Annotated in this window: 107 protein-coding genes, 1 tRNA gene, 9 rRNA genes, 1 other RNA gene and 1 other annotated feature (2 of these 119 running past the window's edge); of the genes, 101 read left to right on the top strand and 17 right to left on the bottom strand. The window is 44.5% G+C overall.

What is annotated here, in order from left to right:
* From acsA to GZ22_RS11180, 3 genes are all read left to right on the top strand, one after another.
* Positions 1-25, top strand: partial view of an acetate--CoA ligase gene (gene acsA / locus GZ22_RS11190; protein WP_038562551.1) — the final stretch only. Its footprint begins 1,676 nt before the window's first position; the window shows 25 of its 1,701 coding nt (coding positions 1,677-1,701); its start codon lies off the left edge, out of view; it ends in the stop codon at positions 23-25.
* Positions 26-92: 67 nt separating this feature from the next.
* Entirely contained in the window at positions 93-605 is a 513-nt protein-coding gene (locus tag GZ22_RS11185) for a type 1 glutamine amidotransferase domain-containing protein (protein WP_038562546.1), read from the top strand.
* 54 nt (positions 606-659) lie between these two features.
* The gene (locus tag GZ22_RS11180) at positions 660-1,379 is read left to right on the top strand and encodes a DUF3891 family protein (protein ID WP_051748214.1); all 720 of its coding nucleotides are present in this window, start codon (positions 660-662) and stop codon (positions 1,377-1,379) included.
* A gap of 26 nt (positions 1,380-1,405) precedes the next feature.
* On the opposite strand, the gene GZ22_RS11175 is transcribed toward GZ22_RS11180, so the two are convergent.
* The gene (locus GZ22_RS11175) at positions 1,406-2,689 is read right to left on the bottom strand and encodes a glycoside hydrolase family 18 protein (RefSeq protein WP_038562543.1); all 1,284 of its coding nucleotides are present in this window, start codon (positions 2,687-2,689) and stop codon (positions 1,406-1,408) included.
* A gap of 60 nt (positions 2,690-2,749) precedes the next feature.
* Positions 2,750-3,274 (bottom strand): cysteine hydrolase family protein, encoded by a 525-nt coding sequence (locus GZ22_RS11170; protein ID WP_245609658.1) that lies wholly within the window; start codon positions 3,272-3,274, stop codon positions 2,750-2,752.
* A gap of 99 nt (positions 3,275-3,373) precedes the next feature.
* On the opposite strand from GZ22_RS11170, the gene tadA reads away from it, so the two are divergent.
* The 13 genes from tadA to rrf (GZ22_RS11110) all read left to right on the top strand — a co-directional run bounded on the left by tadA (position 3,374) and on the right by rrf (GZ22_RS11110) (position 17,819).
* Entirely contained in the window at positions 3,374-3,853 is a 480-nt protein-coding gene (gene tadA, locus GZ22_RS11165; protein WP_038562537.1) for a tRNA adenosine(34) deaminase TadA, read from the top strand.
* A 68-nt stretch (positions 3,854-3,921) separates the two neighbouring features.
* Positions 3,922-4,187: signal recognition particle sRNA large type (ffs, locus tag GZ22_RS18265), an RNA gene on the top strand.
* Between the two features lie 119 nt (positions 4,188-4,306).
* A complete protein-coding gene (gene dnaX, locus GZ22_RS11160) occupies positions 4,307-5,983 on the top strand; it encodes a DNA polymerase III subunit gamma/tau (RefSeq protein ID WP_038562534.1) in 1,677 nt (558 codons plus the stop codon).
* A 27-nt stretch (positions 5,984-6,010) separates the two neighbouring features.
* A complete protein-coding gene (locus tag GZ22_RS11155) occupies positions 6,011-6,328 on the top strand; it encodes a YbaB/EbfC family nucleoid-associated protein (protein ID WP_038562530.1) in 318 nt (105 codons plus the stop codon).
* Positions 6,329-6,343: 15 nt separating this feature from the next.
* The gene (recR, locus tag GZ22_RS11150) at positions 6,344-6,940 is read left to right on the top strand and encodes a recombination mediator RecR (RefSeq protein WP_038562527.1); all 597 of its coding nucleotides are present in this window, start codon (positions 6,344-6,346) and stop codon (positions 6,938-6,940) included.
* 14 nt (positions 6,941-6,954) lie between these two features.
* Positions 6,955-7,170: a YaaL family protein gene (locus GZ22_RS11145; RefSeq protein WP_038562524.1), complete on the top strand. Its 216-nt coding sequence runs from the start codon at positions 6,955-6,957 to the stop codon at positions 7,168-7,170.
* A gap of 73 nt (positions 7,171-7,243) precedes the next feature.
* Positions 7,244-7,504, top strand: coding sequence for a pro-sigmaK processing inhibitor BofA family protein (locus GZ22_RS11140; protein ID WP_038562521.1), 261 nt, complete (start codon positions 7,244-7,246; stop codon positions 7,502-7,504).
* Between the two features lie 235 nt (positions 7,505-7,739).
* Positions 7,740-9,302: ribosomal RNA gene (locus GZ22_RS11135) — 16S ribosomal RNA — on the top strand.
* 178 nt (positions 9,303-9,480) lie between these two features.
* Positions 9,481-12,406: ribosomal RNA gene (locus tag GZ22_RS11130) — 23S ribosomal RNA — on the top strand.
* A gap of 113 nt (positions 12,407-12,519) precedes the next feature.
* Positions 12,520-12,632: ribosomal RNA gene (rrf, locus tag GZ22_RS11125) — 5S ribosomal RNA — on the top strand.
* A 293-nt stretch (positions 12,633-12,925) separates the two neighbouring features.
* A 16S ribosomal RNA gene (locus GZ22_RS11120) occupies positions 12,926-14,488 on the top strand.
* 178 nt (positions 14,489-14,666) lie between these two features.
* Positions 14,667-17,593, top strand: a 23S ribosomal RNA gene (locus GZ22_RS11115).
* Positions 17,594-17,706: 113 nt separating this feature from the next.
* A 5S ribosomal RNA gene (gene rrf, locus GZ22_RS11110) occupies positions 17,707-17,819 on the top strand.
* Together the 16S, 23S and 5S rRNA genes form the textbook arrangement of a ribosomal RNA operon.
* Positions 17,820-17,857: 38 nt before the next feature.
* On the opposite strand, the gene GZ22_RS11105 is transcribed toward rrf (GZ22_RS11110), so the two are convergent.
* Genes GZ22_RS11105 through GZ22_RS11100 form a run of 3 tightly spaced genes read right to left on the bottom strand, consistent with a single transcriptional unit; the run spans position 17,858 to position 18,812 of the window.
* The gene (locus tag GZ22_RS11105; protein WP_038562518.1) at positions 17,858-18,097 is read right to left on the bottom strand and encodes a helix-turn-helix domain-containing protein; all 240 of its coding nucleotides are present in this window, start codon (positions 18,095-18,097) and stop codon (positions 17,858-17,860) included.
* Between the two features lie 2 nt (positions 18,098-18,099).
* Positions 18,100-18,252, bottom strand: coding sequence for a YvrJ family protein (locus GZ22_RS18260; RefSeq protein WP_084160723.1), 153 nt, complete (start codon positions 18,250-18,252; stop codon positions 18,100-18,102).
* The gene (locus GZ22_RS11100) at positions 18,249-18,812 is read right to left on the bottom strand and encodes a sigma-70 family RNA polymerase sigma factor (protein WP_038562515.1); all 564 of its coding nucleotides are present in this window, start codon (positions 18,810-18,812) and stop codon (positions 18,249-18,251) included. The genes GZ22_RS18260 and GZ22_RS11100 overlap by 4 nt, the downstream gene beginning before the upstream one ends.
* A gap of 309 nt (positions 18,813-19,121) precedes the next feature.
* On the opposite strand from GZ22_RS11100, the gene GZ22_RS11095 reads away from it, so the two are divergent.
* From GZ22_RS11095 to rsmI, 11 genes are all read left to right on the top strand, one after another.
* Positions 19,122-19,304 carry a sigma factor G inhibitor Gin gene (locus GZ22_RS11095; RefSeq protein ID WP_038562512.1) on the top strand — a complete coding sequence of 61 codons (183 nt, stop codon included), beginning with the start codon at positions 19,122-19,124 and terminating at the stop codon, positions 19,302-19,304.
* A gap of 71 nt (positions 19,305-19,375) precedes the next feature.
* A complete protein-coding gene (locus GZ22_RS11090) occupies positions 19,376-20,797 on the top strand; it encodes an aminotransferase class I/II-fold pyridoxal phosphate-dependent enzyme (protein ID WP_038562509.1) in 1,422 nt (473 codons plus the stop codon).
* Positions 20,794-21,438 carry a dTMP kinase gene (gene tmk / locus GZ22_RS11085; protein WP_038562507.1) on the top strand — a complete coding sequence of 215 codons (645 nt, stop codon included), beginning with the start codon at positions 20,794-20,796 and terminating at the stop codon, positions 21,436-21,438. The genes GZ22_RS11090 and tmk overlap by 4 nt, the downstream gene beginning before the upstream one ends.
* A 27-nt stretch (positions 21,439-21,465) precedes the next feature.
* Positions 21,466-21,795, top strand: a complete 330-nt coding sequence (locus GZ22_RS11080; protein WP_038562504.1) for a cyclic-di-AMP receptor — start codon at positions 21,466-21,468, stop codon at positions 21,793-21,795.
* An 18-nt stretch (positions 21,796-21,813) separates the two neighbouring features.
* The gene (locus GZ22_RS11075; RefSeq protein WP_038562501.1) at positions 21,814-22,251 is read left to right on the top strand and encodes a YaaR family protein; all 438 of its coding nucleotides are present in this window, start codon (positions 21,814-21,816) and stop codon (positions 22,249-22,251) included.
* Between the two features lie 24 nt (positions 22,252-22,275).
* Positions 22,276-23,262 (top strand): DNA polymerase III subunit delta', encoded by a 987-nt coding sequence (gene holB / locus GZ22_RS11070; protein ID WP_038562498.1) that lies wholly within the window; start codon positions 22,276-22,278, stop codon positions 23,260-23,262.
* Positions 23,263-23,270: 8 nt separating this feature from the next.
* Entirely contained in the window at positions 23,271-24,095 is an 825-nt protein-coding gene (locus tag GZ22_RS11065) for a PSP1 domain-containing protein (RefSeq protein ID WP_038562495.1), read from the top strand.
* A 15-nt stretch (positions 24,096-24,110) separates the two neighbouring features.
* The gene (gene yabA / locus GZ22_RS11060; RefSeq protein WP_038562492.1) at positions 24,111-24,461 is read left to right on the top strand and encodes a DNA replication initiation control protein YabA; all 351 of its coding nucleotides are present in this window, start codon (positions 24,111-24,113) and stop codon (positions 24,459-24,461) included.
* A gap of 71 nt (positions 24,462-24,532) precedes the next feature.
* Positions 24,533-25,279: a tRNA1(Val) (adenine(37)-N6)-methyltransferase gene (locus tag GZ22_RS11055; protein WP_038562489.1), complete on the top strand. Its 747-nt coding sequence runs from the start codon at positions 24,533-24,535 to the stop codon at positions 25,277-25,279.
* Positions 25,266-25,550 carry a GIY-YIG nuclease family protein gene (locus GZ22_RS11050; RefSeq protein ID WP_038562486.1) on the top strand — a complete coding sequence of 95 codons (285 nt, stop codon included), beginning with the start codon at positions 25,266-25,268 and terminating at the stop codon, positions 25,548-25,550. Before GZ22_RS11055 ends, GZ22_RS11050 begins: the two co-directional genes overlap by 14 nt.
* Positions 25,528-26,403, top strand: a complete 876-nt coding sequence (gene rsmI, locus GZ22_RS11045) for a 16S rRNA (cytidine(1402)-2'-O)-methyltransferase (protein WP_038562483.1) — start codon at positions 25,528-25,530, stop codon at positions 26,401-26,403. The genes GZ22_RS11050 and rsmI overlap by 23 nt, the downstream gene beginning before the upstream one ends.
* A gap of 35 nt (positions 26,404-26,438) precedes the next feature.
* Here rsmI and GZ22_RS11040 read toward each other — a convergent pair whose 3' ends face one another.
* Positions 26,439-26,717 carry a transition state genes transcriptional regulator AbrB gene (locus GZ22_RS11040; protein ID WP_038562480.1) on the bottom strand — a complete coding sequence of 93 codons (279 nt, stop codon included), beginning with the start codon at positions 26,715-26,717 and terminating at the stop codon, positions 26,439-26,441.
* Positions 26,718-27,178: 461 nt separating this feature from the next.
* Here GZ22_RS11040 and metG point away from each other — a divergent pair, with 461 nt between their 5' ends.
* The 24 genes from metG to GZ22_RS18030 all read left to right on the top strand — a co-directional run bounded on the left by metG (position 27,179) and on the right by GZ22_RS18030 (position 48,370).
* Positions 27,179-29,137 carry a methionine--tRNA ligase gene (gene metG / locus GZ22_RS11035; RefSeq protein WP_038562477.1) on the top strand — a complete coding sequence of 653 codons (1,959 nt, stop codon included), beginning with the start codon at positions 27,179-27,181 and terminating at the stop codon, positions 29,135-29,137.
* Between the two features lie 68 nt (positions 29,138-29,205).
* A complete protein-coding gene (locus GZ22_RS11030; protein ID WP_038562474.1) occupies positions 29,206-29,976 on the top strand; it encodes a TatD family hydrolase in 771 nt (256 codons plus the stop codon).
* Between the two features lie 10 nt (positions 29,977-29,986).
* Positions 29,987-30,550, top strand: coding sequence for a ribonuclease M5 (rnmV, locus tag GZ22_RS11025; RefSeq protein ID WP_038562471.1), 564 nt, complete (start codon positions 29,987-29,989; stop codon positions 30,548-30,550).
* Entirely contained in the window at positions 30,540-31,415 is an 876-nt protein-coding gene (gene rsmA, locus GZ22_RS11020) for a 16S rRNA (adenine(1518)-N(6)/adenine(1519)-N(6))-dimethyltransferase RsmA (protein ID WP_038562468.1), read from the top strand. Before rnmV ends, rsmA begins: the two co-directional genes overlap by 11 nt.
* A 60-nt stretch (positions 31,416-31,475) precedes the next feature.
* Positions 31,476-32,354 carry a sporulation peptidase YabG gene (gene yabG, locus GZ22_RS11015; protein ID WP_038565923.1) on the top strand — a complete coding sequence of 293 codons (879 nt, stop codon included), beginning with the start codon at positions 31,476-31,478 and terminating at the stop codon, positions 32,352-32,354.
* 184 nt (positions 32,355-32,538) lie between these two features.
* On the top strand, positions 32,539-32,799 hold the full coding sequence (gene veg / locus GZ22_RS11010) for a biofilm formation stimulator Veg (RefSeq protein WP_038562465.1): 261 nt from the start codon (positions 32,539-32,541) through the stop codon (positions 32,797-32,799).
* Between the two features lie 133 nt (positions 32,800-32,932).
* The gene (locus tag GZ22_RS11005) at positions 32,933-33,109 is read left to right on the top strand and encodes a small, acid-soluble spore protein, alpha/beta type (RefSeq protein WP_038562461.1); all 177 of its coding nucleotides are present in this window, start codon (positions 32,933-32,935) and stop codon (positions 33,107-33,109) included.
* A 115-nt stretch (positions 33,110-33,224) separates the two neighbouring features.
* Positions 33,225-34,094, top strand: a complete 870-nt coding sequence (gene ispE / locus GZ22_RS11000) for a 4-(cytidine 5'-diphospho)-2-C-methyl-D-erythritol kinase (RefSeq protein WP_038562458.1) — start codon at positions 33,225-33,227, stop codon at positions 34,092-34,094.
* A gap of 54 nt (positions 34,095-34,148) precedes the next feature.
* Positions 34,149-34,961, top strand: coding sequence for a pur operon repressor (purR, locus tag GZ22_RS10995; protein WP_038562454.1), 813 nt, complete (start codon positions 34,149-34,151; stop codon positions 34,959-34,961).
* Positions 34,962-35,082: 121 nt separating this feature from the next.
* On the top strand, positions 35,083-35,379 hold the full coding sequence (gene spoVG, locus GZ22_RS10990; protein ID WP_038562451.1) for a septation regulator SpoVG: 297 nt from the start codon (positions 35,083-35,085) through the stop codon (positions 35,377-35,379).
* A gap of 212 nt (positions 35,380-35,591) precedes the next feature.
* A complete protein-coding gene (gene glmU / locus GZ22_RS10985) occupies positions 35,592-36,953 on the top strand; it encodes a bifunctional UDP-N-acetylglucosamine diphosphorylase/glucosamine-1-phosphate N-acetyltransferase GlmU (protein ID WP_038562449.1) in 1,362 nt (453 codons plus the stop codon).
* Positions 36,954-36,972: 19 nt separating this feature from the next.
* On the top strand, positions 36,973-37,920 hold the full coding sequence (locus GZ22_RS10980) for a ribose-phosphate diphosphokinase (RefSeq protein ID WP_038562447.1): 948 nt from the start codon (positions 36,973-36,975) through the stop codon (positions 37,918-37,920).
* A gap of 73 nt (positions 37,921-37,993) precedes the next feature.
* Positions 37,994-38,629: a 50S ribosomal protein L25/general stress protein Ctc gene (locus GZ22_RS10975; RefSeq protein WP_038562445.1), complete on the top strand. Its 636-nt coding sequence runs from the start codon at positions 37,994-37,996 to the stop codon at positions 38,627-38,629.
* A gap of 103 nt (positions 38,630-38,732) precedes the next feature.
* Complete coding sequence (gene sigY, locus GZ22_RS10970; protein WP_038562442.1) at positions 38,733-39,272, top strand: RNA polymerase sigma factor SigY; 540 nt, start codon at positions 38,733-38,735, stop codon at positions 39,270-39,272.
* Entirely contained in the window at positions 39,259-39,561 is a 303-nt protein-coding gene (locus GZ22_RS10965; RefSeq protein WP_038562439.1) for a YxlC family protein, read from the top strand. The genes sigY and GZ22_RS10965 overlap by 14 nt, the downstream gene beginning before the upstream one ends.
* Positions 39,558-39,755, top strand: coding sequence for a transcriptional regulator (locus tag GZ22_RS10960; RefSeq protein ID WP_404815078.1), 198 nt, complete (start codon positions 39,558-39,560; stop codon positions 39,753-39,755). The genes GZ22_RS10965 and GZ22_RS10960 overlap by 4 nt, the downstream gene beginning before the upstream one ends.
* Before the next feature lie 3 nt (positions 39,756-39,758).
* On the top strand, positions 39,759-39,956 hold the full coding sequence (locus GZ22_RS10955) for a PLDc N-terminal domain-containing protein (RefSeq protein WP_038562436.1): 198 nt from the start codon (positions 39,759-39,761) through the stop codon (positions 39,954-39,956).
* Positions 39,953-40,840: an ABC transporter ATP-binding protein gene (locus tag GZ22_RS10950; protein WP_093881688.1), complete on the top strand. Its 888-nt coding sequence runs from the start codon at positions 39,953-39,955 to the stop codon at positions 40,838-40,840. The genes GZ22_RS10955 and GZ22_RS10950 overlap by 4 nt, the downstream gene beginning before the upstream one ends.
* Entirely contained in the window at positions 40,837-41,613 is a 777-nt protein-coding gene (locus tag GZ22_RS10945; RefSeq protein ID WP_038562433.1) for an ABC transporter permease, read from the top strand. Before GZ22_RS10950 ends, GZ22_RS10945 begins: the two co-directional genes overlap by 4 nt.
* Before the next feature lie 693 nt (positions 41,614-42,306).
* Complete coding sequence (pth, locus tag GZ22_RS10940) at positions 42,307-42,867, top strand: aminoacyl-tRNA hydrolase (protein ID WP_038562430.1); 561 nt, start codon at positions 42,307-42,309, stop codon at positions 42,865-42,867.
* An 87-nt stretch (positions 42,868-42,954) separates the two neighbouring features.
* Positions 42,955-43,182: an anti-sigma-F factor Fin gene (locus GZ22_RS10935; protein WP_038562428.1), complete on the top strand. Its 228-nt coding sequence runs from the start codon at positions 42,955-42,957 to the stop codon at positions 43,180-43,182.
* Between the two features lie 90 nt (positions 43,183-43,272).
* Positions 43,273-46,803, top strand: a complete 3,531-nt coding sequence (gene mfd, locus GZ22_RS10930) for a transcription-repair coupling factor (protein ID WP_038562425.1) — start codon at positions 43,273-43,275, stop codon at positions 46,801-46,803.
* 149 nt (positions 46,804-46,952) lie between these two features.
* Entirely contained in the window at positions 46,953-47,489 is a 537-nt protein-coding gene (spoVT, locus tag GZ22_RS10925) for a stage V sporulation protein T (protein WP_038562423.1), read from the top strand.
* Between the two features lie 77 nt (positions 47,490-47,566).
* On the top strand, positions 47,567-48,370 hold the full coding sequence (locus tag GZ22_RS18030) for an AraC family transcriptional regulator (protein WP_051748210.1): 804 nt from the start codon (positions 47,567-47,569) through the stop codon (positions 48,368-48,370).
* Here GZ22_RS18030 and GZ22_RS10915 read toward each other — a convergent pair.
* Positions 48,328-49,542 (bottom strand): MFS transporter, encoded by a 1,215-nt coding sequence (locus tag GZ22_RS10915; RefSeq protein ID WP_038562421.1) that lies wholly within the window; start codon positions 49,540-49,542, stop codon positions 48,328-48,330. The genes GZ22_RS18030 and GZ22_RS10915 overlap by 43 nt on opposite strands.
* 137 nt (positions 49,543-49,679) lie before the next feature.
* Between GZ22_RS10915 and GZ22_RS10910 the strand changes: the two genes are divergently transcribed.
* The 7 genes from GZ22_RS10910 (at position 49,680) to GZ22_RS10880 (ending at position 54,640) form a co-directional block, all read left to right on the top strand.
* On the top strand, positions 49,680-51,248 hold the full coding sequence (locus tag GZ22_RS10910; protein ID WP_164072073.1) for a putative polysaccharide biosynthesis protein: 1,569 nt from the start codon (positions 49,680-49,682) through the stop codon (positions 51,246-51,248).
* The gene (yabN, locus tag GZ22_RS10905; protein WP_084160720.1) at positions 51,245-52,561 is read left to right on the top strand and encodes a bifunctional methyltransferase/pyrophosphohydrolase YabN; all 1,317 of its coding nucleotides are present in this window, start codon (positions 51,245-51,247) and stop codon (positions 52,559-52,561) included. The genes GZ22_RS10910 and yabN overlap by 4 nt, the downstream gene beginning before the upstream one ends.
* Before the next feature lies 1 nt (position 52,562).
* Positions 52,563-52,820, top strand: a complete 258-nt coding sequence (locus GZ22_RS10900; protein ID WP_038562415.1) for an RNA-binding S4 domain-containing protein — start codon at positions 52,563-52,565, stop codon at positions 52,818-52,820.
* 57 nt (positions 52,821-52,877) lie between these two features.
* On the top strand, positions 52,878-53,165 hold the full coding sequence (gene yabP, locus GZ22_RS10895) for a sporulation protein YabP (RefSeq protein ID WP_093881680.1): 288 nt from the start codon (positions 52,878-52,880) through the stop codon (positions 53,163-53,165).
* Positions 53,162-53,761: a spore cortex biosynthesis protein YabQ gene (yabQ, locus tag GZ22_RS10890; RefSeq protein WP_038562409.1), complete on the top strand. Its 600-nt coding sequence runs from the start codon at positions 53,162-53,164 to the stop codon at positions 53,759-53,761. Before yabP ends, yabQ begins: the two co-directional genes overlap by 4 nt.
* Before the next feature lie 7 nt (positions 53,762-53,768).
* The gene (locus GZ22_RS10885) at positions 53,769-54,149 is read left to right on the top strand and encodes an FtsB family cell division protein (protein WP_038562406.1); all 381 of its coding nucleotides are present in this window, start codon (positions 53,769-53,771) and stop codon (positions 54,147-54,149) included.
* A 74-nt stretch (positions 54,150-54,223) separates the two neighbouring features.
* A complete protein-coding gene (locus GZ22_RS10880; protein WP_038562403.1) occupies positions 54,224-54,640 on the top strand; it encodes a S1 domain-containing RNA-binding protein in 417 nt (138 codons plus the stop codon).
* A 133-nt stretch (positions 54,641-54,773) separates the two neighbouring features.
* Here the strand turns inward: GZ22_RS10880 and GZ22_RS10875 are convergent.
* Positions 54,774-54,847, bottom strand: a tRNA-Met gene (locus tag GZ22_RS10875).
* Positions 54,848-54,976: 129 nt separating this feature from the next.
* Here GZ22_RS10875 and GZ22_RS10870 point away from each other — a divergent pair.
* A complete protein-coding gene (locus GZ22_RS10870) occupies positions 54,977-55,552 on the top strand; it encodes a histidine phosphatase family protein (protein WP_093881679.1) in 576 nt (191 codons plus the stop codon).
* A 38-nt stretch (positions 55,553-55,590) separates the two neighbouring features.
* Here GZ22_RS10870 and GZ22_RS10865 read toward each other — a convergent pair whose 3' ends face one another.
* Together GZ22_RS10865 and GZ22_RS10860 are read right to left on the bottom strand one after the other, a co-directional pair.
* Complete coding sequence (locus GZ22_RS10865; protein WP_051748208.1) at positions 55,591-57,093, bottom strand: DHA2 family efflux MFS transporter permease subunit; 1,503 nt, start codon at positions 57,091-57,093, stop codon at positions 55,591-55,593.
* Positions 57,090-57,536 carry a MarR family winged helix-turn-helix transcriptional regulator gene (locus tag GZ22_RS10860; RefSeq protein WP_051748206.1) on the bottom strand — a complete coding sequence of 149 codons (447 nt, stop codon included), beginning with the start codon at positions 57,534-57,536 and terminating at the stop codon, positions 57,090-57,092. The genes GZ22_RS10865 and GZ22_RS10860 overlap by 4 nt, the downstream gene beginning before the upstream one ends.
* A 391-nt stretch (positions 57,537-57,927) precedes the next feature.
* On the opposite strand from GZ22_RS10860, the gene spoIIE reads away from it, so the two are divergent.
* From spoIIE to GZ22_RS10775, 17 genes are all read left to right on the top strand, one after another.
* The gene (gene spoIIE, locus GZ22_RS10855; protein ID WP_038562394.1) at positions 57,928-60,387 is read left to right on the top strand and encodes a stage II sporulation protein E; all 2,460 of its coding nucleotides are present in this window, start codon (positions 57,928-57,930) and stop codon (positions 60,385-60,387) included.
* A 64-nt stretch (positions 60,388-60,451) separates the two neighbouring features.
* The gene (locus GZ22_RS10850; RefSeq protein ID WP_038562391.1) at positions 60,452-61,186 is read left to right on the top strand and encodes a vWA domain-containing protein; all 735 of its coding nucleotides are present in this window, start codon (positions 60,452-60,454) and stop codon (positions 61,184-61,186) included.
* The gene (locus GZ22_RS10845; RefSeq protein ID WP_038562389.1) at positions 61,167-62,078 is read left to right on the top strand and encodes a protein kinase domain-containing protein; all 912 of its coding nucleotides are present in this window, start codon (positions 61,167-61,169) and stop codon (positions 62,076-62,078) included. Before GZ22_RS10850 ends, GZ22_RS10845 begins: the two co-directional genes overlap by 20 nt.
* Before the next feature lie 62 nt (positions 62,079-62,140).
* Positions 62,141-63,559 (top strand): tRNA lysidine(34) synthetase TilS, encoded by a 1,419-nt coding sequence (gene tilS, locus GZ22_RS10840; protein ID WP_038562383.1) that lies wholly within the window; start codon positions 62,141-62,143, stop codon positions 63,557-63,559.
* Complete coding sequence (gene hpt, locus GZ22_RS10835; protein ID WP_038562381.1) at positions 63,552-64,103, top strand: hypoxanthine phosphoribosyltransferase; 552 nt, start codon at positions 63,552-63,554, stop codon at positions 64,101-64,103. Before tilS ends, hpt begins: the two co-directional genes overlap by 8 nt.
* 116 nt (positions 64,104-64,219) lie before the next feature.
* Positions 64,220-66,268 carry an ATP-dependent zinc metalloprotease FtsH gene (gene ftsH / locus GZ22_RS10830; protein ID WP_038562378.1) on the top strand — a complete coding sequence of 683 codons (2,049 nt, stop codon included), beginning with the start codon at positions 64,220-64,222 and terminating at the stop codon, positions 66,266-66,268.
* 157 nt (positions 66,269-66,425) lie between these two features.
* Positions 66,426-67,295: an Hsp33 family molecular chaperone HslO gene (gene hslO, locus GZ22_RS10825; protein ID WP_038562375.1), complete on the top strand. Its 870-nt coding sequence runs from the start codon at positions 66,426-66,428 to the stop codon at positions 67,293-67,295.
* Between the two features lie 88 nt (positions 67,296-67,383).
* Positions 67,384-68,307 (top strand): cysteine synthase A, encoded by a 924-nt coding sequence (gene cysK, locus GZ22_RS10820; protein WP_084160719.1) that lies wholly within the window; start codon positions 67,384-67,386, stop codon positions 68,305-68,307.
* 97 nt (positions 68,308-68,404) lie between these two features.
* Positions 68,405-69,220, top strand: coding sequence for a dihydropteroate synthase (gene folP / locus GZ22_RS10815; protein ID WP_038562369.1), 816 nt, complete (start codon positions 68,405-68,407; stop codon positions 69,218-69,220).
* A gap of 3 nt (positions 69,221-69,223) precedes the next feature.
* Positions 69,224-69,586, top strand: coding sequence for a dihydroneopterin aldolase (gene folB, locus GZ22_RS10810; RefSeq protein ID WP_038562366.1), 363 nt, complete (start codon positions 69,224-69,226; stop codon positions 69,584-69,586).
* On the top strand, positions 69,583-70,080 hold the full coding sequence (folK, locus tag GZ22_RS10805; RefSeq protein ID WP_038562363.1) for a 2-amino-4-hydroxy-6-hydroxymethyldihydropteridine diphosphokinase: 498 nt from the start codon (positions 69,583-69,585) through the stop codon (positions 70,078-70,080). Before folB ends, folK begins: the two co-directional genes overlap by 4 nt.
* Before the next feature lie 27 nt (positions 70,081-70,107).
* On the top strand, positions 70,108-71,097 hold the full coding sequence (dusB, locus tag GZ22_RS10800; RefSeq protein WP_038562359.1) for a tRNA dihydrouridine synthase DusB: 990 nt from the start codon (positions 70,108-70,110) through the stop codon (positions 71,095-71,097).
* A gap of 163 nt (positions 71,098-71,260) precedes the next feature.
* Positions 71,261-72,745 (top strand): lysine--tRNA ligase, encoded by a 1,485-nt coding sequence (gene lysS, locus GZ22_RS10795; RefSeq protein ID WP_099046363.1) that lies wholly within the window; start codon positions 71,261-71,263, stop codon positions 72,743-72,745.
* 372 nt (positions 72,746-73,117) lie between these two features.
* Positions 73,118-74,680, top strand: a 16S ribosomal RNA gene (locus GZ22_RS10790).
* 178 nt (positions 74,681-74,858) lie between these two features.
* Positions 74,859-77,784 (top strand): 23S ribosomal RNA (locus GZ22_RS10785).
* A 234-nt stretch (positions 77,785-78,018) separates the two neighbouring features.
* Positions 78,019-78,131, top strand: a 5S ribosomal RNA gene (gene rrf, locus GZ22_RS10780).
* A gap of 62 nt (positions 78,132-78,193) precedes the next feature.
* Positions 78,194-78,724 carry a GNAT family N-acetyltransferase gene (locus GZ22_RS10775; protein WP_038562353.1) on the top strand — a complete coding sequence of 177 codons (531 nt, stop codon included), beginning with the start codon at positions 78,194-78,196 and terminating at the stop codon, positions 78,722-78,724.
* A gap of 48 nt (positions 78,725-78,772) precedes the next feature.
* Here the strand turns inward: GZ22_RS10775 and GZ22_RS10770 are convergent, their stop codons facing one another.
* On the bottom strand, positions 78,773-80,041 hold the full coding sequence (locus GZ22_RS10770) for a BaiN/RdsA family NAD(P)/FAD-dependent oxidoreductase (RefSeq protein WP_038562350.1): 1,269 nt from the start codon (positions 80,039-80,041) through the stop codon (positions 78,773-78,775).
* A gap of 105 nt (positions 80,042-80,146) precedes the next feature.
* On the opposite strand from GZ22_RS10770, the gene GZ22_RS10765 reads away from it, so the two are divergent.
* Together GZ22_RS10765 and GZ22_RS10760 are read left to right on the top strand one after the other, a co-directional pair.
* Entirely contained in the window at positions 80,147-81,793 is a 1,647-nt protein-coding gene (locus GZ22_RS10765) for a putative polysaccharide biosynthesis protein (protein WP_245609657.1), read from the top strand.
* Between the two features lie 3 nt (positions 81,794-81,796).
* Positions 81,797-82,519: a pseudouridine synthase gene (locus GZ22_RS10760; protein ID WP_038565909.1), complete on the top strand. Its 723-nt coding sequence runs from the start codon at positions 81,797-81,799 to the stop codon at positions 82,517-82,519.
* A gap of 61 nt (positions 82,520-82,580) precedes the next feature.
* Here the strand turns inward: GZ22_RS10760 and GZ22_RS10755 are convergent, their stop codons facing one another.
* A complete protein-coding gene (locus tag GZ22_RS10755) occupies positions 82,581-82,799 on the bottom strand; it encodes a DeoR family transcriptional regulator (protein ID WP_093879353.1) in 219 nt (72 codons plus the stop codon).
* A gap of 167 nt (positions 82,800-82,966) precedes the next feature.
* Here GZ22_RS10755 and pepV point away from each other — a divergent pair, with 167 nt between their 5' ends.
* From pepV to GZ22_RS10730, 5 genes are all read left to right on the top strand, one after another.
* The gene (pepV, locus tag GZ22_RS10750; RefSeq protein ID WP_038562347.1) at positions 82,967-84,382 is read left to right on the top strand and encodes a dipeptidase PepV; all 1,416 of its coding nucleotides are present in this window, start codon (positions 82,967-82,969) and stop codon (positions 84,380-84,382) included.
* On the top strand, positions 84,382-85,566 hold the full coding sequence (locus GZ22_RS10745) for an MFS transporter (protein WP_051748204.1): 1,185 nt from the start codon (positions 84,382-84,384) through the stop codon (positions 85,564-85,566). Before pepV ends, GZ22_RS10745 begins: the two co-directional genes overlap by 1 nt.
* On the top strand, positions 85,563-86,114 hold the full coding sequence (gene thpR, locus GZ22_RS10740) for an RNA 2',3'-cyclic phosphodiesterase (RefSeq protein ID WP_051748202.1): 552 nt from the start codon (positions 85,563-85,565) through the stop codon (positions 86,112-86,114). The genes GZ22_RS10745 and thpR overlap by 4 nt, the downstream gene beginning before the upstream one ends.
* Before the next feature lie 6 nt (positions 86,115-86,120).
* On the top strand, positions 86,121-87,032 hold the full coding sequence (locus GZ22_RS10735; RefSeq protein ID WP_038562344.1) for an NERD domain-containing protein: 912 nt from the start codon (positions 86,121-86,123) through the stop codon (positions 87,030-87,032).
* 164 nt (positions 87,033-87,196) lie between these two features.
* Positions 87,197-87,982, top strand: a complete 786-nt coding sequence (locus tag GZ22_RS10730; protein ID WP_038562341.1) for a phosphotransferase family protein — start codon at positions 87,197-87,199, stop codon at positions 87,980-87,982.
* On the opposite strand, the gene GZ22_RS10725 is transcribed toward GZ22_RS10730, so the two are convergent.
* Positions 87,979-88,263, bottom strand: coding sequence for a YtzH-like family protein (locus tag GZ22_RS10725; protein WP_038562339.1), 285 nt, complete (start codon positions 88,261-88,263; stop codon positions 87,979-87,981). The genes GZ22_RS10730 and GZ22_RS10725 overlap by 4 nt on opposite strands.
* A gap of 86 nt (positions 88,264-88,349) precedes the next feature.
* On the opposite strand from GZ22_RS10725, the gene trmB reads away from it, so the two are divergent.
* Together trmB and melA are read left to right on the top strand one after the other, a co-directional pair.
* Positions 88,350-88,988 (top strand): tRNA (guanosine(46)-N7)-methyltransferase TrmB, encoded by a 639-nt coding sequence (gene trmB, locus GZ22_RS10720; protein ID WP_038562336.1) that lies wholly within the window; start codon positions 88,350-88,352, stop codon positions 88,986-88,988.
* 555 nt (positions 88,989-89,543) lie between these two features.
* Positions 89,544-91,046, top strand: a complete 1,503-nt coding sequence (gene melA / locus GZ22_RS10715; protein ID WP_038562333.1) for an alpha-glucosidase/alpha-galactosidase — start codon at positions 89,544-89,546, stop codon at positions 91,044-91,046.
* Positions 91,047-91,179: 133 nt separating this feature from the next.
* Here the strand turns inward: melA and GZ22_RS10710 are convergent, their stop codons facing one another.
* Positions 91,180-91,497, bottom strand: coding sequence for a PepSY domain-containing protein (locus tag GZ22_RS10710; protein WP_038562329.1), 318 nt, complete (start codon positions 91,495-91,497; stop codon positions 91,180-91,182).
* 143 nt (positions 91,498-91,640) lie between these two features.
* Between GZ22_RS10710 and GZ22_RS10705 the strand changes: the two genes are divergently transcribed.
* Together GZ22_RS10705 and GZ22_RS10700 are read left to right on the top strand one after the other, a co-directional pair.
* Entirely contained in the window at positions 91,641-92,708 is a 1,068-nt protein-coding gene (locus GZ22_RS10705) for a M42 family metallopeptidase (RefSeq protein WP_038562327.1), read from the top strand.
* Positions 92,709-92,733: 25 nt separating this feature from the next.
* Entirely contained in the window at positions 92,734-93,261 is a 528-nt protein-coding gene (locus GZ22_RS10700; protein WP_038562324.1) for a DUF84 family protein, read from the top strand.
* Positions 93,262-93,279: 18 nt separating this feature from the next.
* Here GZ22_RS10700 and GZ22_RS10695 read toward each other — a convergent pair whose 3' ends face one another.
* The gene (locus tag GZ22_RS10695) at positions 93,280-95,445 is read right to left on the bottom strand and encodes a methyl-accepting chemotaxis protein (RefSeq protein WP_038562321.1); all 2,166 of its coding nucleotides are present in this window, start codon (positions 95,443-95,445) and stop codon (positions 93,280-93,282) included.
* Between the two features lie 247 nt (positions 95,446-95,692).
* Here GZ22_RS10695 and GZ22_RS10690 point away from each other — a divergent pair, with 247 nt between their 5' ends.
* From GZ22_RS10690 to GZ22_RS10650, 9 genes are all read left to right on the top strand, one after another.
* Positions 95,693-96,010: a thioredoxin family protein gene (locus tag GZ22_RS10690; protein ID WP_038562318.1), complete on the top strand. Its 318-nt coding sequence runs from the start codon at positions 95,693-95,695 to the stop codon at positions 96,008-96,010.
* 18 nt (positions 96,011-96,028) lie between these two features.
* Positions 96,029-96,850: a DUF1444 domain-containing protein gene (locus GZ22_RS10685; RefSeq protein WP_038562315.1), complete on the top strand. Its 822-nt coding sequence runs from the start codon at positions 96,029-96,031 to the stop codon at positions 96,848-96,850.
* Position 96,851: 1 nt separating this feature from the next.
* A complete protein-coding gene (gene ytpR, locus GZ22_RS10680) occupies positions 96,852-97,451 on the top strand; it encodes a YtpR family tRNA-binding protein (RefSeq protein ID WP_038562311.1) in 600 nt (199 codons plus the stop codon).
* A 178-nt stretch (positions 97,452-97,629) separates the two neighbouring features.
* Positions 97,630-100,368 carry a DNA translocase FtsK gene (locus GZ22_RS10675; protein ID WP_038562307.1) on the top strand — a complete coding sequence of 913 codons (2,739 nt, stop codon included), beginning with the start codon at positions 97,630-97,632 and terminating at the stop codon, positions 100,366-100,368.
* 243 nt (positions 100,369-100,611) lie between these two features.
* On the top strand, positions 100,612-101,916 hold the full coding sequence (gene murC, locus GZ22_RS10670) for a UDP-N-acetylmuramate--L-alanine ligase (protein ID WP_038562304.1): 1,305 nt from the start codon (positions 100,612-100,614) through the stop codon (positions 101,914-101,916).
* 164 nt (positions 101,917-102,080) lie between these two features.
* Complete coding sequence (locus tag GZ22_RS10665; RefSeq protein ID WP_084160718.1) at positions 102,081-102,563, top strand: DUF948 domain-containing protein; 483 nt, start codon at positions 102,081-102,083, stop codon at positions 102,561-102,563.
* 30 nt (positions 102,564-102,593) lie between these two features.
* Positions 102,594-103,028, top strand: coding sequence for a YtxH domain-containing protein (locus GZ22_RS10660; RefSeq protein ID WP_038562301.1), 435 nt, complete (start codon positions 102,594-102,596; stop codon positions 103,026-103,028).
* Positions 103,029-103,091: 63 nt separating this feature from the next.
* Entirely contained in the window at positions 103,092-103,427 is a 336-nt protein-coding gene (gene ytxJ, locus GZ22_RS10655) for a bacillithiol system redox-active protein YtxJ (protein WP_038562298.1), read from the top strand.
* An 11-nt stretch (positions 103,428-103,438) separates the two neighbouring features.
* Positions 103,439-103,711, top strand: a complete 273-nt coding sequence (locus tag GZ22_RS10650; protein ID WP_038562295.1) for a YrhK family protein — start codon at positions 103,439-103,441, stop codon at positions 103,709-103,711.
* Positions 103,712-103,739: 28 nt separating this feature from the next.
* On the opposite strand, the gene pilM is transcribed toward GZ22_RS10650, so the two are convergent.
* Positions 103,740-105,863, bottom strand: coding sequence for a pilus assembly protein PilM (pilM, locus tag GZ22_RS10645; RefSeq protein ID WP_038562292.1), 2,124 nt, complete (start codon positions 105,861-105,863; stop codon positions 103,740-103,742).
* A 187-nt stretch (positions 105,864-106,050) separates the two neighbouring features.
* Between pilM and GZ22_RS10640 the strand changes: the two genes are divergently transcribed.
* Both GZ22_RS10640 and ccpA read left to right on the top strand, forming a co-directional pair.
* Entirely contained in the window at positions 106,051-107,145 is a 1,095-nt protein-coding gene (locus tag GZ22_RS10640) for a bifunctional 3-deoxy-7-phosphoheptulonate synthase/chorismate mutase (protein ID WP_038562289.1), read from the top strand.
* A gap of 171 nt (positions 107,146-107,316) precedes the next feature.
* Complete coding sequence (gene ccpA / locus GZ22_RS10635; RefSeq protein WP_038562286.1) at positions 107,317-108,312, top strand: catabolite control protein A; 996 nt, start codon at positions 107,317-107,319, stop codon at positions 108,310-108,312.
* Between the two features lie 34 nt (positions 108,313-108,346).
* Here the strand turns inward: ccpA and GZ22_RS10630 are convergent, their stop codons facing one another.
* Entirely contained in the window at positions 108,347-111,052 is a 2,706-nt protein-coding gene (locus tag GZ22_RS10630) for a transglycosylase domain-containing protein (protein WP_051748200.1), read from the bottom strand.
* A 117-nt stretch (positions 111,053-111,169) separates the two neighbouring features.
* Positions 111,170-111,375 (top strand) — a binding site (T-box leader).
* Between the two features lie 50 nt (positions 111,376-111,425).
* Between GZ22_RS10630 and tyrS the strand changes: the two genes are divergently transcribed.
* The 3 genes from tyrS to GZ22_RS10615 all read left to right on the top strand — a co-directional run.
* Positions 111,426-112,703, top strand: coding sequence for a tyrosine--tRNA ligase (tyrS, locus tag GZ22_RS10625; RefSeq protein ID WP_038562283.1), 1,278 nt, complete (start codon positions 111,426-111,428; stop codon positions 112,701-112,703).
* Positions 112,704-112,826: 123 nt separating this feature from the next.
* Positions 112,827-113,336 (top strand): general stress protein, encoded by a 510-nt coding sequence (locus GZ22_RS10620; protein WP_038562280.1) that lies wholly within the window; start codon positions 112,827-112,829, stop codon positions 113,334-113,336.
* Positions 113,337-113,508: 172 nt separating this feature from the next.
* On the top strand, positions 113,509-115,343 hold the 5' portion of the coding sequence (locus tag GZ22_RS10615) for a BglG family transcription antiterminator (RefSeq protein WP_038562277.1). 250 nt of this gene lie beyond the right edge of the window; only the first 1,835 of its 2,085 coding nucleotides appear in the window; its start codon is at positions 113,509-113,511; its stop codon lies beyond the right edge, outside the window.

Here is a 115,343-nt window from a genome sequence, read left to right as displayed (position 1 = left end):
TGATACATCTACTTTAGAGGAATAAGAGGTTTAATCGACAGCTCACGTGGAACTATACATTGTGTGATACTTTTATAAAGGAGTGTTAGACAATGGCTAAAATTGCAACAGTGATTACTAATGACTTTGAAGACGTGGAATACACAGATCCGGCAAAAGCATATAAAGAAGCTGGTCATGAAGTGACAACTATCGAATTTGAGGCAGGTAACAGTGTAAAAGGTAAGCAAGGGGAAGCAACAGTATCAATTGATAAAGGTATCGATGATGTGAAACCAGAAGACTTTGATGCCCTATTCATTCCTGGCGGTGTTTCACCTGATAATCTGCGTGCGGATGATCGGTTCGTGAATTTTGCGAAGCACTTTATGGATGAGAAAAAACCGGTCTTTGCAATCTGCCACGGTCCGCAGCTGTTAATCTCAGCTAAAACGCTTGAAGGCCGAAAAGCAACAGGCTATAAATCAATTCAGGTGGATATGGAATACGCTGGTGCAACTGTGGAAGATAAGGAAGTTGTCGTATGCCAGAACCAGCTGGTTACAAGCAGACAGCCGGATGATATTCCAGCATTCATCGACGAATCCTTGAAGCTATTGAAATAAGATGAAATTATGACTCCCGGCTATATGCCGGGAGTTTTTCATAGGAGGGATGTAATGATTGTTCGAGAAAATAACGATGGAAAAACGGTGCTAATCCCGCAGCATGCCCATGCAGCTATTTCCGGGGAAATAGCCAGACATTGGCGAAAGGACGATCCTAATTCGCCTGTCCAGCGCCCTGACACTATTATGGCAGTAGATCAGCATGACCGAGCATGGATTCCATTGGATGAAGTGCCAAAGCGTAAGCCTGATGGAAAAGGATTTTATAGCTTTATTGATTATCCGTTAACCGATAAGCTTCGTGCCTATCAGCAGGGCATCATGGAAGTACGAGAACAATCCCGCTATGCGGCTATATTATGCAGCAGGCATTATTGCTCCTTCTTTTCCAATGATACAGAAGATGAGCAGATAAAAGCATTTTTAGAACGGGAACATGGGTTACAGCAAGCCGACATGCAAACACTGACATCAGCTGAAAAAGCAACATTGGATACAGATCAGAAAATGCTCTCCTACTGTGATGATGTTTCTTTGTACTTGTGTATGAATCAGCCGGGAGTATCAAAGCAGAATGAGGTGAGCTGGTTCCGTGATGGTTTTACGGAACAGTTTTCTTTTGCAGAAAAGATTATCGGAGAGTGGGTATCTTCTGAGGAAGTCAGGCTGACTCCTTCTCCGCTTGAGAGTCCTGTCCGTGTAGCTATTCCACAAGTGATTGTGGATGGAGATGAGTTTCGCGAAGAGAAGCTATGGATAACAGTGACATGAAAAAAAGAGCAGTAGGTATACTGCTCTCATAGCTTTCTGATTGTGAAATTGTCAGTGAGTAATAGCCAGTTTTGCGGAAAGGAAAGACCAAGCTTCCAATAACTGATTCCGCGCAAGTTCAACTCCTTGATCAGATCGAATTTTGCCTGGATGGAACGGGCATCTTCAAACCACACCTCATGTTGTGCACCAGCTGCTGTATACCTAAAGAAAGGTGCTTGCGCAGTAGTGTCGTATTGAATCGAGGCATTATTTTCACGGGCAATCGCAATGGCTCGCTGCGGACTGACAGCTTTGGCATAGTCTCCGCCAGGCTCATAAGGAAGCGTCCAATCATAGCCGTACAAGTTCTGACCAAGCATGATTTTGTTGGCAGGCATTTCTGTTAATGCGTATTCCACAACATCTCGTACATTCGGTAATGGAGAGACAGCTAATGGCGGACCGCCGCTATAGCCCCATTCATAAGTCATCAAAACGACAAAATCAACAATCTCCCCGTGTGCGGCATAATCATGTGCTTCATACCATTGTCCTTGCTGGGTCGCGCTCGTTTTTGGTGCAACTGCTGTCGATACACGCAGGCCCTCAGGTCGAAGTCTGGCGACGGCGCGTCTGAGGAAATTGTTATAGTCCTCCCGATTTTCTGCCGGCAGAAATTCAATATCGAAGTGTACCTCGCCAAATCCTACTTCATTGGCTGTATTGATAATATTCGTAAATAAGCGATCTTGGACAGAAGTCGTGGTTACAATTCTAGTTCCCAATTCGGCACTGAATTGTCCGCCCTCAAGTGTGGAGACAGCAAGACTTAATGTCGTATTATTGGCCTGTGCAATATTTGCAAAATCATTTAAAGGTGGGGCTGTTAAGTTTCCTTGCCGATCTACTCTGTAACTGAAAGGCATCAGATAGGTGAGGTATGGGGCACGCTGTCTTGCTGCAGTCTCCAAAGTCTGGGATACAGTATCTCCGGAAGGCTCTATATAGGCGTTTGATTCAATTTGCCTTTTTGGTTTCGGTGGCAGATAGAGACGCTGTCCAGGTTGCAGGACTGCTGATGCTGAAATGTTATTGATTCGAGAAAGCTCTGCAACTGACAGGTTATTTCTTCTGGCTATGGTGTAAAGACTATCGCCAGCTTGGACATAATAGAATGAGCCAATGATTGGAATCACCAGCGCCTGTCCGACGACAAGGTCATTTGGTGTTGCCAGTTCGTTTGCAGTAATCAATTCCTGGCTTGTCGTACCATAACGGCTTGCGATGCTATTCAGTGAATCACCAGACTGAACTACATATATTTGCAAAACGACTCCTCCTTTATAAAGCCTCTGTAGAAAAGCTATGCTCGGAGGAGCCGTCTTATGTCAGATTGGATCTGTATTGGCACTGAGAGTCGTTTCAATAACACGCAATGCGTCCTCATTTTGTTCTTTAGTATTAGAAGCTACGCAGTTCTTCGGCACATCCAGCTTGAACTCCCGCATATGGGCATCATTGGCTGAAAATACAACACATATATTACCGGCAACTCCAGCAAAAATAACATGATTGCAATCGAGCTCTTTCAATAGTGATGGAAGAGATGTCTGGAAAAACGCAGAATGCTTCGGCTTTAAAAGGAAATAATCATCTTCGTGCGGCATCATGCTATCGATGATTTCTTGATTCTCCTCATTCCGGCAATAATCAGCTATTTTTTTGAAGTTATCCTGCCAGATACCGTAGTGATCATTTACAAAGATGACCGGCCAATCATTCTCTTTTGCCTTTTTACGCAGCTTCTCCCAATTAGGAAGGATTTCCTTTGTGTTCGCCAGCAGCTTTTCACCGCCGGGAAAATCGAATGTGTTGAAAACATCTATAAACAAGACAGCTTTTTTGTCACTCAAGATAATTCTCCTTTACTTCATAGTAGGAAGCTTCTTATACTTATACATTATCAACTTTACGTAATTTGAAACCTTTAGATAGAAATGTGGGAGATATATATGACGACCGATGCTTACTGGATGGAGCAAGCGATAAAAGAAGCAAAGCGGGCGGAGCTTCTTGGCGAAGTTCCAATTGGAGCTATTATTGTAAAGGATGGCGAAATCGTTGCTTCTGGGTTCAATCTTAGAGAAACGACGCAGCAGGCACACTCCCATGCGGAAATGCATGCAATCCAGGCAGCTAATGAGAAAATAGGCAGTTGGCGACTGGAAGATTGTGATTTGTATGTAACACTTGAGCCATGTCCGATGTGTGCAGGTGCCATTATCCAATCACGCGTGCGGCGTGTTGTATTTGGTGCGTATGATCCGAAAGCTGGCTGTGCAGGCACTTTATATAATTTACTGCAAGATGATCGGTTCAATCACCAAACAGAAGTGACAGGTGGTGTGCTCCAGGAGGAATGCGGCGGACTGCTGACCTCATTTTTCCGGGAACTTCGGAAGAAAAAAGCAGAGAAAAACAGCCGGATTTGATTTTTCACTATAAACAAGCTATACTATGAAGTGCGCTATCAATGCGCCTAACTTTATTCACAACTTAGCCGTGCTAAGCGGGGAGGTAGCGGTGCCCTGTACTCGCAATCCGCTATAGCGAGGCCGAATTCCCATCCGAGGTAATACGGCTTTAAGGCCTGCCATAAGGAATTGGTGTTGACACCCGGGTCCTGCGCAACAGGAAACTGTGAACCCTGTCAGGTCCGGAAGGAAGCAGCAGTAAGCAGTCTCTCCTGTGTGCCGCGGGGAAGCCTGGGTCGAGCCATGAACTTATGTAACGCTTAGATCTGTATTATCGACGGTGGGTGCACGGCGCTTAACCAATAAACAATAAGAGTCCTTGCCATTTGGTAAGGGCTCTTTTTATACATGTAGTATCAGTAACCTAATTCCGTTATAATGAAGGAAGAATGAAAAAAGGAGCTCGGCGTGATGAGTTATCAAGCGTTATACCGTGTCTGGAGGCCAAGGACATTTGCTGATGTTGTAGGTCAGGAGCCGATTATCCGTACATTGAAGAATGCCATCATGCAGGATAAGTTCTCGCATGCCTACTTGTTTTCCGGTCCGCGTGGTACAGGGAAGACAAGTGCGGCGAAGATCTTTGCAAAGACCATCAACTGTGAACATGCACCGGTAGAGGAAGCGTGTAACGAGTGTGCGGCTTGCAAAGGAATACAAGATGGATCAATTGCGGATGTAATCGAAATTGATGCAGCGTCTAATAACGGTGTCGAACAAATACGAGACATCCGGGACAAAGTGAAATATGCTCCTAGCGCGGTCAAATATAAAGTGTATATTATCGATGAAGTTCATATGCTCTCGATTGGAGCATTTAATGCACTTCTCAAGACATTGGAAGAGCCACCGAAACATGTGGTCTTCATCTTAGCGACAACAGAACCGCATAAGATTCCGTTGACAATCATTTCCCGATGTCAGCGTTTCGATTTTAAACGTATCAACCAGCAGGCGATGGTAAGCAGGATGCAGGAGATTCTCGAGAAAGAGCAAATCACAGTATCTGATGATGCAGTCGAGTCAGTTGCACTAGCGGCAGAAGGCGGAATGCGGGATGCGCTCAGTTTGCTCGACCAGGCAATTTCCTACAGTGAAGATGTTGTGGAGCTTGCGGATGTGCTTGCTGTTACCGGTGCCGTTTCTCAGGATAGACTAACAGAGGTTATCAGGGCTTGTGCCAGACAAGATGTACAAGCAGCACTTGAACAAGTTGATCTGCTGATACAGGATGGAAAGGATCCGGGGCGTTTCGTTTTTGATCTTATCTATTACTTACGGGATTTACTGATGTTCCAAAGTGCACCTGGTATGGAAAACATATTGGAACGCGTGCTGGTAGATGATAGTTTCAAACAGCTGGCGGAGGAAGTGGATGCTTCTTGGATCCAGGCAGCAATTGTAGAACTGAATCGTTGTCAGCAGGAGATCAAATGGGCAAACAGTCCGAAGGTTTTTGTTGAGATTGCGATTTTGCACATTGCAGATCAAAGTGCTCCGACAGCGAGTGTGGAAGCCGAAGCTGTGCAGCAGCTGACACGTAAGATTTCTCAGCTGGAGCAGGAATTGAAACAATTGAAATTGCAGCCGCAATCAGCAGCAGCTCCTGCCGAACAGCCTAAACGTCCAGTACGAACAGGCAGCAAGAATAGCTATCGTGTTCCGTTCGAACGCATACGCCAAGTATTATCAGAAGCAACAAAGGATGAATTGAAGCTGGTTGCCGAGCATTGGGCAAGCTTTATGGATGCCCTTAAGCGGCAGAGTGCTCCTGCACATGCTACGATTTTAAACAGTAAGCCAAGAGCAGCATCGCAGAATGCACTTATTATAGGTTTCAAATATGAGATCCACTGTTCACTTGCCTTGGAGCACAAAGACACGATAGAATCATTACTAGCAGAACGGATCGGACACCAAATTATGGTCATACCGGTTCCGGAGGCAAATTGGACAGAACTTCGGGAGGACTTCCTGAAAAATCAGAAGCAGCAGGATTCTTCTGAGGATGGAAAGCAAGAGGAAGACCCGATTATCGCTGAGGCCAGGAAACTGGTCGGAGATGACTTACTCGAAATAAAAGACTAATAACCAAATTCAAGGAGGGATTTTTCCATGCGTGGTGGTGGGAATATGAACAATATGATGAAACAGATGCAGAAAATGCAGAAGAAAATGATGCAGGCTCAAGAAGAGCTTCATGAAATGACTTTCGAAGCAACTGCAGGCGGCGGTGCTGTAAAGGTAGTCGCTAATGGTAAAAAGGAGATTACTGATGTAGTCATCCAGGAAGAAGTAGTAGATCCGGATGATGTGGAAATGCTCCAAGATCTTATTATTTCTGCAACAAATGAAGTATTGAAGCAAGTTGATGAAAAATCCAACCAAACAATGGGACAGTTCACGAAAGGGTTACCTGGAGGAATGTTCTAGGAGGCAACTAAATAAATGTATTATCCCGAACCGATTTCGAAGCTGATAGACAGTTTTACTAAATTGCCTGGAATCGGACCAAAGACTGCCGTGCGTCTTGCTTTTCATGTACTTAGTATGAAAGAAGATGACGTCATGGATTTTGCGAAGGCATTAATCAATGCCAAACGTGAATTGACCCACTGCAGTATCTGCGGTCATATCACCGATCAGGATCCTTGTAGTATTTGTCAGGATGAAGCAAGAGACAGCTCTCTTATTTGTGTTGTACAGGATCCGAAAGATGTCATCGCTATGGAGAAGATGCGTGAATTCAATGGGAAATATCATGTATTGCACGGAGCTATTTCTCCGATGGATGGTATCGGACCTGAAGATATCAATGTCCCGTCCCTATTGAACCGCCTGAAGGATGAAGAAGTGAAGGAATTGATCCTAGCTACCAATCCGAACATAGAAGGCGAAGCAACAGCTATGTATATATCTAAACTAGTCAAACCATCTGGTATACGAACAACAAGGATTGCACACGGCCTGCCAATGGGTGGAGATCTGGAGTATGCAGATGAAGTCACCCTGTCCAAAGCGATGGAAGGCAGAAGAGAACTGTAAAGCAGGTGAGATAAATGGCTGGCAGAAGATTGAAGAGATCTGATGTGGACAAAGAGTTGTTAGCTGATATATTCAAGATGAAAAACGATTGGGTGAGCATCCAATCTATAATAGAGAGAAGTGTCGATGCAAGTGAAATGGGGCAGTATGATTTACAGGTGGCGCAAGCCAAGTATCTTTTCATGCTTCGTGAAGCAAGACACCGAAACTTAAGCGCATTGCGTACCTAACGCAATGCGTGTTCTTTTTTCTTGTCCGTACTCATAGTGTAGAAAACAGGACAAGTTAAAGGAGAGATGAGATGTGTCGTATGCAATAATCGGTGTACTGTTGGCTGTAGTAGTAGTCTTACTTATTTCAGGAACCTCAGGCAAGCTGTTTAGTTTAATGCTCAAAGGTTCAGTTAGGCTTATTCTTGGTGTCTTTCTACTATTTCTATTTAATGTAGTAGGAGCACTTGCCGGACTACACATCCCGATAAATGCCGCAACAACAGTATTGGTAGGCGTATTAGGCATTCCGGGAATAGCTTCTCTGGCAGCAATTCAATATTTTTTGTTATAAAGTATTGCAGTGTTCCCTAATTCATGATATATTATTCAAGTCGCTTCGGAACGGAGCTGACAGCAACAAAAAAACATGTTGACAACGAAAGTTAAAACATGATATGATGTTCTAGTCGCCAAATGAGCGGCAGAACGAAATTGATCTTTGAAAACTGAACAAAACAACCAATTACGAATTAAACGACAAGATCGTAAGATCAACGTCAGCTCTAACGAGCAAAAGCATCAAAACTTTCATGGAGAGTTTGATCTTGGCTCAGGACGAACGCTGGCGGCGTGCCTAATACATGCAAGTCGAGCGCAGGAAACCAGATGACCCCTTCGGGGTGATTCTGGCGGAATGAGCGGCGGACGGGTGAGTAACACGTGGGCAACCTGCCTGTAAGACTGGGATAACTTCGGGAAACCGGAGCTAATACCGGATAGTATTTCCTTTCTCCTGATTGGAAATGGAAAGACGGTTTCGGCTGTCACTTACAGATGGGCCCGCGGTGCATTAGCTAGTTGGTGGGGTAATGGCCCACCAAGGCGACGATGCATAGCCGACCTGAGAGGGTGATCGGCCACACTGGGACTGAGACACGGCCCAGACTCCTACGGGAGGCAGCAGTAGGGAATCTTCCGCAATGGACGAAAGTCTGACGGAGCAACGCCGCGTGAGCGATGAAGGCCTTCGGGTCGTAAAGCTCTGTTGTTAGGGAAGAACAAGTACGAGAGTAACTGCTCGTACCTTGACGGTACCTAACCAGAAAGCCCCGGCTAACTACGTGCCAGCAGCCGCGGTAATACGTAGGGGGCAAGCGTTGTCCGGAATTATTGGGCGTAAAGGGCTCGTAGGCGGTTTCTTAAGTCTGATGTGAAAGCCCACAGCTCAACTGTGGAGGGTCATTGGAAACTGGGGAACTTGAGTGCAGAAGAGGAGAGTGGAATTCCACGTGTAGCGGTGAAATGCGTAGATATGTGGAGGAACACCAGTGGCGAAGGCGACTCTCTGGTCTGTAACTGACGCTGAGGAGCGAAAGCGTGGGGAGCAAACAGGATTAGATACCCTGGTAGTCCACGCCGTAAACGATGAGTGCTAGGTGTTAGGGGGTTTCCGCCCCTTAGTGCTGAAGTTAACGCATTAAGCACTCCGCCTGGGGAGTACGGCCGCAAGGCTGAAACTCAAAAGAATTGACGGGGGCCCGCACAAGCGGTGGAGCATGTGGTTTAATTCGAAGCAACGCGAAGAACCTTACCAGGTCTTGACATCCGCTGACAATCTTGGAGACAAGACGTTCCCTTCGGGGACAGCGTGACAGGTGGTGCATGGTTGTCGTCAGCTCGTGTCGTGAGATGTTGGGTTAAGTCCCGCAACGAGCGCAACCCTTGATTCTAGTTGCCAGCATTAAGTTGGGCACTCTAGAGTGACTGCCGGTGACAAACCGGAGGAAGGTGGGGATGACGTCAAATCATCATGCCCCTTATGACCTGGGCTACACACGTGCTACAATGGATGGTACAAAGGGCAGCAAAGTCGCGAGGCTAAGCAAATCCCATAAAACCATTCTCAGTTCGGATTGCAGGCTGCAACTCGCCTGCATGAAGCCGGAATCGCTAGTAATCGCGGATCAGCATGCCGCGGTGAATACGTTCCCGGGCCTTGTACACACCGCCCGTCACACCACGAGAGTTGGTAACACCCGAAGTCGGTGAGGTAACCTTTTAGGAGCCAGCCGCCGAAGGTGGGATCAATGATTGGGGTGAAGTCGTAACAAGGTAGCCGTATCGGAAGGTGCGGCTGGATCACCTCCTTTCTAAGGATAATTGGAACTACTACTTCGTAGTAGACATCGTGATTGGTTGTTTGTTCAGTTTTGAGAGATCAATCTCTCTTGTGAACCTTGAAAACTAGATAAGAAACAACAATGCCAAAACATCAAACTTTAAAGCCGACAATTATTGTCGCGATTTATAGATTTATCATGCGTTATTAGTTAAGTGAAGAAGGGCGCACGGTGGATGCCTTGGCACTAGGAGCCGATGAAGGACGGGACTAACACCGATATGCTTCGGGGAGCTGTAAGTAAGCTTTGATCCGAAGATTTCCGAATGGGGGAACCCGCTATCCGTTATTGGATAGTACGTATTACTGAATACATAGGTAATACGAGGCAGACCCGGGGAACTGAAACATCTCATTACCCGGAGGAAGAGAAAGCAAATGCGATTTCCTGAGTAGCGGCGAGCGAAACGGAATTAGCCCAAACCAGAAGGCTTGCCTTCTGGGGTTGTAGGACACTCCTTTGGAGTTACAAAGAAACCATATAGACGAAGCGGCTTGGAATGGCCCGCCATAGAAGGTAAGAGCCCTGTACTTGAAATGTGGTTTCCTCCGGAGTGTATCCTGAGTACGGCGGAACACGTGAAATTCCGTCGGAATCCGGGAGGACCATCTCCCAAGGCTAAATACTCCCTAGTGACCGATAGTGAACCAGTACCGTGAGGGAAAGGTGAAAAGCACCCCGGAAGGGGAGTGAAATAGATCCTGAAACCGTGTGCCTACAAGTAGTCGAAGCCCGTTAATGGGTGACGGCGTACCTTTTGTAGAATGGACCGGCGAGTTACGATCCCCTGCAAGGTTAAGTTGTATAGACGGAGCCGCAGCGAAAGCGAGTCTGAATAGGGCGATATAGTAGGTGGTCGTAGACCCGAAACCGTGTGATCTACCCATGTCCAGGGTGAAGGTCAGGTAACACTGACTGGAGGCCCGAACCCACGCACGTTGAAAAGTGCGGGGATGAGGTGTGGGTAGGGGTGAAATGCCAATCGAACACGGAGATAGCTGGTTCTCTCCGAAATAGCTTTAGGGCTAGCCTCAAAGGATGATGGTTGGAGGTAGAGCACTGATTGGACTAGGGGCCCTCATCGGGTTACCGAATTCAGTCAAACTCCGAATGCCAATCAATCTACTTTGGGAGTCAGACCATGGGTGATAAGGTTCATGGTCGAAAGGGAAACAGCCCAGACCGCCAGCTAAGGTCCCAAAGTGTGTGTTAAGTGGAAAAGGATGTGGCGTTGCTTAGACAACCAGGATGTTGGCTTAGAAGCAGCCATCATTGAAAGAGTGCGTAATAGCTCACTGGTCGAGTGACGCTGCGCCGAAAATATACCGGGGCTAAACACACCACCGAAGCTGCGGATTGACATCTACGATGTCAGTGGTAGGAGAGCGTTCTAAGGGCAGTGAAGGTCGATCGTGAGGACGGCTGGAGCGCTTAGAAGTGAGAATGCCGGTATGAGTAGCGAAAAAAGAGTGAGAATCTCTTTCATCGAAAGCCCAAGGTTTCCTGAGGAAGGCTCGTCCGCTCAGGGTTAGTCGGGGCCTAAGCCGAGGCCGAAAGGCGTAGGCGATGGACAACAGGTTGATATTCCTGTACCACCTAAATCCGCTTGAACGATGGGGGGACGCAGGAGGATAAGGAAAGCGCGCTGCTGGTTATGCGCGTCCAAGCCGTGAGGAAGTTGAGCAGGCAAATCCACTCAACACTAATTCCAGGCGGTTATGGGGAGGGAAATTTAGTACCGAAGTTCCTGATTTCACACTGCCAAGAAAAGCCTCTAGTGAGGAAATAGGTGCCCGTACCGCAAACCGACACAGGTAGGCACGGTGAGTAACCGAAGATGATCGGGAGAACTCTCGTTAAGGAACTCGGCAAAATGACCCCGTAACTTCGGGAGAAGGGGTGCTTCTTTTAAGGAGAAGCCGCAGTGAAAAGGCCCAAGCGACTGTTTAGCAAAAACACAGGTCTCTGCAAAGCCGTAAGGCGAAGTATAGGGGCTGACACCTGCCCGGTGCTGGAAGGTTAAGGGGAATGGTTAGGGACTTCGTCCCGAAGCTGTGAACCGAAGCCCCAGTAAACGGCGGCCGTAACTATAACGGTCCTAAGGTAGCGAAATTCCTTGTCGGGTAAGTTCCGACCCGCACGAAAGGTGCAACGACTTGGGCACTGTCTCAACGAGAGACCCGGTGAAATTATACTATGCGTGAAGATGCGCATTACCCGCGACAGGACGGAAAGACCCCGTGGAGCTTTACTGTAGCCTGATATGGAATGTTGGTACAGCTTGTACAGGATAGGTGGGAGCCTTAGAAGCCGGAGCGCTAGCTTCGGTGGAGGCATCCGTGGGATACCACCCTGGCTGTATTGACATTCTAACCCAGAACCGTTATCCGGTTCGGAGACAGTGTCAGGTGGGCAGTTTGACTGGGGCGGTCGCCTCCCAAAGAGTAACGGAGGCGCCCAAAGGTTCCCTCAGAATGGTTGGAAATCATTCGTAGCGTGCAAAGGCAGAAGGGAGCTTGACTGCGAGACCTACAAGTCGAGCAGGGACGAAAGTCGGGCTTAGTGATCCGGCGGTGCCGTATGGAAGGGCCGTCGCTCAACGGATAAAAGCTACCCCGGGGATAACAGGCTTATCTCCCCCAAGAGTCCACATCGACGGGGAGGTTTGGCACCTCGATGTCGGCTCATCGCATCCTGGGGCTGTAGTCGGTCCCAAGGGTTGGGCTGTTCGCCCATTAAAGCGGTACGCGAGCTGGGTTCAGAACGTCGTGAGACAGTTCGGTCCCTATCCGTCGTGGGCGTTAGAAGTTTGAGAGGAGCTGTCCTTAGTACGAGAGGACCGGGATGGACGCACCGCTGGTGCACCAGTTGTTCCGCCAGGAGCATAGCTGGGTAGCTACGTGCGGAAGGGATAAGTGCTGAAAGCATCTAAGCATGAAGCCCCCCTCAAGATGAGACTTCTCATCATTTTAAATGAGTAAGATCCCTCAGAGACGATGAGGTAGATAGGTTCGAGGTGGAAGCGTGGTGACACGTGCAGCTGACGAATACTAATCGATCGAGGACTTAACTAAACTTAAGTCAACGCCAAAGTCCAAGCACTCCGGTGCTTGGCCGCATGAGATGTCTGGCAAGACATGTTTCTTATCTAGTTTTGAGGGTTCATTCAAATTGAATTCTTGAATTGTCTGGTGGTAATAGCGAAGAGGTCACACCTGTTCCCATGCCGAACACAGTAGTTAAGCTCTTCAGCGCCGATGGTAGTTGGGTTCGCCCTGCGAGAGTAGGACGTTGCCAGGCAAGATGAAATCCCTGATCCTTATTAGATCAGGGATTTTTATTTCTTTTTTTATAATAAAGTGTTGCATTGTACTCTAATACGTGGTATATTATTGGAGTCGCTTCGGAACGGAGCAGACAGCAATAAAAAAACATGTTGACAACGAAAGTTAAAACATGATATGATGTTCTAGTCGCCAAATGAGCGGCAGAACGAAATTGATCTTTGAAAACTGAACAAAACAACCAATTACGAATTAAACGACAAGATCGTAAGATCAACGTCAGCTCTAACGAGCAAAAGCATCAAAACTTTCATGGAGAGTTTGATCTTGGCTCAGGACGAACGCTGGCGGCGTGCCTAATACATGCAAGTCGAGCGCAGGAAACCAGATGACCCCTTCGGGGTGATTTTGGCGGAATGAGCGGCGGACGGGTGAGTAACACGTGGGCAACCTGCCTGTAAGACTGGGATAACTTCGGGAAACCGGAGCTAATACCGGATAGTATTTCCTTTCTCCTGATTGGAAATGGAAAGACGGTTTCGGCTGTCACTTACAGATGGGCCCGCGGTGCATTAGCTAGTTGGTGGGGTAATGGCCCACCAAGGCGACGATGCATAGCCGACCTGAGAGGGTGATCGGCCACACTGGGACTGAGACACGGCCCAGACTCCTACGGGAGGCAGCAGTAGGGAATCTTCCGCAATGGACGAAAGTCTGACGGAGCAACGCCGCGTGAGCGATGAAGGCCTTCGGGTCGTAAAGCTCTGTTGTTAGGGAAGAACAAGTACGAGAGTAACTGCTCGTACCTTGACGGTACCTAACCAGAAAGCCCCGGCTAACTACGTGCCAGCAGCCGCGGTAATACGTAGGGGGCAAGCGTTGTCCGGAATTATTGGGCGTAAAGGGCTCGTAGGCGGTTTCTTAAGTCTGATGTGAAAGCCCACAGCTCAACTGTGGAGGGTCATTGGAAACTGGGGAACTTGAGTGCAGAAGAGGAGAGTGGAATTCCACGTGTAGCGGTGAAATGCGTAGATATGTGGAGGAACACCAGTGGCGAAGGCGACTCTCTGGTCTGTAACTGACGCTGAGGAGCGAAAGCGTGGGGAGCAAACAGGATTAGATACCCTGGTAGTCCACGCCGTAAACGATGAGTGCTAGGTGTTAGGGGGTTTCCGCCCCTTAGTGCTGAAGTTAACGCATTAAGCACTCCGCCTGGGGAGTACGGCCGCAAGGCTGAAACTCAAAAGAATTGACGGGGGCCCGCACAAGCGGTGGAGCATGTGGTTTAATTCGAAGCAACGCGAAGAACCTTACCAGGTCTTGACATCCGCTGACAATCTTGGAGACAAGACGTTCCCTTCGGGGACAGCGTGACAGGTGGTGCATGGTTGTCGTCAGCTCGTGTCGTGAGATGTTGGGTTAAGTCCCGCAACGAGCGCAACCCTTGATTCTAGTTGCCAGCATTAAGTTGGGCACTCTAGAGTGACTGCCGGTGACAAACCGGAGGAAGGTGGGGATGACGTCAAATCATCATGCCCCTTATGACCTGGGCTACACACGTGCTACAATGGATGGTACAAAGGGCAGCAAAGTCGCGAGGCTAAGCAAATCCCATAAAACCATTCTCAGTTCGGATTGCAGGCTGCAACTCGCCTGCATGAAGCCGGAATCGCTAGTAATCGCGGATCAGCATGCCGCGGTGAATACGTTCCCGGGCCTTGTACACACCGCCCGTCACACCACGAGAGTTGGTAACACCCGAAGTCGGTGAGGTAACCTTTTAGGAGCCAGCCGCCGAAGGTGGGATCAATGATTGGGGTGAAGTCGTAACAAGGTAGCCGTATCGGAAGGTGCGGCTGGATCACCTCCTTTCTAAGGATAATTGGAACTACTACTTCGTAGTAGACATCGTGATTGGTTGTTTGTTCAGTTTTGAGAGATCAATCTCTCTTGTGAACCTTGAAAACTAGATAAGAAACAACAATGCCAAAACATCAAACTTTAAAGCCGACAATTATTGTCGCGATTTATAGATTTATCATGCGTTATTAGTTAAGTGAAGAAGGGCGCACGGTGGATGCCTTGGCACTAGGAGCCGATGAAGGACGGGACTAACACCGATATGCTTCGGGGAGCTGTAAGTAAGCTTTGATCCGAAGATTTCCGAATGGGGGAACCCGCTATCCGTTATTGGATAGTACGTATTACTGAATACATAGGTAATACGAGGCAGACCCGGGGAACTGAAACATCTCATTACCCGGAGGAAGAGAAAGCAAATGCGATTTCCTGAGTAGCGGCGAGCGAAACGGAATTAGCCCAAACCAGAAGGCTTGCCTTCTGGGGTTGTAGGACACTCCTTTGGAGTTACAAAGAAACCATATAGACGAAGCGGCTTGGAATGGCCCGCCATAGAAGGTAAGAGCCCTGTACTTGAAATGTGGTTTCCTCCGGAGTGTATCCTGAGTACGGCGGAACACGTGAAATTCCGTCGGAATCCGGGAGGACCATCTCCCAAGGCTAAATACTCCCTAGTGACCGATAGTGAACCAGTACCGTGAGGGAAAGGTGAAAAGCACCCCGGAAGGGGAGTGAAATAGATCCTGAAACCGTGTGCCTACAAGTAGTCGAAGCCCGTTAATGGGTGACGGCGTACCTTTTGTAGAATGGACCGGCGAGTTACGATCCCCTGCAAGGTTAAGTTGTATAGACGGAGCCGCAGCGAAAGCGAGTCTGAATAGGGCGATATAGTAGGTGGTCGTAGACCCGAAACCGTGTGATCTACCCATGTCCAGGGTGAAGGTCAGGTAACACTGACTGGAGGCCCGAACCCACGCACGTTGAAAAGTGCGGGGATGAGGTGTGGGTAGGGGTGAAATGCCAATCGAACACGGAGATAGCTGGTTCTCTCCGAAATAGCTTTAGGGCTAGCCTCAAAGGATGATGGTTGGAGGTAGAGCACTGATTGGACTAGGGGCCCTCATCGGGTTACCGAATTCAGTCAAACTCCGAATGCCAATCAATCTACTTTGGGAGTCAGACCATGGGTGATAAGGTTCATGGTCGAAAGGGAAACAGCCCAGACCGCCAGCTAAGGTCCCAAAGTGTGTGTTAAGTGGAAAAGGATGTGGCGTTGCTTAGACAACCAGGATGTTGGCTTAGAAGCAGCCATCATTGAAAGAGTGCGTAATAGCTCACTGGTCGAGTGACGCTGCGCCGAAAATATACCGGGGCTAAACACACCACCGAAGCTGCGGATTGACATCTACGATGTCAGTGGTAGGAGAGCGTTCTAAGGGCAGTGAAGGTCGATCGTGAGGACGGCTGGAGCGCTTAGAAGTGAGAATGCCGGTATGAGTAGCGAAAAAAGAGTGAGAATCTCTTTCATCGAAAGCCCAAGGTTTCCTGAGGAAGGCTCGTCCGCTCAGGGTTAGTCGGGGCCTAAGCCGAGGCCGAAAGGCGTAGGCGATGGACAACAGGTTGATATTCCTGTACCACCTAAATCCGCTTGAACGATGGGGGGACGCAGGAGGATAAGGAAAGCGCGCTGCTGGTTATGCGCGTCCAAGCCGTGAGGAAGTTGAGCAGGCAAATCCACTCAACACTAATTCCAGGCGGTTATGGGGAGGGAAATTTAGTACCGAAGTTCCTGATTTCACACTGCCAAGAAAAGCCTCTAGTGAGGAAATAGGTGCCCGTACCGCAAACCGACACAGGTAGGCACGGTGAGTAACCGAAGATGATCGGGAGAACTCTCGTTAAGGAACTCGGCAAAATGACCCCGTAACTTCGGGAGAAGGGGTGCTTCTTTTAAGGAGAAGCCGCAGTGAAAAGGCCCAAGCGACTGTTTAGCAAAAACACAGGTCTCTGCAAAGCCGTAAGGCGAAGTATAGGGGCTGACACCTGCCCGGTGCTGGAAGGTTAAGGGGAATGGTTAGGGACTTCGTCCCGAAGCTGTGAACCGAAGCCCCAGTAAACGGCGGCCGTAACTATAACGGTCCTAAGGTAGCGAAATTCCTTGTCGGGTAAGTTCCGACCCGCACGAAAGGTGCAACGACTTGGGCACTGTCTCAACGAGAGACCCGGTGAAATTATACTATGCGTGAAGATGCGCATTACCCGCGACAGGACGGAAAGACCCCGTGGAGCTTTACTGTAGCCTGATATGGAATGTTGGTACAGCTTGTACAGGATAGGTGGGAGCCTTAGAAGCCGGAGCGCTAGCTTCGGTGGAGGCATCCGTGGGATACCACCCTGGCTGTATTGACATTCTAACCCAGAACCGTTATCCGGTTCGGAGACAGTGTCAGGTGGGCAGTTTGACTGGGGCGGTCGCCTCCCAAAGAGTAACGGAGGCGCCCAAAGGTTCCCTCAGAATGGTTGGAAATCATTCGTAGCGTGCAAAGGCAGAAGGGAGCTTGACTGCGAGACCCTACAAGTCGAGCAGGGACGAAAGTCGGGCTTAGTGATCCGGCGGTGCCGTATGGAAGGGCCGTCGCTCAACGGATAAAAGCTACCCCGGGGATAACAGGCTTATCTCCCCCAAGAGTCCACATCGACGGGGAGGTTTGGCACCTCGATGTCGGCTCATCGCATCCTGGGGCTGTAGTCGGTCCCAAGGGTTGGGCTGTTCGCCCATTAAAGCGGTACGCGAGCTGGGTTCAGAACGTCGTGAGACAGTTCGGTCCCTATCCGTCGTGGGCGTTAGAAGTTTGAGAGGAGCTGTCCTTAGTACGAGAGGACCGGGATGGACGCACCGCTGGTGCACCAGTTGTTCCGCCAGGAGCATAGCTGGGTAGCTACGTGCGGAAGGGATAAGTGCTGAAAGCATCTAAGCATGAAGCCCCCCTCAAGATGAGACTTCTCATCATTTTAAATGAGTAAGATCCCTCAGAGACGATGAGGTAGATAGGTTCGAGGTGGAAGCGTGGTGACACGTGCAGCTGACGAATACTAATCGATCGAGGACTTAACTAAACTTAAGTCAACGCCAAAGTCCAAGCACTCCGGTGCTTGGCCGCATGAGATGTCTGGCAAGACATGTTTCTTATCTAGTTTTGAGGGTTCATTCAAATTGAATTCTTGAATTGTCTGGTGGTAATAGCGAAGAGGTCACACCTGTTCCCATGCCGAACACAGTAGTTAAGCTCTTCAGCGCCGATGGTAGTTGGGTTCGCCCTGCGAGAGTAGGACGTTGCCAGGCAAGATGAAATCCCTGATCCTTATTGGATCAGGGATTTTTTATATTGCGGAATGAAGTTGATGAGAGAATTTCCACTGAGGCTCCACCTCTTGAATTTCAAATCGATGAATGGCTTTGATTAGCTGAATATAAAGCTCCTGCTCCATGTCTTCTTTCCATGCATATGGTGCAGAACTGCTCAGTTTCCGAATCTTTGGCTGAAATCGGATAAGCATAGTTTCCAGTGCAGCTTTATCTTCAGCTTTTGCTTTAATTGTAAGTTCAAGTAATGTGTTCATTATTAATTTCCTCCTTTTTGAATTTGTTCTATTAGCGCCTGCAGTGTTTGCTCCAGGCGCTTAATGTTCTGCTCAAGACGTATGAGCAAATAAAATGAGACTACTATAGGAAAGCCAAGGTTACCAATCATAGAAATAATGGTTTCTGTTGTCATGGCGCGTCTCCTTTCGGAAAGACTGAACGGAGTTTCCTAAGTGCAGATTGAATTGACTTTGAAACAGCTTGCTGGGAGATGTCCAGTTTTTCAGCAATTTCAGTATGAGTTAGCTGATGGATGAAATGAAGCTCTAAATATTGTTTCTGTTTATTAGGCAAGTCTTGAATAGCAGTTAGAAGAAGAGGGTCATGAATGGCCTGTTCCCAGTTGTACACTGTCTGATCTTCCTTGGCTACAAGCATCTCTTTTTTGCTGGTTTCTTGTTCTTCGCTTGCTGGCTGATCAAGGACAGCTAATTCTCTCCCTTGAAGTATCGTTGCTTGTTTGCTGTAATTTCTCGCATAATAACTCAGTGTCATCGTAAGATAATTGGTTAATTGTATTTCTGTATAAAATTGCTGAAAAGCAGAATTAAGCTTTTTTAGGTTTTCCTTCGAAGGATAACGTTCTGCTTGTTCGTAAACGATGCGGTGCTGTTCTTCTTTCAGGAATCCTTGCATTAAGGCTGCATTTGGATGAAATTTTCCTTGTTCGGGTTTTTCCTTGCTGCACATCATTATGTTCCCCCTTTCAACCAAAAACGAACATATGTTCTATATTAGTGTAAAAAAAATGAGCCTTTTTGAAAAGACTTTTTCGCATAGTCCCAACCTGCTTGTCCATTTGCTCTGCCTGTTGCAGTTTTCATAAGCAAGTTTCCTATTCCCCTATAGTTTATAAAAGGGAATCAGTACCTCGTATGACAACGTCAATACGTACAAAGCGTACAAACAACATCTCTGCCTGTTGAACATAAACTTAGATTACAAGATTAGCAGGTATGAAGTTCGTTAGTTTAGGAGAAACTAACCTAACGGAGGTGGAGAATGTTGAGCAAAAAATGCTTATGTGGTATTTGTGACCAGGAGAAACAAGAAGGCATACATCTTTATCGTTTATTTATCTGCAGAGAATGTGAACAGAAAATTGTCCAAACAGAACCGAAGGAAGTACAATATCACTATTTTGTGAAGAAACTTCGTAACTTAAATCAAATGACATTTCACTAAAGCCTAAGCCAGGCTTTTTTCTTTTTGTATGTGTGCGTATAATAAGTAAAAAAGCTCAAAGGAAGAATATAATGAATCAGTTAGATACGCCACTATATGACAGGTTGGTACAGTTCGCTAAACAAGATCCAATATCGTTCCATGTGCCAGGACATAAACATGGCATGCTATTTGAAAAGGATTCACTCTTTCGAACCGCTGCATTACTCGATCAGACGGAGCTAACGGGGCTGGATGATCTGCATGCTCCTGAAGGGGTTATAGCAGAAGCGCAGGAATTAGCAGCCTCTTTTTTTGGTGCAAAGCATTCACGGTTCTTAGTCAGTGGAAGTACAGTCGGAAATGTAGCGATGATTCTCGGAACCATCAAAAGAAATGAAATAGTTCTCGTACAGCGTAACTGTCATAAATCGATACTGAACGGATTGGAGCTCGCTGGAGCAAAGCCTGTCTTTTTGGCCCCTGTCTATGATGAAGAGAAAGAGAGATATACACACCCTGCTCAGGAAACAATAGAGGTAGCAATTAGAAGGTATCCGGAGGCAAAAGCACTCATATTGACGTATCCGGACTATTTCGGCACAGTATTCGATTTGAAAGAAATCGTTAAGAAGGCTCATGCGAGCAGAATACCTGTTTTAGTAGATGAGGCCCATGGAGTGCATTTAAAGACTAGCAAGACCCTTCCTCTAAGCGCATTAGAGGCTGGAGCAGATGTTGTCGTTCAGTCCGCTCATAAAATGGCGCCTGCATTCACGATGAGTTCCTATCTTCATCTGAATAGTGAATTTATCTCCATCTCTTCCGTTGATCGTTACTTGCGAATGCTACAGTCCAGCAGTCCTTCTTATTTGCTGCTTGCTTCACTGGATACAGCCAGGAAGTATCTGGCTACTCGTACAGCGAAGGAAATGGATACGCTTCATACCGCTGTTAATGCTTTTCGAAAACTGCTTTCTGCGTCGAATCTATGGGAAGTGGAGAGCCAGGATGGTGATTGGCTGAAAATTGTATTGCGTGTAAAGCCGGATTATCAGCCAAGACAGCTTGCCAATATGCTGGAGTCATCCGGTATCTATCCGGAATTAATAACAGACCGGCATATCTTGCTTGTTCATGGATTAGAAGCACTATCAGATGACGATTTGGATCGTGTCAGAACAGCTATGAAAGATATGAAAGCACCAGCTTCTATCAGCCCTGTCCAAGCAGTACATCTCTTCTCTGAGCCGATACAGGAGCTTGCAGTAAGCTATGCTGAGATGGAAGAGCAGCAGTCTGTCTTTATAAATTGGGACGGAGCTGTCGGCTGTATCGCAGCAGAATCAATTATTCCTTATCCGCCAGGAATACCAGTACTGGCAAAAGGAGAAATCGTTACAAAACAGCATGTGGAAATGATACAATTGTGGAAGAATAGCAGCATCTCTTTTCAAAATGAACATATTGAAGAAGGGATGCTTACGTATAGAGGCATAAACGAAGGAGAATGATTTTGACAGGATTGTTTATTACGCTGGAGGGCGGAGAAGGTGCGGGCAAGACGTCCGCAGTACCGCTATTGACAGCTCGTTTAGAAGAACAAGGCTATCAAGTGCTTGCCACACGTGAGCCGGGCGGGATCGAGATAGCGGAGGCAATCCGTTCAGTTATTCTGGACCCAGCTAATACGAGCATGGATGGCCGTACAGAAGCACTGCTTTATGCAGCTGCCAGAAGACAGCATCTGGTGGAAAAGGTGTGGCCAGCGCTGAAAAAGGGAATGATCGTACTATGCGATCGTTTTGTGGACAGCAGTTTGGCTTATCAGGGTCATACACGTGGTCTTGGGATGGAGGAAGTGATGGAGATCAATCGATTTGCTGTTGAAACTACCATGCCGGATTTGACATTATTTTTTGATATATCCCCAGAAGCAGGATTAGCACGAATTTCGGAGAATAAAGGTAGAGAACAGAATCGGTTGGACTTGGAGGCACTATCCTTCCATGAAAGTGTCTATGAAGGGTACCAGATCCTTCGGGAACAATACAAGGACCGCTATGTGACACTTGATGCTTCCAAACCGCTTGCTGAAGTAGCTGAAAATGCTGCGCAAGCGATCATGGCTTTTTTGCAAGATAAAGAAAAGTGATGGTAAAGATATGGAGGAGGAAATAAGATGAAACTAGTATTAGCAATTATTCAGGATAAAGACAGCAACAGATTGACAGATGCACTCGGAGATCAGAATTTCAAGACGACTAAGCTATCCACTACTGGTGGTTTCCTGAAAGCAGGGAATACGACGCTTATGGTTGGTTGTGAGGATGATCAAGTCGATGATGTGCTTGATATTATCAAGGACAACTGCAGTCAGCGCAATCAGATGGTGGCGCCGATATCTCCAATGGGTGGCAATGCGGATTCCTATATCCCGAACCCTGTTAAAGTAGAGGTTGGCGGAGCTACTGTTTTCGTACTTCCTGTCGATTCCTTTATAAAGTTCTAAACAAAGGAGACAATACCGTTGAAAATCGGTCCGGATTTACGTGCACAGCTCGATGCTGCACGTAAGAATACGACACAGGCACCAGCTGAGCCGAAAAGGTTTCAGGATCTGGTGCAGTCCCAAAGCAGGAAACTGCAGGGACAGGAACTGCAGCAGCTGATCACGGATATTACCAAGCAAGGGGAACGGCTGGCGCGTACGCGTTCATTCCGGGAACTTGCTTTGTATAAACGTAAGATTAAGAAGTTCATGGAAGATGTAAAGGACAACGGGATGGAGCTGCATCATGAGCATTCCTGGAACCAGCATGGATCCAGGAAGCTCACGACGGTGCGCTTGATCGATGAGAAGCTGATGGAGCTGACGGAAATCCTGATGGATCAGGAGAAGCAGCAAATCGGTGTCCTCGGTCTCATCGGTGAGATCAAAGGGCTCCTTTTCAATCTTTATACGTGAAGTAACTGATAAAGGAAGAACGTTATGTTAAATTGGGCTGAAATGTCTATAAAACAGCCTGTTGTCAGTAAGATGCTCGTCAACAGCCTGAAACGCGACCGTATTTCTCATGCCTACATATTCCAAGGATCGCGTGGAACTGGCAAATCAGCGTTAAGCCGCTTATTTGCCAAGAGTATCTTTTGTAAAAACCTCAAGGACGCAGAGCCTTGTAATGCATGTAAGGATTGCCGCCGCATCGATTCTGGCAACCATCCGGATCTCCATTGGATCATACCAGATGGTGCCTCTATAAAAAACGATCAGATTCTCCAGCTTCAAAAGGAATTTTCCTATACCGGTATGGAATCCGATCGCAAAGTATACGTAATGGAAGACGCAGATAAAATGACAGCCAATGCATCCAATCGCCTGCTCAAGTTTCTCGAGGAACCTGGTGCTCATACAACAGCGATTCTTTTGACGGAAAATAGTCAGGCATTGCTTCAGACAATTCAATCCAGATGTCAGATACTCGCACTGCAGCCTTTGCATGAAGGACAGTTCGAGGAATTGCTGATTTCGGAAGGTTTGCCGCAATCTTCTGCCCGACTTTTGTCCCAGCTGACGCAGAATTATGAGGAAGCAATGGAGATTTCCGGTCAAGAGTGGTTTGCTAAAGCGCGAAAACTAGTGGTACAATTAGTAGAAGTGCTGGAAACCAGGCCTAACGAAGCGCTTTTGTTTATCCATAGTCAATGGATGCCTGTGATGAAGGATCGCGAGCTGCAGCAGCTGGCGTTACATCTGCTATTATTGTGGTTTAAAGACATTATCTATCTTTATGCTGACAGGCCGGATTCCATTATCTATATACAGGAGAAAGACAGGCTTGAAAACAGCCTTCGCCATTGGACGAGGCAGCGGGCTACTGATAGCTTGCAGTCCGTTATGGAAGCGAAACGCCAATTAGACCAGAATGTCCATCCTGCACTTGTTATGGAAAAATTAACACTTCAGATGCAGAGGTGAATGGGTAGATGCAAGTCATTGGTGTCCGTTTTAAAAAGGCGGGTAAAATCTATTACTTCGATCATGGCAATCTTTCGGTTGCTTTGGACGATTATGTTATTGTAGAGACTGTTCGCGGCGTAGAATTCGGACGAGTTGTGCTTGCAGATAAGCAAGTGGATGAAGAGGATGTCGTCCTTCCTCTGAAAAAGGTAATTCGTATCGCAACAGACAAAGATAAATTTACCGTAGCGGAAAATACAGAGAACGCTGCGCAGGCACATAAGGTTTGTGAGAAGAAGATTCGAGAGCATAAGCTTGACATGAATCTGGTCGAAGTCGAATATACCTTCGACCGTAATAAAGTCATCTTTTACTTCACAGCAGACGGCCGGGTCGATTTCCGGAACCTGGTGAAGGATCTGGCTGCAGTCTTCAAGACTAGAATTGAACTTAGACAAATTGGAGTGCGAGATGAAGCGAAGCTGCTAGGCGGTATTGGTCCTTGCGGCAGAATGCTTTGCTGCTCCACTTTCCTGGGTGATTTTGAGCCGGTATCAATCAAGATGGCAAAGGATCAGAATCTATCGTTGAATCCAGCGAAGATTTCCGGTCTGTGCGGACGGCTGATGTGCTGTCTGAAGTATGAAAATGATGAGTATGAAGAGGCGAAACGTGAGCTTCCGGATTTAGGTGAAGCGATTCGGACTTCTTACGGATCGGGTAAGGTAGTCGGCTTGAACATTTTGGAACGGTTGATTCAGATTGAAGTGCCGGAAAAGGAACGGGTTATTGAGTATACCTTAGATGAACTGATCGAAGAAGGAGTTATCTCAACGCAAGCCATGGAATAATGGGGTGGAGAGACGGTGAACAAGAAGGAAATACTGGAGCATGTCACACAGATGGAAGAGCAAATCGGACAGCTGTACAAGCAGTTGGGCGATGTTAAGGGTCATGTAGCGGAGCTATTGGAAGAGAATAACCGTCTGACGGTAGAAAACCATCACCTGCGCAATCGTCTAGATGGCCAAGCTGAACAGGAACAGAAAGCTGGCAGCAAAGGCTCACCGTCCAAGGATGCACAGATTGGCGAAGGATATGATAACCTGGCGCGTTTATATGAAGAAGGTTTCCATATCTGTAATGTGCATTTCGGCAGTCCGAGACGTAACGAAGATTGCTTGTTCTGTTTGACGTTCTTGAATAAGAATAAATGATGTGGCGGCCTTTCTTACGATTTAGTAGGGAAGGTCCTTTTTTGTAAAAAAATAAGAAGGGAATTAAGTGTATGGTGGAATTAAAAGGGGATGAGCGGCTGGATTACCTGCTTGCTGATGAAAACATGCGGATTATCCAGAGTCCAACTGTATTTGCCTTTTCATTGGATGCAGTGCTCCTGGCTCATTTTGCATCGATCCCAATTTCGAAAGGAAGAATATTGGATTTATGCTCTGGTAATGCTGTGATCCCTTTATTGCTCAGCAAAAGGACAAAAGCACAGATAACAGGTGTCGAGATTCAGGAGCGCCTCTATGATATGGCAGTAAGAAATGTTGCGTTAAATGAGCTGGAAGATCAACTGGAGATGATACATGGTGATCTGAAAGAGATGCCAGCTGTTTTAGGGAACGGGCCTTTTGATGCTATTACATGTAATCCTCCTTATTTCAAGACCCCAAGCAAAAACGAGCAGAATCTGAATGAGCACTTGACCATTGCTCGTCATGAAATTATGTGTACGTTGGACGATGTTATACTAGCATGCCGAAAACTCGTAAAACCAGGCGGTAAGGTCAGCCTGGTTCATCGCCCGGATCGCTTACTCGATATTGTCACCAGTATGCGGGAACAAAAAATTGAACCAAAACGGATGCGGCTTGTCTATCCGAAGCCTGGGAAAGAAGCGAATATCCTTCTTATAGAAGGTGTCCGTAATGGGAATCCTGGATTGAAGATTCTGCCGCCGCTTTATTCTCATAAGCAAGGTGGAGGATATACAGAAGAATTAGAGGAAATCGTGTATGGCAGTAAATGAGCATATAGTTTATATGCTGAAATGTAAGGATGGAAGTCTGTATACTGGATATACAAATGCGCTCGCAAAACGCTTGAAGCAGCATGCTTCTGGCAAAGGAGCAAAATATACAAAGGGCAGGGGTCCGTTCATCCTTGTTTATATTCGAGGTTTCGATACTAGACAAGCTGCTCTCCGAGAGGAATACAGGATCAAGCAGCTTCCGAAACAACGAAAATGGGATCTTGTCCAGGAAGGAGGCAAACCGTATGCAATCACAGAAAAGCTTTGAAGAACATCAGACAGGCACATTGTTCATCATTCCGACGCCAATTGGAAATCTGCAGGATATTACGATAAGAGCATTAGAGATTTTGAAACAAGTACATACTGTCGCAGCAGAGGATACACGGAATACGAAGAAACTGTTCAATCATTTTGAGATTCTTACACCGCTGATCAGCTACCATGAGCACAATCGGAAAGCACGAGAGCAGATGCTTCTCGATTTGCTGGAAGAGGGGAAAGATGTTGGTCTGGTTAGCGATGCTGGTATGCCGGCAATTAGTGATCCTGGCCAGGAATTAGTTCAAGCAGCGGCAGCAGCTGGTTATCCAGTCGTCGTACTGCCTGGTGCAAATGCAGCGCTTGTCGCATTAGTTGGGTCAGGTCTTTCCACAGATTCATATCAATTTTATGGATTCCTGCCGCGGAAAAAGAAGGAATTAACAGGAGAGTTAGAGAAGCTGCGAAAAGTGGCGGCAACTCTGCTCTTTTATGAAAGTCCGCACCGCTTGAAGGAAACTCTCGCAGCCTTACAGGAGGTTTTTGGAAACAGAAGAATAGCGCTAGGCAGAGAACTGACAAAGCGATATGAAGAGTTTCTGAGAGGAACTATACAAGAAGCAATGGAATGGGCTTCCTCTGAAACAGTAAGAGGCGAGTTCTGCCTTGTTGTAGAAGGAGCTTCAGAAGCGGAGCAGTTTGAAGAAGTTCAGGCTTTTTGGCAGGATATGAGTGTGCAGGAGCATGTCGATTGGTATATAGAAAATGAAGATTTACCCTCAAAGCAAGCGATTAAGCAAGTAGCTGTAGATCGTCAGCTTCCTAAACGAGACGTGTATCAAGCTTATCATGTTGAATAAAAAGAAAAACCGCTCCAGACCGGAGCGGTTTTTTATTATTTGTTCAAACGTGTTTGGATTTCGTTGATTAGCTCTTCTGCACCTTCGCGGCTAAGAACTAGTTTACCGTTAGCCAAAGACAAGTTGTCATCGGAGATCTCACCAGTAATATGGCAAGTCATGTTTGGTTTGTATTTTTTAAGAATGATGCGGTCATCATCTACGTAGATTTCCAAAGCATCTTTCTCGTTGATTCCTAGTGTGCGGCGCAATTCAATTGGAATAACAACTCTTCCCAATTCGTCGACTTTACGTACAATACCTGTTGATTTCATATAATGTTTCTCCTCTCGGGTGTTTATATATGTTTATTCGTCATTATTCGACAATTTAACTATTGCTTATCGTACCAGTGATTGACATAAGTGTCAATTCAAAAATCTTGCATTTTAGCATGTTGCTGCCAGCAAAAACAACTTAAAGGAAATAGTTTAGGTAATTAATACTATTATAATGGTTGTATATGTAAAAAGAGTTAATTAAATAGGGATATCTAAATAGAAAGATGTTACGAGAGTTCTGTCGAATACTCGACAGAATTCGACACATTTGCTTTGTGTGTCGGATTAATACCATAGAAATACGTATATTTGCTTATTTTTATGTCGCATCAGGAAAGAAAAAAATTTCTGCTGGATTGGAATTTATGCCGGAAAGTCGCTACAATAGAGATAAGTGTAATAGCGATACGAGTAGCTCACTCTGGTGGGCTTTTTTCTTAATGGAGGGTAAGCAGATGCAGAAAGAGAATAAAACGTTTTATATTACAACGCCAATCTATTATCCGAGTGGCAAGCTGCACATCGGACATGCCTATACGACAGTAGCTGGTGATGCGATGGCTCGCTATAAGCGTCTGCGCGGATATGATGTCGCGTATTTGACGGGTACGGATGAGCATGGTCAGAAAATCCAGCGCAAAGCAGAAGAGCAAGGTATAACACCACAGCAATATGTGGATGACATCGTAAAAGATATCAAAGCTTTATGGAAGACACTTGAGATTACGAATACAGATTTCATCCGCACAACTGAACCGCGTCATAAGGAAACAGTACAGAAAATCTTCTCCAGACTCTTGGAACAAGATGATATTTACCTGGACCAATACGAAGGCTGGTACTGTACTTCCTGTGAATCCTTCTTCACGGAAACACAGCTTGATGACGGCAAATGTCCGGACTGTGGCGGTCCAGTCGATCGCGTGAAAGAAGAATCTTATTTCTTGCGGACTAGCAAATATGCAGACCGCCTGCTGAAGTACTATGAAGACAATCCTGAATTCATCCAGCCGGTGAGCCGGAAGAATGAAATGATCAACAACTTCATCAAGCCTGGTTTGGAAGACTTGGCAGTATCCCGTACATCATTTGAATGGGGACCGAAAGTACTTGAGAATCCGAAGCACGTTATTTATGTATGGATAGATGCGCTATCCAATTATATTACGGCGCTTGGATATGGTTCTGATGATGATAGTCTTTATCAGAAATACTGGCCGGCGGATGTTCATTTAATGAGTAAAGAAATTGTCCGTTTCCATACGATCTACTGGCCGATCATGCTGATGGCATTGGATCTGCCGCTGCCGAAGAAAGTATTCGCACACGGATGGATTCTAATGAAAGACGGCAAAATGAGTAAATCAAAAGGGAATGTCGTGAGCCCGGTTGATTTGAAGGACCGCTATGGTCTTGATCCGCTTCGTTACTACTTGCTTCGTGAAGTACCATTCGGTGCAGACGGTGTGTTCACGCCGGAAGGTTTCGTTGATCGTACGAACTTTGACTTGGCAAATGATCTTGGTAATTTGCTGAACCGTACAGTAGCTATGATCAGCCAATACAAAGAAGGTATTGTACCGGCGTATGTTGCTGGAGAGACAGAATTCGAGCAGGCGCTTGAAGAAATGGCGAAACAAACTGTCAAGGAAGTAGAAGACGGAATGGAGAACATGGAGTTTTCCGTTGTTCTTGCGAAAATTTGGCAGTTAGTTAGCCGAGCAAATAAATATATCGATGAAACGAAGCCTTGGGTGCTGGCAAAAGACGAAGCCCAAGCGGATCGTCTTGGAAACGTACTTGCTCACCTTGCAGAAGTGCTTCGCCAAGTAGCTATTTTGCTTCGTCCATTCCTTGTTGAAACGCCAGCTAAGATCTTTGCGCAGCTTGGTGTAGAAGAAGCAAGCCAAGACTGGGATACACTTCTTACAACAGAAGTGAAAACAGGTCGTCAAGTGAAGAAAGAAGGCCCGATCTTCCCTCGTCTGGATGCGAAGGTAGAAGTGGAAGCCATCAAGAACATGATGAAAGTTCCTGAACCAGAGAAAAAAGCACAGCCGAAAAAGGAGCAGGAAGCAGCTTCCCTTCCGGAAGTGCAGTATGAGGACTTTGCGAAGCTTGAGTTCCGTGTGGCGGAAGTTATTGCTGCTGACAAAGTGAAGAAAGCGGATAAGCTATTGAAAATCCAGCTTGATTTGGGAACAGAGAAGCGTCAGGTTATTTCCGGTATTGCAGAGCATTACACACCAGAGGATCTTGTCGGCAAGAAAGTGATTTGTGTAGTGAATCTGAAGCCGGTTAAACTTCGCGGGGAGATGTCCGAAGGGATGATTCTGTCCGGTGAAAGTGCTGACGGCAAGCTTGCGCTGGCAACAGTGGAGTCGGATTTGCCGAATGGATCAATCGTAAAATAATAAACGAGGGGGAGACGCTTGCACGCAAGCGTTTTTCCTTTTTTAACAGATAGAAAGGACATCATGCTATGTTATTTGATACACATGCTCATATTAATGATAAGCAGTTTGCTGAAGACCGCGAAGAGATGCTGCAGCGAGCAAAGGATGCGGGCGTATCGCGTCTTGTAGTTATTGGCTGTGATGCGGAAGGAATCACCTCGGCAATCGAGCTTGCTGAGAAATACGATTTCGTCTATGCAGCAATTGGCTGGCATCCAGTAGATGCAATAGACATGACAGATGTTGATCTGGATCGAATCGAGGAGCTTTCGTCACATCCAAAAGTTGTTGCGATTGGCGAGATGGGTTTGGATTATCACTGGGACAAGTCACCAAAAGGTATTCAAAAGGATGTTCTGCGGAAGCAGATTCAACTGGCTAAACGCGTCAAACTGCCGATTATTATTCATAATCGGGAAGCGACACAGGATATCATTCCGATTTTAAAAGAAGAAAATGCAGCTGAAGTCGGAGGCATCATGCACTGTTATAGTGATGAAGCGGACCTTGTGCAGGAGTTTCTAGACATGAACTTCTATATTTCCCTTGGCGGCCCTGTCACTTTCAAAAATGCTAAGGCACCGAAGGAAGTAGCGAAAATGGTACCGGCAGATCGGCTGCTGATTGAAACAGATTGTCCGTATCTGGCACCTCATCCTAACCGCGGCAAACGTAATGAACCTGCTTACGTGAAGCTTGTAGCAGAACAGATTGCTGAGCTGCGCGGCATGGGGTATGAGGAACTGGCAGAATTGACAATGCGAAATGCAGAAAGACTATATCAAATCAAATCATAGAGGGTATAACGTGCAAATTAAAGAAGTGATTGTTGTTGAAGGTAAAGACGATACAGCTAAGATAAACCAGGCGATCCAGGCGGATACGATTGAGACGAACGGATCTGCTATACATGCTGGTATCATTGAACAAATAAGACATGCACAAGCGAAGCGAGGCGTAATCATATTTACTGATCCCGATTATCCCGGTGAGCGTATTCGTCATATTGTCTCCCAGGCGGTGCCTGGATGTAAGCATGCGTTCCTGTCAAAGGACAAAGCACGTGCGCGTAATAACAAAGGAATAGGTATTGAGCACGCTTCAGCTGAATCAATTCGGGCAGCCTTGGAGCAAGTATATGAGATGAGCGAGATATACGAACCGGAAATCTCCAGGGAAGCTGTCATAGCATACGGTCTCCTTGGCGGACCAAGAGCAAAACAGCGACGAGAAAAGCTTGGAGAAAGACTGTCAATCGGCCATACGAATGGCAAGCAGCTTATCAAACGACTTGCTATGTTCCGGATACCGGAGCAGTTGTTTGTCGAAACGATGCAGCAAATTATACAGGAGGAAGACAATGACGAATGAACGGCATATTGCCACACCGACAAGGACGAAGGAACTGCTTAAGAAATATAATTTTTCCTTCAAGAAAAGCCTCGGGCAAAATTTCCTGATTGATACAAATATCCTGCGGAATATCATCCATCATGCAGGAGTAAAAGAAGATGTTGGTGCGATTGAAATCGGACCAGGGATGGGCGCATTGACAGAGCAGCTGGCTATCGCAGCAAATAAAGTATTGGCTTTTGAGATAGATCAGCGTCTATTACCTATTCTGGAGGACACATTGTCTCCATATGATAATGTTAAGGTCGTGAATGAGGATATCCTGAAAGCAGACGTGCAGCATGAGCTGCAGCACTATTTCGGAGAGCAGGAAGTAAAAATTGTTGCAAACCTGCCTTATTATATTACAACGCCGATATTGATGAACCTGCTTACGCGTAATCTGCCAATCTCAAGCATTACGGTCATGATCCAAAAAGAAGTAGCAGACCGCATGGCTGCTTCGCCGAATACAAAAGCTTACGGCTCCTTATCGCTTGCAGTGCAATATTATACGCAGGCAGCAGTTGTCATGACTGTTCCGAAAACGGCATTCATGCCGCAGCCGAACGTTGATTCTGCTGTGCTTCATCTTGATGTGCGCAAGGAACCGCCAGTACGTGTAGAAGATGAAAAATTCTTCTTCGACCTGATTCAAGCTTCCTTTGGTCAACGCAGGAAAACGCTTCGTAACAATCTGAACAGACATTTTGCTTCCCGATTCTCAAAGGAGGAGCTGGAGGACATCATGAACGAAGCTGGAATCGATGGCACAAGAAGAGGAGAATCGCTTTCGATGGAGGAATTTGCTGCTCTGGCAAATACCTTTACAGCTAAAGGCTGAACATTTTTGCCCATCCATCATACGCTGTAGGAGAAAGCTTTGGTGGGTGAGGTGAACGGAATGGATTTGGCGATTGGTGATATCGTCACTAGAAAATCATATAAACACGATTTAATGTTCCGTGTATCCAGCTTTACAGCCAATAAGGTCATTCTGCATGGGGAAGATATGCGTCTCATCGCAGACGCCCCCAAGGATGACCTTGTAAAGACTGGAACACGTGAAATAACGAAACGCAAAAAGACATGGCAGGATAAAGAAGATTACTCCTACCGCCTCTTTCGCCAGGATTACCTGCTGATGAAGGATAAGCGGGATTATGAATCAACCTCAGGTTATCAGCATAACCCAAATTACTTTCAAATTCCTGCAAAGGTGCTCCACATCGATGGAGACAAGACATATTTAAAGAAATGTATCGATTTTTACCAGCGTTTCGGTATTCAAGTACATGGTGTCCATCTGCATGAAAAAGAAATGCCACTTCAAATTGCTTCCCTCTTGGAAAAGATCCAGCCAGATATTATTGTCATCACAGGACATGATGCTTTTCAGAAAAATAAAGGAGATAAGCAGGATATTCGAGCTTATCGGAACTCCCAGTATTTCGTCGAAACGGTAAGAGAAGCGCGCCGCTTGTACCCGCATCTAGATCAATTAATCATTTTTGCTGGCGCATGCCAATCTCATTTTGAATCCTTGATACGAGCAGGGGCGAATTTTGCAAGCTCGCCAAGCAGGATTAATATACATGCCTTGGATCCAGTTTATATTGTAGCTAAGATCGCATTCACGCCGTTTATGGAAAAAGTGGGGGTGTGGGATGCACTCCGGAATACTCTGACAGGAGAGCGTGGCCTGGGTGGTATTGAAACACGCGGTCTGCTTCGGACGGGATTGCCTTTTGTAGATCCAGACGAGGAGAAAGAAGACGCCTAGACAGCCTTACTTATCGTAAATTTACCACTGATGCATAATTTTGTATGGATTTGAAAGAATAAAGTGAAATAAGAAACATTTAATCTTTTCATTGACATCAAAATTGGTATGCTGTTATAATAAAAAGTTTTATTTGACTCTATACCTAAAATATGCTATGATTAGATCAGTGAGGTGGAGTGCAGTGGCTAAAACATTAGTGGAAATTAAGCAGGGTCTCGAAGGACAAATTGGTAAACGTTTAAAATTGAAAGCTAATGGTGGGAGAAAGAAAACCATCGAACGTTGCGGAGTACTTGCGGAAACGTATCCAGCTGTATTCATCGTTGAACTTGATCAAGATGAAAATGCGTTTGAGCGTGTCTCCTATAGCTATGCAGATGTCTTAACCGAAACAGTCGAATTAGATTTTGATACGGATGATTTAAACGAAATTGCGAAATAACGCATGAACGAAAGCAGGGGCTTAGTCCCCTGCTTTTTATTTTGTCTTATTTGCAAACATCTGACAGGCATAGCGTACGGTCTTGGACAGAAAATAAGGATGTCGTGATAATCTCTGAAGGGAGCTGTTTTCTTTGGGCAGAAGAAGAGGGATCATGTCTGATGCACTAAAAGAGGAAATTGCAAAGGAGCTTGGATTTTACGACACCGTGCAAAAGGAAGGCTGGGGCGGCATTCGTTCCCGCGATGCTGGGAACATGGTCAAGTATGCCATTGCCATGGCCGAACAGTCGATGCGCGATAAGCAATAAAGTGATGCCCTTCTCTTTTTTATGAAGAGGAGGGCTTCTTCTTTTGGCAGAATAGCCTGTACTTCCTTTTTATGATACAATTTTGGAGAAATTCAACTAAAGTAGGTGACATGACATGTATTTGCTCGAAAAGGCGCCAGCTAAGATCAATCTTTCGTTGGACGTACTGTATAAACGCCCGGATGGCTATCATGAGGTAGAGATGGTTATGACAACGATCGACCTGGCAGACCGGATAGAGTTAATCGTGTTACAGGAGAACAAGATCGAAATCGAATCGGACAATCGTTTTGTACCGAACGATGAGCGTAATCTTGCCTACCGTGCGGCGCAATTGATCAAAGATACATATAATATCAATAAAGGTGTCAAGATATACATAGACAAACAGATACCGGTCGCAGCTGGTCTTGCTGGAGGAAGCAGTGACGCGGCGGCAGTACTGCGCGGTCTGAATACACTATGGAATCTGCAGCTATCCTTGGATACGCTGGCTGAGCTCGGTGCGAAAATTGGTTCGGATGTATCCTTCTGTGTATACGGTTCTACAGCATTATCAACTGGACGTGGAGAAAAGATTAAAGAACTACCAGCTCCGCCGGCTTGTTGGGTTGTACTTGCTAACCCGGGAATTGGTGTATCCACCCAGACTATTTATCAGCAGTTAAAAATCGATCATATTGAGCATCTCGATACAGAGGGAATGGTCGAAGCTATTGAGCAAGGCGATTTTCAATCAATCTGTGACAAGGTTGGTAATGTACTCGAGCCCGTTACACTTAAACTTTGTCCGGAAGTAAAACAAATCAAGCAGCAAATGATCGAAGCAGGTGCTGATGCGGTACTAATGAGCGGAAGCGGACCAACTGTCTTCTCTCTTGTATCCCAGGAGAGCCGTGCTTATCGGATCTACAACAGCTTAAGAGGATTCTGTGAACAAGTGTATGTTGTACGGATGCTCGGTGGGCGAACGGAGCTTGATTAAATCCGTACGAGAATGTTATTATCTAACAATAACATTCGGTTTTGAGGTGTAGAGATGAAAAGAAGTGAACGTTTAGTTGCGATGACGAATTATTTAATGGATCATCCGCAGCAATTGGTGTCTTTGCCATATTTCTCGACGACGTACGCTGCTGCCAAATCCTCCGTCAGCGAGGATTTGTCGATTATAAATGATATGTTCCAACATGAAGGTATTGGATACTTACAATCTGTATCCGGCGCTGCTGGAGGTGTTCGCTACATCCCGGTATACTCCAAGGAGAACAGCGCAGCTTTCATTGATGAGCTATGCAGTAAGCTAGCGGATTCAGACAGGCTTCTTCCTGGGGGATATCTATTCATGAGCGATATACTCGGAGAACCAGCAACAGTTAATAAGATCGGACGTCTTTTTGCAACAGCATTCCATGACCGTGAAATTGATGTAGTGGTAACTGTCGCTACAAAAGGTATTCCGATTGCTTATGCAGCTGCTGCTTATCTGAATGTCCCCGTTGTCATTGTTAGACGAGATCCTAAGGTGACAGAGGGATCGACAGTGAGCGTGAATTACGTTTCTGGTTCATCCAGGAAGATTCAGACGATGGTACTGTCCAAGCGAAGTATTCCGGATCAAGCAAATGTCTGTATTGTGGATGATTTCATGAAAGCAGGCGGAACTATCAACGGAATGAAGAGTCTTTTGCAGGAATTCAACGCAAATGTTACTGCTATAGGCGTATTGGCTGAAGCAGAAGACGAAGAAGAAGAACGTGTAGTGGAAGATTACACGTCATTGATTAAGATTCAGAACGTTGATGTACGTAATCAGCGGGTCGAAGTACAAAAAGGTAATTACTTTAACTAATCCGATTTTCCCACCTTACCAACTTATTTTTTTAAAAAAGTTCTATAGGGAGCAGGAGTTTCCAGCTTTATGTAGAATTACTGGTAATAAGTTCTAAATAAGGTAAGGGTGGTGAAGCATAATGGAAGTTACTGACGTAAGATTACGCCGCGTTAATACCGAGGGAAGAATGCGTGCTATCGCTTCTATTACAATGGATCAAGAGTTTGTTGTACACGATATTCGTGTCATCGAAGGGAATAACGGACTGTTTGTCGCTATGCCTTCCAAACGCACACCAGACGGTGAATTCCGCGATGTAGCGCATCCAATCAACTCTGGTACCCGGAGTAAGATTCAAGATGCTGTGCTGCAGGAATATCATCGTGCAGGAGAAGAAATAGAAGTGGAGTATGAGGAAGCCGCTGGCGCTTCTTGATATGAGCTCAATAGATGACAAATAGGTCATCTTCTATAAAGGTAAAATTAACAGCTGTTCTAACATATGGGATAGCTGTTATTTTTATGCTTTTAATCCAGTAGATTGGAGAAAAAAACGTCTCGAATTACGTGAATTCGAGCGCTGCGCCTGTTGAAATGACAATTATTTTAAGATATATTTACAGAGGATAAAAAGAATGGAGGGTTCGCATGTCAAACCGATATGCAGTCATCCTTGCTGCCGGGAAAGGCACCAGGATGAAATCGAAGCTGTACAAAGTGCTGCATCCTGTCATGGGTAAACCGATGGTACAGCATGTTACTGACCAGTTGAATTCTTTACAATTAGATAAATTAATTACCATTGTCGGGCACGGAGCAGAAGACGTAAAAGCCCAACTTGGAGATGTGAGTGAATATGCCCTGCAGGAGGAACAGCTCGGTACAGGACATGCGGTCCTGCAAGCGGAAGAGTTCCTGAAAGACAATGAGGGTGTTACGGTCGTATTAAGCGGAGATACGCCTCTTATTACAGGTCAAACCATTCAAGCATTGCTTAATCATCACGAACAGCAAGGAGCGAGTGCAACAGTATTGACTGCAAAAGCGCCGGACCCTGCAGGATATGGCCGAGTCATCCGCAGCGGGGCAGGAGAGGTTTTGCGTATTGTGGAGCATAAAGACGCGAATGCAGAAGAGCTTCTTGTTGATGAAATCAATACAGGTACATATTGCTTTGATAACAAGCTATTGTTCCAAACATTGCATAATGTATCGAATGATAATGCCCAAGGTGAGTATTATCTCCCAGATGTACTAGAACTGCTGAAAAAAGATAACAAGCTTGTGACCGCTTATCAGACACCAGATTTTGATGAAACGATGGGTGTAAACGATCGGGTAGCTCTATCTCAAGCAGAACAGATTATGAAACGTCGTGTCAATGAACAGCATATGCGTAATGGCGTGACAATCATTGACCCAGATTCAACTTATATCAGTACAGATGCGGTTATCGAGCAGGATGTGACCATTTTGCCAAACACGATGATCCTTGGAAAGACAATTATCAAAGAAGATGCCATCATTGGTCCGAACTCAGAAGTGAAGGATGTCACAATCGGCAGCCGCACAGTTGTGAAGCAAAGTGTAGCACATGACAGTGAGATTGGAAATGATGTCAATATCGGTCCTTTTGCTCATATTCGTCCGCAAGCACAGCTTGGAGATAATGTGAAGATTGGGAACTTCGTCGAAGTGAAGAAAGCATCTATCGGTGAAGGAAGCAAGGTTTCCCATCTAAGCTATATTGGAGATGCTGAAGTTGGTAAAGATGTAAATGTCGGTTGTGGTACAATAACAGTGAACTATGACGGAAAGAATAAACATCTGACGAAGATTGAGGACAACGCCTTTATCGGTTGTAATGCAAATCTGATTGCACCAGTAACGGTTGGCAAAGGTGCCTTAGTGGCAGCAGGCTCGACCATAACAAAAGATGTACCAGCAGATGCTTTATCGATTGCCAGAGCAAGACAAGAAAACAAAAATTCTTATCTTAAGAATAAATAATTTTGGAGGGTTACTCGACATGCCTTATAATGATCCATCGTTGAAAGTTTTTTCTTTGAATTCTAATCCGGAGTTAGCTAAGTCAATTGCAGACCACATTGGCGTAGAACTGGGTAAAATCACTGTTTCCCACTTTAGCGATGGCGAAATCCAGATCAATATCGAAGAAAGTATCCGCGGCTGTGACGTTTATGTTGTCCAGTCCACTTGTGCACCTGTCAATCAGCATATGATGGAGCTACTCATCATGATTGATGCATTGAAACGTGCATCAGCTAAAACAATCAACATCATCATGCCTTACTACGGTTACGCACGTCAGGATCGCAAAGCCCGTGCCCGTGAACCTATTACTAGCAAATTGATCGCTGATATTTTGCAAACTGCCGGAGCTACACGCGTTTTGGCATTGGACTTGCATGCGCCGCAGATCCAAGGTTTCTTCGATATTCCGATCGATCACTTGGTAGGTGTTCCAATCCTATCCGACTATTTCGAGAAAAAGAACTTGGAAGATATCGTCGTAGTATCTCCTGACCATGGCGGTGTAGTTCGTGCACGTCGTATGGCAGATCGTTTGAAAGCACCGATTGCAATCATCGACAAACGCCGTCCGCGTCCAAACGTGGCAGAGGTAATGAACATTATTGGCGAAATCAAAGGCAAAACTGCGATCATCATCGATGATATCATTGATACAGCTGGAACATTGACGCTAGCTGCTAATGCGTTAAGAGAAAAAGGTGCGGTTGAAGTATATGCAGCTTGTTCTCACCCAGTTTTATCTGGACCGGCAATCGAGAGAATCCAAAATTCACAAATTAAAGAGCTTGTTGTGACAAACTCAATTCCTCTTCCAAAAGAGAAGCAAATCGAAAATATTACGCAGCTTTCTGTTGCGCCGTTGTTCGGTGAAGCAATCATCCGTATTCACGAACAGCAATCTGTTAGTATTCTGTTTGATTGATTTTATGTTTATTACTGATATCGTAAGGGAATCATACTCTGTAGACGCGTAAAAACTATGGAGGGTGATTACGATGGCAGTAAAACTTAAAGCAGACAAACGAGAAAACAATACAAAATCTTATATCCGAGGACTTCGTGAAGAGGGAGCCATCCCTGCAATCGTATATGGTAATGGTAAAGAGCCTATCAGCGTTGCAGTCGATAGTGTTGATCTACTAAAAACCGTTCGAGATGAAGGGAAAAATGCGGTTATTTCATTGGATATCAAAGGCGAATCAGTAGATGTTATGCTACATGATTACCAAACCGATCCATTGAAAGCTAGTCTTGTACACGCAGATTTCTATGTGGTTAACATGTCGGAAGCACGTAACGTGGAAGTGCCGATCCAACTTGAAGGTGAAGCACCAGGTTCTAATGAAGGCGGCGTTCTTCAGCAGCCACTATATGATCTGGAGATCAGTGCAAAACCGAATGACATCCCAGATCAGATTACAGTCGATGTCTCCAAACTTGAAGTCGGTGACAGCATCAGCGTTGGTGACCTGCCAACAGACGGTGCTTTCGAAATCCTAACGGATGCTGATACAACAATCGCAACAGTCACTGCACCTACTGCAGAGATTGAATCAGATGATACAACTACTGGTGACGCGGATGATGTAGAAGCAATCGAAGAAGGATCTAAGAACGATAAAGAAGATTAAGATTAGAAAAAGCTGTGCCTTAAGGGGCACAGCTTTTTTTATTTTGATTGAACTATTTGAATTCCTCAAACGTCATATAGTCAGAGAAGAAAGGGGGAGTGAAATGGAGGAATCAGCGGAATCCATATCGATTGAAAATGCTAAACATGATAAATCGGCTTTCAGTCAGCTTTTCCAGCAATATTATACGTTCTTATATCGTTATCTTTTTAAACTCACGATGAATAAAGAAATGACAGAAGACCTGCTGCAGGAAACGATGATTCGGGCATATATTAATTTGCCGAAATATCGTTATCAATCTAAATTTTCTACATGGCTTATATCTATCGCGACTCGTTTATATTTGGATGAACAACGGAAGAAAACGCGGGATAGGAAAAGGCAACAGCAGCTGACGGAAAATGAAAAACGAAAAATAAAATGGGAATTAGAACAAGGCAATTTGGATTGGTCATTGCATCTGGATTTGTTTGCATCTCTATCTATTGAAACTAGAACGTTAATATTACTTCGTCATTATTATGGTTACTCATTAGAGGAAATTAGTGCAATGACAAAACTAAGAAAAGGGACAGTAAAGTCTCGTATCCATTATGCGTTAAAGAAATTAAGAGAGGAGTGGTCTGATGAAAAAAGATGACTGGATCAAGAAGATGGACGAAACGTGGGAAAACATGGATACAAAATTACATATTGACGTTCCTGAAACTGATGAAATGCTGCAGCAGATAAGTTCTGGTGAGAAGCGATATCGAGAAAGAATGCACAGAGAACTATGTGGGTTTATCATTTTGGCATGTGTGTTGGTCTCCTTCTACATTCTTATAGCTGTGCATATCACGTGGGCTTTCTACGTCTTGCAGATCATCTCAATTATTGCTGTTGTCGTCCTATTACTAGTTGAAAGAAGCAAAGGAAGGGTTACATGATATCAACGAATGAACTGATAATTATAATCTTGGCAATTCCTATATTGCTGGCACAAGGAATTTGGTTGTACATTGATGCAAAAAGAAGAGGTACTCATGCTTGGGCATGGGGGATTGTCGGACTGATTCAGTTCCCTACACCGCTTCTTTTATATTATGTATTTATCATTCGCAGAGACAAAAGGAGGCACTGATAGATGGAGAACACTGTGACATTGCTGCTGCCTATTATCGTCATCCAGTTTCTTTTGCTCATTATTGCGTTGATTAGTTGTATACGCGCAGAAGAAACACTGGGACCCAAATGGGTTTGGATAGTAATCATTTTCTGTATAAGTATCATCGGACCTATTCTTTATTTCGTGATTGGGCAAAGAAAGGATGCGTATAAATGACCATGTTAGAAGCGCGAGGGTTGACGAAACGGTACGGAAAACATGTCGCGGTAAAAGATTTAAATCTTCAGTTGAAGAAGAATGAGTGTATTGCGCTTTTAGGACCAAACGGAGCTGGTAAGACAACAACGTTGCATATGCTGGCTGGATTAATTACACCTACTGACGGAATGATAATGAGTGATAAAAAAGTACTTATTAAAGATAAAATTGGATTTTTACCTCAATATCCTACTTTCTTCGATTGGATGTATCCAAAAGAATATCTTATGTTAGCAGGAACATTATCTGGAATGACTAAAAAAACTTTAAAAGAACGAAGCTTGCATGTATTGGAAATGACAGGACTGTTAGAAGCTCAGAAACGGAAGATAGGGGCTTTCTCTGGAGGTATGAAACAGCGACTCGGCTTAGCGCAAGCAATCATGCATCAACCGAAAATCCTATTGCTGGATGAACCAGTATCCGCTCTTGATCCAGCTGGAAGAATTGATGTCATGAACATATTGGAGAATTTAAAAAAGGATATGGCCATCCTATTTTCTACACACGTATTGCATGATGCGGAACAAATATGTGATAAGGCTTTAATCATGAAATCGGGACAAAGCATCTCTTATGAAAACATGAAGGAATGGAAAGGAAATCGGCAAAGAAAACGCTATCGCTTGGAAACATCGGATCCTTTACAGATTGAAGGACTGCAGAAGTTATATAAAGAGATTGATATAAAGGAATCACAAAAAATCATTGGTACTTTGCGACATAATGTAACGCCCAATATGTTACTGCAATATTGTATCCAGCAAGACATAGGAATCCAGTACTTTGGAGCAGAAGAAAAGAACCTAGAAGAACATTATATAGAGGTGATGGAAGGTTGAAGAGGTTCAACGCGCTATTTCATAAAGAATGGATAGAGGCTTGGAGAGAGAAGAAGTTAGTTTGGCTGCCTGCTGTCATCCTATTAGTGACACTTCTTCAGCCTATTAGTTTGTATTTTATGCCAACCATTTTGGAGAATTCGAATAGTCTGCCACCAGGAGCAGTAATTGAATTGCCAATCCCTAGCGGGGCTGAAGTTCTTGCGGGAACTTTGTCTCAACTGCATACAATAGGCACAGCAATTATTGTGCTAGCTTGTATGAATGTAATTGTACAGGAGAGAAATAACGGATCTCTTATGCAGCTATTCTCCAGACCAGTAAATACTACAACTTACATATTTAGCAAGTGGACGATGCTCGTACTCCTTCATCTTGGAGCTTTTACAATTTCCTATGGAGCAGCATGGTATTATACAAACGCTCTATTTTCTGATGTATCCTTTACTTCTGTATGGAAAAGCTTTGTGATTTATTGTTTATGGATTGTGCTAGTTATAACAGTCACATTGTTTGTTAGTACATTTCTTCGTCGCAGTGGAGGAGTGGCGGGGATATCTATTTTAATAGTGGCGAGTATTGCTATCTTGTCGACTGTTATGCCTGATATAGCCATTTATTTGCCCTCAAATATCCTCAACCTGGCAACAGAGGTACTGAATACGGAAAAGGGTACTGTGCATATGGGAGCTGTACTAGCTACAACTATTGCCTTTATTGCTATATTACTTTTAACAATGGTAAAAAAATTTGAAAAGAGTGTAAAGTTTTAATGAAGTAGGATTATTCCTAACACGCAAAGGATATGATAAAAGTATAGGTAAAGCATGTCAAGGATGGGAAAGGAAGCATCCTTGATGTGCTTTTTGTGCAGGAAAGAAGGAATTATCCTTTCAGTCGGAGAAGGAGAATAGCAGTGGGTGTTAACGATGATATAGTTATCCCTGCATGGGGAAGGTCATCCACTCCGTGCTCCCTTGCTTACCACTTCGTTTCTAAGCGGTCTTTTCCGCTTTTCGGTTTTGTCTAGCTCCAAAGACCAGAAACTGCAGTATAAGTGATGAATCCCTGCGTGGGGTAAGGCGCCCACTCCGTGCTCCCTCCCTTATCCTTACGTTTCTAACCGGCTTTCTCCGCTTTTCGTGTTGTCTAGCTGCAGAAACCAGAAACTGCGGCATAGGTGATAAATCCCTGCGTAAGGTAAATGCGCCTCACTCCGGGCTTTCTCACCTATTCCTTCGTTTCTAAACGGTTTCTTCCGCTTTTCGGTTTTTGTCTAGCTCCAAAGACCAGAAACTGCGCTGTAAGCAATGAATCCCTGCGTGGAAAGGTCATCCACTCCGTGCTCCCTTGCTTACCACTTCGTTTCTAAGCGGTCTTTTCCGCTTTTCGGTTTTCTTGTATTTTATTTTCTGTTAAGGTATAGTTTTTTTGGAATGGACTATGAGTAAAGGGCGTTTATAAATATGAAAATGATTGTTGGACTTGGGAATCCGGGTCAGAAATATGATCAGACACGGCATAATATTGGGTTCATTGCGATTGATGAATTAGTGCACCGGCACAATTTGCCGTTATCAAATAAAAAATTCAATAGTGTATATGCGACTGGCTTGATAAATGGGGATAAGGTTATATTGGTAAAGCCTATAACTTTCATGAACCTATCAGGTGAAGCGGTTCGCCCGCTTATGGATTATTATAATGTAGATCTTGAAGATCTCGTTGTCATTTATGATGATTTGGATTTACCAGCAGGGAAAGTACGACTGCGGGAAAAAGGCGGTCATGGGGGCCATAATGGAATCCGTTCTTTGATTGCACATTTAGGTACAAAAGAATTCAAACGTATTCGTCTCGGAATTGGCCGTCCGGTCAGTCAGCAGCCTGTTGTGGACTATGTTCTTCAGCGCTTCCACAAGGAAGAAGTGCCAGACATCGTCGATAGTGTTAAAAAGGCTGCAGATGCCACAGAAACATGGCTAAAGGAACCTTTCCTGAACGTGATGAATGATTTTAATCGCTGATTCATACACTGCAACAAGATAAGTATGAATCCATGCGCTTTCGGGCAGACTTTGACAGAGTCAAATCTAAGTCCCGGAGGCGTAACTATGGCTATTGTTTATCGTTGTCGTCATTGCAAAACACAGCTAGCAGAGCTGGATGAATATAAGGTGGATATCAAAGCGCTCGGATGGGATCGATTATCCGCAGCAGACTATCAGGAAATGGTGCAGATAGATTCGGGTAATATCGTTTGTCAGGTAGCATGTGAGGATTGTGAAAATGCGCTGCAGCGAAACCCGCATTATCATGAGCTGGATCATTTCATGCAATAACGTAAAGCTAAATAATGCTGTCATACAAAGCTTTGGTGCGTGAACCAAGGCATTTTTTGCTTATGACATGTACTAGCAGAAGGAGGCATTATGCAAGAGATCAAGCAATTTATCTCAACTCAGGATGACATACAATCAGTCATCAATGGGATAAAGTCTGGGATGGATGAACAGCTTTTGACAGGATTGTCTGGTTCAGCAAGGGGAGTACTGGCAACTGTTCTGCAGGATTCCATAAGACGAAAGGTAATCCTAGTTACCCATCAGCTGACTCAGGCTCAGACACTATATGAAGATTTATTGGAGCTGAGTACGCATTCAAATGTGTACCTGTATCCTGTGAATGAATTATTAGCATCAGAAATTGCCATCTCCAGTCCGGAGCTTCGCTCACAACGTTTGGATGCTTTGCGGAATTGGAAGCAAAGCGAGAATGGCATCCTAGTAGCTCCGGCTGCTGCATTAAAAAGAATACTGCCACAACCAGCTAAATGGGAAAGCTATCAGCTGGCTTTTCGTGTTGGAGAAGAAATTGATTTAGAGCACTACTTACGCGCATTGGTCGATATGGGATACGAACGTACAGATATGGTTGCTTCACCAGGAGAGTACAGTCTGCGCGGAGGGATATTAGATATTTATCCATTAACGGAATCCAATCCGATCAGAATTGAATTATTCGATACCGAAGTCGATTCCATCCGTTACTTTGATTCGGACACGCAGCGCTCTTTGGAGAAAAAAGATTCGGTCGAAGTAGGTCCTGCTACGGAATTACTCATCGATAGTGAAGACATTGCCAGAGCAGCAGATCGATTGGAGAAAGCATTAGGGGAAACAATAGGCAAGCTGCAGGCAGATGAGCATAAGCAGCAAGTTCTAGAGGCTGTCAGTCAAGATCTTGAAAGGCTACGTCAGCAAGAGCGATTTCAAGGCATGGCCAAGTATGCAGGCTATTTCTATGAGCAGCCAGCTAGTCTATTAGATTATCTTGGTGAAGGTGGCTATATTATCCTTGATGAAATGAGCCGGATCCAAGAAACAGCTAATCGGCTCGATGAAGAGGAAGCAGAATGGCATCAGAGTCTGCTGGAAGCGCATCAAACCGTAAGACAGCTAAAATTATCGTTTGACTGGCATGAAGTACTGCAGAAAATGAAGCAGCCGCGTTTGTATTTGAGTGTGTTCCTGCGTCATATATCGAATACGCAGCCTCAAAATATTGTGAATGTCACATGCAGGGCTATGCAGCAATTCCATGGACAAATGCATTTGCTGAAAAATGAACTGGAGCGGTGGGAAAAGAGCAATTATTCTACTATCTTAATGGCACCTACCCAGCAGCGTGCAGAGAAAATTCAGGCTGTTCTAGCTGATTACGATATGGAAGCAGTCATTGCAGAGCGTGTTTCCTTGCCGGTGAACACACCGACTATTTTGATCGGTAATATCAGCAGCGGTTTTGAGCTGCCTTTTCACAAACTGGCAGTACTGACAGAGAACGAACTATTTAAAAAGCGTTCAGCAAGACCGAAACGGAAGCAGAAAATATCCAATGCAGAGCGGATTAAGAGCTACCAGGAGCTGGCTGTAGGCGACTACGTTGTCCATGCAAACCATGGTATTGGTCGCTATGTTGGTATTGAGACATTGCAGGTGCAGGATTTGCGCAAGGATTTCATGCTGATCCGCTATTCCGGAGACGATAAGTTATTTGTGCCAATTGATCAAATTGATCTTGTGCAAAAGTATGTTGGATCAGAAGGAAAAGAACCGAAGCTTTATAAGCTTGGCGGAACAGAATGGAAGAAGGTTAAAAGCAGAGTTCAATCGTCTGTGGAAGATATTGCGGATGAGCTGATCAAGCTTTATGCCGAGAGGGAAGCTTCCAAAGGATATGCGTTTTCAGAAGACACAGAGATGCAGCGGGAATTCGAAGCGGCATTTCCTTACCAAGAAACTGAGGATCAGCTGCGTACCATTGATGAAATCAAACAAGATATGGAACGTGAACGGCCAATGGACAGGCTGCTTTGCGGTGATGTCGGATACGGAAAAACAGAAGTAGCTATTCGTGCAGCGTTCAAGGCGATTGCTGATGGTAAGCAGGTGGCAATCCTAGTACCGACAACCATTTTAGCGCAGCAGCATTATGAGACGATTCTGGAACGATTCCAGGACCACGCAATCAACGTAGGACTGATGAGCCGTTTCCGCACGCGTAAGCAGCAAAACGAGGTAATCAAAGATTTGAAGAGCGGCGTAGTTGATGTAGTCGTAGGTACTCACCGACTATTATCCAAGGACATCGTCTATAAAGATCTGGGGCTATTAGTCGTTGATGAAGAGCAGCGCTTTGGTGTAAAACACAAAGAAAAACTAAAACAGCTGAAGACGAATGTGGATGTGCTGACTTTGACTGCTACACCAATTCCGCGTACATTGCATATGTCCATGCTAGGTGTTCGCGATCTATCTGTTATCGAAACACCACCTGAAAATAGGTTCCCGATTCAAACGTATGTTATGGAGTATAATCCAGTCTTTATCCGCGAGGCTATTGAACGTGAAATGGCTCGGGATGGTCAGGTATTCTTCCTTTATAACAAGGTGGAAAATATCGAGCGTAAAGCACAGGAAATCGCAGCTTTGGTTGATGATGCCAGAGTCGCATTTGCGCATGGTCAAATGAATGAATCGGAGCTGGAAAGTGTTATGCTCGCCTTCCTTGAAGGAGAATATGATGTTCTTGTCAGCACGACTATCATTGAAACAGGTGTGGATATTCCGAATGTGAACACATTGATTGTTGATAATGCAGACAGAATGGGACTTAGTCAGCTGTACCAATTACGTGGTCGAGTAGGACGTTCCAATCGCGTGGCATATGCTTACTTCACCTACCAGCAGGATAAAGTGTTAACAGAGGTAGCGGAAAAGCGTCTGCAGGCAATCAAAGAATTTACTGAACTTGGTTCAGGGTTCAAAATTGCGATGCGAGATTTGTCCATTCGCGGAGCAGGTAACTTGCTCGGTTCTCAGCAGCACGGCTTTATCGATTCCGTAGGTTTTGATATGTACTCCCAGATGCTTACGGAAGCAGTGGAAGCAAGGAAGGCAGGTAAACCTGCAGAAGAAATCAAACCATTCGAGGTCGAGCTTGATCTGGATATCAATGCGTATATTCCGGAATCTTATATTAACGATGAGAAACAGAAAATCGATATGTATAAACGTTTCCAGAGCTGTACATCTCAAGAGGAAATTCATGACTTACGGGAAGAACTGATCGATCGATTCGGTGACTATCCTGAAGAAGTGGGCAACCTCTTCCACGTTACTTCTTTGAAGATGTATGCTAAACGCGAAAAAATCGAAAGCATCAGCGAGAAGAAGAAAAAGCAGCGTATGGAGATTTTGGTCGATTCCGATATGAGCCAGCATGTTGACGGCAGCAAGTTGTTCGAATTCGCTAATCAATACGGCCGGATGGTCCAGCTTGGTACAGAGGATAAGAAATTGAAGATCGTCTTTAATTGGGATCGAAACTCGTATGGACGCCGATATGAGATTGCGGAAGAGTTCATCCAAGCTATACGCGATCTAAAGAGAGCTAGTTAAACTTCCGATACTAGAAATTTTAAAAGGAAATGTATAGTAATGCCGATGTGTATCATACTAACAGCACAACTGGTGAATTCTTCTTTTCTTCATAATAAGTAGAAAATACCCCAGAGCAGCTTAGGATACAGAAAGAGAGGCATTGGAAGATGAAGGCTACAGGAATCGTACGTAGAATCGATGACTTGGGACGAGTTGTTATCCCGAAGGAAATACGCCGGACACTGCGCATTAGAGAAGGAGATCCGCTGGAGATCTTTGTGGACCGTGATGGTGAGGTTATTTTAAAGAAATACTCTCCGATTAGTGAGTTGGGTGACTTCGCAAAAGAATACGCGGAAGCATTATTTACTTCGATTGATCATGGAGTCCTGATTTGTGACCGCGATGAATATATTGCAGTTGCAGGAGAATCGAAGAAAGAATACATGAATAAAGGCATTGGTTCGGTTGTCGAAAAGGCGATGATGGAAAGGACAACTACAACTAATAATCAAGCAGGCAGTGTAGACCTTGTAGAAGACAGGGAAGAAGAAATTGCAGCTTATGTGGTCAGTCCGATTATTGCCAGCGGCGACCCAATTGGATGTGTTATTATTGTGAGCCGTAATGATGGCGAACTTAGCAAAGTCGAAGAAAAAGCAGCAGAAACAGCTGCTAATTTCCTTGCAAGACAGATGGAATAGTAAAGATGGAATCCCGCAACTAATTATGTTGCGGGATTCTTTTTATGCTAAGCTAATCCAAAAGAGGAGGAGAGCTTATGATAGAGGAGCATACAAATGGTCTCTTATTGAACCGGACGACAATGCTCGGTGAAAGAAACTGGCGAGATGATGATACGTATAAATTGATTTTCAGCCCTAGTGGTCATGCCGCCTACCGATTTCAAAAACATAACATGGAACTGTCTGATGGTGAGGCCATGTTCCTTAATCCGCATGAGATACATAAGCAGCTCCGCCATACGTCAGAAAAGTGGATTGTTGAATTGAAGCCAGCTTTTGTAACAGAGGTAGCACAGGAGCTGAGCGGAAATACAATTGATCCTATGTTCGCTTTAGTGGCATGTAAACACCCACTCCTTCAACAATGGTTTTCCACGACTCATCTATATTGGAGAATGGCAGCTGAAGAAAAGGAAAAAGCTCTTTGGCTGGAGAACAGCTGGATCCAGCTTACGATGGTTCTGCTCCGCCTTGTACCAGGATCTCATAGTAATAAGTGGGACATCAAAGGGTATGAACCAACCGTACATGTCGTTCTGGATGCTTTGAAACAAAGTTATCAGCAAGACTGGACATTGGATGAGATGGTGCAGTTGACACAGCTAGGGAAATATCAATTCAGTCACTTTTTTAAAAAGGAAACAGGTCTGTCTCCTTATAGCTGGTTGCAAATATATCGTGTTATCCAAAGCCAGGTGCTGCTCCGTCAAACTGACGACTCCATCCTTTCCATCGCCATGCAAGTAGGCTTTAAAAATGTAGCTTCTTACCACGCAGTATTTAGGCGTATCTACGGTCAGACTCCTGGTTTTTTTCGGAAAAACATACCTAACATATAAAAACACACAATTACTAAAATACCCGCTCCGCTCACCAGGATGAGGCTACGAATGGATAGGAAAGATAATAAAACAGCATATAGTGCCAGGGATAGTGTATTTGCTGCATACAGGAGTACAGCATTTGAGCTGAATGCCCTTCCCAGCATCACTTTTGGCACATGAGTCTGTATAAGATACACCCTGGTTAGGCTGCTTATTGGAAGGCCTATACCTATGAGGATAGCGCCGACAAAGAAGAATGGTACCATGTAAGCAGAACCGATTATACTGATTCCAAGACCCCATATAACGCATCCGAGAATATATTTTTTCATGTCCAATCTTTTTATCAGTAGCGGAATTAGAATGCTGATTATTGTTGCTCCGATACCAAAAGCGATCTGAAGGGCGTTATACCATTGTTCTCCATTTTGTGTTATTTCCTTGAAAGCAAGTAAAATGCCAACCTGCCATACCCAAGTATTGAAAAAGACCACAAAAAAGGTAGTGATGTATAGATGCAGTAGGACGGGCTTCTTACTTATCCATTTAAAGAAATCGAATACAGATCTATAAAGGGATGCAATAGACAGCCGGCCTTCCATACTGGTTGGAGGCATAGTGGGCAAACGAGATAGGCAAAGAGCGCTGATTGCGTAGGAAGCTGCATCTATTACAAAAAAGTAGATGATATCAGCACTCGCCAGCAGCCAAGCTGCGAGTATCGGACCGATTAAGGAAGCAGTACGTTGAATTGTGTCCCAAGCACTATTAGCAGCTGATAGTTTTTCTTCTGGGATTATCGCAGGGAGTACTGCTCGGTGAGCCGGATTAAAAAAACATCCACAGCACTGAAGCAGGAAACCTCCAACGAGAAGGTGAGGGTAGGTTAACCAATCCTGTATGTAGAAAAAGATGATTATAGTAAGAACGATCAGTCTGATTAGGTCAATGATTACCATTACATTTCTTCTGTTGATGTGGTCTGCCAAAGCTCCGCCGAATAATCCGAAAAGAAGGTATGGGGTTGTTTCTGCAATGGCAACAATTGTTGTATGTATACTTGAGCCAGTCATACGATAAGCGAGAAACAGGAAGGCTAATCCAGATAAGATATCACCGATTTGGGATACTGCTCCTCCTGAAAAGTAGTAGACTGCTTTTTTATTTTTGATAATGTCCTTGTACATGCTGTTCACCTCATACCCAGCATATTTCTTTAACGGAAACAAGTCGTATAGGATCTTGCTCAAAGTTAAAGCAGAATATGCTATATGGTATAATCCCAATAGGAAAAGTTTGGAGGAATCATCGGATGGGGTTAGGGATGAAGCGGCTGTTTCATGGTGCTTTTGTGCTGGCTGTCGCTGGTTTGATCAGTAAGATTTTAAGTGCGGGCTATCGAGTACCGTTTCAAAATATAGTAGGAGATAAGGGATTCTATATCTATCAGCAGGTATATCCATTCCTCGGGATAGCAGCAAGTCTAGCTCTATACGGTATTCCGGCAGCGGTGTCCAGGCTAGTTGCCGATCGGTACCGCAGTACATCGCCATCTCTTCGTTCGTTTTATTTACCGATAGGGATTTTCTTGCTCGGTCTGGCTGTGATTACATTTGCTTTGCTGTATATGGCAGCACCGCAAATAGCCGGGCTGATGGGTGATCCAGCTTTGGAGAAACCACTCCAAGCAGCAGCTTTCATTTTCTTGGCAGTTCCATTTACTTCGATTTTACGAGGTGTTTATCAAGGAAAGCAGAATATGACGCCAACAGCTGTTTCACAAGTAGTGGAGCAGCTTGTCCGTGTAGGCTTGATTCTTGCCGTCACTTTCCTGCTTGTTCGTTCAGGGAGTGATTTGTACGATATAGGAGCTAAAGCTGCACTGGCATCCCTAGTAGGGGCGTGCTTTGGTATCGTAATACTTTGCCTTTATATGAGGAAAGAGCCGATTATTTCATCGGTGGAGCAGCGCCTTTCGTGGAGATATATCATAAAGACAATCCTCGTATACGGCCTTTTTATTTGTCTAAACTATATGCTATTGCTGTTATTGCAGTTTGCCGATGCTTTCACGCTTGTTTCTGGATTGCTGGATCATGGTTTGCGTTTGGATGAAGCACGTGAATGGAAAGGGATATATGATCGAGGACAGCCGCTAGTCCAATTAGGTATCGTCGTCGGTTCCTCTCTGGCATTAGCATTCGTGCCGTCTATAACGAAGGATCAGTTGATAAGCGAGAAGACTGCTGTTATGCATTTGCTGCATAGTGGGTGGAAGCTCAGCTTCCTATTATCAATCGCAGCAACAGCGGGATTGATCGCTCTGTTTCCGCTAGTCAACGAACTGCTGTTTAAGGATGATGTCGGTACATATTCTTTGCAGGTATTCACGCTGACGATCTTTGTTTGTTCGCTCACATTGACGACAGCCTCGATGTTAGAGACTTTGGGAAAGTGGAAACAAACAGCTGCTATAATCGCAGCCGGTTTTCTCTTAAAGTGGTTTTTGAATATATGGCTCGTTCCGATCTATGGAATAATGGGCGCATCATTGGCGACTGTCATTACTGTGGCATGCATTTTAGCTTGCAATATGTATCTACTGAAACGCTATCTGCCGGAGATTAAATTATTCCAGCTTCCATGGAGAAGTTTATTTGTCGGATTATTGTCCATGCTTGTCGCTGTCGGACTTTTATATGTAGCTGCCGTCGAATTGTTTCACGTGAAAACACGAATTTTGTTATTGGGGTATGTATTGTTTGCGGTCATCGTTGGTGCTTTATTGTATGGAATAGCCTTGATAAAGACAGGGGCATTCAATCGATCAGAGTTAGAATCGTTGCCATTTAGCAAACACTTACTGCGCTTAGAAGGGAGAAAAGTAAAATGAAGCACACTATTGAAGTTGTCGGTCTTGGTGGTGGTGATATAAATCAGTTGTCACTAGGAATATATAAGAAATTAAAAGAGCATGGAGAACCTATCTTTGTAAGAACGAAGGATCATCCTGTTGTCAGAACATTGGAGGAAGAAGGGGTGGAGTTCCATTCCTATGACGAAATTTACGAAAATCATCCAGATTTTCAATCGGTCTATGAAGAAATAGCAAATAGTTTATTCCGACAAGCAGAGGAAGGTTCGTTGATTTATGCGGTTCCGGGTCATCCGATGCTAGCTGAAATGACAGTTCAGCTGCTATTGGCTCAACAAGAAGTAGACGTGAAGATTATCGGAGGCCAGAGCTTTTTGGATGATTTGTTCTCTGCGCTGCGAATTGATCCGATTGATGGCTTCCAGTTCGTCGATGCCACGTCATTCAAACGCGATGAGCTGGAATACAGACAACATCTCATCTTCTGTCAGGTGTATGATCAAATGGTTGCTTCGGAAGTAAAACTGGAGCTATTAGAAGATTTACCGCCGGAATATCCGATTACGATTGTAGACGCAGTAGGCAGCTCGGATGAGAGCATCAAAACTGTAATGCTGGAGGACTTGGACAGGAGTGTAGAATTCAGCAATTTGATGAGTGTGTATGTACCGCCAGCAGTTTCCTTGGAGATGAATCACAAGTTCTACAGATTACGTGAGGTTATCCAGACACTGAGAGGTCCAGGAGGCTGTCCGTGGGATCAAAAACAAACTCATGAATCTTTACGCCGATATTTAATAGAAGAGGCGTACGAATTGATTGATGCTATCAACAAGGATGACGATGAGAATCTTATCGAGGAGCTCGGGGATGTACTGCTCCAGGTTATGCTGCACAGTCAAATCGGTGAAGATGATGGTTACTTCTCTATTGAAGATGTTATTCGAAGTGTGACTGAAAAGATGATTCGCCGTCATCCTCATGTTTTCGGAGAGGCAGTTTTGGAAACTGAAGAAGAACTGAGCAAGAGCTGGGAAGCTATTAAGCAGGAAGAAAAGGCAGAGTATGAACTAGAGCAAGATGAAGAATCTCTGCAGCCGGAGCTGATGAAAGCAGCAGACATTGGCAAGCAGAAACCTTCTCCATCTAATTTGGCGCAGCTGTTGGCTGAGTTTAGCAGAAGGGCATCAGAGGCAGAGATAGATGAAAATGTCGTTGGAGAGCTTCTGTTTGCTATTGCTTCATATGCGGGCTATTATAAAATAAATCCAGAAATTGCTTTACATCAAGTAATAGAGGGAAAGAAAAGTACGGATAAAGGAAGTGAATGATATGCGTTTAGATAAATTTCTAAAAGTCTCACGATTGATCAAACGCCGGACATTGGCAAAAGAAGTGGCCGATCAAGGCCGTATAACGATCAACGGCGTCCAGGCGAAGGCTTCAACAAATGTAGCAGTTGGAGATGAGATGGCGATCCGTTTCGGTCAGAAGCTGCTTACGATTGAGGTACAGCAGCTGAAGGAAGCAGTTAAGAAGGAAGATGCTGCGACACTGTACACAGTGAAAAAGGAAGAGCCTGTGCAATAAACCCGTTCTAACCTTGTCCCTTTCTTCATAGATTGTTAGGGATAAAGGGAGGCGGTAATGATGGATCAAACCCGGAAAACCCAAGCGGATCATGATATAAAGATGTTCAATCGGAAATCGCTCGAGATCAGCGGTGTGAAGGAAGTGGACAGCTTTGATAGCGAAGAATTCTTGCTCCAGACTGAGATGGGCTATATGATCATTCGCGGGAGCAACCTGCATATGAAGAACCTTGATTTGCAGGAGGGGAAGGTATCAATCAAAGGCAAAATCCAAGAGCTATCCTATTTGGATGAGCATAATGGGGAAAAGGCTAAAGGAATCTTTAGCAAGCTCTTCAAATGACGCTCACTGTCCAATTCCTCACCATAGTGTCGATGATTGCCGGCGGGGTTTATCTTGGTGCAGCCATGGATACGTTCCGCCGCTTTGAACGACATTGGAAGAAGCAGGTCTTCATGCGTTACATCATGGAATGCGGCTTCTGGCTGCTGCAGACTTTGCTGTTGTTTTTCCTGCTGTTTCAAGTGAACCAGGGGGAAATGCGCTTTTATATTCTTTTAGCATTGTTATGTGGTTTTGCGGGATATAGAGCTTTATTCCAGACAAGCTATCGACGGGTGCTCGAATGGCTTATCCGTGTCATCCGGCGGACTATACTGATTGTCAGAAGGATTTTACAGGTACTTATCCTGACACCAATCCGTTTGCTGCTCCAAGGACTCCTGCTGCTGATAGGAGGAGTGGTGACGCTCGTATGGAAATTGATACGGTTGGTTCTGCTTATACTCCTCTACCCGATACGTTTAATTGGGCGGCTGGTGTGGAGAATGACGCCAAAAAAGTACCGAAAAATTTACTCCAAATTAGCAGGTATCTATAGTAAAATGAAGAATATAGCAAAGAAAGCACTTGCTTCACTGCGCAGAGCAAGGAGGTAAAAATGGCGTGGCAAGAAAAAAACGAAATGTAACGAAGATGGAGTCCAGCTACACGAGACAATACGACGCATATACAGAACGGCAGCGGAAAAAACAGAAAAGACTCTTTCGGCGTTTGATCTTGTTCGCCGCTTTTGCAGTTGTTCTGCTTGGATTAATGGTAGGTTATCATATTCATCAGCGAGGTGTTTATGCTTCTAAGCAGACAGAATATAAAGAGAAGCAGGAAGAGTTAGCCAGCTTGCAAAAGAAGGAAGAGGATCTTAAAGAGGAAATCGAACTTTTGAACGATAAGAGTTATGTACTGGAAATCGCCAGAACGAACTATTTCTACTCAAAAGACGGTGAAACCATTTTTAAAATCACCGAAGAGGAACCCTCTTATTGACACCCTTTTCCAAGCTTTTATATAATATATAAGAAGTATATTTCTTTCAAACTTTAAGGAGGAGCATTTTTTTTATGTCAATTGAAGTAGGCAGCAAGTATCAGGGTAAGGTAACGGGAATCACTAATTTCGGAGCATTCGTAGAATTGCCAGGAGGTTCTACTGGTCTAGTTCATATTAGTGAAGTTGCCGATAATTACGTGAAAGACATTAATGAACATTTGTCTGTTGGCGATATGATCACAGTCAAGGTTATTAATGAAAAGGACGGAAAGATTGGACTTTCAATTAAGAAAGCGAAAGATAATCCGCCACCAGCACGTCGTAATAACAACAATAGAGGTTCCGGACATGGCGGCGGTCACCGTGAGCGCCCCGAGAATTTTGAAGCAAAAATGAATCGCTTCTTGAAGGATTCAGAGGACCGTCTTGCGTCCCTTAAGAAACACACAGAATCAAAACGTGGTGGCAGAGGCGCTAAAAAAGGTTAAACTTGCTGTCTATATATTGGGATTTGATAAAATGCAAATCTTAAGATATAAAATGATTGATGGATGCTGAAAAGCATCCTTTTTTTTTGTACACAAAAAAAAAGGAATGCAATTTGCATTCCTTTTTTAGGGATAGCGGCGGAGGGGATCGAACCCCCGACCTCACGGGTATGAACCGTACGCTCTAGCCAGCTGAGCTACACCGCCATATAAATGAATTGTTTAGAAGCACAAGGAATATAATACAACAGCCTGGACTATATGTCAACAATAAATTTATCGGTACCGTCTGGCAGGAAAAATACGGTATAGTAGAACTATAGATTAGGGGAGGGGATCAGGATGATTTGTCTTGTCAGACATGGAGAAACAGATTGGAATAAGCTAGGGAAAGTACAAGGAAGTACAGATATACCGCTGAATGAAAGAGGAATCAGACAGGCGCAGGCAACCCGTGATTTTCTTGCAGGAAGTGATTTTGATCTGATTGTAGCAAGTCCGATGAAACGGGCCAGAAAAACAGCAGATATTCTTAATGAAGCATTACAACTGCCGCTTGTAGAGATGGAAGGTTTCGTCGAAAGAGGCTTTGGTGAAGCAGAGGGACTGACACGGGCAGAGCGAGAGGCGAAATATCCTAGCTGGGACTTCCCTGGTATGGAATCATGGGAGGACTTAGTGGAGCGGGTTATGCTGGCTTTGCAGGAAGTGAATGCGAAGTATGGCGATAAGAAGGTACTGCTCGTATGTCATGGAGCCGTCATCTCAGCAATCCTATCTACTATTTCTAATGGAGAAATTGATACAGAGAACACACATCTAGTTAACGCTTGCTTGAGCAATATCCAGTTTATCGAAGAAAAGTGGAAAGTACATGATTATAACCTTTCCGAACATCTGGCTAATATATAAAAAAAACCTGCATCCATTCATGGATGCAGGTTTTTCTATTAATGCGTTTCGGAAGGTTTTCCGACAGGTGTTGTAGTAGCTGTTGATTGTTCCTGTTCAATCTCATCTGCAGGGCGAACCTTTTTCAGGAAGAAGGAAAGGATGAAACCAACTGCTGCGATAAGCGTTGCAATCCAGAAAGCATCATTGATACCTTCGATGGAACCAAGCAATGTTGCTTGCTGCTGTGGTGTACCAGACGTAATCATGTCTGTAACGTGTTCTTTAGATTGAGTCGAGAACACAGTAACTAGCAATGCAGTACCGATTGCACCGGCCATCTGACGAAGTGTATTCGCCATTGCTGTACCGTGAGCATAATACCGTTTAGGAAGCTGATTCAAACCAGCTGTCATGATTGGCATCATAACCATAGATACACCGATCATACGGAAAGTATAGACAGTCATCATATACGTGTAAGTTGTATCAATAGTCAACGTACTCAAGAAGTAAGTTGTTATCGTTGTGATTAGAAGTCCGATCAATGCAAGCGGACGAGCACCGATTTTATCGAACAATTTACCAGTAATCGGCGACATGATCGCAGAAACCAGTGCACCAGGCAATAGCAAGAGACCTGATTTAAGTGGTGAATAACCAAGCATATTCTGTGTGAAAATCGGAATCAATAGCATAGCTGCAAACATAGCCATCGTAATGACAACGTTGATTGAAGTTGATAGAGAGAACATCCAATATTTGAATACACGGAACTCAAGCATTGGTTTTTTGATTGTCAATTGGCGGATGATAAAGATGATTAAGGATATTCCACCCACTACAAGTGTTGAGATTACTGGTGCAGAATCCCATCCTTTATCTCCAGCAACACTGAAGCCATACAGCAAGCCGCCGAATCCGATTGTTGAAAGGATGACGGATAGTACATCAACTGTTGATTTCTGTGTTTTCGTTACATTTCGCAGAATGAATACTGCAAGAATGATATCAATGATAGCGATAGGCAAGATAATGAAGAATAACCATCTCCATGATACGTGCTCAACTACAAACCCAGAAAGTGTAGGTCCGATTGCAGGTGCGAACATCATCGCTAGACCGATGACACCCATTGCGCTGCCTCGTTTTTCAATTGGGTACAAGCTCAATACAGTATTAAATAGTAAAGGCATCATGATACCAGCGCCGGCTGCTTGTACAATACGGCCGATCAAGATTGTTGTAAAGTCAGGTCCAACTCCACAAATAAGTGTTCCGATTGCGAACAGGCTCATTGCAGTGATAAATAGCTTACGAGTTGTGAATCTTTCCATAAAGAAGGCGGTAATCGGAATTAAAATACCGTTTACGAGCATAAATGCTGTTGTCAGCCATTGAGCTGAGTTTTCTTGTATATCCAAATCTTCCATCATGACAGGTAATGCGATGTTCATTAGTGTCTGGTTAAGGATTGCAACGAATGCACCTAGAACCAAGATGGCGACGATCGGACCTCTGGTTAACGTTTCCGGACTAACATAGGCGGAACGATCTTTCATGTTGTTTCATCTCCTTGAGTTGTTATCTTTTGTAGCAAACGGCTGTGAAGAGACAATAATGTCTCAACTTCTTCCGTGCTGAAGTCTGAAATGTTCCCCAATCTTTGCAAATAGGTTCGGTAGGCTGTCTTTTTCTGCTCCAGTCCCTTTGGAGTTAGTGACAGAACGATTGCGCGGCGGTCGTGTGTCGAGCGCTCCCGTTTCACCAATTCAGCTTGTACAAGCCTTTCAACCGTTTCGCTTACTGTACTCTTGCTTGCATTCACCTTATGGGCAAGATCATTCAAGCCAGTTCCCGGCTCGTCCGCTAATACTTTAAGGATGTGCAGCTGAACGACAGTCACACCCAATTGATCAGCATTATGCCAAAATTGCTTGTGGAAAGCTTGATTCAGACATCGAAACGATTGGATCACTTGGCTGATTTTTTCCTCATCAGTCAAAGTTGTCATCCCCTCAACAAAAAAATAGTTCGCATGCGAACTGTTTCAGTAGGAACTATTCTACTCCTCTTTTAAAAAAAAGCAATATCGAAGTTTTATGGAAAACGCTTCCTATAAAAAATAAAAGTTTTCTGACAAGACTTACTGAACCCGAGCTTATTACGACACGGAAAATTGCCGCAAAAAAGCACATGCTGTCCAAGCTATGTTGAAGCCGGTTAGAAGGTATGGGATTAAGTCGAAATGTTTTTGGGTCTCACTCGGTTCTTTTGACAAATTGTGAATGAGGGATGTGGTTAAATGACTATATTCAAATAAGAGTTTGTCCCGGGGATTACCATAGTATGTACACAGAGCCTCGGTAAATATGAGGATAGGAGTGTTCAATGAAATGGAGACAGTATCAAGAAAGAAATGGGGCATCTATGGAGTGGAGCAGAAGCGGTTGGAGAATTGGAAGAAGAAAGGGTTCGATCTTGCGAAACTTCTATTAATAGAGAAAGCGTGGCTTTTGGCTTTAGTAGGCTTCTTACTTGGACGGGCTGTAGTACTGACCACTGTTTCCCCATTCGCGGTAGCATTCCTGGCATCCATCTGGCTGACAAGAAGGAAAAAGATGGTGCAGATCACATTGGCAACAGTTGCTGGAGCAAGCACCTATCATTGGACACATGGCCTTTATATAGCAGGTGCCGCATTTGTCCTTTATTTCCTGGCTCTGCTTTGTAAAAGGATACCGCATCAAATTCGGGTTATGGCTGTACTCGTCTTTCTGGCAAGTTCTCTCCCGAGGATGCTGGCACTCTCTTATGAAAGTACCTTGTCCAGCTTTGACTGGATGATGATCGGTGTTGAAGGAATTCTTGGTTCTGTACTCTTTATCATCTTTATGCAAAGCATTCCGTTATTATCCATTAAAAGATATTATCCGGCATTAAAGAATGAAGAGATAGTCTGCTTGATCATTTTGCTCGCCTCAGTATTGACCGGCACGATCGGCTGGCAAATACAAGGAGCCGGTATTGAACAGATATTCTCCCGCTACTTTGTTTTGCTGCTGGCTTTGATAGGCGGCGCGGCAATGGGGTCGACTGTTGGGGTCGTTGCGGGCTTGATCCTCAGTCTTGCCAATGTCGCCAGTCTCTATGAAATGAGCCTCTTAGCCTTTGCTGGTTTACTTGGCGGCTTATTAAAAGATGGAAAGAAATTCGGGGTGAGCATCGGTCTTGTTATAGGTACATTACTTATCGGGGTGTATGGGCAGGAACAGGGCATGCAGGAGGTGTATCCGTCTTTGCTTGCTTCAGCTATTAGTATTCTGCTGCTCGTTTTGACACCGGACAGCTGGATCCGGCGTATGTCCCGCTTTGTTCCTGGAACTGCTGAGCACAGCCAAGAGCAGGAGCAATATCTGCAAAAGGTACGGGATGTTACAGCGAATCGCGTACAGCAGTTTTCTAATGTGTTTGATGCGTTGGCGAAGAGCTTCGCTACGCCTGATAGGGCTGCAGAAGATGTGCGGAATCGAGAGACTGATTTTCTGCTTGGCAATGTAACCGAGCAGACGTGTCAGTTGTGCTTTAAAAAAGATCGTTGCTGGGGGGCGCAGCAGTTTGATCGAACCTATCAATTAATGGAGAGTCTTAAGGAGGATATGGAAGACGGTGGACCGCCGAATAAGCTGCTGGAGCGGAACCTGGAATCCCACTGTGTCAAATCGAAGAAAGTGATCGAAACGATGAAGCATGAGCTGAGTTTCCATCAAGCTAATCAGATGCTGCGGCGGCAAGTACAGGAAAGCCGCCGCTTTGTTGCCGATCAGCTTAACGGCGTATCTGAGGTAATGGGCGACTTTGCAAAAGAAATCGTCAAGGAAAAGGAGAACCATGAACATCAAGAGGTAGAGATGATGGCTGCTTTGCGGGCGGCTGGCTTAGTCGTGGACAAGCTGGATGTATTCTCCCTGACGAAAGGGAGCATCGATATTGAGATGCATGTATCTATACAGGGATACCATGGCGAGGGGCAAAAGCTGATTGGCCCTATTTTATCCGACATTCTTGGGGAGACTGTCGTCGTAACGAAGGAAGAAATAGCGCCGTTTCCAGACAAGTCCTGTTTCCTGGCGTTCTCTTCTATTAAGAAATTCGTCGTGGATACAGGTGTTGCACATGCGGCAAAAGGTGGGGGGTTCGTGTCGGGAGACAGTTTTTCCACGATCGAACTAGGGGCGGGCAAGTACGCGATTGCAATTAGTGATGGTATGGGAAATGGGGACAGAGCACATGAGGAAAGCACCGAGACATTGCGGCTGCTTCAGCAGATTCTGCAGTCAGGAATCAGAGAAGAAGTAGCAATCAAATCAATTAATTCGATCCTCTCGCTTCGCTCCAACGAAGAGATATTCGCAACATTGGATCTGGCAGTCATCGATTTACATGATGCAGCAGTCCAATTCCTTAAAATCGGATCGACACCAAGCTTTATTAAGCGCGGTGATCAGGTCCTTAAAATAGAGTCTGGTAACTTACCAATCGGCATCGTTCAGGATCTGGAGGTAGACGTCGTCCAGGAGCAGCTGCAGCCAGGGGACTTGCTCGTTATGATGAGTGACGGAATTTTCGAAGCTCCGCGGCATGTGGAGAATACAGATGTCTGGCTGAAACGGAAGATCAAGGAGATGAATACAACCGTTCCCCAGGAGATGGCTGATTTGCTCCTGGAAGAGGTAGTTCGCCACCGAGCGGGAGAGATTGAGGACGATATGACTGTCATGGTGGCAGCAATTGATCGTAACATGCCGGAATGGGCATCCATTCCTACTTATAAAAACAAAGTGAAGGAGGCATAGCCAACGTATATTATCTCTCTTTCCCGTCGATGATGGAGATAACGAATGGAGAAGAGGGATAACGATGAAACCGAGTACGCTGAAACAGATTCTGCTGATCACAGATGGATGCTCCAACCGCGGTGAAGATCCAGCAGCGGTCGCTGCCTTGGCTAATGCCCAACATATTACGGTAAATGTAATCGGTATTCTGGAGGAGGGGCATACGGAACATTCACTTAGCCTCGAAGAAGTGGAGAATATTGCAAAAGCAGGAGGCGGTGTCAGTCAGTTAATCTATAAGCAAGCTTTGACAGAGACAGTCCAAATGGTAACGAAACAGGCAATGACCCAGACGATCGAGGGGGTCGTGAATCGGGAACTAAAGCAAATCTTGGGCCCAGGAAATACATTGGACGATTTGCCGCCAGAAAAAAGAGGGGATGTACTGGAGGTCGTGGAGGAGATAAGTGAAACGGCTAATCTGGAAGTTCTTATACTTGTAGATACGAGCGCCAGCATGCACCATAAGCTTCCTGTCGTGAAGGAAGCCTTAATCGATCTTTCGATTAGTATGAATGCACGTCTTGGCAACAACAAGTTTTCCATACTCGGTTTCCCGGGAAAAAGGGATCCCGCTGTCAAAGTAATGGAGTGGACAGAGCGCCTGGAAAACGTGTCTTCTGTATTCCCGAAGCTTGCAACAGGCGGAGTCACGCCGACAGGGCCTGCGCTGCGGGAAGCAATCCATGAATTCAGCCGCCAATCACTGCCAAAACGTACTGACGTGATTACCGAATATGAAGAATTCGGCAGCTGATATACATCCAGGAATCCGTTTGACGGGCAAATGGCATAATGGAAACTATCCGCTGATACGAAAACTTGGTAGCGGAGCAATCGGCACTGTTTATCTGACAAAAAGAAACGGCGTCGATGCCGCCTTGAAAATCAGTGATAAGCGTACCTCGATGACGATGGAAATGAACGTACTGCAATCGCTGAAAAAGGTCCAGGGACATTTCCTAGGACCTTGTTTGTTTGATACTGATGACTATGTCAGTCCAAGCGGCCAGTTGTATACCTTTTATGTGATGGAGTATATCCAGGGAAGCAGACTTGATACATACATAAAAGCTAAAGGAGTGGAGTGGCTTCCGGTATTACTGCTGAGTCTGCTGGAAGATTTGGATCACCTGCATCAGGCAGGATGGGTTTTTGGTGATTTGAAGCTGGATAATCTGGTAGTCAGTGAAAACCCGGTCCGGCTCAGATGGGTAGATGTAGGAGGAACAACCCAATTAGGACGTGCAATTAAAGAATATACCGAGTTTTATGACCGGGGCCATTGGGGTATGGGAAGCAGGAAAGCAGAACCCACATATGATTTATTTGCACTTGCTATGACAGCCTTGGAAATATTGAATGGCGGAAGATTTCTAAAAGGAGAAACGCCGAAGTCTACTATACGGAAGGCGCTCTCCCGTACTGAAAAACTCCGGCCCATATTGGAGAAGGCATTGTTAGGCAAGTATTCTACTGGCACTGCAATGAAGCAGGATCTGGTGAAACATCTTATGAGAAACAAAACTCCTGCTGCTGCAACACCTTCCCGAGTAGCGAAGAGCAATCGACGCAAGGCGGGTTTGGGAGAGTGCGTATTGTTAAGTTTCTATGGTATCGCTTGCTATGTACTTTATCTGCTGCAATAAACTTTTTGTCTTGCTGTATAAGTGGTACGATAAAAGCAGCAACTACATAAGGATGACGGTAAATGGAACAGACTGTGACAGCATTTATGGACAGACATGGTTTATGGAAGGAAGGTACAACTATCCTGGTAGGTGTATCTGGCGGACCGGATTCGATGGCGCTGCTCCATTTCCTAAAGGAACAAAGCCAGCGGCAAAATTGGCATATTATCGCCTTAAGTGTCGATCATGGTTTGCGAGGCGAGGAATCTAGGTTAGATACGGTATTTGTGAAAGAAACTTGTGAAAATTGGGGAATTGTATCTGAAACTGTAACTTTAGATGTTCCAGGATGGAAGAAAGAGCATCAGCAAAGCACCCAGGTTGCAGCGAGGGAAATGCGCTACCGCTATTTTGAGGAATGCATGGATCGTTATGAGGCAGAAGCTTTGTTTCTTGCTCATCATGGGGACGATCAGGCAGAAACCATTTTGATGAGGCTGGCACGCGGATCTAATCCTGCTGCAGTCAGCGGAATGGATATTACACGGTCATTCGCTAGCGGAGAACTCATCCGGCCGATGTTATCGTGCAGCAAAGTGCAAATTCAACAATATTGTGAACAGCACGACATACCGTATCGTATCGATCCTTCTAACGCTACAGAAGATTACACGCGTAATTTCTTCAGACATCGTGTCCTTGCGCCTATAAAAACAGAATTCCCGACATTCCATCAGCATGCGCAGCGCTTTAGCGAAGCGCTTAAAGCAGATGAAGCTTATCTGGAAGGACAGGCAGCGGAGATGTTTGCAGAAGTAGTGGATTATGATGCCGGGAAACAGGCGGCAGCCTTTGAAATAGACCGATTTCTTACATACCCGATTGCTTTACAAAGAAGAGTGTATCATCTAATATTGATGTATCTGTATCAAGCGCTTCCGGTGGACTTGCACCATCGGCACGAAGCGCAGTTCTTTGAACTGATAGCTAGCTCTAAAGCAAACAGCTCTTTAGATTTTCCGGCAGGATTACAACTGACAAAGTCCTATAGCCGAATGACGGTTTCTTTCTGTAATGAGGCGAAGGACTTATTCCACTATACATTTCACGCTCCCGGAAGCGTCACGTTACCTGATGGATCTCTATTAACGGCTTCTTTTACCCCACACTCAACCGAAAACGGTTCCCACGTCTTCGTATTGCCCCTGGCGGATGTTACCTTGCCTTTGCAGGTCCGTACAAGGAAAAATGGCGACAAAATGAAGCTGCGCGGAATGAGAGGGACCAAAAAAGTAAAAGATATTTTCATTGATGAAAAAATTCCGGCTGTTAAAAGGCGGGACTGGCCGATTGTGGAGGATGCGACTGGCACCATTTTATGGCTTATCGGTTTAAGAAAAGGGGAAACAGGCAGAACAACAGGAGAATCAGGCAGCTATTTGCGTCTGTGCTACCAAGCGAAAAAAGGGGAACAAACAGGAGGACCGAGCAATGCATGATGAGATTGAGAAAGTACTGATAACGAAGGAAGAGATTGAAGCGAAATGCGCTGAGATTGGCAAGCAGCTTACAGAGGAATACAAGGATTCATTCCCGCTTGCTATCGGCGTATTGAAGGGTGCCCTTCCATTCATGTCCGATGTACTCCGTCATATGGATACACATCTGGAGATGGATTTCATGGATGTGTCCAGCTACGGCGGCGGTATGACATCTTCTGGTGAAGTAAAGATCGTCAAGGACTTGGATACAAAAGTGGAAGGCAGAGATCTTTTGATCATCGAGGATATCATCGACAGTGGTCTTACTTTGAGCTATCTGGTGGATTTGTTCAAATACCGGAAAGCGAAGTCGATTAAAATCGTCACGCTTCTTGATAAGCCTTCAGGACGTACGGCGAAGATCCAGGCGGACTTGGTCGGTTTCCGTGTGCCAAATGAATTCGTTGTCGGCTACGGTTTGGATTATCAGGAGAAGTATCGTAATTTGCCGTATATCGGTGTTTTAAAACCGGAAGTATATGGCGGCGCCCGTGCCGAATAATCGGTACCGGTATGGATCATCTTCCTTTTACATAAGGTAAAGGGTATTTAGTTGTATAGCAGGTTTTGCATATGGTAGTATTTACTATAGTTTTCTCGTTTGGGAGGAGGTAGGCAATGAGCAAAGTGTTCCGTAATACCTTAATGGTTATAATTATATTTGTAGTCATTATCGGTGTGATCAACTTATTCAAGAATCAGACGAACGAAATCGAACAGTACGACATTAACAAGTTTAGAACCACGCTTGAGAGTGGTGATATACAAAGCATGACCGTCCAGCCTACTAATAATATCATTACAGTACGAGGCGAGACGGAGAATAATACGCAGTTCCAGGCTGAGGTACCTCAGAATGAACAGCTGATGAATGATATTCTCGCTGCTGCAGATGATCAAGGTGTCGAAGTGAATACGGAAGAAGAGCCGCAGCCAAGCTTCTGGCAGACTCTTTTGACAACCCTTCTCCCTATCTTGCTGCTTGTGCTAATCTTCTTGTTCTTCATGAGTCAGTCACAAGGTGGAGGAAGCCGAGTGATGAACTTCGGTAAGAGCAAGGCGAAGATGTACAACGAAGAGAAGAAGAAAGTGAAGTTCCGTGATGTAGCCGGAGCTGATGAAGAGAAGCAGGAGCTTGTCGAAGTTGTTGACTTCCTGAAAGACCCGCGCAAATTCTCCGCTGTAGGAGCACGAATCCCGAAAGGTGTCCTTCTTGTGGGACCTCCGGGTACAGGTAAAACATTGCTTGCTCGTGCGGTAGCAGGAGAAGCTGGCGTGCCGTTCTTCTCTATAAGTGGTTCGGACTTTGTAGAGATGTTTGTAGGGGTCGGTGCATCCCGTGTACGTGATTTGTTTGAAAACGCGAAGAAAAATGCACCATGTATCATCTTTATTGATGAGATTGATGCAGTTGGACGTCAGCGTGGAGCCGGTTTAGGCGGCGGACACGATGAGCGTGAGCAGACATTGAACCAATTGCTTGTTGAAATGGATGGTTTCGGTGCTAATGAAGGTATCATCATCATCGCTGCAACAAACCGTGCAGACATTCTTGACCCAGCCCTTCTTCGTCCAGGCCGTTTTGACCGTCAGATTACAGTTGACCGTCCTGACCTAGGCGGACGTGAAGCAGTCTTGAAGGTACATGCCCGCAATAAACCACTTGATGAGTCGGTTAATCTGCGTACAATCGCGATGCGTACTCCAGGATTCTCCGGTGCAGATTTGGAGAACCTATTGAACGAAGCTGCACTCGTAGCAGCTCGAAGTGATCGTAAGCAAATCATCATGGACGACGTTGATGAAGCGATCGACCGTGTTATTGCAGGTCCAGCGAAGAAAAGCCGAGTTATATCTAAGAAAGAACGTAATATCGTTGCTTATCATGAGAGCGGACATACCGTTATCGGTATGGTGCTTGATGATGCAGATATGGTGCATAAAGTTACTATCGTTCCTCGAGGCCAAGCCGGCGGTTATGCTGTCATGCTTCCAAGAGAAGACCGCTATTTCATGACCAAGCCAGAATTGCTTGATAAGATTACCGGTTTACTCGGCGGACGTGTAGCAGAAGAGGTCATCTTCGGTGAAGTAAGTACCGGAGCTCATAATGACTTCCAACGCGCAACAGGTATTGCTCGTAAAATGGTTACCGAATATGGTATGAGTGATAAGATCGGACCGTTGCAGTTCACTAGCAGTGGCGGTAATGTATTCCTCGGCCGTGATATTCAAAATGAACAAACATATAGTGATGCAATCGCCTATGAAATCGATCAAGAAGTACAGAACTTCATCAATCAGTGTTATGCACGTGCGAAGCAGATTCTTACTGAAAACAAAGAGAAGCTTGAGCTTATTGCTCAAACACTCCTTGAGATCGAAACATTGGATGCTTTCCAAATTCAAACATTGTTTGATAAAGGACGCCTTCCTACAGAGGATGAGATTGTCGCTGAACGCAGCAAATCTGAAAAGAAAACTAGCCTGTTGAAAGAGAGTGACGACGATGTAACTGTCACAATCCAGCCGCAGGAAGAAAAGGAAGCAACTCCATCCGATGACACAGCCATCGATGAAGATGTTTCCAAATCGCCGGATCAGTCAAGTATACCTGAAGATAACCCGCGAACAAATGATGATTCAGATGATCGTCCAAAAGCATAAAAGAAAAGGTCTCCTTCCAGGAGGCCTTTTTCTCTGTTTGGGTATAGTAAACATATAAAAGGATTTACCAGAAGGATTATGATAAGATAAACAATACCTTGTGGAAAAAAATAGGCCGATAACGGTTGATATATATAGAAGGAGTGACATTGCTCTCATGGGTGATTATTTAATTAAAGCAACAGGATTCAACGGAAATATCCGTGCTTATGCGATACAATCAACAGAATTAGTGGAGGAAGCACGTCGCCGTCACGATACATGGGCAACGGCATCGGCAGCGCTTGGACGTACGCTGACAATAAGCACGATGATGGGCGTTATGCTTAAAGGAGAAGACAAGCTGACGGTAAAGGTTGAAGGCGACGGACCAGTCGGACCGATTATTGTAGACAGCAATGCAAAAGGTGAAGTGAGAGGGTACATCACAAATCCGCATGTTGACTTTGAACTAAACTCCATCGGAAAACTGGATGTTTCGCGTGCTGTAGGTACTGTCGGAACGTTGAGTGTAGCGAAGGATCTTGGTCTGAAAGAAATGTTTACCGGTCAAGTGCCGATCGTTTCTGGAGAAATTGGGGAGGACTTCACATATTATTTCGCTAACTCCGAACAGGTACCTTCTGCAGTAGGTGCGGGTGTATTGGTTAATCCGGATCATACTATCCTTGCTGCTGGCGGATTTATTTTGCAAGTACTGCCGGGAGCAGACGATGCAATCATTACACAATTGGAAGAGCGGATCAGCTCCATTGCCCCGATTTCCACATTGATCAGAGAAGGAAATACACCGGAACAGATCCTCGAGATGCTGATAGGAGAAGAGAATATCAAATTCCTCGATACTATGCCGGTTAGCTTTACTTGCCAATGCTCTAAGGATCGTATTCAGAATGCAATTAAGAGTCTAGGGAACGAAGAGATCCAAGCGATGATTGATGAAGATCACGGAGCAGAGGCAAACTGCCACTTCTGTAATGAAACGTATACGTTTACGGAAGACGAATTAAAAGAATTGCTTCGATGAAGCCCTCCCATTTGGATTGACTTTTAGCACTATTTTGCTTACAGTTAAATAAATCCAATTAAATTAGTGGGAATTAGGGGGAATAATCATGGCAATTGCATCATCCATTTCTGAATTGATCGGAAACACACCAATCGTTAAGCTTAATCGTACAGCGGACAGTGATAGTGCTGAGATTTATGTAAAACTGGAATTCCAGAATCCAGGCGGATCTGTTAAGGATCGGATTGCACTTGCAATGATTGAAGATGCAGAAGAAAACGGCAGATTGAAGCTAGGTGACACAATCATCGAACCGACAAGCGGGAATACAGGTATCGGCCTTGCTCTAGTGGCAGCTATTAAAGGCTATAAAGCTATTCTTGTTATGCCGGATACAATGAGTACGGAAAGACGTAACCTGCTTCGTGCCTATGGAGCTCAATTGGTATTAACTCCAGGGGCAGAAGGAATGAAAGGTGCCATTCAGAAGGCGGAAGAATTGCAAAAAGAACATGGCTATTTCATGCCGCAGCAGTTCAAGAACGAAGCTAATCCTGCCATTCATGCACGCACGACAGGTAAGGAGATTGCGGCCGAATTTGGTGGCGACCTTGATGCGTTTGTTGCAGGAATCGGGACAGGTGGTACAATTACAGGGGTAGGTCAAGTTCTGAAAGAATTGAATAAGGATATCCGCATCATCGCGGTTGAACCGGCCAGCTCTCCTGTTCTATCAGGCGGAAAGCCGGGACCGCATAAAATTCAAGGTATTGGTGCAGGTTTTGTTCCAACTATCCTGGATACGGATATTTACTCTGAAATCATTCAAGTAGAGAATGATGAAGCGTATGCTACTGCCAGAGAAACAGCTGCCAAGGAAGGCTTGCTGGGCGGGGTTTCTACTGGAGCTGCCATCTTTGCTGCCAAGAAGGTCGCAAAAGAGCTTGGAGCAGGCAAGAAAGTATTAGCTGTCGTTCCGAGTAACGGTGAGCGCTACCTCTCTACTCCACTATACCAATTTGAAGACTAATTGAACGGAAAGCCCCTGCCTATCATAGCGGGGGTGTTTTTTTATGCACGGATTCGTGTACACTAGAAAGATAGATTGAACGAGAGGTTGACGTTATATGAAGCGCATAATCGGCAATAAAGAATATGATCTTTCTAAGCAAACGCTTGTAATGGGGATTATTAACGTGACGCCTGATTCCTTCTCAGACGGAGGCAGTTATACAAATGTAGAAGCTGCTGTTAAACAAGCTCAAAAGCTTGCGGCTGAGGGAGCGGATATATTGGATATTGGCGGGGAGTCAACCCGGCCGGGGTATGAACCTGTATCAGCAGATGAAGAGATCGCGCGCGTTGTGCCAGCAATACAGGCCATTAAAGAAGTAGTTGATTTACCGATTTCTATTGATACGTACAAAGCAAAGACGGCAGAAGCAGCTATCAAAGCTGGTGCATCGATTATTAATGATATATGGGGAGCGAAGTATGACCCTGATATGGCGCATGTAGCAGCGCGTCTGGGCGTTCCGATCATTTTGATGCATAACCGTGAGAAGGCGCATTATAACGATTTAATTCCGGATATGATTACAGATTTGAAGGAAAGTATCGAGATCGCTCATAATGCAGGCGTTAAAAGTCAGGATATTTGGCTCGATCCAGGTGTAGGATTTGCTAAGTCTTTTGATGAAAATATGACAGCTATACGTGAGTTAGATAAGATCTCGGCATTGGGCTATCCTATCCTTCTAGGTACATCGCGAAAAAGATTTATTGGCACGGTACTTGATCTGCCTGCAGACCAACGAGATGAAGGTACAGCAGCTACGACAGCGTTTGGTATTACAAAGGGCATACATATGGTTCGGGTGCATGAAGTGAAACAAACAGCCCGAATCGTGAAAATGATGGATGCGTTAGTAGGGAAGGAGTAAATGATGGATAAGATATATATGAATCAATTACAATTCTACGGTTATCATGGTTTATTTCCGGAAGAGAATAAGTTAGGGCAGCGTTTTATCGTAGATGCTGTACTGGAACTTGACCTCCGCAAAGCTGGTGAAACGGATGATATGACGCAGTCGATTCATTATGGACAAGCGTTTGAGGTCATTAAAGGTGTTGTGGAAGGGCGAGCGAAGAATTTAGTAGAAGCAGTGGCAGAAGAGATCGCCAAGCAATTGTTTGCAGCATTCTCTCTGTTGGAGGCGTGCACGGTGAAGGTTATCAAACCGAATCCTCCAATCGCAGGGCATTATGAATCGGTAGCGGTGGAAATACGGCGGGAGCGTCTATGAAACAGGCGTGGATTGCACTGGGATCAAATATAGCCCCAAGGGAGACGTATTTACAGCAGGCTATTCAGATGCTGAGTGAGCACGAGGAGATAAAGTTGAATCAGGTATCGACTGTATATGAAACCGAACCAGTAGGCTATGAGAACCAAGATCAGTTCCTGAACTTGGTTGCAGAGGTGGAAACAAGCTTGGATCCAATAGAACTGCTGCGTATCTGTCAAAAAATCGAACAGGATTTAGGGCGTAAGCGGATCATCCGTTGGGGACCGAGGACAGTGGACCTTGACATTTTGTTGTATAGTACAGAAAATATGAATGTTGAGGAACTTATCCTTCCCCATCCGCGCATGCATGAACGAGCGTTTGTATTAGTGCCTTTAGCTGAAATAGCTCCTGAGTTGCTCCTTAAAGACAAAAGAGTACAGGAATGGCTGGATACATTACCAGCTCAGGATGTGCAAGGTGTTAGAAGCTGGGGTTCATTAAATATATAATGAAAGACAAAATGGGAGGTAAAGACGTTGTTCAAAATCGGTGATATCACCATAAAGAACCAAGTGGTCTTGGCGCCGATGGCTGGTATCAGTAATTCAGCTTTCCGATTGACTGTAAAGGAATTCGGGGCTGGTATCGTATGTGCAGAAATGATTAGTGATAACGGCATCGTAACTAGGAACGCCAAAACGATGAACATGCTTTATATAGATGAACAGGAAAAGCCAATGAGCTTACAAATCTTTGGATCTAATCCCGAAACACTGGTGGAAGCTGCTAAATTCGTCGATCAGAATACAACAGCTGACATCATTGACATTAATATGGGTTGTCCAGCACCGAAGATCACCAAGAACATGGCAGGTTCCCGCTGGCTGCTTCAGCCGGAGAAAATCTTTGAAATGGTATCTGCGGTTGTAAAAGAAGTCAAAAAGCCGGTAACTGTTAAAATGCGTACAGGCTGGGACGACAGTACGATTTATGCTGTGGAGAATGCACAAGCGCTGCAAGAAGCAGGAGCGGCAGCAGTTGCATTGCATGGCCGTACACGTGAGCAGCATTATGAAGGACTTGCTAACTGGGATATCATCCGCCAAGTGAAGGAATCCGTTTCGATTCCTGTCATTGGGAATGGCGATATTACAACGCCGCAAATCGCCAAACAGCGATTGGAAGAGACGGGTGTTGATGCAGTTATGATCGGACGAGCTGCTCTTGGAGATCCGTGGATGATATATAGAACTGTTCATTACTTGGAAACAGGCGAGATGTTGGACGAACCAAAACCGCGTGAGAAGATCGACGTTTGTGTGCTGCACATGGAACGCTTAGTTCGTCTGAAAGGCGAAAGAGTAGCGATCATGGAAATGCGCAAGCATGCTGCCTGGTATTTGAAAGGGTTAGATGGTACTGGGAAAGTTCGCAAGTTGATTAATGAAACTACTACAAAAGAAGACATGGCGAATCTACTTTACGATTTTGCAGACCAAGCGGAAGCTTCTATGGCAATGTTTTAATCAGCGTGCTTTATTGACACAGCATGGCTGCTTTTCTATACTAATACGAGGTAGCAATGCGGAAAACCTTGCATTATACGAGGACGAACGATACTGCCAGTCATGCTGGCAGTTTTTTTTAGCATTATAGAGAATGAATATAGAAGAAATGGGAGTGAACAGGATGAGTGAAGAATTAAACGATCAGATGCAGGTGCGTCGCGATAAGATGGAACAGCTTATGAACCAAGGCTATAATCCGTTCGGTGCCAGATTCGAGCGCACACACCAAACAGAAGAGCTAGTAGCAGCTTTTGATTCTTTCAGTAAGGAAGAATTGGAAGAGAAGAAAGCGGAAGTAACTATCGCTGGCCGTCTAATGACTAAACGCGGAAAAGGTAAAGCGGGTTTTGCTCACTTGCAGGACTTGAGCGGTCAGATCCAACTTTATGTTCGTAAAGACCAGGTTGGTGATGAAGCGTATGAGCTATTCAGCAGTGCGGATCTAGGTGACATCGTGGGTATTACGGGTGTTATGTTCAAAACGAATGTAGGAGAGCTTTCTGTTAAGGCGACTTCCTTTGATATCCTTTCCAAGGCGCTTCGTCCGCTTCCTGATAAATTCCATGGTTTGACTGACATCGAGCAGCGCTATCGTCAACGCTACCTTGATTTGATCGTAAACCCGGAATCGAAGCAGACATTCATCACTCGTAGTAAGATCATCCAAAGTATCCGCCGTTACTTAGATGATATTGGATACTTAGAAGTAGAAACGCCACTAATGCACAGCATTCCGGGTGGAGCTGCAGCTCGTCCATTCATTACTCATCATAATGCATTGGATATACCTCTTTATATGCGTATAGCAATTGAACTGCACCTGAAACGCCTTATTGTTGGCGGTTTGGAGAAGGTTTACGAAATTGGACGCGTATTCCGTAATGAAGGTGTATCCACACGCCATAACCCTGAGTTCACAATGCTTGAACTGTACGAAGCGTATGGTGATATGGATACAATCATGGAATTAACAGAAAACCTAATTGCACATGTTGCAAAAGATGTACTTGGTAAGACTGTCATTCCTTATGGTGAGTATGAAATCAATCTTGAACCGAAGTGGAAACGTCTGCACATGGTAGATGCAGTAAAAGAATATACAGGTGTCGACTTCTGGAAGCATATGAGTGACGAAGAGGCGAAAGCTCTAGCGAAGGAAAACGGTATTGATATTAAAGATACAATGACGTTTGGTCATATAGTAAATGAATTCTTTGAACAGCGTGTAGAGGACAAGCTTATTCAGCCAACCTTTATTTTTGGTCATCCTGTTGAGATTTCTCCGCTTGCAAAGAAGAATCCAGAAGATGAGCGCTTCACGGATCGCTTTGAAGTATTCATTGTAGGAAGAGAGCATGGAAATGCATTCTCTGAGCTGAACGATCCGATCGATCAGCGTGAGCGTTTCGAGGCACAAATGAAAGAAAAAGAACAAGGTAACGATGAAGCACACGAAATGGATGAGGACTTCTTAGAGTCCCTTGAGTACGGTATGCCGCCAACAGGAGGATTAGGTATTGGTATTGACCGCCTGATCATGCTGTTAACAAATGCTCCGTCCATCCGGGACGTATTGCTGTTCCCGCAGATGCGTAATCGCTCTTAATAGAAAGGAGAAGGGCTATTCTTCCCTTCTCCTTTTCACATTTATATAGGCATTTGCATAGAATGCAAACGAATGAGAGATAATGCTATGTAACAGTTTGTAAGAAGGTTTAACATTTCTTAAAAAAACTATTGCAATGCCATTACATTCATGGTAAATTATTAAAGTTGCTTCAAACGAAGCGGCAAACACGAGAAACAAAAACAAAAAACATGTTGACAACGAAAGTTAAAACATGATATGATGTTCTAGTCGCCAAATGAGCGGCAGAACGAAATTGATCTTTGAAAACTGAACAAAACAACCAATTACGAATTAAACGACAAGATCGTAAGATCAACGTCAGCTCTAACGAGCAAAAGCATCAAAACTTTCATGGAGAGTTTGATCTTGGCTCAGGACGAACGCTGGCGGCGTGCCTAATACATGCAAGTCGAGCGCAGGAAACCAGATGACCCCTTCGGGGTGATTCTGGCGGAATGAGCGGCGGACGGGTGAGTAACACGTGGGCAACCTGCCTGTAAGACTGGGATAACTTCGGGAAACCGGAGCTAATACCGGATAGTATTTCCTTTCTCCTGATTGGAAATGGAAAGACGGTTTCGGCTGTCACTTACAGATGGGCCCGCGGTGCATTAGCTAGTTGGTGGGATAATGGCCCACCAAGGCGACGATGCATAGCCGACCTGAGAGGGTGATCGGCCACACTGGGACTGAGACACGGCCCAGACTCCTACGGGAGGCAGCAGTAGGGAATCTTCCGCAATGGACGAAAGTCTGACGGAGCAACGCCGCGTGAGCGATGAAGGCCTTCGGGTCGTAAAGCTCTGTTGTTAGGGAAGAACAAGTACGAGAGTAACTGCTCGTACCTTGACGGTACCTAACCAGAAAGCCCCGGCTAACTACGTGCCAGCAGCCGCGGTAATACGTAGGGGGCAAGCGTTGTCCGGAATTATTGGGCGTAAAGGGCTCGTAGGCGGTTTCTTAAGTCTGATGTGAAAGCCCACAGCTCAACTGTGGAGGGTCATTGGAAACTGGGGAACTTGAGTGCAGAAGAGGAGAGTGGAATTCCACGTGTAGCGGTGAAATGCGTAGATATGTGGAGGAACACCAGTGGCGAAGGCGACTCTCTGGTCTGTAACTGACGCTGAGGAGCGAAAGCGTGGGGAGCAAACAGGATTAGATACCCTGGTAGTCCACGCCGTAAACGATGAGTGCTAGGTGTTAGGGGGTTTCCGCCCCTTAGTGCTGAAGTTAACGCATTAAGCACTCCGCCTGGGGAGTACGGCCGCAAGGCTGAAACTCAAAAGAATTGACGGGGGCCCGCACAAGCGGTGGAGCATGTGGTTTAATTCGAAGCAACGCGAAGAACCTTACCAGGTCTTGACATCCGCTGACAATCTTGGAGACAAGACGTTCCCTTCGGGGACAGCGTGACAGGTGGTGCATGGTTGTCGTCAGCTCGTGTCGTGAGATGTTGGGTTAAGTCCCGCAACGAGCGCAACCCTTGATTCTAGTTGCCAGCATTAAGTTGGGCACTCTAGAGTGACTGCCGGTGACAAACCGGAGGAAGGTGGGGATGACGTCAAATCATCATGCCCCTTATGACCTGGGCTACACACGTGCTACAATGGATGGTACAAAGGGCAGCAAAGTCGCGAGGCTAAGCAAATCCCATAAAACCATTCTCAGTTCGGATTGCAGGCTGCAACTCGCCTGCATGAAGCCGGAATCGCTAGTAATCGCGGATCAGCATGCCGCGGTGAATACGTTCCCGGGCCTTGTACACACCGCCCGTCACACCACGAGAGTTGGTAACACCCGAAGTCGGTGAGGTAACCTTTTAGGAGCCAGCCGCCGAAGGTGGGATCAATGATTGGGGTGAAGTCGTAACAAGGTAGCCGTATCGGAAGGTGCGGCTGGATCACCTCCTTTCTAAGGATAATTGGAACTACTACTTCGTAGTAGACATCGTGATTGGTTGTTTGTTCAGTTTTGAGAGATCAATCTCTCTTGTGAACCTTGAAAACTAGATAAGAAACAACAATGCCAAAACATCAAACTTTAAAGCCGACAATTATTGTCGCGATTTATAGATTTATCATGCGTTATTAGTTAAGTGAAGAAGGGCGCACGGTGGATGCCTTGGCACTAGGAGCCGATGAAGGACGGGACTAACACCGATATGCTTCGGGGAGCTGTAAGTAAGCTTTGATCCGAAGATTTCCGAATGGGGGAACCCGCTATCCGTTATTGGATAGTACGTATTACTGAATACATAGGTAATACGAGGCAGACCCGGGGAACTGAAACATCTCATTACCCGGAGGAAGAGAAAGCAAATGCGATTTCCTGAGTAGCGGCGAGCGAAACGGAATTAGCCCAAACCAGAAGGCTTGCCTTCTGGGGTTGTAGGACACTCCTTTGGAGTTACAAAGAAACCATATAGACGAAGCGGCTTGGAATGGCCCGCCATAGAAGGTAAGAGCCCTGTACTTGAAATGTGGTTTCCTCCGGAGTGTATCCTGAGTACGGCGGAACACGTGAAATTCCGTCGGAATCCGGGAGGACCATCTCCCAAGGCTAAATACTCCCTAGTGACCGATAGTGAACCAGTACCGTGAGGGAAAGGTGAAAAGCACCCCGGAAGGGGAGTGAAATAGATCCTGAAACCGTGTGCCTACAAGTAGTCGAAGCCCGTTAATGGGTGACGGCGTACCTTTTGTAGAATGGACCGGCGAGTTACGATCCCCTGCAAGGTTAAGTTGTATAGACGGAGCCGCAGCGAAAGCGAGTCTGAATAGGGCGATATAGTAGGTGGTCGTAGACCCGAAACCGTGTGATCTACCCATGTCCAGGGTGAAGGTCAGGTAACACTGACTGGAGGCCCGAACCCACGCACGTTGAAAAGTGCGGGGATGAGGTGTGGGTAGGGGTGAAATGCCAATCGAACACGGAGATAGCTGGTTCTCTCCGAAATAGCTTTAGGGCTAGCCTCAAAGGATGATGGTTGGAGGTAGAGCACTGATTGGACTAGGGGCCCTCATCGGGTTACCGAATTCAGTCAAACTCCGAATGCCAATCAATCTACTTTGGGAGTCAGACCATGGGTGATAAGGTTCATGGTCGAAAGGGAAACAGCCCAGACCGCCAGCTAAGGTCCCAAAGTGTGTGTTAAGTGGAAAAGGATGTGGCGTTGCTTAGACAACCAGGATGTTGGCTTAGAAGCAGCCATCATTGAAAGAGTGCGTAATAGCTCACTGGTCGAGTGACGCTGCGCCGAAAATATACCGGGGCTAAACACACCACCGAAGCTGCGGATTGACATCTACGATGTCAGTGGTAGGAGAGCGTTCTAAGGGCAGTGAAGGTCGATCGTGAGGACGGCTGGAGCGCTTAGAAGTGAGAATGCCGGTATGAGTAGCGAAAAAAGAGTGAGAATCTCTTTCATCGAAAGCCCAAGGTTTCCTGAGGAAGGCTCGTCCGCTCAGGGTTAGTCGGGGCCTAAGCCGAGGCCGAAAGGCGTAGGCGATGGACAACAGGTTGATATTCCTGTACCACCTAAATCCGCTTGAACGATGGGGGGACGCAGGAGGATAAGGAAAGCGCGCTGCTGGTTATGCGCGTCCAAGCCGTGAGGAAGTTGAGCAGGCAAATCCACTCAACACTAATTCCAGGCGGTTATGGGGAGGGAAATTTAGTACCGAAGTTCCTGATTTCACACTGCCAAGAAAAGCCTCTAGTGAGGAAATAGGTGCCCGTACCGCAAACCGACACAGGTAGGCACGGTGAGTAACCGAAGATGATCGGGAGAACTCTCGTTAAGGAACTCGGCAAAATGACCCCGTAACTTCGGGAGAAGGGGTGCTTCTTTTAAGGAGAAGCCGCAGTGAAAAGGCCCAAGCGACTGTTTAGCAAAAACACAGGTCTCTGCAAAGCCGTAAGGCGAAGTATAGGGGCTGACACCTGCCCGGTGCTGGAAGGTTAAGGGGAATGGTTAGGGACTTCGTCCCGAAGCTGTGAACCGAAGCCCCAGTAAACGGCGGCCGTAACTATAACGGTCCTAAGGTAGCGAAATTCCTTGTCGGGTAAGTTCCGACCCGCACGAAAGGTGCAACGACTTGGGCACTGTCTCAACGAGAGACCCGGTGAAATTATACTATGCGTGAAGATGCGCATTACCCGCGACAGGACGGAAAGACCCCGTGGAGCTTTACTGTAGCCTGATATGGAATGTTGGTACAGCTTGTACAGGATAGGTGGGAGCCTTAGAAGCCGGAGCGCTAGCTTCGGTGGAGGCATCCGTGGGATACCACCCTGGCTGTATTGACATTCTAACCCAGAACCGTTATCCGGTTCGGAGACAGTGTCAGGTGGGCAGTTTGACTGGGGCGGTCGCCTCCCAAAGAGTAACGGAGGCGCCCAAAGGTTCCCTCAGAATGGTTGGAAATCATTCGTAGCGTGCAAAGGCAGAAGGGAGCTTGACTGCGAGACCTACAAGTCGAGCAGGGACGAAAGTCGGGCTTAGTGATCCGGCGGTGCCGTATGGAAGGGCCGTCGCTCAACGGATAAAAGCTACCCCGGGGATAACAGGCTTATCTCCCCCAAGAGTCCACATCGACGGGGAGGTTTGGCACCTCGATGTCGGCTCATCGCATCCTGGGGCTGTAGTCGGTCCCAAGGGTTGGGCTGTTCGCCCATTAAAGCGGTACGCGAGCTGGGTTCAGAACGTCGTGAGACAGTTCGGTCCCTATCCGTCGTGGGCGTTAGAAGTTTGAGAGGAGCTGTCCTTAGTACGAGAGGACCGGGATGGACGCACCGCTGGTGCACCAGTTGTTCCGCCAGGAGCATAGCTGGGTAGCTACGTGCGGAAGGGATAAGTGCTGAAAGCATCTAAGCATGAAGCCCCCCTCAAGATGAGACTTCTCATCATTTTAAATGAGTAAGATCCCTCAGAGACGATGAGGTAGATAGGTTCGAGGTGGAAGCGTGGTGACACGTGCAGCTGACGAATACTAATCGATCGAGGACTTAACTAAAAACGAAAAGCGCAAAAGGCCGTTTAGAAACGAAAGGATAAGTAAGAGGCCGTAAAGGGGTAATTTCCCTTGAAGGGCTATTGCTTATACTGCAGTTTCTGGCCTTTGGAGCTGGATCTGACTAGTAAGTCAACGCCAAAGTCCAAGCACTTCGGTGCTTGGCCGCATGAGATGTCTGGCAAGACATGTTTCTTATCTAGTTTTGAGGGTTCATTCAATTGAATTCTTGAATTGTCTGGTGGTAATAGCGAAGAGGTCACACCTGTTCCCATGCCGAACACAGTAGTTAAGCTCTTCAGCGCCGATGGTAGTTGGGTTCGCCCTGCGAGAGTAGGACGTTGCCAGGCAAAATGAAATCCCTGATTCTTAAAGATCAGGGATTTTTTGTTGTAGAAAAGGGGATGTTGAGATGGAAAATAGTAATCAAAGAAAACTTATCATCCGAGAAGCAGAATTAAGAGATGCAGAAGCTTTAGCACGGTTGAGAGTGAAAACTGATGGAGAAACAGAATATATGGATAGAGAAGAAGGAGAAGGATATCTATCTCCGAAAGATTTTGAAGAATTAATAATGACGGATCGAAAGGAAAGCAATAACCTGTGTCTTGTCGCTTGTGACAAACAAGAAGTAGTTGGTTATTGCAGGTGTGAAGGAAATAAATTAAAACGGCTATCGCATCAAGTAACATTTGGGATTGCCATAATGAAGGATTATTGGGGATATGGTCTAGGCAGACAAATGCTTAAAATGGTTATTGCGTGGTCCAAAGAACAAAAAATACATAAAATAAATTTATCTGTTTCTGGATCAAATAAACGAGCTATTCATCTGTACGAAACATATGGTTTTCAAATCGAAGGCTGCTTGAAAGATGATAAAAGATTAAGTGACGGCGAATACCATGATACCTTACTTATGGCCAGGTTCTCAAACGAGTAAATAATATATCATAAAAACCCCTCCATCGGAAAAGATGGAGGGTAATTTTTAATTCGTAACAGAAGCTACTTCCCAGGCTGCATGCATACCAGCTACTCTCCCTGTCACTAAGGCAGAGGTGATATTATAGCCTCCTGTATATCCATGAATATCCAGTATTTCTCCGCAGAAGTATAATCCATGCATAAACTTAGACTGCATTGTTGTAGGAACAACTTCCTTAACGGAAACTCCACCACCTGTAACGAACGCTTTTTCAATCGGCTGTGACCCATTTACAGTGAAAGTGAAGCCTTTGATTAAGCTGACAAACTGTTGAACATTTTCCCGGGAAATATTTGCTGCTTTTGTATCAGGAAGTATAGAAGCCTTTTCTAACAGAAAATCCAAATACCGTTCTGGTACAATCCCTTTCACTAAGTTGCGGAAAGCTTTTTTAGGCTGTTCCTCCATTACCTTAGTAATTTCTTCAGTTAACGTATGAGCTTTCTTATTCGGGATTGCATCAATATGAATACTGACTTCATTCCTTCCTTTCATCAACTCTTTAACAACATACTGTGAGCAGCGCAATACAGCTGGACCGGAAATGCCGAAATGGGTAAATAACATATCCATTTGATGCGTGATAATTGCTTTTCCCTTCTCGTTCAATACACTTACAGCTACGTCCCGTAGCGCAAGCCCTTGAAGTTGCTTTTGCTTAATGAAACCTGCAGAAGATAGCAGAGGCACTTCAGTTGGGTAAAGTGTTGTTATAGTATGTCCTGCTTTCTTCGCCCATGCATAACCGTCTCCCGTACTTCCTGTATGCGGTACTGCTTTTCCGCCGACAGCGACAATGACAGCACCAGTGGTGATTTTTTCGCCATCTTTTAAGATTATCTCATGCCTTTGTTCACCATAATGGATCGCTTTTACAGGTGCTTCTGTACGGATACGGACATGAAGTGTATCTAAGCGATTGAGCAATGCTTGTACAACAGATTTTGCTGAGTTACTAACCGGGAACATGCGTCCATGGTCTTCTTCTTTCAGCTTCACGCCAAGATTCTCAAAGAAATCGATGATATCGTAATTATCAAAGATAGAAAATGCACTATACAAAAATTTTCCGTTTCCGGGAATATGCTTGATTACTTCATCTTGAGGCAGACGGTTCGTGACATTGCATCTTCCGCCTCCAGATATCGCTAACTTGTTGCCAAGTTTCTTCCCTTTATCAATCAAAAGTGTGGAAGCTCCATGCTCAGCTGCCGATATGGCTGCCATAAGTCCGGATGGACCGCCGCCGATCACTACTACATCGTAATTCATACTTGTTCTTCCTTTCTGCTGATGGTATCCAAAGGAATTCTTCCATCAGGTCTACTTTATGATAAAATAGATTCATTGGATTTTAAAGAGGAGTTAGGTGAAATAATGGCTTTGTCGACAATGATTCGCGGGACACTGCTGCTGACAGCAGCTACTTTCCTGTCGAAGTTACTCGGGATCATCTATGTTATCCCGTTCAATGCACTGGTAGGTGCCTCTGGGGGAGCTTTATTTAATTTTGCATATACCCCTTATAATATATTGATTAGTATCTCAACAATAGGTATTCCTTTAGGTGTTTCGAAATTCGTTTCAAAATACAATGGACTGGGGGACTATAGGACAAGCCAGCGTGTATTCAAAACTGGTTTCACCATTATGGGTGTAACTGGTGTTGTAGCGTTTCTCATCATGTATTTCGGGGCAGACTTGATTGCACAATGGAGTGTAGGAGATGGAAAGTCTGGTTTTACAACAGACACAGTTGCTTATGTCATTAAGCTAGTCAGCTTCGCTAACCTCATTATACCTGCAATGAGTATTGTCAGAGGATTTTTCCAAGGTAACCAGTCTATGGGACCGTCGGCTATTTCCACAGTCGTAGAGCAAATTGCACGGATTGTATTCTTATTGCTTAGTGTCTATCTTGCCCTGCACGTTTTCAACCAAAACATTGCAGTAGCAGTTGGATATGCGACATTCGCGGCATTTGTTGGAGCACTTGCTTCCTGCGCAGTGCTTTATGTCTATTGGCGTGCCCGTAAACCGCATCTGGAACTGAGAATGATGCAGCAAACCGTCCGTCCAGCAACTATGTCAGATAAGACGATTATTAAAGAATTGCTAAGCTATGCAGGTCCATTCGTTGTAACGGGGATTGCAACATCGCTTTATCAGTTCATCGATCAGTTTACGATGCCGCGTGCAATGGAAGCTATAGGACTAGAAGAAGTGGCTGTTGATGTTTTAGGAGTAATAAACTTTTATGGCCAAAAAATTATCACGATTCCTATGACATTGTCAATCGGGTTATCACTGGCAGCAGTGCCGGCCATTACCCGTGCATTTTTCTCTGATGATCGTAAGTTATATTTACAGCAAATCAATCAGTCATTACAAATAGTGCTATTCTTAATTTTACCCGCCAGTATTGGAATTGCATTACTGGGAAGTGAAGCTTATACAGCATTTTACGGTACAGAAGCTGTCCTTAATCCAGATATAGATGCAGGAACGCTTATGGTCTGGTACGCACCAGTAGCACTGCTGTTTGCTTTATTCACGACAACGTCATCTATTTTGCAAGGTATTAATGAACAGCGTTTCTCTGTCATTAGTTTAACAGCAGGATTATTAGTGAAGATATTCTTTAATATTCCGCTCATTCATGTGTTCGGAGCAAAAGGAGCTATCTTTGGGACGGCATTGGCAGTCGGTATTGCGACAGTACTGAATTTCCTTAAAATGAAGCATGTACTAAAGTTCCCAGTGCGTCAGCTTGCAAAGCGGACAATCCTTATTTTGATTTTCACAGCAATTATGTCGGTTGTTGTACTGCTTACTAAGTATCTGCTTGGATTTGCGATTACGTTCAGAGATGGACAAATGGCATCAGCAGCGATCATTCTCGTTTGTGCAGTGGTTGGTGGAGCGGTTTATATGATTCTGTCGTATAAATCTACTTTGCTCGAGCGTGTACTCGGAAATCGGATTGGGTTCTTGGATCGTCTATTGAAAAGAAAGAAGGGTTAAATGATGAGAATGGATAAACTGCTTGCCAATATGGGATACGGCAGCAGAAAAGAAGTGAAGTCGCTTCTCAAACAAGGAGCAATCACGGTGAATGGCTCTCAAGTCAAATCACCGTCCATCCATGTGGATGAAAAGAAAGATATTGTACAAGTGAATGGTGAAACCGTCGAGTATAGAGAATTTATTTATTTGATGATGCACAAGCCTCCTGGTTTAGTCTCGGCGACAGAAGATAAAAGGGATGAAACAGTTGTTGATATCCTACAGACAGAGGATCGTATATTCGAACCGTTTCCTGTCGGCCGATTGGATAAAGATACAGAAGGTCTTTTGCTGTTGACGAATGACGGGACGCTTGCCCATCAGCTGTTATCACCAAAAAAACATGTGCCGAAGCTTTACTATGCCCGGATCGAAGGTGAAGTCACCGAAGAAACGATAGAGCAATTCCATCAAGGCGTCACGCTTGATGATGGTTACGAGACTAAACCGGCTATTTTGAATATCTTAGAAGCAGGTTCAGTTTCAGAGATTGAGGTTACGATAACAGAAGGAAAGTTTCATCAGGTCAAGCGCATGTTCGAGGCTGTAGGGATGGAGGTTGTCTATCTGAAGCGTCTGCGTATGGGCAGCCTTGAGTTGGATGAAGATCTTGAGCTTGGAGAATATCGGGAGCTTTCTGATGATGAGCTTAGCAAGCTAATCCAGGATACAAAAAAAAGCTGATCTGCTCGCAGATCAGCTTGCCTTAAAATAGGTAATTATTACATAGGTTGTACGTTTTGAATCAAGAGATTTTGACTTTTTTTGAGGTTGTTGACCAAACCCCCCGATGAGGACTTTGTACTAAACCGTTATACTCCAGCACGTTTAAATCGCGCTGTACTGTACGGTCCGTTATACCAAATTCTTCAGCCAATTCTGTAGTAGAAACTGTGTCCCTTTCCTTAATGTAAAGATAGACAGCTTTTACACGGTTTAGCATTCGGGATGTTGATTGATTCAAAAAACCACTCCTTAGTCTACATAAGAATCGGTGGTGCTCTAAATCTCTTTCTACCCGTATTTTACAATAATTAAGCCAAGAAGGCTAGAAGATAGGTTTAATTTTCTGTTAATTCTATTCTTTATACGTAAACAAAATTATTGATAAGAAAACAGGAGGCGAAGGAAATGGAAAAAATCAATTGGTATGAAAAGGCATCGGCTTATAAGGATGCTTATGTAAAAGTGCTGAAAGGACTCGTATCCATTCCTAGTGTGTATGATGAATCGACAAAAACGGACAAGCAGCCGTTTGGCGAAAAGATTGATGAAGCACTCACATATATACTGCAAGTAGGGAAGAACGATGGATTTGTAACCAAATATATCGATGGCTATGCTGGTCATATTGAGTATGGACAAGGTGAAGGCTTAGTCGGCGTACTTGGTCATTTGGATGTCGTACCTGCGGATGGTGAGTGGACGTATGGTGCATTTAACCCTACCTTGGCAGATGATCATTTTTTCGGAAGAGGGACATTGGATGATAAAGGGCCGGTGGTAGCTGCTTATTTTGCAATGAAACTACTTAAGGATCTTGGTTACACACCGAAAAAACGTGTCCGTCTGATTATGGGGACTGATGAAGAGCGTGATTGGCAATGCATGACATATTACTTCGAGCATGAAGAAATGCCGGATACTGGATTCACACCGGATGCAGACTTCCCGCTTATCTACGCAGAAAAAGGAATCATCGATGGATATATCTCGCTTCCTCCTGCGGCAGCACAAAGTGACATGCTTCGACTTGATCATTTCAAAGGTGGAAAAGCCTTGAATATGGTTCCAGGGCTTGCAGAGGCGGTTCTTACAGGGGAAAGCTTGGCAAAGGTAGAAGAAGCATTTACAGCCTTCCTGGCAGCTGAAGGGTACAGCGGTAAGGCTGAAGCTAAAGAAAATGCTATCCAGCTAAGCTTGTCTGGTAAAGCAGCTCATGGCTCGACACCAGAAAAAGGTATCAATGCAGTAGTGGCTTTGGCTAAATTCTTAGTAAACTTACCATTACACGGTAATGTGACAGACAAGCTAAGCTGGCTTATCGAAAAGTTCGAAGATTACAATGGCAATGGTATTGATTTGGGTCTGACTGATGATGTATCAGGTCCTTTGACACTCAATCTTGGTGAATTCAGCATGAAAGATTCTGAAGCTTGGAAAATTGGCGTTAATATTCGTTATCCAGTTACAACTGAATACAATGCGGTTACTTCTAGATTGTTTGCGCAGCTTGCAGAAGCTGGTGCAGGATTCCATGAAACTTCTCATTTGGCATCTTTATATGTAGAAAAGGATGACCCACTAGTTGAGACATTACTCGATGTGTACCGTCGTCAAACAGGTGATCAAACCGATATTTTGGCAATCGGAGGAGGCACATATGCACGAGCAATGAAAAAAGGCGTTGCATTCGGACCGCTATTCCCTGGTGGATCAGATAGTGCACATCAGCAAGATGAGCACATCTTGGTTGACGATATGCTTCGTTCCATTGCCATTTATGCAGAAGCACTTTATCTGCTGACAAAGGATGAGCGCGGGTAATGCAAGCAACGACTAAACAGACTTACAGATCTTTTCAATACTTTTATCTAGCAGCTTTTCTTTCCAACGGATCCTTGTTTCCGCTCCTTGCCGTTTTTCTCCAGGAAGAAAAACAGTTGGATCCTGTACTTGTTGGCCTGATTGTAGCGGCAATTCCACTAGTTAATACAGTAATGGAGCCTGTGTGGGGGCTGCTTAGCGATTATACTCAAAAACCACTGCGTCTTTTGGCAGCAGCATTAGCTGCTGCTGCGGCGCTTGCATTCATTTATCTATTTTATGATCATTATGCAATGCTGCTGATCGGAATGCTGGCTATCGCCGTTTTCCAGGCAGCCGTCATTCCTTTGTCAGACAGTATGGCGTTAAGCTTTGTCGAGCAGCACAAGCTTGTCTACGGTAACATTCGTTTATGGGGAGCAATAGGATTTGCGGTTGCTTCATTCCTGTTAGGATACATCACAGATTTTGTAGGTACAGTGGATGTCATTTTCATAGCTTACGGTTTGTTTTTGCTGCTTGCACTGCCAGCATTGCGTAAGTTTCCTCGGCAAGGTTATGACATAGCCAGAGTATCGATGAAGGAAGGATTGCACACTTTACGGAAAAACAAGCCGTTTATGTTGTTCCTTGTATCTAATTTTCTTATCTTTGGCCCAATACTTGCAAATAATTTCTATTTCGGGACATTCATTTTAGCAGCAGGAGGCACACTAAGCGCTGTCGGCATCGCATTCTTCCTAGGAGCAGGCAGTGAAGCACCGTTCATGAAACTGGCTCATCAGATCATTGGGAAGATGAGTATTCTGCATGTTGTCATATTAAGTGCGGCTGTATCCGGTGCAAGATGGGTCTTGTATATGTTCGATCCATCACTTACTGTCATCTTCATTACAACTATTATCCAAGGATTGTCGATCGGACTCTATGTACCTGCTGCTTTGTTATATATCAGAAGTGCTGCGCCGTCATCTGTACAAGCTACTGCCATTGCACTTTATTCAGCAGTAGGTACAGGACTTGGCAATGCACTATTCAACCTGATGGGCGGGATGGTTCTAGAATTTGCAACTGTTTATCACATGTATGCGTTGTTTGCCGCAACGACTTTCATTGGTGTTGGTATATTGTTTATCGTGAAGAGAATGATGGGTACAGCTAAAGGGAAAAGAGGAGTAGCATGAGTACACATTATTTCATTGGTATAGGTACTAATGAACTTATTCAAGCAGCACTTGCTGAGTGGCAGGACGAGTTGAAAGCATACGTTCCGATGAAATTATGGCCAAGACCGGAGGAATTCCATATTACACTGCAATTCCTAGGTGCTACACCAGACGAACAGCTGGATAAGATAAAGGTGGCTTGGCAAGAGCAGGATTTCGGAAAAGCATTTTCCTTGGATGTAGCAGGAGTGGATACTTTCGGAAGTCCAAAGCAGCCTCGTGTCGTATGGGCTGGTGTAAAACCGCTTGATAAACTTCAAGCATTGCATCAAAAAGTAACTGCGAGTACAAAGACAGCTGGATTCCAGCTTGAGGACCGGCCGTATCGGCCTCATATCACACTCGGGAAGAAATGGGGATCAGGTAAAGTGGAGGGACAGCTTCCGCTTCTGGATAAACATTTATCCGCACCTATCTTGGTGGAAAAAGTGACGCTTTATCGTATCGAACCTGGAAAACGGCCGAAATACGTTCCAGTCATGGTTAAAGATTTGGAGAAGGAGTGAACTTATGTGGCGCAATTGATCAAGCTGCATGAATATATATCCCGGTATGAACAGCATCCTTACAGATATCCTGGTCAATTTATCAAATTGAAAAAAGAAAATTGGGAGAAAATGCACAGAGAATGGGAGCAGCAGCAAGCTGCTCCTGCCTCTTTTGATATTGACGAAGTAAAAGAAGAGGAACAAAAGAAATCATGGTATGATGTATTTCGTAAAAAAGAGGTAGAAGTGGAACAGCCAGAGCCCACTCCTGTATATGTTGCTCCTACAGAAAAGATTCTGAAGCAGGATTTCTTGGAAGAGCTTTTTGACTTCCAGCTAAAATGGGCTACAAGTACTCTTGGGGAATTTTCTTTCTTCGATAACAAATACAAAAAAGATCCGGTGCTCCGGTACTTTCTAAAACGATTTCCTGATACTTTCTTTGTAATGTATAAACCTGTTTTTGAAGTAAAGCAAACTACAATGGAAGCAGAAACGATTCTAATTCATCCACTTGGAATAGAAATCGTTTCGGTTCTGGAAGACAAGCCGGATGTATTGTTCTGGGCAACAGACGAGAGAACGTGGAAGCGGGAATCAAAGGGCCAATTTTCTACCTTCCTCAATCCGATGCTTTCTTTAAACAGAACCGAAAAGCTGATACAAGGTATCCTCAGAAAATATGATGTGGATCTGCCAGTACACAAGGTAGTCTTAAGCAGAGAAAACCAAATCCGGTTTGCTAGTGAGCCAAGAAACACACAATTTATTGGCAGTCAAAAGCATACAGCTTGGCTGATGGCCAAACGAGAAGAACAGTTAGCGCTCAAACATGCACAGCTTCGTGCCAGTGAGGTGCTGTTAGAGCATGCGTATACGAAGGCTGTTGCCCGTCCGGAATGGGAAGAGGAAGAAAAGGAAGAATTTTTTAGTTAAATAAACGGTTTTATAGGCCTATCGTATTGATAAAACCATAGCAAATGTTGTAATCTAAAGTATGTCTGTCGAATTTGTTCGGGAATGTACTTGCCTTGTGTCACGCTGGGCTTGTTTACAGCTAGTAATGCAAAGCGATTGCACTAGGAAAGTAGGAATGAACGGTGAATTGGTTAGAACACATACTGGGAAATGAGTGGAAGATTGCTCCTGCTGGCGGTGTAACAGGAGAAGCATATTATGCAAAAAGCGGAGATCGGCAGCTGTTCCTAAAGCGCAATTCTTCTCCTTTTTTGGCAGTTCTTTCAGCAGAAGGGATTGTACCTAAGCTGGTATGGACAAAAAGGATGGAAAACGGGGACGTTATTACTGCCCAGGAATGGCTGATGGGACGCGGTCTGACTTTTTCGGAAATGAGCGATCCTCGAGTAGCTAAGCTGCTAAGCAAAATTCATCATTCCTCCGAGATGCTGAACTTACTGATGCGTATGGGAAAGAAGCCGCTTCAGCCAGAAGCGAAAATGGAAGAGCTGCGGGGAAAAGCAGCTGGCTTCCAAGATCGGCTGCCTGCTTTAAAACAGGTGCTGGCAAGTTTGGAGCAATTCTTACCTGAGATGCCAGATCAGCTATTGGCTGTCTGTCATTTTGATATCGACCATAACAATTGGATGATAAGCCAGCGTGATGAGCTGTACCTTGTGGATTGGGATAGTGCGCTCATTGCGGACCCGGCAGCGGATATCGGAATGCTGCTGAGAAAGTACGTTCCATATACTGACTGGGAAGACTGGATGAAAGCATATGGAAAGCCGCTGAATAATGCACTATTAAGACGTATTTATTGGTATGAAGCTGCCCGTATTATTATGTCATTGCGAGATGACAACATGGAACGCAAAAGTAAAGAATTAGAACAGCTGCTTACGGAAGTACATAAGCTGTCCTGCTAGCCTTGAAAGCTGTTGATGGTCTCTACCCAGTCCTCGAGCTGTTCTCTGTTCGATGTGATGTGCGCATTGATATCTGCAGCTTTTTCACCGGCAGAACTGTACGAATGGATACCGGGAAGCAAAGCAAGAAGCTCTTGCTGATCGGTTGATTTATTAGATAAGATAGAACGAGCCAGGCGGGATATTTGCTCGCATTCGGATTTGCTCCCGCAGCAGGATTCGCAATGCTCGCTAAGTATATCCCGAAGAAGGCTAAGTTGATTTTCAACGGAAAGTGACATCGATTTTCCCCTCCTTCCTGAGCATAGCGTGTGCGTTTTGGCATCAAACTATGCAGGCGGGCAGGGCAGAAATAGGAGTGAGGCATATGCGTGTGCGCCATAAACCTTGGGCAGACGATTATTTAAAAGAAAACGATCATATTGTCGTACAGGAACCAAAAAATTATAAAGGCAAATGGAGAGAGCTATTCGGTAATGACAAACCGCTCCATGTTGAGATTGGATCTGGCAAAGGGCAGTTCATCACTGGTATGGCAGCTCAACATCCGGAATACAATTTCATCGGAATTGAATTAGCGAAAAGTATTATTGTGACAGCAGTGGAGAAAGCAGCTGAAGCAAATCTTCCGAATGTTAGACTATTAAATGAAAATGCAGCTGATTTTCGTGAGTTGTTTGAAGAGAATGAAGTAGATAGCATTTATTTAAATTTCTCTGATCCTTGGCCGAAGAACAAACATGAGAAGCGTCGGTTGACGTATAAAAGCTTCCTTGAACAGTACGAGGCTGTATTAAAAGATGATGGTGAAGTGGTCTTCAAAACGGATAACCAGAAACTATTTGAATATAGTTTGTCCAGCTTCTCCCGATACGGCATGATTTTGCAGGAAGTGAAGCTTGATCTGCATACGGAAAACGACCCATTAAATGTGAAAACGGAATATGAGGAGAAATTCTCTTCCCGCGGCTATCGTATTTACCGGAGTGTGGCTATTTTTAAATAGAAACCCGACTATTAGTAAAATAGTGGGGTTTACCAAAACAAGATAATATTTATTGCCTGTTGGCTGGCATGAGGACGGATAACTACCGAACTCCTGTCAGCCATTTTTTGTACTAATTTGGGAAAGTTTTTTGACCAAGGGCAGAAAAATATATAAACCGTCTCACATGATGCATGGCTCCTCTTCTTATTACAAATTAGACAGTGACCGCATCTGTGGTATTGCAATTGAAACAATGATGATAAATAATTAGATGAAAGCACTTTAAAAGTAAGGGTTATTGCATTATTTAAATAAAGCGGGACTTAACGGACCATTAGAATTATGTGGAGAACCGATCTCCATCCCAAGGATTGTTTCAACATCACTGTTCGCTTTTGTTAATGCGTGGAATGAATTTATGTTTGGCTATGTATTTATAAAGGAGGATTCAATCAATAGTCTCGCATGTTCAAAGGGCTTATACGGCTGATTAAGGGAGCATCAACAGTAACATTATGAAAGCAATTAAATATAACAAAAGGCTACCATGTAAACAGAAAGGGAGTGGAAGAAATGAGTTTTAAGATTGTTTTTATCGGAGCTGGCAGCATTGGCTTTACGCGTGCATTGTTACGGGATATTTTAGCTGTATCTGCATTCAACGACATAAAGATTGCTTTTACCGATATTGATGATAAAAATTTGAGTATGGTGACAGAGCTTTGTCAGCGGGACATTTATGAAAACGGGTTATCAATAGAGATTCAATCAACTCTTGATCGCAGAGAAGCTTTAAAAGATGCACGTTACATTATCTCTGTTTTTCGTATTGGTGGGTTAGAGGCATTTGAACAGGATATTAACATTCCTTTACGCTATGGAGTCGATCAATGTGTAGGGGACACATTAAGTGCCGGTGGTATAATGTACGGTCAGCGCGGTATTCATGAAATGCTAGAGATTTGTAAGGATATAAAAGAGGTTGCTGAGCCGGATTGTTTGTTGCTGAACTACGCGAATCCTATGGCGATGCTTACATGGGCATGCAATACGTATGGAGGTGTGAGAACAGTTGGGCTTTGTCACGGTGTTCAAGGTGGGCATAGGCAAATAGCCGACGTGCTTGAGCTTGAGCAGAAGGATGTAGACATAGTTTGCGCAGGGATTAATCATCAAACGTGGTACATCCAAGTAAACCACAAAGGTGAAGACTTAACAGATAAACTTCTTGAAGCGTTTGAAAAACATCCTGAGTATAGTAAAACTGAAAAGGTACGTATCGACATGCTTCGTCGCTTTGGCTACTATAGCACGGAATCGAATGGGCATTTAAGCGAATATGTACCGTGGTATCGCAAACGAATAGAAGAGATCAACGATTGGATTGATTTAGGTACTTGGATCAATGGAGAAACAGGCGGTTATCTGCGAGTGTGCACAGAAGGCCGAAATTGGTTTAAAGAAGATTTTCCAAACTGGATGAAAGAGCCCGCATATCGATATACCGAGAAAGAGCGGGGACAAGAACACGGCTCATATATCATTGAAGCATTGGAAACTGGCCGAACTTACCGCGGTCACTTCAATACAATGAACCATGGTATCATTCAGAACTTACCACAAGATGCGGTCATTGAAGCTCCAGGCTATGTTGATAGAAATGGCATTAGCATGCCTATCGTTGGCGATCTTCCCCTTGGATGTGCTGCTGTTTGTCAAGCGAGCATTTCTGTGCAAAGGCTTTCCGTTGAAGCTGCTATCACAGGAAATGATCAACTCTTAAGGCAGGCGTTTATGATGGATCCACTAGTTGGTGCTGTGTGTACGCCTCCAGAAATTTGGCAAATGGTTGATGACATGCTCATCGCACAGGAGAAATGGCTGCCACAATACGAGCAGAGTATTACTAAAGCCAAGGAACGTCAAAAAAGGGAAGAACGTTTGCCGACAAAAGAATATACAGGTGCTGCTCGTTTAAAAACAAAAACAGTTGAAGAAATGAGAGCGAATCGAGAAGAAGCGTCTAAAAACGCGAAGGAAGCAGATAAAGCGCTGGAGCGACCTGCGAAAACATAAACACAATGGGAACAGACAATCAAGATCCTATTAACTCTTATTTGAGAATCAGCTCTCTACTTAATTAAATAATAGGACACACAAAAACACCCCAAAAGTTATGTGTTGCTAACTTTTGGGGTGTAGCTTTGTATTAGGATGCTGATTCGACAGCGTCGATAACTGATCCAGTTTCTGCATCAACGAAGAATTCGTATTGAGCAGGTTTTCCGTCGATCGTACGGGAGATACCGCCACGGTAAACAGTATACGTGAGGCCGTGCTTCACTTTTTCTTCCGGTTTCATGTAGATCCAAGATCCACTGATCGGACCTTCTTTCTTAAACGCTTCTTTAGCGAATTTCAATGCTTTTTCCGGAGTTACTTTCTGTTGTTTCGCAATCTGCTTTTGGATAAGATACCCAGCCGCAAGGCCAGCACCTACGATTGCTACTGTTTTCTTTACGCCCATTTTGGTCACCTCTTCAACTTAAGTTATGTTCTATTATAGCTTATTACCTAAGAAATATAAAACGAAACAACCTTTATGGCATGTTGAGGAGCAATAGTTTACAATAGATATACAATAGTCTGACAAAAAGGGAGTACATATACATGAAACAAAAAACATTGGATTTATTTAAACAGTTAACAGAGCTGCAGGCAGCGCCAGGCAACGAACAGCTTATGCGCGCCTTTATGAAAGAAAGGCTGAAGCCTTATTCGGATGAGATCATCCAGGATAAGCTTGGAGGTATATTTGGCGTTAAGAAAGGCAGTGGTCCTAAGGTGATGGCTGCTGGACATATGGATGAGGTCGGCTTCATGGTGACAGGCATTACACCAAATGGTCTGCTTCGTTTTCAGACATTAGGCGGCTGGTGGAGTCAAGTGCTGCTTGCACAGCGCGTGCAGGTTATGACAGACGAAGGACCGATTCCAGGTGTCATCAGCTCTACACCTCCGCATCTGTTAACGCCTGAGCAGCGGAGTAAGCCTGCCAGCATTGACAGCATGCTAATTGATATCGGTGCAGATGATGAGCGCGATGCATATGAGCTTGGTGTAAAGCTAGGTCAGCAAATCCTGCCGTATATGCCATTTACCCCGATGGCTAATGAGAAGAAAATCTTGGCAAAAGCTTGGGATAATCGATATGGCTGTGGATTGGCGCTCGAATTGATGGAAGAAGTTGCTGGAGAAACATTGCCGAATCAGTTGTATGCTGGTGCGACGGTACAGGAAGAAGTCGGTCTTCGTGGCGCACAAGTTGCTGCCAATATGATCAAGCCGGATATTTTCTATGCGATGGATGCGTCACCTGCCAATGATGTTAGCGGAGACAAGCAAGCCTTCGGTCACTTGGGTCAGGGAGCATTACTTCGTATTTTTGACGGTACAATGATCATGAACCGCAATATGCGTGAATTCATCCTTGATACAGCGGAATCAAATAATATCAACTATCAGTACTATGTCGGCAAAGGCGGCACAGATGCAGGTCGTGTACATTTGGCACATGAAGGTGTTCCTTCAGCTGTCATCGGTATCGTTTCCCGCTATGTTCACACTAGTGCAAGTATTATTCATGTTGATGATTATGCAGCTGCAAAAGAACTCCTGGTCAAGCTTGTCAGGACAACAGATCAGTCGACAGTGGATCTTATTACTTCGAACGATTGATTTAGTTGGAAAGGAAGCGCAACTGATGAAAATGATAGTCGGATCTAAAAATCCTGCCAAAGTTCAGGCGGTTTCAGCTGTGTTCGGAACTCGGTGGGAACTTGAAAGTGCAGCAGTCGATTCTGGCGTGAGTGCACAGCCGATGAGTGACGAAGAGACACGCCAAGGTGCCATCCAGCGTGCAATAGCATGCAGCAAGCTGGATGGAGCGGCGGCTGGTATTGGACTTGAAGGCGGCGTCACTGAGATGGATGACGGTTTGTATATATGCAACTGGGGTGCTTTGGCAGTCGGGGATAAAGTGTGGAGTGCAAGCGGTGCTAAGCTGCTTTTGCCTGACTTCATCGCCGAACCAGTGCTTTCAGGTCAAGAGCTTGGTCCAGTTATGCGGGCATTTACAAGCAGGCAGGATATCTCCACAACTGAAGGAGCAGTCGGCGTTTTTACCGATGGACATATGTCTCGCTCTGCTATGTTCGAACATATTTGTTTGCTATTGAAAGGGCAGTATAGCTTTTATGAGATAAATAAAAAGAAGGAAGCGGAACTTTAATAGCCGCTTCCTTCTTTTTTATGATGTCTTTTTATATTCCGTCGTATCGTCTTTATCGTCTTCCGCGATAGGGAAATCTGGCTGATCTGCTTCGAGGTCCGTCTCAGCAAAAACTTCTTTTTCGGAAGAAGCTGTGTCAGCTGAATCAGATGTATTTAAATATTCTTCTTCCTTATCGCTGGATTCAGTTGAATTATCCGCTGCAGAGGCAAATTCAAATTGAGCTACCTCTATAGCCAATTCTTTGGCCAGCTGCTGCAGCTGGGCGGCTGCGTTTGTCAGAATATCGATTGAAGCTGCCTGCGTATCACTTGAGGAAGCTACTTCTTGTGCTGTTGAGGCTGCTTCATCGGCTATTTGATTGATATGTTCAAGCATATCCGCAACAGAATCATTACTTGCGGCAACTTCTGAAACAGAAGAAGAGATGTCTTTCATTTTCGAATTACCTTGCTGCAGCTGTTTATGAATACGATCAAATGCATTTGTTGTTTCTTCGACACTGGAAGCTTGAACTTGCTGATAAGCATCGAAGGCTTTGGCTTCTTCCGCCAAATCACTCATCTGCTGATTCATTGTACCAACAAGCTTGTGGATTTGCTGTGCTTCTTGTTTGGAGCGTACTGCTAGCTTTTTCACTGCATCAGCAACTACAGCAAATCCTCTTCCTTGCTCACCTGCACGAGCTGATTCAATAGCTGCATTCAGTGCCAGCAGGTTTGTGCTTTCTGAAATCTCCTCAATTGTCTGGACAATAGAGCGAATCTGATTTGCCTGCTGTACAGCACTTTGGATTTCAGTTGTAAGCTTTTGAGCAAGCTTCATGAAGCTATCTGAGGTTTCATGCAGTTTTTGCATTTGATTGATACCATTGCTTCCTTCCAGCTCTGCTTGTTTCATCGCTTGACCGACTAGTGCTGTTTCATCCTTCATCATTGTAATTGCATGACGTACCTTATCCAGCATCACATTGCTTTCTTCCAGTTGAGCAGCTTGATCCTGCGCGCCACCTGCGACTTGGCCGATTGCTTGGTTCACTTCTTCATATTGAGCTGCTGTCTGCTGGGAAGCTGCTGCTAGATAAGAAGAGGAGTCATCTAACACTTCGGAAGCTTCTTTCACTTTCATCATAGACTGTTCCATCTTACCAGCCATTTGATTAAATGTTTCACCTAAATCTGCCATCTCGTCCTTTGTGGTTATTGGTACACGGTAAGCTAAATTACCATTTCCGATAATTTCCGTAGCTTCTTTAAGCTGACGAATTGATTTCGTAATGGCTCGAATAAGCGGCCATCCGATACAAAGTACAAGCAGGAAACTAAGAATGATCACTGCAAGTAAGACAATGCCAAGAACTGTAGATGTTCTTTCATTTGACTGTTTCAAATTGTCGGTTTGCTCAATTGCTGTTTCTCCGACACTATCTACAGTCGTTGTTACTTCCAAAGCAGCTGTTTCGAAATTCGCTGCTAGCTCTGAAGCCTGGGTGCGTGTGTTCGACAGCGTGGACATGGCGGAAGTGTATTTTAAGAGACTGGTGTTTATATCACTAACCGCGTCACTATCTAAATTTGAATCGGAAATTGCCGTTTTGAATGCGTCTACTGCTCCATCGAATTGGTCTTTATTTGGGACAACGCCATTTGGAGGCTGGATGATACCTTGTTCGGTTCTTGTGACGTTCTCTAAAGCAGCAGATACGTCATCTCCAGCATTTTCAGCAATGCCGCGAAAATTCTCTGAAGCATCACTTATGATTTTGCGGAGTCCTTCATCAGAAGTGTAGCCTATTGTTTCGTTCATACTCGTGACTTTTTCAAGTTCTTGTTCATAGGAAGCTGCACCTTCCTTGATTTGCGTAAAGTAAGCTTGTAAATCCTTATTATCTTTGTATTTGTCTTCATATGTAGAAGCTTGTTTCTCAATGCCAGCAATAGCGCCTAGTACAGATTCGGCGTTAGATACAGAAGGCTGGGCAAAGTATGTCTCCTGCTTTTCAAGTGTATCAAGCATGTCATCCTTGATATATTGACTGGACACATAGGCTTCTTGGTATCGCTGTGTTTCATCTGACATTTGATTCTGCTGGTAGAAATAATAATAACTGAATGCTCCAAGTAACAGAATACTTGCCAGTGAAGAGAACATGATTAAACGGATTCTCTGTCGAATGGTATGCATATATTTCCCCCTTATGCTATTGTGTGCTCTCTTATATTATAGGTACAACCTACCATATTTACAATAAATTAATAAAAGTTTGATAATTTAACTGAATGATTCGACCCATTCATATGATTTGAACTGTATATTCCTAGGTACAAAGAGGAAGGACCTTGCAAAGTGACAGCTACAAAGCGCAGTATATTCGCTTTTGGTTCTGTGCTTTGATAAAATGAAAAAAAAAGATTAATGGGGGCATTTTAAATTGAAAAACCTAGAATCAGAAGCACAACTCAAAGAAATACTCCAAAATGGCAAAACAATCTTAATGTTTTCTGCTGACTGGTGCCCGGACTGCCGAATCATCGAGCCGGAACTGCCAGAAATCGAAGCGAAATACAGCGAGTTCGAATTCATCCATGTAGACCGTGATCAGTTTATTGAAGTGTGTCAGCAATATGATGTATTTGGTATTCCGAGTTTTGTTGCATTCAATAAAGAAGAAGAAATCGGGCGTTTTGTTTCGAAGGATCGCAAGTCTAAAGAGGAAATCGAGTCTTTCATCGAATCCTTACCGCAATAACTGCAAGGAGTATAACTTATGAAAATGACTGCATTGAAAATGAAACAAAAATTGGAGGACCGCCTGCAGGATCCTGCATGGCGCACTTCTTATGATCGGGATAAGAGCAAATTTCGAGTAGAATGGCAGGATACGAAGGAAGGTGTGACGCTCGCACTTCCAAATATTATTGCAAAATATGAGACACGTGGCGAAAAAGCGCTGGATGAACTTGAACAGCATGTAAAAGAAGCTTTACGTGTCATGCATGAAGAGCAGCATCTGGAAGGAAATGAACAGCATGTCTTTCCAGTTATACGAGCTACCTCTTTTCCATCTAAGACGAAAGCCGGATTAAAGATGGTATATTCGGAGCATACGGCAGAAACGAGAATTTATTACGCGCTTGACCTTGGTAAATCGTACCGCCTCATTGATGAACAAATGATGGAAGAGCAAGGCTGGACTTTAGAACGTCTTCGAGAAATTGCTGCATTCAACGCTAGAAGTCTTTCTACAGAAATGAAAGAAGACAGGGTTGCAGAAAATTCCTTTTACTTTATTGCGACACAGGATGGCTACGATGCGAGCCGCATATTGAACGAGTCGCTCTTGGAAGGTTTCCGTGCGAATGCCAAGGGGGATGTGCTTGTAGCTGTTCCTCACCAGGATGTGCTGATTATAGCGGATATTGAAAATAAGACTGGTTATGATATATTAGCACAGGTAACCATGAAATATTTTGCAGAAGGCCGTGTACCAATCACATCTTTACCATTCATTTACGAAGATAAGAAATTGGAGCCAGTTTTCATTATGGCACGCAATAGACCAGAGTCTGCCAAGGGAGAGGAAAAGTAAGATGCAAGCATTTTATAACAAGCAAGGGATCGGTGACGTATTGCTGCTCGCTATCAAGCAAGGAGATCGTCATTCCATTAAAGAAGAGAGATTCGGAGATGTTGTGCGGATTACAGATAAGGATGAGCTAGTCGGTTATAATATCTTCCGCGCTTCTGAATACTTAAAAATCACAACAGCAGGCAAGGTGCAGGTTGATGAGGAATTCGTCGGCAAAATTCGTGATATTTTCCGTCAGAACAACTTGGAAGATGCACTTGATGTAGACCTTACTCCTAAATTCGTTGTTGGGTTTGTTAAGGAAAAGGAAAAGCACAGCAACGCTGATAAACTAAGTGTCTGCCAAGTAGACCTTGGAGATGAAACAGTACAAATCGTTTGTGGTGCACCAAACGTAGATGCAGGTCAAAAAGTGGTAGTTGCGAAAGTGGGCGCCATTATGCCGAGCGGTTTGGAAATCAAAGCCGGCAACTTACGTGGTGAAGATAGTTTTGGTATGATTTGCTCCCAAAAAGAGCTAGGTCTGCCAAACGCACCGGAAGAAAAAGGAATTTATGTACTGGACGATTCCTATAAAGTTGGCCAGGTTTTTGAATCTTAATAGGGAAATGAACACCGGATACAAACGTATCCGGTGTTTTTTTAGGTAAATGGGACTGAAATGCCTGAGAACCGCCGTATTTTTTGAGTTTTGATGGAATGTTTTTAGGGTAAAGCTATTCACGGTTTGTGAAAACCTGCTAAAATGAAGATATTATACTGAAAAAGGAAGATTTACTATGTGGGAGCGTCTTAGGCAAGCTCTAAGCAACTTTTTTATGACCGAAGTAGTAGTGGAAGAAGAACCAGAGCTGAAATCACGGAACGCTTCTGAACAGAAAGTACAGAAACAGTATCAGACAAATCAGCAGCCACAAGCAAAAATGGCTTATACATATCCAAAAGAACGTGCTTTTCGGTTTCCAATGATACCGGATGAGTCACGTAGTACAAAACCACCAGCCTCGAATGTGCGGCCGGTGCGTCATCGAACCCAACCAGATACTAAAATACCAGAAAAGCGGCAGCCGCGGCAGCCAGAAAAACCGAAAGTGCAAGAGCGGCCGTCCAGTGTAAACTGGCAGCGCCAGCCAGAAAGAAAAGAACCGGAACCAAAGATAGAGAAGAAGCCTTTCCAACCGACAGAAGTTCCGTCTCCCGTATACGGTTTTCGCAAGCGGAAAGAAGAGGTAGCAGATATCGTAACACTGGCATCCATTCAAGACCGGGCAGATTGGAAAAGAATCGCAGCTTCTGCTACTACGGTTAGTCCCGAAGTAGAGGAAGAAAAAAAGTTTGATATTCATGTTGAACAGGCTCCGGTTGAAGATAACAGACTGGAAAATCCTATACCGGAATCGATAGAGCAAATGGACATTACAGCTGCAGAATTTGATAACAAAGAAACTCTTTTAGAAGAAACAGATGTTAGCGTTGTAGAGGAAGAAGTAATTGAGGAAATTTCGGTTTCTGAAACAACGGAAGTTCTGGAAGCTGAACCAATTCAGCTTGAAGAAGAGCCAGCTAGCATAGAAGAAGAAATTGCATTGGACCAACCGGCTGATATAGAAGAGACTGCTTCGAATAAAGAAGCAGATAACATGGCAGAAGAAATTGTTTTGGAACAATCGATTGATTTAATCGAAGAAGACGATGCTCCGGACTTAGAAGCAGACTCCAAAGCAGAGGACGAAGTTGATGATCTTACGACTGAAGAGGCTGTACCAGAAGCAGCAGTAGATAGTGCAGCAGAAAAGACTGCTCCGAACCAAATAGCTGAGCTAGAAAAGACTGACGATTCAGTCGTACAAGCTGATGCTTCAGGCGTAGGAACAGTTCAGTCAGCGGAACTAACTGAAGAGAAAGAAGTATTACAGTCAAAGGAGAGCGCGGAAACATCAAACTCCCGAATTCGTGATACTAGCAGTACAGTGAGAAAATCAGTACCTTTCAACGTATTTATGACACCAAGAGATAAACGAAGCAATTTGCAGGAAAATAAGCTGTCCAGCCGCCAAGATTCACAGAAGACGGAGCAGGTTGAACAGAAAATCATTCAGCAGACAGAGCCGAGCTTTGCCAGACCTCCGATGCATCTTTTGAATGATCCTGTCGAACAAACGATAGAGAATGATGCTTGGGTCGATCAGCAAAGCCAGCTTTTGGAGACTACTCTGCAGCATTTCAATGTGAATGCACACGTGGTTAATGCGATGCAAGGCCCGTCTGTCACACGTTTTGAGGTTCAGCCTGATCTTGGTGTCAAGGTTAGCAAAATCAAGAGCCTGACAGATGATATCAAGCTTAATATGGCAGCAAAAGACATCCGTATGGAAGCGCCGATTCCTGGTAAGAATGCAATCGGTATCGAAGTGCCGAATGCTGAATCGAAGCAAGTAGGCTTACAGGAAATACTGGAGACGGAAGATTTTAAAGATAACAGTTCGCCGCTTTCAGTCGGACTAGGACTGAATATTTCCGGCAACCCGATTGTGACTAACTTACAGAAGATGCCCCACGGTCTGATAGCTGGAGCAACAGGTTCAGGTAAAAGTGTATGTATCAATACGATTCTGCTAAGTCTATTGTATAAGGCGAATCATAAACAGGTGAAATTCCTTCTGATCGATCCAAAGATGGTGGAGCTTGCTCCTTACAATGACTTGCCTCATCTAGTCTCTCCAGTTATTACTGACACCAAAGCAGCTACTGCAGCTCTGAAGTGGGCGGTAAATGAAATGGAAGAACGATACATGAAGTTCGTCGGCGAAGGTGTCCGCGATATCGGACGATATAACGAGAAACTCGATAAGCAAGGGCGATACGCTGATAAGATGCCATATTTGGTCATCGTTATCGATGAGTTGGCAGATCTGATGATGGTAGCTCCTCAAGATGTTGAGGATTCTATCTGCCGTATCGCACAGAAAGCGCGGGCAGCCGGCATCCATCTGCTGCTTGCGACGCAGCGTCCGTCCGTGGATGTTATTACAGGCTTGATTAAAGCCAATATCCCGACACGAATTGCTTTCAGTGTTTCTTCTGCAATCGATTCTCGGACAATAATTGATAATAATGGTGCAGAGAAATTGCTTGGAAAAGGTGATATGCTTTTCATCGAGAATGGAGCGCGGCAAGCCCAGCGCATCCAGGGTGCTTTTGTGTCTGATGAAGAGATCGAACGAGTTGTACAATATGTAAAACAAACAGCACCGCCAGAATATCTTTTCCAGCATGAGGATCTGCTCGAACGCCGCGAGTCCGAAGAAGATGAGGATGAGTTGTATCGAGAAGCAGTTGAGTTTGTAATTGAGCACAATAGTGCGAGTGCAAGCTTGCTGCAGCGTCGTTTCAAAATTGGTTATAACCGTGCTGCCAGATTGATTGATCATATGGAGATGAGAGGTGTCATCTCCGAACAGAAAGGGAGCAAGCCACGCGATGTACTCGTTTCGCTGGCTCAGCTTCAAACGGAATGAATGACAGCCTGGATGTTGTCCTATGGACCGTCCAGGCTGTATTGTTATCCGAGACACCAACAATGGGTGCTATGTATATACTGTAAAAAGCGTAACAGAAGAGATTCTGCATTTATAAAATACCGACAAAATGCTATACTGTTGCTAGTATGCTTTTTTTCATGTATATGTGACACACGACGCTTTACATACTTATACTAACACAATACAAAAGCGACATATTATTATGTGGAGGTTCCTATTATGACAACTTACCATTTCGTTGGTATTAAAGGATCTGGTATGAGTGCATTGGCGCAGATCCTGCATGATGCAGGTGAGAAAGTCCAAGGCTCCGATGTGGAGAAAGTTTTCTTCACAGATCAGGCTCTGAAAGATAAAAACATTACAATACTGCCATTTACAAAAGATAATATCAAACCGAATTTAACAATCATTGCAGGGAATGCTTTCTCTGATGAACACGAGGAAATCCTTGAAGCTAAAAAGCTTGGTCTTCCAATCTATCGCTATCATGACTTCTTAGGTGCATATGCGGATAAATTCCGCAGTATTGCAGTAACAGGAGCACATGGCAAAACATCGACGACAGGTCTCATGGCATATACACTGAAGCAGTCTCACCCAATCTCTTATTTGATCGGAGACGGAACTGGAAGCGGACAGCCTAAGAGTGATTACTTTGTTTTTGAAGCATGTGAGTACCGCCGCCACTTCCTAGCTTATAAACCGGATTATGCGGTCATGCTGAATATAGATTTCGATCATCCTGACTATTTCCAGAACATCGAGGATGTTTTCCAGGCTTTTCAGCAATTAGCCGATCAAGTTAAGCACGGCATCATTGCATGCGGTGATGATCCATATTTACGTGACCTTCAAGCAAATGTACCAATTCATTATTATGGATTCGATGCCTCCAATATGTATCAGGCAAAAAATGTACATGAAGAGCCAAATGGCACGACATTCGATGTATATATTGAAGGCAGCTTCTATCATACGTTCACCATTCCTGGATACGGGAATCATCAGGTTCTCAATGCGCTGGCAGTGACAGCAGTATGTCATCAGGAAGGTATGACACCTGATCAAATCAAAGAAATGTATGGTTTCACGGGTGTAAAACGACGTTTCTCTGAGAAGCAAGCCGGCAGCCAAGTATTGGTGGATGATTATGCTCATCATCCAAAAGAAATCGAAGTAACGATAGAATCAGCTCAGAAGAAATATCCTGATAAGCAGATTGTGGCTGTATTTCAGCCGCACACCTTCTCAAGGACAAAGACTTTCTTGCAAGAGTTCGCAGACAGTCTGAAAAACGCGGATAGCGTTTATCTGTGTGACATTTTCGGTTCAGCTCGTGAAGCAAAAGGGAATCTGACAATCCAGGATTTGCAAGAGCTTATACCAGGCTGTGAAGTATTGCAGCTTGAAGATGTTAAAGTACTTAAGCAGTATGAAGACAGTGTTCTTCTATTCATGGGAGCCGGTGACATACAGAAATTCCAGGCCCGCTATGAAGAGTCGTTGCAAGCTGTCCAATAATCAATTACACTTAAAAAAGGGAGTATTGCTCCCTTTTTTTTATTTGTACTTTTATGTTTAACGACGTACACCAAGGGAATAACGTAGTTAGACAAAGGAGTATAAAGCATGAGATGTGCTTCAACTACTCATACTACATACCAAGAAGGAGCTGACTAATCATTATGGAAATTCTAGGGTACATCGCTGCATTGATTGCAGCAATCGCATTCGCAGTCTTAGTAATCTACCTCGCAAAAACATTGAAAGCTGCTTCACGCACACTAAATGATGTTGCAAGCACATTGGAAGGTGTAGAGAAACAGATGCAGGGCATAACGAGCGAAACAGCTGAACTGCTAAGCAAAACAAATCACCTTGCAGAGGATATCGGAGAAAAAGCGCAGAAGCTTAATACTCTTGTTGACGGAATTGAAGGTATCGGTGATACAGTACACAGCCTCAACAATTCTATCCGCAATGTGTCCAACAAAGTGGCACTATCTGCAGAACAGCATACAGAACAAACTGGCCAAGTACTAAAATGGGGCTCAGTTATACTTGACTTATGGAAGAAAAAGAAGCAGAATGAAGCCAATGAGGTCGCCTCTGTACCTGCAGTGCAGCCAACAGAGCAGCCACTACCAGTAAAAGAAACATCCCATTAAACCAAGCGACGCGATAGGAGGCAATGCAGTATGTCAACGAAAAAGACGAACGGAAGAGATTTTCTGATTGGTTCGATCATCGGCAGCGTAGTAGGAGCTGTGACTGCTCTTGTTCTTGCACCTAAATCCGGTAAAGAACTTCGCAGCGATATTACGGAACAGGCTAGCTCCCTAAAAGGGCGCGCGGGCGAAATGAAAACACAGTACAGTGAAAAAGGTGCACAATGGAAAGATGTTGTCACTGAAAAATCCCGTGTAGTAGCTGATAAGGTGAAAGAATCCTCTCAGACTGTACAGGACAAAGTTAAGAACTTAAAATCCAAAGACCAAGCAGATGACACAGCTTCAAACGATAAGGAAGCAGAAGATGCAGCGGAAGAAGTAGCACGCGCAATCGAGGAAGCTGCAAGGGAATTGGAAATGGAACAGCAGAAATCCACGATTGAACGTAACAAGGATCTTTAATTATAAGACTCCTAAGCATCTTGCTTAGGAGTCTGTTTATTTTTAGAAGGGAGTTTTGACAGAATGGAAGCTAAAGTTATCCAAAGCCTAGAGGAATTTCAGGATGTATTGAACAGGGATGCATCATTTTATTTGCTCAAGCATAGTTTGACTTGCCCGATCAGTGCAAGAGCGAAGCAGGAGTATGATCGCTATAGCCTAGATACACAAATCCCGATGTACACATTATATGTTCAAGAAGCTCGGGAGCTTTCTAATACGATTGCGGACCGTTATGACGTTAGACACGAATCTCCGCAGGCATTACTTTTTGAGAATAATCAAGTAATCTGGAATACATCACATCATGACATTACAGAAACTGTTTTACGGGAACAGGAAACTAGATTCAATCAGTAGGTGGGCTTAACATGGAGCATGAACACAAATCGGGAAAGAAGGAGGAAGTTATTCGGGTCGGTGAATATGGTATCTTCTTCAAGCGTCCATATCAGATTATGTACATGCTGAATGATTTTCTCATTGGGATAATCTTTCTTATCGGCAGTTTCTTCTTTTTATATGAATCTCTCAAGACGGCGGGCTGCTGGCTTTTTGCAGTTGGCAGTTTGCTTCTCTTAATCCGTCCGACAATCCGTCTTGTCCATGATATTCACTATAAGCGATATAGTAAAAATCAATAAAAAGCTGTACGCATTAGCGTACAGCTTTTTAAGTAGTTAATTCAATTTTATCGTGAGGAGACAAAGGATCGTGGAAGGATGCTTTGTCTCCATTTTTATATAACTGGAAGTTTCCGCTGATCTTTGTCAAATCTATGTCAACAAACCGGAAAATATCCTGGATGATGAATTGATCTGTGCTTACACGCATTTGAAGTCGGGCACCGCTAGGAATTCGCTCCTCATGTTCCAGCGGTTTTTCTCCACTATACAGCTGTGCTGCTGGAGGAGTAAGCTTAAGTGTTTTTCCATTGAATTCAACTGTCAAACTCGTCTGTTTTTCCGTCTGAAGATGAGAAATCAACTCAGATGCTGTTGGTGATTTACGTTCAGCGATACGGATACTATCTCCATCATTCACCTGATCACGTAATCGTGCTGGAATTTCATTGATGGTAAACACCTGACTAAATGAATCAATCGACATTAGCTTATCATTTATGTAGACCTCATATTCCATGTCATCAGGCAATGCCGGTAAAGGCAACTGCTGTTCATGTAAGAAATGTTCTATTGTTGTTGTTCGCTGTAAAGTAATTTCATCCCTGTCCTTGAGCTGACGGGTCGGATGAGCTGGCTGTCCATTTACGAGCAGCTGCTGTTTCATCTGATAAGGTCGACCATTATAAAAGACGGTAATCGGATCTAAATCTCCTGTTATATCGCTTACAGACACTTGCGCTGGCAAACCATCGACACCAGCTTCGACATCCAGTGTATCTCCATCTTTAATCGATGAGTCAAGACTTGCTGTCTGCTGGTTGAGACGTATAGTTGGAGCTTGTCCTAATGTGCCAGGAAGGGTGAGGGCTTTCCCTTGGAAAGTAATCATACAAGCGGCTCCTGGTTTCCCATAAAGACGTGCTACCTGTATGCCAGCTGCCAGTAATGCATCACCAATAGTCAGTTTTTTCATATCGAATAAACGAATGACCCGACCGTTGACAATAATACTGACATAATGGACAGGGTTCTGTTTGGCTGCTAAGGCAATACCAATTGGTGTAATAAAAGCAGGGCCAGATGGTACGTTATCCGTTTTCGCAAGCGGTTGGATGGCTTCTGTTCCGCGTATAGCTACTCTATTCTCCGGCAGTTGGAGCCGTTTCGCCAAACGTACAGCCAGTCCAGGTGTCTGGCTGCCGCCTCCGACGAGCATGACAGCTTTTGGGGCAACAGCATTCAACTGAATAATAGATCCCGCAATTGCTTCTGCCAGCTTTTCGACTGCATGGCCTATGTCCTGTTCGACTTGATCTGCTTCCAGCTGCTGTTCGAAGCCAAGTATATCCATCGTTGTAATAGTCCCTTTTTCAGCCCAGTCCCTTTTTGCCGCTTCGGCTACGTGAAAATCGAGCAAATAATGATCACTTATCGCTTCTGTTATTTCATCACCTGCTTTTGGAACCATGCCATAAGCGGTAATGGTTCCTTCATTCGTAATGGCAATGTCACTTGTACCAGCACCGATATCAACCAATGCTACATTCAAGCGACGCATAGATGGTGGTATAAGGACGCTGATTGCAGCAATTGGCTCCAATGTCAGTGCATCCATCTCCAAATTACTGCGCTTTAATGCTGATAATAATGATTCGACAACGACCTTCGGAAGGAAAGTGGCAATAATCTCCACACTTGCTTCATTGCCTTGCTGATCTATCAGCGAACCTATCTCCTGTTCGTCGAGTTGATAATGCAGAACAGAATAGCCCACACAATAATAATCGGTACTCTTATCCTTCGATTGGGCGATTTCATATTGTGCCTGCTGCACGGCACTGAGCTCCAGATGCTGCACTTGCTCTCGGTCCAATACACCTCGCTCGGCTATTGAATGCTGCATCCGGATACGTTTTGTCTGCAGCGAACGTCCTGCAGCTGCGACACATACTTTATGCAGCTGACCGTGTTTTTCCTCAAGTTTAACTTTCACTTCCATGATAACCTGTGCGACGGCAACTACATCATGAATCTGGCCGTCAAGCATCGAGCGCTCATCATGTTCAATTATCTCGTAATCTATCAATGTATAAATGCCAGCATCTTCTTCAAGAAGCATGCCGACAACAGATCTAGTTCCAATATCTAAGGCGAAAATTCTTTCCTTCAAAACGATATTCCTTTCTGCATTGAACTCTTAGCTTCACTGAACGCGACAGCATAATGAAACTCCTGGATCCATTTAAAGCTCCTATTGTCATTCTACACTATTTGTGGATGACAGCGCGTAAACTTTTAGCTATAATGATTGCTAATTACTTGAGCTGGATATACTAGATAGAGAGTGGGAGAGAGCGATGAATATGGATGAATTAACGGTACTGCGAAAGAAATTAGATGAAGTGAATCTTGATTTGCTTGCTTTGATCAGTGAACGAGGCAAACTTGTTCAGGAAATCGGTGAAGTGAAAAAAAGACAAGGAACGAAGCGATTTGACCCGGTACGGGAGAGAGATATGCTGAATGTTATATCTGATAACAACAAAGGGCCGTTTCAGGATGCTACACTTCAGCACTTATTCAAGGAAATCTTCAAAGCAAGCCTTGAACTGCAGGAAGACGATATGCATAAGGCGTTGCTTGTATCACGACGTTGTAAACCCGAAAATACTGTCATTACTATCAAAGGCACGAAAATAGGGGATGGAGAGCCGCAATTTGTTTTTGGACCATGCTCTGTGGAGAGTTACCAACAGACAGCCAAAGTAGCTGAATCTTTGCAAGAAAAAGGTCTGAAACTTTTGCGAGGCGGTGCTTTTAAGCCGCGCACTTCTCCTTATGATTTTCAAGGTTTAGGCGAGGAAGGGCTTCGGATCTTGAAAAAAATTGCTGATACGTATGACTTGGCGGTTATCAGCGAAATCGTAGCACCTGAGGATATCGAGAAGGCAGCCGAGTATTTGGATGTCATCCAAATTGGCGCTCGTAATATGCAGAACTTCGAGTTGTTGAAAGCAGCCGGGGATGTTAAGAAGCCAATTCTTTTAAAACGCGGCATGAGCTCTACCATTTCCGAATTCATCCATGCAGCAGAATATATCAGCTCCCGCGGGAATAATGACATAATCCTTTGTGAAAGAGGAATTCGTACGTATGAAACTGCAACAAGGAACACATTGGACATTACTGCTGTTCCAATTTTGAAACAAGAAACACATCTTCCGGTTATGGTCGATGTTACGCATTCTACTGGCCGGCGTGATTTGCTGCTTCCAGCAGCTAAAGCAGCCCTTGCAATCGGTGCTGACGGTATTATGGCGGAAGTTCATCCAGATCCTGCGGTTGCCCTATCTGATGCAGCACAGCAAATGGATCTGCCTCGATTTGATGCATTTTATCGTGATCTTATTGCCCACAGCAGTTATGCCAGTCGTATCCCTTCCGGAAATTGACAGCTGGTACCATAGCAATCCTATAGTATCAAGGGTTTTTTGAATCTCTTTCTACTGAAATGTTCAAAACTCTGGTATAATGGGTAAAGAATATGTGAATAAACATACAAATTATTATTATCATCTTTAGGTGATTGGAATCGTGTAAGGTATATAGGAGGAAATGACACAATGAATGTAACCATATACGACGTTGCCCGCGAAGCGAACGTATCGATGGCAACTGTCTCCCGTGTGGTAAACGGCAACCCGAACGTAAAACCTGCAACTCGGAAAAAAGTACTCGGCACTATTGAACAGCTAGGTTATCGTCCGAATGCAGTAGCTAGGGGGCTTGCAAGCAAACGAACTACAACAGTCGGAGCAATTATACCGGATATCTCCAGTATCTTCTTCTCTGAGCTTGCGCGCGGGATTGAAGATATTGCAACCATGTATAAATACAATATGATCCTGAGCAATTCCGATCAAAACCCGGACAAAGAATTGACACTCTTCAACAGTATGCTGGAGAAACAAGTGGACGGTATTGTCTTCATGGGCGGTAAGATCAGTGATGAGCTATTGCAGCAGTTCGATAAATCTCCTGTACCAATCGTCATTGCAGCAACTGGACAAGGAACAGGCGAGATTCCTACTGTAGCTATCGACTATGAGCAAGCAGCTTATGAAGCAACTAAATTGCTTGTCGACCATAATCATAAGCATCCTGCGTTTGTTGCAGGAACTGCAGAAGCTGAAACAAATAACCAGAAATACAAAGGTTATCTTCGTGCTGTAACGGAAAATAATGCCGAAGTGAAACAGGAATACATCGTAAAAGCCAACAATACGTACAATTCCGGTCTTGAGGCTGCGAAACAGCTAGCAGACTTGGCTGATCGTCCTTCTGCTGTATTCGTATCTTCTGATGAAATGGCACTTGGTGTCATCCATGGCTTCCAGGATAATGGACTGCGTGTACCAGAGGATATTGAAGTGGTGGGGTATGACAATACAAGACTTGCAACGATGGTTCGTCCGACACTTTCCACCGTTGTACAGCCTACTTACGATATCGGTGCTGTAGCAATGCGTCTATTGACGAAGCTAATGAATAAAGAAGAAGTATCGGACAAAAACGTTATTCTTCCTCATCGCATCATCGAGCGTAATTCTACAAAATAAAAACTAGCGTATCCAATTGGATACGCTAGTTTTTTTATAGTGTGATTGTTTCGGATTCTTTGTCGTCCTTACCGACAGCTTTGATTTGATAAGTGGAATCATTGTCAGGTAGATTGAACGAGGATTGATCGCTGAATCCGATCTGTTTGAAGCTATCTCCCTGCTTCTGCAGAATGCGATAACCTTTTACATCCTCTGTTTTTGACTGCGACCACGTTAACTTGTCATCAGCTTTCTGTACATTTGTCGGCGGAAGCGGTGCACCGGAACTTGTCTTCACAGTGTCATCTTTATCCTCTGACTTCTTTGCAGTACTGCCGTTTGCTGCTTTCCCAATCAGCTTTTGTACTTTCTCGTTATTAGGGAAGAGCTGTTCAATGCTGACTCCCTCTAATTCATTTGCTTTTACAAAGTCAGGGTTAAGAACGATCTTACCATTTTGTTTGATTAAGCTGTCATCTGCTTTTGTTGGGACATGGTCTTTATCGAACAAATCGGTTTTTACCATTCCAGCTTGTTTACAAAGATCAGTCGGTTTCCCGCCGCCAATTGCGCAGTAAGACGCTTTCGTCAATCCATCTGGCTGCTTAAATGACTCGCTTGGGGCCATAAGGTCTGGATCAATTTTGGTTGCACTGTTCACCAACTGTGTCCAAAGCAGCTGATTTCGCTGACTGTATCCCATTCCTGAAGTCTGGATGGAATCCTGTTTATCATAGCCCATCCATACACCTACTGTTACGTTCGGATTGGTTGCTACAAACCAGGAATCATGATAGTGCTGAGATGTACCAGTTTTACCTGCCCAATCTACATTTTTATTGGTCAACTGCGAATTCGCATAGGTAGCTGTACCACTATCAAGGACACCCCGCATCATATCGAGCATCAGATAGTTCGTTTGCGGGCTGAACACTTTATTCGATTTAGACTTATGTTTATAGATTTCATTACCATCATTAGTAGTGATGGAATCAATCATATAGGCATCAGTGAATTCTCCATTATTACCAAAGGTTGCATAGGCGTTAACATTTTCTTCGACAGTTGCGCCATATGTTATCCCTCCTAATGCTGCGGCAAGATTGTAGTGATCACCTTCTGATAAAGTGCTTATTCCCATCTTCTCTACATATTTGCTTGCAGGATCCACACTCAGTACATCTGCGTACGCCCTAATCGCAGGAATATTGTATGATTGCTCGAGAGCTTTGCGGGCCGTTACTAAACCATGATTTGTGCCTGCATAGTTACCAGGGTTATAACTCTCTTGTCCAGGTACCGCGAAGCTTTTCCTTATATCAGGAACGATGCTGCCCGGCTGCAATTTACCTTCTTCCATTGCAGGAGCATACACAAGCAATGGTTTCATCGTACTACCATTAGAACGTTTTGTGTCAGTGGCATGGTTTACTTGGTTTTTCTCATAATCCCGCCCGCCGACGAAACTTAGTATTTTACCAGTACTGTTTTCAATCATGATCGAACCGGGTTCGATTGGCTCAGAAACAGTTTCTGTTTCTCCGTCACTATTCGTCCGTTCCACCCAATGATCTGGTTGGTAATACGCATAGTCTTTTGCAATTTTCTGTTGTGCAACATACATATCTTTATTGATTGTCGTATGGATTTGGTAACCTTTTTGACGAATATCGCGTTCTGCTTTATCAAGATACTCGTTTTTCAGGTCATTATCTTTGTTCAAATCTTTCTCAGAATGGCCATCTTTCTCAGCGAGCTGAATCGCGATGATATCTGCTGCGCGCTGCTCAACCTCGGTAGTTAAATAGCCGTAGTCGTCATCAGAAGAAGGCTTTGCTTCTGCAAAATCTTTTGTTATATCGTAACCAATTGCTTCGTCGTATTCCTTTTGGTCAATATAACCTTCGTCAAACATCCTGTTGAGTACTTGCTTCATCCGGTTTAAGCCTGGCTGAAGGCCAGTTTCTTCCTTTAGCTCTCCGCTGTTTGTAAATGGTGAATAAGCTGTTGGACTTTGTGGTAATCCGGCTAGGAAAGCGGCTTGCGGTAAAGATAGATCTTTCGCGTCTACACCGAAGATACCTTGAGATGCAGTCTGTACACCGGCAATATTATTTCCGGAAACATTTCTACCGAACGGAACGATATTCATGTAAGCTTCCAGAATTTCATCCTTATTCATCGCTTTTTCTAAGCGCATTGCGAGTATGATTTCCTTCGCTTTCCGTTCAAAGGATACTTCATTGGTCAGTATCTGATTTTTGACAAGCTGCTGTGTCAGCGTACTTCCGCCGGTTTTTGTTTCTGAATTCGTCGCTTCCTGCATTAAAGCCCGAAGAATAGATTTCGGTACAACACCATCATGTGTTTCGAAATTATCATCTTCGGTTGCGATGATTCCATTGACGACATATGGTGAAATATCATCCAATTTCACATCTTCCCGGTAAAGGTCAGTTTTGATATTGCCGAGGAAAACATTGTCAGCAAAGTAGATAGAAGAGGTCTCCTCATAATTGTAAATATCTTCTTTCATAGAGTCATAGGAACGGACAGGCTCACTTTTCACAAGTGATGCAAAATATCCTGCACCAGCCCCAGCAGCAAAGAAAATCCCGACGCCAGCTATAAGCAGGAAAAAGAGGAATAAGTTCCAAATGACGTCATATGTGATACGAGAATTCCGCTGAATTCGGCCAGCCTTCCAAGCTTCCGCAATTCGTTTGCTAATTCTCGTCCATATTGCTTTGATTTGCATATTTCACCCCCGAATTGGTTTGTCTATTATACCATAATAGTCAATTTTCGTATTGAGTCCAAAATCCTTGTTGCATTTTATCCATGCATATGGTAATAATGTAGGAACAGTCGAATAAATATTGCGTTGAAGGTTATAGTAGCGGAACGATTCCCTGTTGAAGAGAGCTGACGGCCGGTGCGAGTCAGTATACAGTTGTTTTGCCAATTACAAGCTGGAGCTTCTCCTGTTCAAGCAGGAGACGGATGTATATCCGTTAGCAAACCGAGTGGCAGTTTACACTGCAACAAGGGTGGTACCGCGAGTTATTCCTCGTCCCTTTTTTTAGGGATGGGGTTTTTTTGTTCTCAAATGTGAGTGAGGAGTGGTCAATATGTCAATTTTACAGGATTTGAAAGACAGAGGTCTGATTCAGCAGACGAGTGATGATGCAGGATTGGAGAAGCATTTATCTAGCCAGCAGGTGAGCTTGTACTGTGGGTTTGACCCAACAGCTGACAGCTTGCATATCGGGCATCTTGTGCCTATGCTTATGCTGAAACGTTTCCAGCAGGCAGGTCACCGTCCGATCGCGCTTATCGGCGGAGGCACAGGAATGATCGGAGATCCAAGCGGACGTTCTGATGAGCGTAACTTAAATGACGCTGCAACAGTAGAAAGCTTCAGTCAAGGCATCCAAAAGCAGCTTGCAGGCATTTTGAACTTTGATGAAGGTGACAATGCTGCCAAAGCGGTAAATAATGGAGACTGGCTCGGCTCGATGAGCATCATCGATTTCCTTCGTGATATCGGGAAGCATTTCGGAGTGAATTATATGCTGGCGAAGGATTCTGTTGAGTCCAGATTGGCAAATGGTATTTCCTTTACTGAATTCACGTACATGATCCTGCAGTCCCTGGATTACTTGCGTTTGTACGAAAAAGAAAATGTAACGCTTCAAATTGGCGGTAGTGATCAATGGGGAAACATAACAGCTGGTATGGAATTGATCCGCCGGACTCATGCAGGCAATAATGAAGAAGCGCAGGATAAAGCCTTTGCACTTACTGTGCCGCTTATCACAAAAGCTGATGGAACGAAATTCGGTAAAACAGCTGGTGGAGCAGTATGGCTAAGTCCAGTACGCACGACTCCTTATGAATTCTACCAATTCTGGTTCAACACGGATGATCGCGATGTAATCAAATTCATGAAATACTTTACTTTCATGTCCCTTGAAGAAATAGCTACATTCGAACAAAGTGTTGAAAATGAACCGGAAAAACGTCTTGCTCAAACGAAACTGGCAGAAGAAATGACAACTCTTGTACACGGCAAAGAAGCATTGGAGCAAGCAATCAAGATATCCGCAGCTCTATTCAGCGGCGATATTGCTTCCCTCAATGGTGCTGAAATCGAGCAAGGCTTCAAGGATGTACCGTCTCACACGGCAGCTGACGAAGACAAACCGCTTGTCGATATGTTAGTGGAAGCAGGAATCTCTCCTTCAAAACGACAGGCAAGAGAAGATATTACAAATGGTGCGATCCGTATCAATGGTGAAAAAGAAGAAGAAGTATCACGAGTTCTTACGAAAGCGGACCGGATTGATGAACGGTTCATTATCATCCGCCGAGGAAAGAAAAAGTATACATTATTGAAATTTGCTTAATAAGAGAAGCACTGTCCAAGCCGGACAGTGCTTTTTATGTTTCGTTAAGATAGGAGGGGGAATGTAATAACCATCTAGTCCTTTAGCATTTACCAGAACGTAAATCAATAGGAGGTAATATCAATGGTTGATACAAATTCAATCGAAACATTCATCAATGAAAGCGATGCAATCGTACGAGTAAATGAATTGATTTCTGCTGGAGTCCCAGAAGAGGATATCACGGTGATTGTAGATAAGAAACCTGATAACAGTATTTTAGGAGATAAGAGAGATGTTCACTATAAGGAAGCAAATGGATCCTTTGGCACAAAATTCGCCTCTTTCTTTTCCAGTGAAGATCCAGAAGAGAAAGTCCTGAAGAACCTGAGTCTTTCAGAAACGGAGAAAGACCGATATGCTGAAGAGCTAAAAGCAGGGAAAGTATTGCTGTATGCAGAAAATAAACCGGTAAACCCTACTACTGCTGCTAGCACAGCAACTCCAAAAGACCGAAGTGACCATGCAACAGAAGGAGAAAAAGGATTGACTGCAGATGGTCTATATGCAACTGATAAACCGAATGACGGATTGCATGCAGAACCGAATACGAACGATCAGAATGCGAATGAATTGAATAAGACGAGAAGATAGTATTATTAAAAGGCTTCATCAGCGCTTAGGTGCTGATGAAGCCTTTTTCTGTGCAAAAAAATAAACATTGGGTTCCGTACCATGCTGTACATTCATTCTCCCATTGATGATAATGAAAGCGCATACACAAGTGGAGAACACATGCTAAGATATTTATAGAAAGGAGGATTTGATGAATCTTAATGAACGTAACGCAGCTATCCTGGATGCTTTACTCAGTAATCCAAGTGTATCGAGTAACTTAATTGAAAAAAGATTCAGCCTTTCTAAAAGACAGCTAGGCTACACCATTAATAAGGTCAACAGCTGGCTAAAACAAATGGGCTTGCCATTGATCGAGCGAACTTCACAAGGCTATTTCCTTATCGACGAAAAAGTATTCACAACGTTAAACCATGTGAAGGAGTCTGCCGAGCAAAGTCATTCTTCCGTATTGTCTGTCCGCCAACGTATGCATCTGCTTCTTTGTATGCTGGTAAGTAAGGACGACCTTTCATTGGATTATTTTTCTATTTCGCTGGATATCAGCAGAAATACAATACTTCGGGATTTAAAAAACCTGCAGAAGCATCTTGAACCCTTTCAGTTACAAATTCGATATTCACGAAGACACGGCTACCATATAGAGGGCAATGAAATGCAGATTCGGAAGGCTTTGATGTCCACTTTGATGGAATTTATCGGGACGGACGATGGTCTTTCTATATTGTTGGATGTTTTAGAGTTGGGAGAAAATTGCTTGCATGAGTTCCGCAGTAGAATTGAACAGGTAGAGCAAAAACTTTCTATTAAATTCACAGATGAGAAAATGAAGACGATGCCAATTACATTATTCTTGATTCTAGATCGGATTCGAAAAGGTAAGTGCTTAACTGATTCTCCTATTAGTAATAAGGAATTGGCAGGTACGAAAGAATATCAAGCGGCAGAGGAATTATTATTTGATCAGGAAGGGTTGCCTGAAGCAGAGAGACTTTTTATCACACTTCATCTGTTGTCTGCGAATGTGATAACAACTCATATGGAAGCGGCGGATACATTTCCAGACCTATATCCAGCAGTGGATAGCATGCTCAGTCTTTTCGAGAAAGTAGCTTGTATTCGTGTTCAGGAAAGGAAACAGCTGCTTCATAAATTAATGCAGCATATAAAGCCTGCCTATTACCGAATCAAATACCATCTTACAGACACTACGCCTGTTCCAGGTGTATTGAGTGGAGAGTTTCGAGCTTTGCATCAACTGGTTAAACGATCTCTTGAACCATTGGAGCTCTTTATCCATAGTGAGATACCAGAGAATGAACAATTATATATTACTTTACTTATCGGGGGTTGGATTAGACAGCAGGGAGAAAGTATCGGTGAGAAGGTGAAAGCAATAGTCGTGTGTCCGCATGGTGTTTCAGTTTCCAAGCTGATGTTCCATGAATTGAGTGGATTATTTCCGGAATTCATATTCCTGGATAGCATGTCTGTTCGAGAATTCACCACATACGATCTCGAATACGATCTTGTTTTTTCTCCGGTATTACTGGAAACTTCACGAAAGCTGTTCATTACAAAAACAATGCTGGATGTTCATGAGAAAAGACTTCTCCGGAAACAAGTTATTTCCTATATACACGGATTTATTTCTAAAGAAGTCAGATCAAGTGATATTATGCAAATCATTAAAAATCATTCAATAGTGAAAAACGAGCAAGCGTTGGAAGAGGAACTTCACGCATATCTCAGCCAAGTGGATCAGCATGTGGTTCCAACAACAGCGGAAGAAATGCAGCCTCTGCAGCTCAGTGACTTTCTTACAGATAGGCATTTGAAAATGACATATCAATTAGGATCATGGGAAGATGCTGTTCGATCTTGTGCCAATAGTTTACTTGATAAAGGAATTATCGAAAAAAGATATATAGATGCCATGATTAAGGGCTGTGAAGAAGATCCGTATATCGTGATTGGACCTGGTATAGCTATCCCGCATGCTTCACCAGAAGATGGTGTCGTCCG

The organism is Terribacillus saccharophilus (assembly GCF_000725365.1).
Taxonomy (GTDB): Bacteria; Bacillota; Bacilli; order Bacillales; family Amphibacillaceae; genus Terribacillus; species Terribacillus saccharophilus.
The sequence above is the reverse complement of the archived record's forward strand: the minus strand, read 5'-3'. Positions and strand labels throughout refer to the sequence as shown.

Excerpts from the sequence above, each read along its gene's own strand:
- GZ22_RS11185 (WP_038562546.1), top strand. The coding sequence starts at position 93 with ATGGCTAAAATTGCAACAGTGATTACTAATGACTTTGAAGACGTGGAA.
- GZ22_RS11180 (WP_051748214.1), top strand. The coding sequence starts at position 660 with ATGATTGTTCGAGAAAATAACGATGGAAAAACGGTGCTAATCCCGCAG.
- tadA (WP_038562537.1), top strand. The coding sequence starts at position 3,374 with ATGACGACCGATGCTTACTGGATGGAGCAAGCGATAAAAGAAGCAAAG.
- dnaX (WP_038562534.1), top strand. The coding sequence starts at position 4,307 with ATGAGTTATCAAGCGTTATACCGTGTCTGGAGGCCAAGGACATTTGCT.
- GZ22_RS11155 (WP_038562530.1), top strand. The coding sequence starts at position 6,011 with ATGCGTGGTGGTGGGAATATGAACAATATGATGAAACAGATGCAGAAA.
- recR (WP_038562527.1), top strand. The coding sequence starts at position 6,344 with ATGTATTATCCCGAACCGATTTCGAAGCTGATAGACAGTTTTACTAAA.
- GZ22_RS11145 (WP_038562524.1), top strand. The coding sequence starts at position 6,955 with ATGGCTGGCAGAAGATTGAAGAGATCTGATGTGGACAAAGAGTTGTTA.
- GZ22_RS11105 (WP_038562518.1), bottom strand. The coding sequence starts at position 18,097 with ATGAACACATTACTTGAACTTACAATTAAAGCAAAAGCTGAAGATAAA.
- GZ22_RS18260 (WP_084160723.1), bottom strand. The coding sequence starts at position 18,252 with ATGACAACAGAAACCATTATTTCTATGATTGGTAACCTTGGCTTTCCT.
- GZ22_RS11100 (WP_038562515.1), bottom strand. The coding sequence starts at position 18,812 with ATGATGTGCAGCAAGGAAAAACCCGAACAAGGAAAATTTCATCCAAAT.
- GZ22_RS11095 (WP_038562512.1), top strand. The coding sequence starts at position 19,122 with ATGTTGAGCAAAAAATGCTTATGTGGTATTTGTGACCAGGAGAAACAA.
- GZ22_RS11090 (WP_038562509.1), top strand. The coding sequence starts at position 19,376 with ATGAATCAGTTAGATACGCCACTATATGACAGGTTGGTACAGTTCGCT.
- tmk (WP_038562507.1), top strand. The coding sequence starts at position 20,794 with ATGATTTTGACAGGATTGTTTATTACGCTGGAGGGCGGAGAAGGTGCG.
- GZ22_RS11080 (WP_038562504.1), top strand. The coding sequence starts at position 21,466 with ATGAAACTAGTATTAGCAATTATTCAGGATAAAGACAGCAACAGATTG.
- holB (WP_038562498.1), top strand. The coding sequence starts at position 22,276 with ATGTTAAATTGGGCTGAAATGTCTATAAAACAGCCTGTTGTCAGTAAG.
- GZ22_RS11065 (WP_038562495.1), top strand. The coding sequence starts at position 23,271 with ATGCAAGTCATTGGTGTCCGTTTTAAAAAGGCGGGTAAAATCTATTAC.
- GZ22_RS11055 (WP_038562489.1), top strand. The coding sequence starts at position 24,533 with ATGGTGGAATTAAAAGGGGATGAGCGGCTGGATTACCTGCTTGCTGAT.
- GZ22_RS11050 (WP_038562486.1), top strand. The coding sequence starts at position 25,266 with ATGGCAGTAAATGAGCATATAGTTTATATGCTGAAATGTAAGGATGGA.
- rsmI (WP_038562483.1), top strand. The coding sequence starts at position 25,528 with ATGCAATCACAGAAAAGCTTTGAAGAACATCAGACAGGCACATTGTTC.
- GZ22_RS11040 (WP_038562480.1), bottom strand. The coding sequence starts at position 26,717 with ATGAAATCAACAGGTATTGTACGTAAAGTCGACGAATTGGGAAGAGTT.
- metG (WP_038562477.1), top strand. The coding sequence starts at position 27,179 with ATGCAGAAAGAGAATAAAACGTTTTATATTACAACGCCAATCTATTAT.
- GZ22_RS11030 (WP_038562474.1), top strand. The coding sequence starts at position 29,206 with ATGTTATTTGATACACATGCTCATATTAATGATAAGCAGTTTGCTGAA.
- rsmA (WP_038562468.1), top strand. The coding sequence starts at position 30,540 with ATGACGAATGAACGGCATATTGCCACACCGACAAGGACGAAGGAACTG.
- yabG (WP_038565923.1), top strand. The coding sequence starts at position 31,476 with ATGGATTTGGCGATTGGTGATATCGTCACTAGAAAATCATATAAACAC.
- ispE (WP_038562458.1), top strand. The coding sequence starts at position 33,225 with ATGTATTTGCTCGAAAAGGCGCCAGCTAAGATCAATCTTTCGTTGGAC.
- purR (WP_038562454.1), top strand. The coding sequence starts at position 34,149 with ATGAAAAGAAGTGAACGTTTAGTTGCGATGACGAATTATTTAATGGAT.
- spoVG (WP_038562451.1), top strand. The coding sequence starts at position 35,083 with ATGGAAGTTACTGACGTAAGATTACGCCGCGTTAATACCGAGGGAAGA.
- glmU (WP_038562449.1), top strand. The coding sequence starts at position 35,592 with ATGTCAAACCGATATGCAGTCATCCTTGCTGCCGGGAAAGGCACCAGG.
- GZ22_RS10980 (WP_038562447.1), top strand. The coding sequence starts at position 36,973 with ATGCCTTATAATGATCCATCGTTGAAAGTTTTTTCTTTGAATTCTAAT.
- GZ22_RS10975 (WP_038562445.1), top strand. The coding sequence starts at position 37,994 with ATGGCAGTAAAACTTAAAGCAGACAAACGAGAAAACAATACAAAATCT.
- sigY (WP_038562442.1), top strand. The coding sequence starts at position 38,733 with ATGGAGGAATCAGCGGAATCCATATCGATTGAAAATGCTAAACATGAT.
- GZ22_RS10965 (WP_038562439.1), top strand. The coding sequence starts at position 39,259 with ATGAAAAAAGATGACTGGATCAAGAAGATGGACGAAACGTGGGAAAAC.
- GZ22_RS10960 (WP_404815078.1), top strand. The coding sequence starts at position 39,558 with ATGATATCAACGAATGAACTGATAATTATAATCTTGGCAATTCCTATA.
- GZ22_RS10955 (WP_038562436.1), top strand. The coding sequence starts at position 39,759 with ATGGAGAACACTGTGACATTGCTGCTGCCTATTATCGTCATCCAGTTT.
- GZ22_RS10950 (WP_093881688.1), top strand. The coding sequence starts at position 39,953 with ATGACCATGTTAGAAGCGCGAGGGTTGACGAAACGGTACGGAAAACAT.
- pth (WP_038562430.1), top strand. The coding sequence starts at position 42,307 with ATGAAAATGATTGTTGGACTTGGGAATCCGGGTCAGAAATATGATCAG.
- GZ22_RS10935 (WP_038562428.1), top strand. The coding sequence starts at position 42,955 with ATGGCTATTGTTTATCGTTGTCGTCATTGCAAAACACAGCTAGCAGAG.
- mfd (WP_038562425.1), top strand. The coding sequence starts at position 43,273 with ATGCAAGAGATCAAGCAATTTATCTCAACTCAGGATGACATACAATCA.
- spoVT (WP_038562423.1), top strand. The coding sequence starts at position 46,953 with ATGAAGGCTACAGGAATCGTACGTAGAATCGATGACTTGGGACGAGTT.
- GZ22_RS18030 (WP_051748210.1), top strand. The coding sequence starts at position 47,567 with ATGATAGAGGAGCATACAAATGGTCTCTTATTGAACCGGACGACAATG.
- GZ22_RS10915 (WP_038562421.1), bottom strand. The coding sequence starts at position 49,542 with ATGTACAAGGACATTATCAAAAATAAAAAAGCAGTCTACTACTTTTCA.
- GZ22_RS10910 (WP_164072073.1), top strand. The coding sequence starts at position 49,680 with ATGAAGCGGCTGTTTCATGGTGCTTTTGTGCTGGCTGTCGCTGGTTTG.
- yabN (WP_084160720.1), top strand. The coding sequence starts at position 51,245 with ATGAAGCACACTATTGAAGTTGTCGGTCTTGGTGGTGGTGATATAAAT.
- GZ22_RS10900 (WP_038562415.1), top strand. The coding sequence starts at position 52,563 with ATGCGTTTAGATAAATTTCTAAAAGTCTCACGATTGATCAAACGCCGG.
- yabP (WP_093881680.1), top strand. The coding sequence starts at position 52,878 with ATGATGGATCAAACCCGGAAAACCCAAGCGGATCATGATATAAAGATG.
- yabQ (WP_038562409.1), top strand. The coding sequence starts at position 53,162 with ATGACGCTCACTGTCCAATTCCTCACCATAGTGTCGATGATTGCCGGC.
- GZ22_RS10880 (WP_038562403.1), top strand. The coding sequence starts at position 54,224 with ATGTCAATTGAAGTAGGCAGCAAGTATCAGGGTAAGGTAACGGGAATC.
- GZ22_RS10865 (WP_051748208.1), bottom strand. The coding sequence starts at position 57,093 with ATGAAAGATCGTTCCGCCTATGTTAGTCCGGAAACGTTAACCAGAGGT.
- spoIIE (WP_038562394.1), top strand. The coding sequence starts at position 57,928 with ATGGAGACAGTATCAAGAAAGAAATGGGGCATCTATGGAGTGGAGCAG.
- GZ22_RS10850 (WP_038562391.1), top strand. The coding sequence starts at position 60,452 with ATGAAACCGAGTACGCTGAAACAGATTCTGCTGATCACAGATGGATGC.
- GZ22_RS10845 (WP_038562389.1), top strand. The coding sequence starts at position 61,167 with ATGAAGAATTCGGCAGCTGATATACATCCAGGAATCCGTTTGACGGGC.
- tilS (WP_038562383.1), top strand. The coding sequence starts at position 62,141 with ATGGAACAGACTGTGACAGCATTTATGGACAGACATGGTTTATGGAAG.
- hpt (WP_038562381.1), top strand. The coding sequence starts at position 63,552 with ATGCATGATGAGATTGAGAAAGTACTGATAACGAAGGAAGAGATTGAA.
- ftsH (WP_038562378.1), top strand. The coding sequence starts at position 64,220 with ATGAGCAAAGTGTTCCGTAATACCTTAATGGTTATAATTATATTTGTA.
- hslO (WP_038562375.1), top strand. The coding sequence starts at position 66,426 with ATGGGTGATTATTTAATTAAAGCAACAGGATTCAACGGAAATATCCGT.
- cysK (WP_084160719.1), top strand. The coding sequence starts at position 67,384 with ATGGCAATTGCATCATCCATTTCTGAATTGATCGGAAACACACCAATC.
- folP (WP_038562369.1), top strand. The coding sequence starts at position 68,405 with ATGAAGCGCATAATCGGCAATAAAGAATATGATCTTTCTAAGCAAACG.
- folB (WP_038562366.1), top strand. The coding sequence starts at position 69,224 with ATGGATAAGATATATATGAATCAATTACAATTCTACGGTTATCATGGT.
- folK (WP_038562363.1), top strand. The coding sequence starts at position 69,583 with ATGAAACAGGCGTGGATTGCACTGGGATCAAATATAGCCCCAAGGGAG.
- lysS (WP_099046363.1), top strand. The coding sequence starts at position 71,261 with ATGAGTGAAGAATTAAACGATCAGATGCAGGTGCGTCGCGATAAGATG.
- GZ22_RS10775 (WP_038562353.1), top strand. The coding sequence starts at position 78,194 with ATGGAAAATAGTAATCAAAGAAAACTTATCATCCGAGAAGCAGAATTA.
- GZ22_RS10770 (WP_038562350.1), bottom strand. The coding sequence starts at position 80,041 with ATGAATTACGATGTAGTAGTGATCGGCGGCGGTCCATCCGGACTTATG.
- GZ22_RS10765 (WP_245609657.1), top strand. The coding sequence starts at position 80,147 with ATGGCTTTGTCGACAATGATTCGCGGGACACTGCTGCTGACAGCAGCT.
- GZ22_RS10760 (WP_038565909.1), top strand. The coding sequence starts at position 81,797 with ATGAGAATGGATAAACTGCTTGCCAATATGGGATACGGCAGCAGAAAA.
- pepV (WP_038562347.1), top strand. The coding sequence starts at position 82,967 with ATGGAAAAAATCAATTGGTATGAAAAGGCATCGGCTTATAAGGATGCT.
- GZ22_RS10745 (WP_051748204.1), top strand. The coding sequence starts at position 84,382 with ATGCAAGCAACGACTAAACAGACTTACAGATCTTTTCAATACTTTTAT.
- thpR (WP_051748202.1), top strand. The coding sequence starts at position 85,563 with ATGAGTACACATTATTTCATTGGTATAGGTACTAATGAACTTATTCAA.
- GZ22_RS10725 (WP_038562339.1), bottom strand. The coding sequence starts at position 88,263 with ATGTCACTTTCCGTTGAAAATCAACTTAGCCTTCTTCGGGATATACTT.
- trmB (WP_038562336.1), top strand. The coding sequence starts at position 88,350 with ATGCGTGTGCGCCATAAACCTTGGGCAGACGATTATTTAAAAGAAAAC.
- melA (WP_038562333.1), top strand. The coding sequence starts at position 89,544 with ATGAGTTTTAAGATTGTTTTTATCGGAGCTGGCAGCATTGGCTTTACG.
- GZ22_RS10710 (WP_038562329.1), bottom strand. The coding sequence starts at position 91,497 with ATGGGCGTAAAGAAAACAGTAGCAATCGTAGGTGCTGGCCTTGCGGCT.
- GZ22_RS10705 (WP_038562327.1), top strand. The coding sequence starts at position 91,641 with ATGAAACAAAAAACATTGGATTTATTTAAACAGTTAACAGAGCTGCAG.
- GZ22_RS10700 (WP_038562324.1), top strand. The coding sequence starts at position 92,734 with ATGAAAATGATAGTCGGATCTAAAAATCCTGCCAAAGTTCAGGCGGTT.
- GZ22_RS10695 (WP_038562321.1), bottom strand. The coding sequence starts at position 95,445 with ATGCATACCATTCGACAGAGAATCCGTTTAATCATGTTCTCTTCACTG.
- GZ22_RS10685 (WP_038562315.1), top strand. The coding sequence starts at position 96,029 with ATGAAAATGACTGCATTGAAAATGAAACAAAAATTGGAGGACCGCCTG.
- ytpR (WP_038562311.1), top strand. The coding sequence starts at position 96,852 with ATGCAAGCATTTTATAACAAGCAAGGGATCGGTGACGTATTGCTGCTC.
- GZ22_RS10675 (WP_038562307.1), top strand. The coding sequence starts at position 97,630 with ATGTGGGAGCGTCTTAGGCAAGCTCTAAGCAACTTTTTTATGACCGAA.
- murC (WP_038562304.1), top strand. The coding sequence starts at position 100,612 with ATGACAACTTACCATTTCGTTGGTATTAAAGGATCTGGTATGAGTGCA.
- GZ22_RS10665 (WP_084160718.1), top strand. The coding sequence starts at position 102,081 with ATGGAAATTCTAGGGTACATCGCTGCATTGATTGCAGCAATCGCATTC.
- GZ22_RS10660 (WP_038562301.1), top strand. The coding sequence starts at position 102,594 with ATGTCAACGAAAAAGACGAACGGAAGAGATTTTCTGATTGGTTCGATC.
- ytxJ (WP_038562298.1), top strand. The coding sequence starts at position 103,092 with ATGGAAGCTAAAGTTATCCAAAGCCTAGAGGAATTTCAGGATGTATTG.
- GZ22_RS10650 (WP_038562295.1), top strand. The coding sequence starts at position 103,439 with ATGGAGCATGAACACAAATCGGGAAAGAAGGAGGAAGTTATTCGGGTC.
- GZ22_RS10640 (WP_038562289.1), top strand. The coding sequence starts at position 106,051 with ATGAATATGGATGAATTAACGGTACTGCGAAAGAAATTAGATGAAGTG.
- ccpA (WP_038562286.1), top strand. The coding sequence starts at position 107,317 with ATGAATGTAACCATATACGACGTTGCCCGCGAAGCGAACGTATCGATG.
- GZ22_RS10630 (WP_051748200.1), bottom strand. The coding sequence starts at position 111,052 with ATGCAAATCAAAGCAATATGGACGAGAATTAGCAAACGAATTGCGGAA.
- tyrS (WP_038562283.1), top strand. The coding sequence starts at position 111,426 with ATGTCAATTTTACAGGATTTGAAAGACAGAGGTCTGATTCAGCAGACG.
- GZ22_RS10620 (WP_038562280.1), top strand. The coding sequence starts at position 112,827 with ATGGTTGATACAAATTCAATCGAAACATTCATCAATGAAAGCGATGCA.